Raw genomic sequence first — 111,873 nt, 5'->3', positions numbered from 1 at the left:
GAAGCCGTACGGGATAATGGGCCCATGCGGATCTCAGCCAGGGCAGACTACGCGGTACGCGCCGCGCTGCAGCTCGCAGCGGCACAGGAGGGCGGGCCGCTGAAGGCCGAAGCCATCGCCGACGCCCAGGACATTCCGCACAAGTTCCTCGAAGGCATCCTGAACGACATGCGCCGGGGCGGCCTCGTACTCAGCCAGCGCGGCGGCAAGGGCGGCTACCGGTTGGCCAAGCCCGCCCACTCCATCAGCATCGCGGATGTCATCCGCGTCGTGGACGGACCGCTCGTCTCGGTACGCGGGGTCCGGCCCCCGGACCTGTCCTACACGGGGCCTGCCCAGTCGCTGCTCCCCTTGTGGATCGCGCTCCGGTCCAACGTGCGGCAGATCCTCGAAGGTGTGACGCTCGCCGACGTCGCATCGTCCCGCCTGCCCGCGGAGGTATCCGCGCTGACCCATGCTCCCGACGCCTGGACCAATCCCTGATCCGACACCCCGCCCACCTGCATTTTCTCACTGCTCAAGACGCTTCCGTCCACCATATGAGCAGCCTCTTGGGGCCGATGGCGCTGTCTGCCAAGATGCCTACCAGCCCGGTGGGAAAACTAGGAATCAGGGAGGTGGCCGCCGTGAGCACAATGCCCCGCGCAGGCCGTCTGCTGACCCTTCTCACCACCCGCCGACACATCGACCTGGGGCGTACGTCCAGCTCCATCTGTCACGCTTCCTGACACCATTCCCCCCGGCCCGGCGCCGCGCGAAGCGCACGGCTGTGCACCTGCCACGGCGCTCCCCCTCTGCCGCCCGGCCCCTTGGCTGACCTCGCCGCCCCGCATCACCTTCGTGGGCGGCGTGCCATGTGCACGGCGGTTCTACCTCCGTCCCCCGGCTTCCGCGGCACCTTTCCCACTTCAGCCTGCACCAGCAAGCCTGCCCATCACCGATGGCTGGGAGCGGGTGCCGTGTACGCCTACTGCCTCGCGTCGCGTGTCTCCGTACCTCTTCGAACGCCCAACCCGTGAAAGGACACCTCCGTGTCTGCCGCAAGACCGCTCACCATCCTGCGCACCATCGCCGTCACAGCGACGCTCCCCCTTCTGCTCACGGCCTGCGGCTACGGTTCCGAGGCGAAGAAGGAAGACGACAAGACCAACAACGTCGCGGCCACCGGCGGCAAGAAGCTGTCGGCTGCCGAGGTCCGGATCGGCTACTTCCCGAACCTCACGCACGCCACTGCCCTGGTCGGCCTCCAGGAAGGCCTGATCGCCAAGGAGCTCGGCGGTACCGCGATCAAGCCGCAGTCCTTCAACGCCGGCCCGTCCGAGATCGAGGCCCTCAACGGCGGCTCTCTCGACATCGGGTTCATCGGCCCCTCGCCGTCGATCAACGGCTACGTGAAGTCCAAGGGCTCCAACCTGCGGATCATCTCCGGCTCCGCCTCCGGCGGCGTCAAGCTGGTCGTGAACCCGGACAAGATCAAGACCCTCGACGACCTCAAGGGCAAGAAGATCGCCACCCCGCAGAAGGGGAACACCCAGGACGTCGCGTTCCTCAACTGGATCTCCCAGAAGGGCTGGTCGGTCGACCCCGAGTCCGGCAAGGGCGACGTCTCCGTCGTCCGTACGGACAACAAGGTCACCCCGGACGCCTTCAAGCAGGGCTCGATCGACGGCGCCTGGGTGCCGGAGCCCACGGCCTCCAAGCTCGTCGCCGACGGCGGCAGCGTCCTCCTCGACGAGACCTCCCTGTGGCCCGACAAGAAGTTCGTGATCACGAACGTCATCGTGTCGCAGAAGTTCCTCAAGGAGCACCCCGACGTGGTCGAGGCCGTGCTCCGGGGCACGGTGAAGACCAACGAGTGGATCAACGCCAACCCGGAGAAGGCGAAGGCCTCCGCGAACGCCAAGCTGGCGGCGGAGGGCGGCAAGCCGCTCGACGCGAAGGTCATCGACCCGGCGTGGTCGAGCATCCTCGTCACCGACGACCCGCTGGCCACAACGCTCAAGGCGCAGGCCGACTACGCGGTCAAGGCCAAGCTCATCGAGCAGCCCGACCTGGCCGGCATCTACGACCTGAGGCTCCTGAACAAGGTGCTGAGGGCCGCCGGCAAGCCCGAGGTCTCCGACGCCGGTCTCGGCGCCAAGTAAGTCCTCACGTCGGTAAGTCCCCAGGAGGTGACGACCATGGCCACCACGCTTGCCAAGGCTGCCGAGGGCACCGCCGCAGCGACTGCGGAGCACGCTGCCCGTATCGAGCACGTCTCGAAGTCCTTCACGGGTCCGGCCGGTACGCAGCTCGTCCTGGACGACATCAGCCTCGATGTCACCCCGAGAGAGTTCGTCACCATCCTGGGGGCCTCGGGGTGTGGCAAGTCCACGCTCCTCAACCTGGTCGCGGGCCTGGACAAGCCGTCCGCGGGGTCCATCCAGACCCCCGGCGGCCGTCCGGCGCTCATGTTCCAGGAACACGCCCTCTTCCCGTGGCTGACCGCGGGCAAGAACATCGAACTCGCCCTGCGCCTGCGCGGGGTGGCCAAGTCCGAGCGCAGGCCGGAGGCCGAGCGGCTGCTGGAGCTCGTCCGCCTCGGCGGCGCCTACGGCAAGCGCGTCCACGAGCTGTCGGGCGGCATGCGCCAGCGCGTGGCCCTGGCCCGGGCGCTCGCCCAGGACAGCCGGCTGCTGCTGATGGACGAGCCGTTCGCGGCCCTCGACGCCATCACCCGTGACGTACTGCACGGCGAACTCACCCGCATCTGGGCCGAGACGGGGCTCTCCGTCCTCTTCGTCACGCACAACGTGCGCGAGGCCGTGCGGCTCGCGCAGCGCGTGGTCCTGCTCTCCTCCCGGCCCGGCCGGGTCGCGAAGGAATGGACCGTGGACATCCCGCAGCCGCGCCGCATCGAGGACGCGGACGTCGCCGAACTGTCCTTGGAGATCACTGAACACCTGCGTGGGGAGATCCGCCGCCATGGCCAGCACTGAAACGAAGCCGAAGGCGGACGACCTCGCCGGCCTGGAGGCCGGCCTGGACGCCCTCGACGCCGTCGAGGTCCGCCGTACGCCGGTCCGCGAGATCATCGTCAGGAAGGTGGTGCCGCCGGTCCTGGCCATCGCCGTGGTCCTGGCCGTATGGCAAGCCCTCGTCTCACTGAAGGTCACCGCGGAGACCAAGCTGCCGCCTCTGTCCGCGGTCTGGGACAGCCTGTCCCAGATGTGGATACAGGGCACGCTGCTGGAGGTCATCTGGACCAGTGTGTCGCGCGGTCTGCTCGGCTTCCTGCTGGCCCTGGCCATCGGCACCCCCCTGGGTCTTCTGGTCGCCCGGATCACGTTCGTCCGGGCGGCGATCGGCCCGATCCTCTCCGGTCTGCAATCCCTTCCGTCCGTGGCCTGGGTTCCGCCGGCCGTGCTCTGGTTCGGCCTCAACGACGCCATGATGTACACGGTCATCCTGCTGGGCGCCGTCCCGTCCATCGCCAACGGCCTCGTCTCCGGCATCGACCAGATCCCGCCGCTGTTCCTGCGCGCGGGCCGTACCCTCGGCGCGACCGGACTGCGCGGTGCCCGGCACGTGGTCATGCCGGCCGCGCTGCCCGGCTACCTGGCAGGCCTGAAGCAGGGCTGGGCCTTCTCCTGGCGCTCGCTGATGGCCGCCGAGATCATCGCCTCCTCGCCCGACCTGGGCCTCGGTCTCGGCCAGCTGCTGGAGAACGGCCGCAACAACATCGACCTGCCCGGGGTGTTCCTCGCCATCATCCTGATCCTGGTCGTCGGTATCGCCATCGACCTGCTGATCTTCAGCCCGGTCGAGCGGTGGGTGCTGCGCAGCCGCGGCCTCCTGCTCACGAACTGAACGAAGAATCGCGCTCGGGACGGGATACCGCGCCGCCCCAGCGCACGCGCACCTGCCGGCACCCTCCGTCCCGGAGAACGACCGCAGCGACAGGCAGGCGGGTGGGCGTCGTACGTCGCCAAGAACAAGCAGTACACGGAGTACTACGACCTCACCACCGACGGCAACGGCAACGTGTCGGGCACGGGTCAGGTGAAGTTCCGCGAGTACTACGACCTGGCCGGCGACCCGTACCAGCTGACGAACAGGCTCTACCAGGCCACCCCGCAGGACGAGCAGAACCTGGGCATCCCCGCCCTGGCGGCGGGGCTCGCAGCGGACCGCACCGCGTAGCGGCATCCGGCGGGTGCTTCCCTGCGCCGCCCGCGGAGGACCCGCCCCACTCACCATCCGACGGAGCCTCCATGCCTTCCTGCTGCACCCCCGAACACGGTGACGCGCACGCCACCGCTGTCACGCTCGCGCTCTCCCCGGCACCGCGGCAGCGCGTTGCCGATCCCCAGCGCGCCGCCCGGCGGCTGATCGACCTGCCGGGCGGGCGCTTCCTCATGGGCACCGACGACCCGGACGCCTTTCCGGCCGACGGCGAAGGGCCGGTACGCGAGGCGGAGGTCGGCCCGTTCCGGATCGCCCCCACGACCGTGACCAACGCCCAGTTCGCCGCCTTCGTCAAAGCCACCGGCCACGTCACCGAAGCCGAACACTTCGGCTTCTCCTTCGTCTTCGGCGGCTTCCTGTCCGACGAGGTCGCCGCCGAGTCCCCGACCGTGGCAGCCGTCCCGTGGTGGCGGGCCGTCGCCGGCGCGAGCTGGCGCCACCCCGAAGGCGCCGGCTCGTCCCTCGCCACCCGTCAGAACCACCCCGTCATCCACGTCTCGTGGAACGACGCCCAGGCCTACTGCGCCTGGTCCGGCACCCGTCTGCCCACGGAGGCGGAGTGGGAGTACGCAGCCCGCGGCGGGCTCGAACAGCGACGCTACCCGTGGGGTGACGAGCTCTCCCCGGGCGGGCGGCACATGTGCAACATCTGGCGGGGCGACTTCCCTGAGTTGAACACCGCGGAGGACGGCTGGGAGGGTACGGCACCGGCGAGGTCCTTCCGCCCCAACGGCTTCGGTCTCTACAACACCGTCGGCAACGTATGGGAATGGTGCGCCGACTGGTTCACACCGGCCACCAGCCGCGTCATGCGCGGCGGCTCCTACCTCTGCCACGACTCGTACTGCAACCGCTACCGCGTCGCGGCCCGCAGCTCGAACACTCCCGACAGCTCCTCCGGCAACATCGGATTCCGCGTGGCGGCGGACAGCACCAAGCCCGGCCCGTAGGCCGACGGAGGGCAGATCGAGGCCGTCGACCGGTTCTGCGAGCAGGACATCAACGCGGCGGCGCAGCGTGCCGGACAGTCCGGCACCGACGTGGGGCACATCCCGCCTTCGCGTCCCACCTGGACCTGGACGGCATCGCTCGCAGGCACCACGCGCACTGTCGGGGCACGGAGGCCGCCGGTGCGGCGGTACGGATCGTGGACTGGGCACGTCACGTACCGCGAACCGTCGCCGTCATGAACACGACCCGGAGCTGATCACTAGTCCGGCGGGGGCCTCCCGAAGACCGAACCTCCCACCTCAGCGGTGCGGGTCGGCGGTGGCTTCGATGTGCTCGGCGACGGCGACGAGCAACACCCGGGTGCCGGGAGTGGTGGCCCGCCAGCAGTGGCGAACACCGCCGGACAGGTAGAGCGTGTCGCCGCGGCCCAGCCGGTGGACCTGCCCCTCCGCCTCGACCTCCGCGGCACCGTCGGCGACGTACATCAGCTCGTCGTTCCGGTGCCGGAATTCGCGCCGGCCGTCGTGGTCACCGGTGAACTCCAAGGCGTGCAGCTGGTGATGGCCGCGTACGGGGGACGTACGCGGCTCGCCTCGCCGCCCACCCCCTCGCGGGCGGACGCGAGGCCGGGGTCGTCCTCGGCTCGTACCACATCCACCCGGCGCGGGTTCTCGGAGGCGGCGAGCAGCTGCACGGCGGTCGTGTCGAGTGCGTCCGCGACGAGCTGCAATGAGCGCATGCTGGGGCGGGCGCGGTCGTTCTCGATCTGACTCAGGAACGGTACGGACAAGCCCGTTCTGGCGGCGATGTCGGCGAGGGTCAGGTCCAGTGCGCGCCTGCGCCTTCGGACACTGGGGCCCACTCGCGGCCCGCCTGCCTCGCCCATGATCCCTCCCGACCCCCACGCTTCGTTCTTCCCGCACCCTAACGCGGGCCGGCGGCTGCCGACTCCGCCGCCGGCACCCGGGCACGCGGCAGCGAGCGATTTCGTACTGCCGTCACACCGCTGACACACCGACCCCCTAGCGTCTAAGTCACTTGAACTGGTCAAAGAAAGTTTGACCGCACAGACGTTAGGGACACCCATGCCTCCCGTGGACCAGAACGCCCGCCGCCGGCGCGGCACCGGCCTGATCGCGATCGACGCCGAAGCCGCCTTCCCCGGATACACCCTCTTCGCCCCGCTCACCGGCACCGGCGAGGTCTACCTCATCGACCTGCACGGCCGCGTCGTCCACGAATGGCGGTTCCCGTACCGCCCCGGCCGCCACGCCCGCCTGCTCGACAACGGCAACCTCGCCTACAACGGCGTGCTCCCGGACGAGCCCGCCCTCTTCACCATGTGGCACAAGTACCGCGGCGGCATCATGCTCGAAGCCGCGCCCGACGGCGCGGTGCTGCGGGAGTACCGCGACCCGCTGCAGCACCACGACGCCCACCACCTCGGCGACGGCCGCATCCTCTACACCGCACTGGAGCCCCTGCGCGGCGGCGAGGCGGCGAGCGTGCGCGGCGGAGTCGAGGGGTCGGAGGCCGAAGGCGGCACCGTCTGGGCCGACACCATCAGGGAAGTCGATGCGGACGGCAACGTGCTTTGGTCCTGGCGGGCCGCCGAGCACCTGGACCGCGACGCGTACGCCCTTCACCCCGACTACGCCCGCGAGCACTGGCCGCTGATCAACAGCGTGACGCCGCTCGCCGACGGCAACATCCTGGCCAGCCTGCGCAGCGTCTCTGCGGTCGTCGTCATCAGCCGGGAGACGGGCGAGATCCTGTGGCGCACCGCGCCGGGCGTGGTCTCCCAGCAGCACGCGCCCACCGAGCTGCCGAGCGGCAACTTCCTGGTTTTCGACAACGGCGTCTTCCGGCCCGGTTGGGACGTGCCGTTCTCCAGGGTCATCGAGGTCGAGCGGGCGAGCGGTGCGATCGCGTGGGAGTACCACGACCCGGCGCGCGAGTCGTTCTTCGCGCCGTTCATGGGCAGCGCGCAGCGGCTCCCGAACGGCAACACCCTGGTCACGGACTCGCCGTCGGGCCGGCTCTTCGAAGTGACGGCGGAGGGCTATCTGTGCTGGGAGTACGTGGTCCCGTACTTCGGCGCCTACCGCGAGTCGGAGGTACGGGAGCTCTTCCCGGCCGAGCCGAACGCCGTCTTCCGTTCGTATCGTTACGGCCCCGAGCAGCTGCCGTGGCTGGATGCCGGGGTACGGCCATGAGAACGTCCGCCGGGACGCCCGCGGCTCCGGGAACACGTGCCGCCGTCCACCCCGTCGACGAGCGGCTGCCCCTGCGGCGGCTCGCGCCGCTCTCCGCCCAGCACGTCCTCGCCATGATCGCGGCTCCGGTCTCCACCGCGTTCCTGACCGCCGACGCACTGGGGCTGTCCGGCGAGCGCACCGCGTCGCTGCTCAGCGCCACCCTGGTCCTGTGCGGCATCGGCGCACTGCTGCAGTCCTTCGGGACGTTCCGGGTGGGTGCCCGGCTGCCGTTCGTCATGCTGCCCGGCGGAGCAGCGACCGCGATCTTCCTGCAGGTTGCGGCCGAGCACGGAGCGGCGACCGCGAGCGGCGCGGTACTGCTCGCGGCGGCCCTGCTGCTGGCCGTCCTGCCGCTCTACGCGCGGATCGTACGGCTCTTCCCGCCGCTGGTCATGGGCGTCACCGTGCTGCTGATCGGGGTCGCCATGGTGCGCGTCGCCGCGCAGCTGATCACCGGGCCGGGTGGCGGCCGGCCCGCCGCACCCTCCGCGGTCGCCCTCGCCGGGCTGACCGTCGGCTGCACGCTCGCCGCGTACCTGCTGTTGCGCGGCGTGTGGCGGCAGATGGCCGTGCTCATCGGCATGGCGGCAGGGACGGCGATCGCCGCCGCCACCGGGCTCGGCGCCTTCACGCCGGCGCACGGATCGGGGCTCGCACTCCCGCACCCCTTTCCGTACGGGATGCCGCACCTCGATTTCCTCGCCGCACTGCCTCTGCTGATCTTCAGTCTGGCCTCGCTCGCCGAGGCGACCGGCCAGACGGTCCTCAACAGCGAGGCCGTGGGCCGTACTCCGGCACCCGGACGTGACGTGCCCCGCGTCGTCCGCGCGGACGCCGTGGTCTCCCTGCTGGGCGGTGTGTTCGGCACCTCCCTGCTGGTGACCAGCTCGGAGAACATCGGCATCGGCAAGCTGACCGGTGTGCGCAGCCGGTTCGTCACGGCGGGCGCGGGCGCGCTGCTCATCGCCGCCGGGCTGCTGGCGCCGGTCTCCCGGCTGCTGGCGGGCATCCCGGCGCCCGTCGTCGCGGGCTCCGCGCTGGTGGTGTACGCGGTGATCGCGGTGATGGGCGTGGAGATGCTGCGCCGGGTCGACCTCGCAGACCGTAAGAACTCCATGGTCGTGGCCGTCGCGCTGGCCGCGGGGCTGCTGCCGGTCGTCTCCCCGGGGCTGTACGACGGCTTCCCCGGCTGGGTGCGTACGGTCCTGGGCAGCGGGGTGGTCGCGGGCACCCTCACCGCGGTAGTGCTGAACACGGTGTTCCGGTGGGCACGAGGCTCACGCACTCCCTGAGCGTGCCGACGCTGACGTACCGGGGACGCACCGGTCGGAGGGGCCCACGCGCTGGGCCCCCGCTTCGTCCCGTCCGGGAACGGCACCGAGGAGGAGCCCGCCCAGCAGTGCGCCTGCGATCGAGCCGGCCGCGAGGACCAAGGTGAAACGGGGGTTGGCCCGCAGCACGGTGAAGCTGCCGTCCCGGCTGTACCGGGCGAAGGCGACCAGCATGGTCGGCAGCGACACCAGCAGTGACAGGCTGCCGGCGATCTTGATGTCGACGCCGTACAGCAGCACGATCGTCGGGTGAAGCCGTCGGCCTGCACTGGGACGATGTCCACCTCGACCAGGCCGTCTTCTACGTGCGCTGCACCCTCTCCGCCATCGACGACAACCACCTCGTCATCACCACACCGAAGACCCGATCGAGCCGCGGCTGGGTCGCCATCTCACCCCGCGTCGCCACCGCCCTCCGACACCGAACACAAACAATGCCCCGAACACGCGGCGATCCTGACGATCCGTTCGCCGGACTCGTGTTCTGCCGACCCGACGGCCGACCGCTCGGACCTCAGGTGCTGGACCGACTTCGCCGTCTTTCCGCCGAAGCCGGTGTCCCCAGGGTCACGGTCCACGACCTGCGACACCTGGCCGCCACGATCACCTTCACCGCCGGCGTCCCCCTCACCGTCGTCTCCAAGACCCTGCGGCACTCCAACCTGTCGACGACCGCCAACCTCTACAGCCACCTCACCCAGCAGGCAGCCCGCGAAGCCGTACGTAGCGTGGCTGCGACCACCACGCGACCACATCCACCGAATCCGCGAAGCCCTCCGCCGACTCCGCTCCCCCGCAGTACCCGACTTCAGCGCCGTGGCCGACCGGCCCCAGACCGGACGTGCGACCACACTGCGACCACCCACGGCCCCTGGACGCACGAAAGGCCGCCCTCTCACGGATGAGAGAACGGCCTCCGACCTGCGATAAGCAGAGTCGGGACGACAGGATTTGAACCTGCGACCCCTTGACCCCCAGTCAAGTGCGCTACCAAGCTGCGCCACGTCCCGTTGTGCCGTTGATCTGGGGTTTCCCCCGTCCCGGCGGCACATGCAGAACATTACCCCACGTAGAGGGGTGCGCATGCACGGGTATGCGTCGGCGGGCAGGATGGCGGGGTGGACGGACGGGATCGGGACGCTGAGGGGCGGGCGCGGAGCGCGCGGCCGCGGGACGGGCTGGGGCGGCCGCTGCCCTATGGGGAGCCGGGTGTGGAGCGGCAGCCCGAGGGGGTGGTGCGGACGCCCGCGGAGACGGTGGAGGAGGCGCAGCGCCTGCTGGACGCGGGGATGCCGTTCCATGCGCACGAGGTGTTCGAGGACGCCTGGAAGTCCGGGCCGCCGGCCGCGGCCCCGCTGTGGCGCGGGCTCGCGCAGCTGGCCGTCGGGCTGACGCACGCGGCCCGTGGCAACGCGGTCGGCGGGGCGCGGCTGCTGCGCCGCGGCGCCGACGCGCTGGCCGGGCAGGACGCGGCCCCGGAGGGGGCGTACGGGGTCGACGTGTCGGGGCTGGTGCGGTGGGCCCGGGAGCTGGCCGGGCGGGTGGAGCGCGGCGAGGGCATCGACGCCGCTGCCGAGGCACCCCGGCTCCGGGCCGCCCGGGGCAGCCGCGGTCCGGCCTGAGGCGCCGGGGTCAGGCCGGCTGGAGGAGGTCCCAGCGGTTGCCGTAGAGGTCCTCGAAGACCGCCACCGAACCGTACGGCTCGTGGCGCGGCTCCTCCAGGAAGCGGACGCCCTCGGCGGTCATGCGGGCGTGGTCGCCCTCGAAGTCGGCGGTGTGGAGGAAGAACCCGACGCGGCCGCCGGTCTGGTCGCCGACCCTGGCCCGCTGGGCCTCGTTCTTGGCGCGGGCCAGCAGGAGGGCCGCTTCGCGGGCCCCGCGGGGCCGGACCACCACCCAGCGGGAGCCGTCCGGGCGGGGGGTGTCCTCGACGAGGTCGAAGCCGAGGGCACGGGTGTAGAAGTCGATGGCCTCGTCGTAGTCGTGGACGACGAGGGCGGTCAGAGCGATGTGTGCGGACATGGCCCCTATTGTGCGGATCCGCCCAGCAGCACGACCTCCAGGGTGCGCGGGCCGTGCACGCCCTCCACCCGGTCGAGTTCGATGTCGCTGGTCGCCGAGGGTCCCGAGATCCAGGTCAGCGGGCGGCGCGGGTCGAGCAGCGGCAGCGCCTGCGGGATCGAGTCCACCACCTGCCCGGGTACGCGGACCACGCAGATGTGGTGGTCCGGGATCAGGCTGATGCGGCGCCGGCCCTGCCCCGGGCCGCCGTCGAGGACGAGGGTGCCGGTCTCCGCGACGGCCAGGGCGCAGCCGGTCACGACACTGTCCACGGCGTCCAGTTCGTACGGGGTCGAGGCGGCCCGGTCCGCGACCCGGGTCTGGTCGGCCGCCGCGAGCCAGTACGGGGGAAGGCCGGCCGGCACCAGGACGCTCCGCGCGCCCCGCTCGGCCAGCAGCCGCATCAGGAGCACCGCGAGGCCGTCCTCGTCCGTGCGGTGGACCTTCGCCCGGTACTCCGCCAGGTTCGCGGCGAGCAGGTCCACCCGCTCGGCGGGGGTGCGCTCGGCGTGGACCCGGAGGTAGTCCCGGGGAACGGCGGCGCCGGGGCCGCGGTCGCCCGCCGTGGCCCGCCGGATCCGGCCCAGGACGCGGTCCCTGCTGCTCATGCCCGTCCTCCCCGCTGCCGTTCTGCCCGCTCCCGTTCTCCGCGCTCCCGCGCCCACCAGTCCCGGAAGGGCTCCTGCGGGAGCTCCGGCAGCTCCCGGCTGTCCGTCCAGGCCTGCCCCGGGCCCGGCAGCCGCCCGGGGCGCAGCCGCCGGGCCCGGGCCAGCAGCCGCTCCCCCGCGCGCAGCGCGCCGGGCCGGTCCAGCAGCAGTCGGGCCGCGCGCATGGCGGCCCGCTCCGCGGTGTGGCCCCGCGCCGGACGGATCCGTACGCGGACGCCCTCGCGGGTGACCCGGCCGCCCTCAGCCACCCGCTCGCGCAGGTGCAGGAGCACCTCGGGGATGTCGATGGCGACCGGGCAGACCTCGTAGCAGGCCCCGCACAGGGTGGACGCGTAGGGCAGCGAGGCGTCGATCGGGCTGCCGGTGCCCCGCAGTTGGGGGCTCAGGATCGCGCCGATGGGGCCGGGGTAGACGGAGCCGTAGGCGTGGCCGCCGGCGCGTTCGTAGACCGGGCACACGTTGAGGCAGGCGGAGCAGCGGATGCAGCGCAGCGCCTGCCGGCCGACCTCGTCGGCGAGGGTGTCGGTGCGCCCGTTGTCGAGGAGGACGAGGTGGAAGGCGGAGGGGCCGTCGCCGTCCGCCCCTCTCGAAGGGCCCAGCCCGGTCCACATCGTCGTGTACGGGTTCATCCGCTCGGCGGTGGAGGAGCGCGGCAGTGTCTGCAGGAAGATCTCAAGGTCGCGGAAGGTCGGCACCACCTTTTCGATGCCCACCACGGAGATCAGGGTCTCGGGCAGCGTCAGGCACATCCTGCCGTTGCCCTCCGACTCGAAGACGACCATCGTGCCGGTCTCCGCGACCATGAAGTTGGCTCCGGAGACGGCGACCTTGGCACGCAGGAACTTCTCGCGCAGGTGCAGGCGGGCCGCCTCGGCGAGTTCGTGCGGCTCCTCCCCCAGCCCCTCCGGGGCGGGCCGGCCCCAGCTGCCCATCTCCGCGGCGAAGACGTCCCGGATCTCGCCGCGGTTGCGGTGGATGGCCGGGACCAGGATGTGGGAGGGCCGGTCGTGGGCGAGCTGCACGATGAGTTCGGCGAGGTCCGTCTCGTACGCGGCGATCCCGGCGGCCTCCAGCGCCTCGTTGAGGCCGATCTCCTGGGTGGCCATGGACTTGACCTTGACGAGCTCCCGCTCACCCGTGGCCAGGACCAGGTCCGTGACGATGCGGTTGGCCTCCGCCGCGTCGGCCGCCCAGTGGACGGTGCCGCCCGCCGCGGTGACCGCCTCCTCCAACTGGACGAGGTAGCGGTCCAGATGGCGCAGGGTGTGGTCCTTGACCGCCCTGCCGGCCTCCCGCAGCCTGTCCCAGTCCGCCAGCTCGGCGACGGCGCGGGCGCGTTTGTCGCGGATGGTGTGGGTGGCGTGCCGCAGGTTGGCGCGCAGGACCCGGTCCTGTACGGCCTCCCGCGCGGCCGCCGGAAAGGCGGGGACGGCGGAGGCGGCGGGGACGGCGGAAGCGGCAGGGTCAGCGGGGTCGGCCGGGAAGGCCGGGAAGGCCGGCATGCCGAGGAACGTGCCCGTCATGTCAGCGGCTCCTCCTGTGTCGAGGCCAGGATCTCGGCCAGGTGCAGGGCCCGCAGCCGGGTGCCCTGGCGGCGCAGGATGCCGTCGAGGTGGGCGAGGCAGGAGTTGTCGGCGCCGCACAGCACCTGCGCCCCCGTCGACGCGGCCCGGCCGGTCTTGTCGGTGCCCATGGCCGCCGAGACGTCGGGGTTCTTCACGGCGAAGGTGCCGCCGAAGCCGCAGCACTCCTCGGCGCCGGGCAGTTCGACGAGTTCGAGCCCCTCGACGGCGGCGAGCAGCCGCCGGGGCCGGTCGCCGAGGCCGAGCGTCCGCAGCCCGTGGCACGAGGGGTGGTAGGTGACGGTGTGCGGGAAGTACGCGCCGACGTCGGTCACCCCGAGCACGTCCACGAGGAACTCGGTCAGCTCGTACACCCGCGGTACGAGGTCCTCCGCCAGAGCCGCCAGCTCCCCGCCGCGCCCCTCCCGCTCCGCCTGCCGGCCGATCCGAGGGTAGTGGGCGCGGATCATCGCGGCGCAGGAACCGGACGGGGTGACCACGTACGGGTGGCCCGCGAAGGCCTCGGCGGTGCGCCGCAGCAGCGGTTCGCTCTCGCGCCGGTAGCCGGTGTTGTACTGGGGCTGGCCGCAGCAGCTCTGGGCCGCGGGGAAGTCCACCTGGACGCCGAGCCGCTCCAGCAGCCGGACGACGGCGATGCCGGTCCGCGGGTACAGCGCGTCGTTGACGCAGGTGACGAACAGGGCGGCGCGCATGACGGGCAGAATAGCCGGGTGAAGAAGTTCTCAGTGATCGGCATAGGCGCGGGCGACCCGGACCACCTGACCCTCCAGGCGGTCAGGGCGATCGGCGCGGCGGACGCATTCCTCATCCTGGAGAAGGGCGAGGAGAAGGCGGACCTGACCGGGCTGCGGCGCGCGATGCTCGACGAGCACGCCCGCCCCGGCCACCGGCTCGTGGAGGGCCGCGACCCGGACCGGGACCGCACCCCGGACCGGTACGCGCCGACGGTGGACGGCTGGCGCAGCGCGCGGGCCGAGATCTTCGAGCGGTTCATCGCCGAGGACCTGGCGGACGGCGAGACCGGGGCCTTCCTGGTGTGGGGCGACCCCTCGCTGTACGACTCCACCCTCGCCATCCTCGACGAGGTGCTGGAGCGCGGGCGGGTGGCGTTCGAGCACGAGGTGGTGCCGGGGATCAGCAGCATCTCCTCGCTGCTGGCCCGGCACCGGACCAATCTGAACCGGGTCGGGCGGCCGGTCCAGATCACCACCGGGCGGCGGCTGGCCGAGGGCTGGCCGCAGGACGTGGACGACGTGGTGGTGATGCTGGACGCGCGGCACGCGTTCACGGCCCACCTGGACCAGGACCTCTACATCTACTGGGGCGCGTACGTCGGCACGCCGGACGAGATCCTGGTCCAGGGCAAGCTGGCGGAGGTGGCCGGCCGGATCGAGGAGCTCCGGACCGCGGCACGCGCCCGCAAGGGCTGGATCATGGACACCTACCTGCTGCGGCGCGGCTGAGCCGTCACCCCTTCACGTAGGCCGGCAGGGCGGCGGCGAGGCGTTCGTACTCCTCGGGGCGGTTGTAGATCTGCCCGCACACGCGGATCCCGCCGCCGCCCGGCCACGACCAGACCAGCACCCGGATGCCCTGCTCGGCCGCGATCCGCTCGCGCAGCGCACGGGCGTCCGCTTGGGTCTCGGCGGTGCCCGGCGGCAGCCGCAGGGCGCGCATGGCGAGGCCCTCGGTGTACGGGAGCGGGGTGAGCCCCGGGATCTCGGCGAGCAGGGCCGCGCCGTGGGCGGCGAGGGCGCTGTTGTGGGCCCGTACGGCGGCCGCGTCGAGCCGCTGGAGGAGGTCGAGGCCCTCGGGGGCGGCGAGCCAGCCGGTGTAGTCGGCGGTGGCCCGGTACTCGACGGACCGGGGAAAGCCGTGCTCGTCCTCCCAGGAGGGAACGAGTGCCCGGACGCGGCCGCGGTGGGCCGGGGCGACGGCGAGGACGGCGCTGCCCGAGGGCGCGTACCCCCACTTGTGCAGGTTCCCGAACCAGAAGTCGGCGCCGCCGCCGAGCGGGTCGGGCAGCATGCCGAGGGCATGCGCGCCGTCGACGACGGTGGTGACACCGCGGGCGGCGAGCTCGGCGAGCAGCCGCGGCGAGGCGATGATCCGGGCGGTGGGCGAGCTGACGTGGTCGAGCAGCGCCACCTTCGTACGGGGTGTCAGGGCGGCCAGCACCTTCTCGCGGACGGCGTCCTCGTCGGGCAGCAGGGGGTCCAGCGCCACGGTGGTGACCGGCGCGCGGCGGGCGGCCGCGGCGACGACGGTGCCGTAGCCGTGGTCGGTGACCAGGATTTCGTCGCCCTCGGCGAGCGGGATGGCGTCCAGGGCGAGGTTGGCGCCCTCGGTGGCGTTGGCGATGAAGGCGATCCCCTCGGGTTCGGCACCCAGGTGGGCGGCGACCCGGCCGCGGGCGGCGGCGATCCGCTCGGAGGCGGCGATGAAGAACGCGTCGGGATCGGCGTGCAGTTCCGCCTGGAGCGCGGCCTGGGCCTCCTGCACGGGCAGCGGCACGGCGCCGAAGGAGCCGTGGTTGAGGTGGGCGATCTCCGGATCCAGCCGGAACAGCCCGGGGCCCCCGGGGAACACGGCGGGGGCGGCCGGGCGCTGCGGTGCGGCGGGGGCGGTCGGGTCGGTCACGGGTCCTCCGAGGGGTGGTGTGCGGTTACCCGGATGGTGCGGGCCGTCCCGGACCGGCCGGAAGGGCCAATCCCGCCGAGGTGGCCGGTTCCGCGGCCGGTGTTTCGCCGTCGGTCAGCTCCGGCCGCTGGTCACGGCGTAGTACTGGAGGTCCTGCACCTTCACCGTCCGGTCCGCGGGGTACGGCAGCTCCGCCTCGGCACCCGCCCTGCCGTCGCGGACCACCACCGCCGAGCTGGTTCCCGGCCGCAGCGGCAGCAGTTCGGAGTGCACGCCGGCCGGGGCCTCGTGGGTGTCCTCGGCCGGACCCGCCTTCGTCCGGATGCTCGCCGGGGCCGTCAGGAAGCTGAGGACCTCCACCGCGTCGCGGGGCGCGGCGCTGCCCTTGCGCAGGGACATCACCAGCGACTGGGTTCCGGTGGGGTCGGCGGCGGCGAACTGGGTGCGGGCGGTGACGTACAGCGTGTCGCGGACGATCTCCGGCCAGCTGCCGGTCTTGAACCGGGTGAGGTAGTAGGAGGCCAGGTCCAGGTAGGTGGAGCCGTTGTGCAGGGAGGGCGCGAACTGGCTGCCCTCGGAGTAGTCGTTCCAGGTGGTGAGCTGGACCCAGTCGGCGCCGTCCTCGATGGCGTGCGTCCAGGTCGAGCGCAGGGTTGCGGTGTTGCCGGCCTCGTCGTAGATGCCCTGGTTGGGGCGGGCGTCCTGGACGGAGACGGGCTGCATCCAGATCTTGCCCATGCCGTGGGCGCGCCGCACGTCCGCGGCGGCGCCCTCCTGGCCGACGTAGCTGCGGGAGCCCCATTCGGAGAACCCGTGGCTGATCGGCGCGAACGCCGCGTGGTGGGCGGCGAAGTCGAGGAACAGCGGGACGAAGGCGGTCCGGATGCCGTGCCGTGTCCTGAGGGCGTCGAGGACCTGCGACCACCACGCGGCGCTCTGGGCCTCCGCCTTGAAGGGGGAGACGACGAGCCGGCCGTCGGCGAGCCGGTGCGCGGCGGGGGCCTTTGCGAGGGCTGCGAGGGCGTCGGCGAGGACGCCCGGGTCGTCGGTCTTCAGGGAGGTCATGTCCGGCATCAGCATGATCTTGAACTCGGGGTCGACCGTGTGGGCGGCCTCCATCAGGAGCTTGGCCCGGTCCCAGTTCTGCCCGGAGAAGGACAGCAGGTCGAGGGTGAATCCGTCGAGGCCGGCAGCGCGGGCCGTGCGCACTTCCTGCCGGAGGTTGGCGAGTTCCCAGTCGCCGTCCCGGGGAGGGACGGGCAGGGGCCGGTCGCGCAGCAGGCCGCCGTAGCGTTCGTGCTTGCCGTTCTCGCCGGCCGGGTCCAGGTAGTTGCGCGTGTAGTAGTCGCCGTCGGCGCTCGCGTTGTCCAGTGAGAGCGGGTACGGGGTGAAGTAGTGGGCGAAGACCAGCTTCCGGCCCGCGGCGCCGGTGCGCAGTGCGGCCGGCGCCGGCATGTCGAAGGGCAGCGCTCCGGGCCGCTCGCCGGCGTCGGCCGCCGGGCCGGTGGCTTCGCCCTTGTCCTGCCCGCTGCCGTCGGTGGCGTTGCCGGTGGGCGGGGTGGCCGGGGCGGATGCGCTCGCGGTCGTGGCGGGCCACGGTGCGCCGATGGCGGGCGCGGAGGCGTCCTGCCGGGCGCCCGGCGTGAAGGGGTCCCAGGCGACGCCGGTGGCGGCGCAGACACCGACGAGCAGGAAGGCGGAGACCAGCAGGGTCAGCAGCGGCCTGCCCCGGAACCCGCGGCGCCGCCGGTGGGAGGAGGGCCGCCGCGGGCCCCCGGCCCGCTGTGCGGCCCGTCGGTGCGCTCGCCGGTCCCCTGTCATCCTGTCCCTCCCCGGAATATGCCCCGCGTACGGGGCTGCACAGCAGTAGAGCCGATGAGCGGCCTGCGGACAACCGTTCTCTCCCGGACGGGCCCGGGCGCGTACCGCGGGCGGCCCAGTGGAACTACGCAGGCTCGTCGTTCCGGAATCCGCCAATCCCCTGGCCGTGCGGCGCAATTGGCGCATAATCACTGCTACGCGGCGCGAAGGAGCCCTTGGCCGCGCATGGGACACGTATGCAATGGGGGGCATCGTGCCGATGAGGGATCCAGGCCGGGCCGGCACGCTGCCGACGACCTCCGCCGAGCTGTCCAGACTGCTCACGGCCGTCCGGCGGGGACGGGTGCTGACGGTCACCGGCCGGTTCCGTGAGCCCCGGAGCCTGCTGGTACGGGACATCGCCCGGCGCCTGTCGTCCAACTTCTGCGACGGTGCGGCCGTGGTCACTCTGGACCGGCCGGTCGGCGTGTGCGAGCTGACGGCCGCACTGGGCTCGGTGGCCGGGATGCCGGTGCAGCCGTGCCGCAGCCGGAACCCGGTGTCCTGGCTCGCCGAGCGGGACATGCTGCTGGTCCTGGACGGCAGCGACCACCTCAGCCCCGACACGCTGTCCTGGGTGCGCGGGCTGCTGGCCGTGGCCCCGGGGCTGCGCATCCTGGCCGCAGGCCGGTGCCCGCTCGCGGTCGAGGGCGAGCACGTCCACCGGCTCTGACGGGGCGTCCCGGCGGCATACGGGTCCGCCCCGGCCGGCAGCAGCCGGCCGGGGCGGACCCTCGTGACGCAGCGACCTCAGGCGAGGGAGGCGATCGCCTGGTTGAAGGTCGCGGACGGGCGCATGACCGCCGCGGCCTTGGCCGGGTCGGGCTGGTAGTAGCCGCCGATGTCGGCCGGGGAGCCCTGCACCGCGTTCAGCTCGCCGACGATGGTCTCCTCCTGCTCGCTCAGCGTCTTGGCGAGCGGCTCGAAGGCGGACGCCAGCGCGGCGTCGTCGTTCTGCTGGGCCAGCTCCTGCGCCCAGTACAGGGCGAGGTAGAAGTGGCTGCCACGGTTGTCGATACCGCCGAGGCGACGGGTCGGCGACTTGTCCTCGTTGAGGAAGGTGCCGGTCGCGCGGTCGAGGGTGTCGGCCAGGACCTGGGCGCGGGCGTTGCCCGTGGTGGTCGCCAGGTGCTCGAAGCTGGCGGCCAGCGCGAAGAACTCGCCCAGGCTGTCCCAGCGCAGGTAGTTCTCCTTGACGAGCTGCTGGACGTGCTTCGGGGCGGAGCCGCCGGCGCCGGTCTCGAAGAGGCCGCCGCCCGCCATCAGCGGGACGACCGACAGCATCTTGGCGCTGGTGCCCAGCTCCAGGATGGGGAAGAGGTCGGTCAGGTAGTCGCGGAGGACGTTGCCGGTCACCGAGATGGTGTCCTCCCCGCGGCGGATGCGCTCCAGGGAGTAGGCGGTGGCCTCGACCGGGGAGAGGATCTTGATGGTCAGGCCCTCGGTGTCGTGCTCCGCGAGGTAGGTGTTGACCTTGGCGATCAGCTGCGCGTCGTGGGCGCGGGTCTCGTCGAGCCAGAAGACGGCCGGGGCGCCGGTGGCGCGGGCGCGGGTGACGGCGAGCTTGACCCAGTCCTGGATCGGGGCGTCCTTGGTCTGGCAGGCGCGGAAGATGTCGCCGGCGGCGACCTCCTGCTCCAGGACCACGTTGCCCGCGGCGTCGACGACGCGGACGGTGCCCGCGGCGGCGATCTCGAAGGTCTTGTCGTGGCTGCCGTACTCCTCGGCCTTCTGCGCCATCAGACCGACGTTCGGCACCGAGCCCATCGTGGACGGGTCGAAGGCGCCGTGGGCGCGGCAGTCCTCGATGACGGCCTGGTAGACGCCCGCGTAGCTGCTGTCGGGCAGCACGGCGAGGGTGTCGGCCTCCTGGCCGTCCGGGCCCCACATGTGGCCGGAGGTGCGGATCATCGCCGGCATGGAGGCGTCGACGATGACGTCGCTCGGGACGTGCAGGTTGGTGATGCCCTTGTCCGAGTCGACCATGGCGAGGGCCGGGCCCTCGGCGATCTCGGCGTCGATGGAGGCCTTGATCGCGTCACCGTCGGGGAGGGCGCCCAGGCCGTTGAGGATGGTGCCGAGGCCGTCGTTCGGGGACAGGCCGGCGGCGGCCAGGGTCTCGCCGTAGCGGGCGAAGGTCTTCGGGAGGAAGGCGCGGACCACGTGGCCGAAGACGATGGGGTCGGAGACCTTCATCATCGTGGCCTTGAGGTGCACGGAGAACAGGACGCCCTCGGCCTTGGCACGCTCGATCTGGTCGTTCAGGAAGGTGCGCAGGGCGTCGACGTGCATGACGGACGCGTCCACGACCTCACCGGCCAGCACCGGTACGGACTCGCGCAGGACCGTGGTGGCGCCGTCGGCGGCGACGTGCTCGATGCGCAGCGTGCCGGCCTCGGTGATCACGGTGGACTTCTCGGTGGAGCGGAAGTCGTCGGCGCCCATGGTGGCGACGTTCGTCTTCGACTCGGGGGTCCAGGCGCCCATGCGGTGCGGGTGGGCCTTGGCGTAGTTCTTGACCGAGCCGGGGGCGCGGCGGTCGGAGTTGCCCTCGCGCAGGACCGGGTTGACGGCGCTGCCCTTGACCTTGTCGTAGCGGGCGCGGATCTCGCGCTCCTCGTCGGTCTTCGGGTCGTCCGGGTAGTCCGGGAGCGCGTAGCCCTGGCCCTGGAGCTCGGCGACCGCGGCCTTCAGCTGCGGGATCGAGGCCGAGATGTTGGGCAGCTTGATGATGTTGGCTTCCGGGGTCTTCGCCAGTTCGCCGAGCTCGGCCAGGGCGTCGGCGATCCGCTGGCCCTCCTGGAGGTGCTCGGGGAAGCTCGCGATGATCCGACCGGCCAGGGAGATGTCACGGGTCTCGACATTCACACCGGCCGTCGACGCGTAGGCCTGGACCACAGGCAGGAAGGAATACGTCGCGAGGGCGGGGGCCTCGTCAGTGTGCGTGTAGATGATGGTCGAGTCAGTCACCGGTTGCTCCGCTCCACAGTCTGCGTCTCTCGTCTGCAACATTGCTCGACATCAAGATATCTCGTGATCGGGCCGGTCCGGACAGTCCCTGCCGTCGGCCGGACGAGACGCATGTCACCCGGCCCGCGGGAGGGCGTGCGCGTACCGGAACGGCGAGAGCGCCGCCCCCGGCTGTTTCCAGCCGGGGACGGCGCTCGGGCGCTCAGGCGAACAGGCCGGTTCAGGCCTGGACGGCCTTGGGGTTCGGGCCGTACTGGTTCGGCTGCGGCTGGCCCTCGGAGGCCATCAGGACGAGCAGCCAGATGCCACCGATCAGCGGCACGAGGCTGATGAGCAGCCACCAGCCGGACTTGCCGGTGTCGTGGAGGCGGCGCACGGCGACACCCAGGCCCGGGAGCAGGACGGCGAGCGCGTAGATCAGGTACAGCAGCGGGTAGGTGCCGATCGCGTTGTCGATGACGGCGACGATGATCAGCGCGATCAGGTTGAAGAGGGTGAACATCCAGTACTCCTGCCGGCGGGCGCGGCCGGAGAAGACGGTGTACTTCTTCAGGACGTCGGTGTAGTAGTGCATTGTCCCCCCTGAGGACGGTTCGTCGGCCCGTCCTGCTGGAGCAAGCCGGGGCAGAACTTATGCCCCGCTTACGTCGCGGTCAAGCCACTTCTCAAGGCACCAAAAGCACCGCTTTGCTCGGACTCTGCGGGCAAAAACACCGTCAACGGGCCCTCATTGGCACCCATGGAGCCTGCGGGATCACACCGGGTGACGATCCGGGGCGAGTTGGCCTGCACATCGTTACGGCACCGCGATCTCGCAGCGGCCCGGACGGGGAGGGGAGTCCGCCCGGGCCGCCCCCGCAAGAGCGGTCAGCCGATGTGGAAGGAGTCGCCGTAGACCTTCCAGTCGAGCGGGGTGTCGAGGCCCAGGTTGCCCTTCTTCAGGAAGACCCGCTGGGCGGTGTCGACCCGGCTGGTGTCGCTGTGCGCCTCCTCCTGCTTCATCGCCCAGACGCGGGCGTCCAGGAAGGCGTTCAGCCAGGCGGTCTCGTTGCCGCCCTGGGAGGGCGGCTTGGCCTTGGACAGCGCCCGCTTGCGGATGTTGCGGAAGCTGGTGGGGTCGGTGCCGTCGCCGTGCATGACGATGGCGTCGTAGTAGACGAACTGGCCCAGCACGCCCACCCCGTCCGACTTGCCCTGCTTCACGGCGGGGTTGAAGTAGACCCGGTCCCGCTCGTGGTCCTGGGCCTTCTTGAAGTCCGCGTCCCGGGCCGCCTTCGCCCAGTCCCCGGTGAAGTCCGGGTCGAGGCCGGCGTGGGAGTCGGTGCCGTCGACCTTGCGCAGGGCGGGGAGGTACTTGGCCAGTACGTTCCCCGGCTTGATCTGGGTGTAGTACTCGACGAGGTCGAGCATGTCGCCGGTGCCGGAACAGAAGCCGATGATCCCGGCGGTGTAGCCGCGGCCGTCGTCTATGTCCTCGATGTACTTGTACTGGGCCTTCCAGTCCAGCGAGGAGTTCTCCGCGCTGGAGACGATCTGCATGGCGATGTCCTTCTTCGCCGGATCGTCGAGCCCGACGGCCGCCGCCGCTTCGGCCGTCGAAGCCGAGGCCGAAGCGGAAGCGGTGGTGGGGGTGGGCGCCGCCGTGGCGTGCGCCGCGACCGGCGCGGCGAGAAGTGCCGCGCCGAGCAGCGCGGCACCGACCGCCTTCTTCTTGCGGTGGGAGGTGGACGGGGTGAACACAGGGCCTCCATGGGGGGGGTTGAGGCGCGGAGTTGAGGTGTTCCCGACTTCGTTAGGAAACTTTACTACCAGAACTCCGGACGGCTCAAGACCCGTGGGCGCCCCGCCCCTTGCTACCGGCGGCCGGCCAGACGGGCCGTCAGGGCGGCCTTCGCCTGCGGCCATTCGGGCCGGGTCAGGCTGAACACCACGGTGTCGCGGATCCAGCCGTCCCGCATGACCATGTGGTGGCGCAGCACCCCCTCCTGGGTCGCGCCGAGCCGGGCGATCGCCGCCCGCGAGGCGCTGTTGCGCACGTCCGTCAGCAGTTCGACCCGGTTCATCCCCAGCACCTCGAACGCATGCGTCAGCATGAGCAGTTTGGCCTCCGCGTTCACACCCGTCCGCTGCCAGGTCCGCCCGAGGAAGGTCCAGCCGATCTCCAGACGGCGGTTCACCGGGTCGATCGCCATGAGCCGGGTGGAGCCGGCGATCCGGCCGGTGGCCGAGTCCACGGTGGCGTACGCCAGTTGGGTGCCGACGGCGCGCGCGGCGACCGCGTCGTCGATGAAGCCGCGCACCTCGTCCGGATGCGGGACCAGGGTCACCGCCAGCTCCCAGAGGCTGCCGTCGCGTATCGCCTCGCACAGCCCGTCGTGGTGCCGCTGCTCCAGCGGCTCCAGCCGTACGCGCTCGCCCGCCAACTCCCCTGCTGCCTGCCCCGTCGTTGTCGGCTCCATACCCTGACCTGCCCGTTCTGCTTGATGATCGCCAAAGGGCGGACCCTAGGGCAGGCGCAGGGGTCAGAGCCAGCCGTTTCTCCTGAAGCCCCGGTGGATGACGAAGCAGGCGACGGCCATCACGCCGACGACCAGGGGGTACCCGTACGTCCAGTGCAGTTCGGGCATGTGGTCGAAGTTCATGCCGTAGATACCGCAGACCATGGTGGGTACGGCGACGATCGCGGCCCAGGCCGTGATCTTGCGCATGTCCTCGTTCTGCGCGACGGTCACCTGCGCGAGATGCGCCTGCAGGATGGAGTCGAGGAGGGCGTCGTAGGCGTTGATCTGGTCGGTGGCCCGGTTCAGGTGGTCGGCCACGTCGCGGAAGTAGGCGCGGATCTCCTGCGGGATGACCGCTATCGGCGTCGTGGCCAGCTGCTGGAGCGGCCGGCCGAGCGGTGCCACCGCCCGGCGCAGCTCCAGGAGTTCCCGCTTGAGCTGGTAGATGCGGCCCGCGTCGCCCCGGCTCCCGTGCTCGCTGAACACGGCCGTCTCGACGGCGTCTATGTCGTTCTGCACGGCGTCGGTCACGGCCATGTAGTCGTCGACGACGTGGTCGGCGATGGCGTGCAGCACCGACGCCGGCCCCTTGGCGAGCTGCTCCGGAGCGGACTCCAGGCTCTCGCGGACCGGACCGAGGGTGCCCCGACCGCCGTGCCGGATGGTGATGACGAAGTCCTCGCCGGTGAAGGCCATCAGCTCGCCGGTCTCCACCACCTCGCTGGTGGCGGTGAGTTCCTCGTGCTCGACGTAGCGGACGGTCTTGAAGACGGAGAAGAGTATGTCGTCGTACCGCTCCACCTTGGGCCGCTGGTGCGCGTTCACGGCGTCCTCGACGGCGAGCGGGTGCAGACCGAACAGCTCGGCGAGACCGGCGAGCTCCTCCTGCGAGGGTTCGTGCAGGCCGATCCAGACGAAGCCGCAGCCCGTCTTGCGGACCCGCCGCAGCGCCTCCCCGGCCTCGGCGCAGCCGTCCTGGCGCACGCCGTCCTGGTAGACGACGCAGTTGACGACGGCGCTGCCGAGCGGGGAGCGGGCCGGGTGGCTGAGGTCGACGGCCCGCCGGTAGCCGCGGCGCACGGCCCGGCGCAAGGTGCTGAACATGGACAACGGCGTACTCCCCTTCGGCGGATCAGTGGCCAGTCTGCCACCGCCGCCCCGCGGCTCCGGGACGGGCCCGCGCCCCGGACCTGCGCCTCGCCCCGGGACCGGGTCAGACGCGGTCGACGAACACGCTGGTCGACTTCACCCGGGCGACGGCCCGCGCCCCCACCTCCAGGCCGAGCTCCTCCACCGCCTCCCGTGTGAGCAGCGAGACGATGCGGTGCGGTCCGGCCTGGATCTCGACCTGCGCGTCGACGGTACCGAGCTTGACGGCGGTGACGATCCCCGGGAAGGCGTTGCGCGCCGAGGTGTACGGGGGCTCCTCGCCGCCGGCTGCGCCCTCCTTCGCGGCTTCCACGCAGAAGGCGGCCAGGTCGGGCCCGTCCACCATGCGCCGCGAACCCTCGCGCCGGGTGGGGAACCGCTCGGCGTCGGCCCAGCGCCGAGCCGTGTCCACGCTCACCCCGAGCAGCCGCGCCGCCTGACCGATCGTGTAGGACTCCATGGGGGGAAGCGTAGTGGCGCCGTGTCAGCCGGCCTCGTCCTGGCGGAGCGCCTCGGCCGCGGCGCGTGCGATCACCTGGGCCGTCTTCGACAGTGCGGGCGAGTCCAGCTTCCACTGCTGCCAGTACAGCGGTACGTCCAGCGGCCGGCCCGGCACCAGCAGCACCAGGGCGCCCGCCCGCAGCAGCGGTTCCGCCTGCGGTTCCGGTACGAGGCCCCAGCCGAGGCCCGAGGCCACGGCATCGCGGAAGCCCTCCGACGTCGGCACGTGGTGGCGCAGCGGCGAGGCCGCCGCCTCGGGGTCCCCCGTCAGCGACCGTACGAAGGAGTCCTGCAGCACGTCCCGCCGGTCGAAGACGATGACCGGCGCCCTCCGCAGCGCCTGCGCCGGCTCCGGCCCGGCTCCCGGCCCCGCCGGCAGGTGGCGGGCCACGAAGTCCGGGCTCGCCACCGGCAGGTACCGCGCGAGCCCCAGCCGCCGGACGCTGCAGCCCGCCACCGGGTCCGGCGAGGAGGTGACGGCCGCCATCACCCGGCCCTCGCGCAGCAGCGCCGTCGTGTGCGACTCGTCCTCCCGGCGCAGTTCGAAGGCGACCGGCGGATCCTGCGGCACCCGTACCAGCGCCGGCAGGAACCACGTCGCCAGGGAGTCCGCGTTGACGGCGATCGGCAGTCGCACCGGGCCGCCCCCGTCCTGCGCCATGCCCAGCTCGGCCCGGGCGTCCCGCTCCAGCCGGGCCAGCTGCCGGGCGAACCGCACCACCACCTGCCCGGACTCCGTCGCGCGGACCGGCTTCGTCCGCATCAGCAGGACCCGCCCCGTCCGCTGCTCCAGCGCCTTGACGCGCTGGCTGACGGCCGACGGCGTCACGTGCAGGGCCGCGGCCGCCGCGTCGAAGGTCCCCTCGTCCACCACGGCCAGCAGGGTCCGCACCTGGTCCAGCGGAAGCTCGTCCATCACCCCTCCTTCACGAGGGCTAAGGGTACGTAAAAATCTTTAGCTGTACTGAAACTGCCTGCGTGCCTACGGTCGGAGCCATGACACACGGCATCTTCACGGCGGGCCTCGCCGGTTTCGGCACCGGCCTCTCCCTCATCGTCGCCATCGGCGCGCAGAACGCCTTCGTCCTCCGCCAGGGCGCCCGCCGCCACGCCGTCCTCGCCGTGGTCGCCATCTGCGCCCTGTCCGACGCGGTCCTGATCGCCCTCGGCGTCGCCGGCGTCGGCGCCTTCGTCACCGCCTGGCCCGCGGCCCTCACGGTGGTCGGGATGGCCGGCGGCGGGTTCCTGGTCTGCTACGGAGTGCTCGCCGCCCGGCGGGTGCTGCGGCCCGTGCCCGGCGCGGCCCTCGACACCGGGGGAAGCGCCACGGGCGGCGCGGGAGGACTCACCGCCTCCCGCCGCCGCGCCGTCCTGACGTGTCTGGCGATGACCTGGCTCAACCCGCACGTCTACCTGGACACCGTCCTGCTGCTCGGCTCCCTCGCCGCCGACCGCGGCGACCTGCGCTGGGCGTTCGGGATCGGCGCCGGGCTGGCCAGCCTGACCTGGTTCGGCTCGCTCGGCTACGGGGCCCGCCTGCTCAGCGGCCTGCTGGCGCGGCCTTCGGCCTGGCGCGTGCTGGACGGGCTCGTCGCGGCGACCATGGTCACCATGGGCGGGATGCTCCTGGCCCGGGCATGACACCGCGCCGTCCCGAGCGGGGCCGGTCGCGGCAGGTCCGGGAGACGGCACACCGCACCTGCGCACATCGTCCCCGCACGACCCCGGGAGCCGCCGTGTCCGACCGTCCCTTCGCCGACGCCGACGCCGTGCTCGCCTTCCGCTCCGCCCGGCGGGGACCGCTCGTGGCCGCCACCGCGGTCGTCCTCGACCCCCACGGCCGGGTTCTCGTCCTGACGCCCGCGGGACGGCCTGACCGGAGGCTTCCGGGCGGCCCCGTCGGCGGCACCGAGACCCCGGAGGAGGGGCTGGCCCGCGAGCTGGCGGAGGAGCTGGCCCTGCGCGCCCCGGTCGGCAGGCTGCTCGCGGTGGACTCGCACCGGCCCGGACCGCTCGGGCGGGCCCTGGTCGAGCACGTGCACCTCGTGGGGCCGCTCTCCCCCGCGCAGACCGCCGCGCTGACCTCCGCGGCGGGTGGGGACGCCTGCGCCGAATGGCTCGCGCCGCAGGAGGCGTACGCGGTCCTGCCCGCCCGGCTCGCGACGCGGCTGCGCGCAGCCCTGGCCGCCCTGTACGCCGGCTCGCTCGCACACCTCGTGGAAGGCGTCCCCCAGCCCGGCTCCCCGGCCGGCCTGGATCCCGGGCGCCGCGCGGCCCTCGAACACGCCGGTGCCTTCGACTCCGCGAGCCACCGGGCCGCCCGCCCCAAGGCCGTCACCGCCGCGAGCGTGCTGTGCACCGACGCGGCGGGCGCGGTCGTGCTGGTGGAGCCCGCGTACGGCAAGCCGGGCCGCTGGAACCTGCCGGGCGGGGGCATCGACAGCGACCTCGGCGAGACCCCGCGCGCCGCGGCCCGCCGCGAGGTGCGCGAGGAACTCGGCCTGGACCTCGAACCGGGCCGGCTGCTCGGCGTCAACTGGGCCCACAAGCCCGGCTACCCGGCGCGGATCCGCTTCCTGTACGACGGCGGGGTCCTGGACGCGCCGGCCCTGGCCCGGATCCGCCTGAACCCCACCGAGCTGCTCCGGTGGCGGGCGGTGGACCCCGCGCACCTGCGGGGCCTGGTCAAGCCCTCCCTGCGCCGGCAGATCACGGCCTGCCTGCGCGCCCGCGCCCGCGGCACGGGCCCGCTGGAGCTCCGCGCGGGGCGCCCCGTGGAGCCGTAAGGACCCGATTTCCCGCGGACCGGGGAAGGAAAAGGTCACTGCACTGGTCCATCCGGACGCCACCGTGGCGTGGTGCGCAGGCGCGGGGCCCGTCTCACGCATCGTCGAGTCAGACACCCCCCTGCCACATCCACCCCCTGCCACATCGAGCGGAACCCCTGGAGTCCCACCGTGTCCGCAGAACCGACCGGACCGGCCCCCGGCGCCGGCACCACGTCCGCAGTCCCCGCGCCCGCCGCCGCGCCGCCTGATCCGCGCCGCTGGTGGATCCTGGCCGTCATCGGCCTGGCCCAGCTCATGGTCGTCCTCGACGCCACCATCGTGAACATCGCGCTGCCCTCCATCCAGGCCGGTCTCGGCTTCTCCGACCAGCAGCGCCAGTGGGTGGTGACCGCGTACGCCATCGCCTTCGGCAGCCTCCTGCTGCTCGGCGGGCGGCTCGCCGACCTGATCGGACGCCGTCGGGCCTTCCTCGTGGGCCAGCTCGGGTTCGCCGTGTCCTCGGCCGTCGGCGGCGCCGCGGCCACCTTCGGGGTCCTCGTCACGGCCCGGGCGCTGCAGGGCGTGTTCGCGGCCCTGCTGGCCCCGGCCGCGCTCTCGCTGCTCACCACGACGTTCTCCGCACCGGCCGAACGCGGCAAGGCCTTCGGGGTGTTCGGGTCGCTGGCCGCCTCCGGGGGTGCCGTCGGGCTGTTGCTGGGCGGCGTGCTGACCGAGCACCTGGGCTGGCGCTCGACCTTGTACGTCAACGTGCTCTTCGCCGCCGTCGCCGTCGCCGGCGGCTTGCTGCTCCTGCGCCGGCCGGCTGCCGCCGCCCCGCCGCGGCTGGACCTGCCCGGCACGGTGCTCGCCTCGTCGGGGCTCTTCTGCCTGGTCTACGGTCTGGCCACGGCCGGCCCGCACGGCTGGGGCTCGGTGCACACGCTGGGCCTGCTGAGCACCGGCGCCGGCCTGCTCGTGGCGTTCACCTGGTGGCAGCACCAGAGCCCGCACCCGCTGCTGCCGCTGCGGATCGTGCTCGACCGGGTCCGGGCGACGGCGCTGGCGTCCGTGTTCGTCACCGGGGTCGGCATGTTCGGGGTGTTCCTCTTCCTGACGTACTACCTCCAGCACACCCGCGGCTACAGCCCCGCCACGACCGGCCTGGCCTTCATGCCGATGTCCGGGTGCACGATGATCAGCGCGATCGGCAGCAACATGGGGCTGCTGGGCAAGATGGGCGGGCGGCCGCGCATCGTCGGCGGCATGCTGCTCGCGGCCTGCGGGATGGCGTGGATGAGCCGGTTGTCGGCCACGGGCCCGTACGTGGTCGACGTCCTGCCCGGACAGGTCGCGACGGGCCTGGGCATGGGCCTGATCACGGCGGCCGCCATGAACCTGGGCACGGCGGGCGTCGACCCGCGCGACGCGGGCGTCGGTTCCGCGACGGTCAACGCCATGCGGCAGATCGGCGGCTCGGTCGGCACCGCCCTCATGAGCACGCTGGCCGCGGGCACCGTGGGCCGCGCCCTCGCAGGCAGACGGCCCGCGCCGGAACTCGTGGCGCGGGCCGTCCTGGAGAGCTACCACACGGTCTTCGCGGCCTCGGCGGCCATCTTCACCGCCGGGGCCGTGCTGACCTGGTTCCTGCTTCCCGCCGGCCTGTCCATGGAGCGCTCCCGCGGTGCAGCGGGGGGCCGGGGCGGCAGGCCGTCAGGATCCTGACGGGCTACGGGTGGGAGGGCTGACCCGGACGCGAGTGCGCGGCCGGCTGCGCCGGCTTCGCGGGCTTCGCGGGCTTCGCGGGCTTGGCGGGCTTGGCGGGCGCGGCCGGCTGCGCGGGCTGAGCGGGCTTCGCCGGCTGAGCGGCGTTCGAGGGGTTGGCCGGCTTGGCACCGGACGGCGCCGCCGGGGTGGCGGCGTCGGTCGCCGGGGCCGGCAGAGCGCAGTTCGCGACCGAGCTGCGGACCCGGTCGCCGGTGGAGAAGTGCTTCAGCTTGCAGGAGTTGGTCCCCAGTCCGCCGTCGACCTGGCCGTAGCCGGGTCCGATCGTCAGGACGCTGTCGTTCTGGCCGCGGACCGTGTCGTTGCCCGGACCGCCCTGGACGACGCCCGCGGACTCCGCGCCCACCGACTTGGGCTCGATGACGTCGTTCTCGCTGCCGCCGAGGACCCGGCCGCCGAGGTCGACGTTGCCCGTGCGGATCAGGTCGTTTCCGTCGTTGCCGAAGACCTGGCCGCCGCCGCGCTGGTACTCGCCGGGCTCGCCGAGCACGCTGCCCGTGGTGATCTTGTCGTTGCCGTGGTCGCCGTAGACGCTGGCTCCGTGCGCCGCCGTGCCCACCACGAGGGCGGTGATGATGGTGTCGTCGCCCGCACCGCCGCGCACCGACGAGGTGCTGTTGCGCGGGTAGAGGTTGTTGACCTGGAGTGTGTCGTCGCCCTCGCCGCCGAGCACCTGGGAGTCGATGAGCAGGCCCTTGACGCGGATGTTGTCGTTGCCGGCCCCGCCGTAGATGATCACGTTCTCGACGTCGTTCTCGCACAGGATCGTGTCGTCGCCGTCGGTGCCCCTCACCTCCTGGCCGGGCTGGGCCTCGACGCCGTTGACGTAGCACCAGTGGGACGGCAGGGGTTCGGCGGCCCGGGCCGGGACGGCCGCTAGGGAGGCGGCGGCGAGCGTGCCGGCCAGCGTGTAGGTGGCGGTGCGAAGTGTGCGGCGAGTGCGCAGCATCGATTTTCTCCCGAGCAATGGGTGGGGGGTGGGGATGTGGTGCATGGAGTGGTGCGTGGTGCGTGGTGCGTGATGGTGGTCAGGACAGCCCGTGGCGCAGCGGCGTGAGCTGTTCGATGTCGTAGCGGGCCCGCAGTTGCGAGATCGCCAGGGGGTCGGGGGTGGTGCCCGCGTCGAGCAGGTCCAGCAGTTCTTCGAAGTACCGCTCGTGGTCGGGGGGCGGGGAGGCCTGGAAGAACATCCGCGCGGGTTCGCCGGTGCGGTTGGCGAACGCGTGCGGGCAGCCGGGCGGGACCACGATGACGGTGCCGGGAGTGGCGCGGACGACCCGGCGCCCGTCGAGTGCCTCCCAGTGCCGCCAGTCGTCCCCGCTGCGGACGCGCGGTTCGAAGGCCATGACGTCGAGTTCGCCTTCCAGGACGTAGAACAGCTCCTCACTGCGGGTGTGCAGGTGTGCTCCTACGTCGAACCCGGGCGGTACGACGACCTCGAAGCTGGAGGCCACCGTCGAGTGCTCCCCGGTGACCTTGAAGGTGACCTGCTGGGCTTCGGTGTGCAGGGTGCGGCCGTGACCCGGTGGGACGAGCAGCCCGTCCCGGGCGATGTGCGCGGTCATGACCAGGTCACGGGCAGACCTTCCGGCCCGCGGATGAGTGCTCCCGGCCGCCACCGCAGTTCGTTCACCGGGACGGCGAACCGCAGGTCGGTGAAGCGGTCGAGCAGCGCGTCCACCATGAGTTCGGATTCGAGGCGGGCCAGCATGTTGCCGGGGCAGAAGTGGGGCCCGTATCCGAAGGAGACGTGCGGGTTGGGGCTGCGGTCGAGGTGCAGCTCGTGGGGGTCGGGGAAGACGTCCGGGTCCCGGTTGGCGGCGAGGTACGAGATGTACACCGCTTCGCCCGCCCGGATGAGGTGTCCGGCGACCGTGACGTCCTCAAGGGCGATCCGGGAGAGCCCGACCGCGTTGCGGTGGGGAATGTAGCGGAGCAGTTCGTTGAGCGCCGAGGGGCGCACCCCGGGGTTGCTCCGCATGTGTTCCAGCAGGTCCGGCCGGGTGAGCAGGATGTAGACCATGTTGCCCACGTTGTTGGTGACGGCCTCTCCGCCGATCTGGATGAGCAGCGCCAGCCCGGTGGCCTCCTCCTCGGTGACCTCGCCGGCCTCGACGGCCTTGACCAGGAGGCCGATGACGCTCTCGCCGCCCGCGGTGTCCCCGGCGCGCAGCCGTCCGCCGAGATAGGCACACATGTCGTTCTTGGCCTGCTCGCTGCGCTGTGCTCCCTGGGCCGAGGAGAGGATCAGCGTGGTCCATTCGTGGACCATGGGCCGGTCGTCCTCGGGTACGCCCATCAGCTCGCAGACCACGGCGAGCGGGAAGGGCGCGAGCAGACGCTCGGTCAGGTCGACCGGGGGTCCGTCGCGCAGGATCCCGTCGACGAGGGCGTCGAGCATCTCCTGGGCCCGGGTGCGCAGGCGTTCTACGCCGCTGGTGGTGAAGGCGGCGGCGACGGTGCGGCGCAGCCGGGTGTGGTCGGGAGGGTCCTCGAACCCCACCGCACCCGGCGCCGGAATGAAGTGGGGGGCCAGCCGGGTGACGTCGTGCTCGACGACCAGCTTTCGGCTGAACCGGGGATCGTTGGCCACCATCCGTACGTCTTCGAAGCGGCAGATGAGCCAGGCCCAGCCGCTTCCGTTCGGAAGTGTGATGCGCGTTACCGGCCCCGCCCGCATCAGCTCGGCCAGGACGGGGTCGAAATCGACCCCGTCCAGGGCCGGGGTGGGCCAGTGCGTGACGGGTGGCCTTGCGGTTGCGGGGCCGTCCTTCAGCATTCTTCGGATTCCTCCCTCACCCGGTCCCTCATTCCGAGGTCCAGCTGCCCAGTGAGATTTCTGCGGTGATGCCCGGGCCGAAGCCGGCCAGCAGGCCCCGCGCGGCATCGGCGGTGCCGTTCTCGTCGAAGAGTCGGCGCAGTGCGTCCAGGACCACGGCGCTGGCGATGTTGCCGTACTCGGTCAGTGTGGCCCGACTGAAGCGGAATGCCTCGGGTGCCACACCGAGGTACTTGCTCAGGTCGTCCAGGATGCGTGGTCCACCCGCGTGGATGATGTAGAAATCCAGGGCAGCCGCGTCCCACCCGTGGGCCTTGGCCAGGTCCTTGAGGGACGGGGCGAGGGGCTCCATGGTGCCGGGGACCCGCCGGTCGAGCTTGAAGTGGAATCCGGTGGACTTGACGTCGTACATGATCCAGTCCTCCGTCTGGGGGATGATGTACGAGCTGTTGCGGTGCAGTTCCATGCCGGTTCCGCCCTTGCCGCGTACGACGGCCGCGCCCACGCCGTCGCCGAACAGGCCGTTGGACAGCAGGTTGCCGACCTCCAGGTCGCTCGGCTGGTAGCACAGGGAGCAGAACTCGCAGGAGACGATCAGCGCGTTCGCCTCCGGGTAGGCGGTGCAGAAGTCGTGGGCCCGGTTGACCGCCGCTCCGCCCGCAGCACAGCCCAGCTGGGCGATGGGCAGCTGCTTGGTGTCCGTGCGGAAGCCCATCGTGTTGATCATCCAGGCGGTCAGCGACGGCATCATGAAGCCCGTGCACGACACGTAGATGATCATGTCGATGTCCTGCGCCCGCAGCTGCGCGTCCTCCAGCGCCTGCCGCACCACCGCGGGCACCCTCGCCTTGGCCTCGGTCTCGTACACGGCGTTGCGCGATTCGAAACCGGGGTGCTTCAGGGTTTCCTCGATGGGGCGCACGATGTGCCGCTTCGCGACGCCGGTGTTCCGGATCAGCCGCAGCGCCAGGTCGAGCTGTGGATGATCCGCGTGCACGGACCGTGCCAGATCGAGGGTCTGCTCCATCGTGATCACGTGCTCGGGCACGCACACCGTTGGCCTGCACAGAGTCGCCATGGGTGGCTCTCCTTTCGTGTCTGACACAGCCTCATCGACCTGCGCCGGTTGCGCGCGCGGGACTACGGCGTTGGGGGACATGCGCCAATCCGGTGACGATGCCCGGCGGAGGCTGCGGAGCGAGTGGCGGGAGGGAAGGGATGAATCTGCCGATTTCCCCGCGAAATCGCGCTCCGGGGGGTGACATCCACGCAGGGAGATGAACCATGACGTCAGACCCGCATACGGCCCTCAAGCCGGAGATGGATCCGGCCTCGGACGAAACGGTGCACTTCTGGAGCCTGGAGGACCTTGAGGCCCTGGAGTTCGACCCCTTCCTCCAGGACCGGCTGCGCGAGAAACGGGCCGCCCGCATCCGGCTGCCGTACGGCGAGGGCAGCGCCTGGCTGATGGCGCGCTATGCCGATGTCAAGGCGGCCACCACCGACCCCCGGTTCAGCAGGCAGGAGCTGGTCGGCAAGACGATCACCGCCTCCTCCCCGCACGCGATCGCCTCGCAGAAGGCGTCCTTGAACTACGCCGACCCTCCGCGGCTGAACGACATGCGCCGGGTGGTCGCGCGGGCGTTCACGGGCAAGAGCATGCAGAAGCTGCGGCCGTCGGTGCAGCAGACCGTGGACACCCTGCTGGACGGAATGGAGCGGCAGGGGGCCCCGGCCGACCTCGTCGAGCACCTGCACGGGCCCCTGCCGCTGGCGGCCGTCGCGGACCTGCTGGGGATGCCGCACGACATGCGCAGGGACATGACCTCCTGGGCGAACGTGATCATGACCCCGGGTCCGGCCCCCGCGAAGAGCACCGACGCCCTCAAGACCGTCCGCGAGTGCGTGGTCGAGCTGCTCGCCCACCGCCGCGAGCACCGCAGCGAGGACCTCGCCGGGGTGCTCGTCGACGCCGCCGACGCCGGCGAGATCACCGAGGCGGAAGCCGTCTCGCTGGCCACCGCCATCCTGGTGAGCGGCGCGCACGCGGTCCGCAACAACAGCGCCAACATGGTGTTCCTGCTGCTCACCCATCCGCAGCACCTCGAACGGCTGCGCGCCGAGCCCGACATGATCCCGCAGGCCGTCGACGAACTGCTGCGCTACATCCCGCACCGCAGCGGGGTGGGTCTGCCGAGGGTCGCCACCCGGGACGTCGAGATCGGGGGCGTGACCGTGCGCGCCGGGGAGACGGTCTACTCCTCGTACCTCGCGGCCAACCGCGATCCCGAGGTGTTCCCGAACCCGCACGAGCTGGACTTCGACCGCGGGCCCATCGCCCACATGGCCTTCGGCAACGGCCCGCACCACTGCGTCGGCTCGATGCTGGCCCGGATGGAGTCCGAGCTGATGGTCGCCACGCTGCTCGACCGCTACCCGCGGCTGGCGCTGGCCGTGCCGCCCGAGCAGATCGAATGGCAGCCGGGCGCGCTGATCCGCGGGCCCAAGACCCTGCCGGTGACCTGGTGATAGGCCGGCACCGGATCAAGGTCGTCAAGGGCAGCCCGGACCACATAGAACTGGCGGCCCTCACGGCCGCCCTGTTCATGATGGCGCGCACCACCCAAGGCTCCGGCGCGCGCTCCTTGCGGCACCACCGCGCGCACTGGGACCGCAACCTGCCCTCCCTGATCCGCCATCCCGCCCACTCCTGGCGCGCCCGGCCCGGCTCTCCCTTCACCCACTAGCGGAAGGCCGCGCCGGCGATACGGCGGCGCCCTGCGCTCGCGCAGCAGCGCGCGAGCGCAGGGCGCCGTGGGGTGGTGCCCCGGGCCCGTCGGCCGGCGGGGCCGGGGACCGGGTCAGGCTCCGGCCGGTGCCGGGGCCTTGGGAGCGGGAGAGGCCTTCGGGGACGGCGAGGCCTGCGCGTCGCAGGTGACCTCGTCGCGCGGGGTGTAGTGCGTCGGGTAGGTCTCCCGCTTCACCTCCCGGCCGCCCTGGACGAAGATCCGGTCGACGGTGACGTCGAACCCTTCGAGGGGGGTCTGCACCTCGCAGTCCGGGCCGGAGCCCGTGCGCTTGGCCGGCGGGGTGACCTTCGTGCGCGGCCCCTTGGTGGCCCGTATCTCGTCGTACTTCTTCGTGCCGAGCAGGGTGATGGTCACCGAGGTGTCGGTGGACTCGGCCCGGACGTAGATCGCGTGGCCGGAGTCGTTCTGCCAGCGCAGGTCGAGCGTGCCCCAGGCGACGGTGGCCTCGCGGCCCTCGGGGTAGCGCTCGATGTAGAACGAGTGGGCCCCGTGCTCCAGCGGCTTGACGCCCGCGAAGAACACGGCGTTGTACATGGTCGTGGCGACCGCCGAGACACCGCCGCCGGGTGATTTCACGTACTGGCCGTCGTTGATCATGATCCCGTCGACGAAACCGTTCTCCTTGGTCCGCTCGCCAACGGTCTTGTTGAAGCTCCACGTCTCGCCCGGGAGGACGACGGACCCGTTGATCAGCTGCACGGCGCGCGCGATGTTGGTGGTGCGGTACGGCGCGGACGGGAAGTGGACGGTGAAGGAGGACACCTTCTCCTTGATGCCGAGGCGGCGCGCGTTCTCCGCCGTCAGCTTCGGCTGGACCGTCGTCACGGGGAGCACGGCGCTGCGGGCGGCGCCCGACCGCGTCAGCAGCGGCATCACGGCCTTGCCGAGTGCCTTGTCGCTGACCTGCACTCCGGTGCGCCCGTCCTCGGCGAGCACCGCCTGATCGGCGGAGCCGACGCGGAAGGTGGCGCCGCGGGAGGGCCGGGTGACCTCGTCGACCTGCCGGGCGACCGCGGGGTCGGCCAGCAGACCCTTGGAGTCGAGCCGCGGCACGAGGCGGCCGTGGTCGTCGGGCTCGACCTCCAGGTGCCGGCCCAGGACCGCCGGGGACAGGGTGATCCGCCGCCCGCCGAGGGTCAGGCCGACGGGCCCGGACATCGCCGGCTCGCCGAACTCCTTCAGGGCCCGGGAGGTCTCCTGCGGGCCCACCGCCGGGGCCTGCTGCTCCACCGGCACCGTGACCGGGCCGTTCTGCGGGCGCAGGTAGGCGGCGCGGACGGCGTCCGCCACCCGGTCGGAGCGTACGGAGACACCGGTGACCGGCGCGTTCGCCCTGGCGGTGCCGTCCTCGAAGGTGAGGGAGCCGTCGCGGGCCGGGCGTCCCGCGGCGAGCCGGTCCGCGGCGGCGGCGCTCGTGGGGCCGTCCGTCCGGATCACGGGCTCGATCTCCCGCTTCTCGGCCGGGCCGAGGAGGCGCCGGATCACCGTGAAGGGGTCGGATCCGCTCTGCGCGGCACGGTCGGCGGTGGCCGCGGTGTCGAGGGAGAGCCCGAAGGCGGCGGGCGAGGCCTGCTCGGTCCGGTCGCCGATGCGCAGGGCGATCGGCGACGCCGCGGCCGGGCCGAGCTCGCGCGCCAGGGCCGTCTCGGCCTCCGTACGGCTCAGGCCGCCGAGGTCCACGCCGTGGACGCGGGTGCCGTCGGCGATGACGTCGCCGTTGACCACGAGGCCGGTGACGTAGAGGCCGCCGAAGCCGAGCACGGCGGCACCGCCCGCGAGGGGCAGGGCGGTCCGCCAGGTGCGGGTCAGGCGGTAAGGGCGTCGCATGTCTCTCCCGGTGGCGCTGGTACGTCCGTATGGCGCCTGGCGACCCCACCCGAGGACACAAAATGCGCCAGACCGGACACAAGCATTCACCAATTCGGACGAAATAGGCCAAAAATGTGCCCGGCCTCACGGCGGGGGCCGAAAATCCACCCGCGGCGACACGGCCGCCTCGAAGTAGGGCCACTTACCTTGAATTGGCCCTGTCCCGCGGGCTTGGGCATGCCACACCGTGGGGCCCGTCGGTCTTTGGCCCCCATGAAAGGCTCCGCCGGTGTCCTCGGCCCCTCGCCGCCCCGCGCGGCTCCTCACCCGTCGGCTGCTCCAGCTCTACGTCGGACTCGCCCTCTACGGGGCGAGCTCCGCGTTCCTGGTCCGCGCCGGACTCGGACTCGACCCGTGGGACGTCTTCCACCAGGGCCTCGCCGAGCGGACCGGCTGGAGCATCGGCACCGTCTCGGTGGCCGTCGGCGCCCTCGTCCTGCTGCTGTGGCTGCCGCTGCGGCAACGACCGGGGCTCGGCACCCTCTCCAACGTGTTCGCCGTGGGCCTCTCGATGGACGCGACCCTCGCCGTACTGCCGGACGCGCACGGCGCCCTGGCGCAGGGGGCGCTGCTGACGGCGGGCATCGTCCTCAACGGGGCCGCCACCGGCCTCTACATCAGCGCCCGCTTCGGGCCGGGACCGCGCGACGGCCTGATGACCGGCCTGCACCGGCGCACCGGCCGGTCCGTCCGGCTGGTCCGCACCGGGATCGAGCTCACGGTGCTCGCGGCCGGCTTCCTGCTCGGCGGCACGGCCGGCATCGGCACGCTCGCGTACGCCGTGGCGATCGGCCCCCTCGCTCAGCTGTTCCTCCGCGTCTTCGCGCTGCCCGAGCCGCCCCGCCTCCCGGGCGCCGGCCCGGTCGCGGGCGGCACCCCCCTCCCGAAGCCCGAGCCGGCCCCGGCCCCGGCCCCGGCGGGGAACTGAAGCGGCCGGGCCGGCGGCCGGGCCGCGAGCGCTCCTCACTCCGGCGCGATACCGCCTCCGGGGTCGCCCGCGCGGCCGGTCCGGACTCCTGGTGCGGCGGGCGACGCGGGGGGTTCGTCGATCGTCACGGAGTTGTAGAAGCGTGCACTCGCGGTGGTGAGACGGACCAATGCGCGACCGGGACCCGCCGGCAGGGCGGAGACCAGGCGGGCGCCCTGGGCCAGTCCCCACACGCCGAGGCGGGACGAGGGGATCAGCGTCTTCGCCGCGCTCAGCGCGACCGCGCGGCTGCCGCGCACGTGCTCCGCCATGACGCGCTCGTAGGAGGGAAAGGCACGCTGGTGGTCGCCGTCGGCCCGCGCCAGCTCGCCGGCGAGGACGTACGCGCCCACGACGGCCAGGGTCGTGCTGCCGCCGACGGCCGGACCGGGGCAGTAGCCCGCGTCGCCGACGAGCGTCACCCTCCCCCGCGACCAGGTGTCCATGCGGAGCTGGGTGATCGAGTCGAAGTAGAACGCCGGGGTGCGGTCGAGCTCGTCGAGCCAGCGGTCCACCTCGGCGTGCAGGCCGGCGAACGCACCGCGCAGCAGTTCCTTCTGCCGGGGCACGTCGCGGTGGTGGGGGTCGGGCTCGCGCTCGCCGCGGAACAGGAACAGCGCCCGGGCGTCGCCGAGGTGCCGCGCGCCGTACATGCCGGCGGTGCGGCCGACGCCGACGTGCATGCGGAGCTCGCCGTCGAGGCCCGCGGCGTTCGGCAGGCTCAGGACCCCGAAGTACGCCCCGGTGAAGTAGCTGAAGCGGGACTCCTCACCGAAGACGAGGCGGCGCACGGTGGAGTGGAGCCCGTCCGCGCCCACGACGAGATCGAAGCGGCGCGGCGCGGCGTTCTCGAACCGCACCTCGCCGTCGGGCGAGATCGCGGTGATCGAGTCGCCGAACACGTACTCGACGCCGTCGCGTGCGGCGTCGTGGTAGATGTCGCTCAGGTCGTCGCGCATGATCTCGACGTGCCGGTCGGAGGCGGCGCTGAAGATCTTGGAGAGGTCCGCCCGGACGGGACGCCGTGCGCCCTCCGGGTGGACGGTCAGCCGGGTCGTGCCGGTGGCCCGCTCCTCGACGCGCGGGAGCACGCCCATCCTCTCCGAGATGGTCATCGCGGGCCGGAACAGGTCGACCGCGTGGCCGCCGGTCCTGCGCAGGGCGGGTGCGCGCTCGACGACGGTGACGGAAAAGCCGTGCCGGGTGAGCCAGTAGGCCAGGACCGGACCGGCGATGCCGGCGCCGGAGACGAGGATCCGCATGGCACCACTCCTTTCCATTCAGAACGCCCGCACGGTGTGGAGCGCGGTGAAGGCCAGCAGGGAAGTGGCGGTCCGCGGGGGATCCTCCAGCAGGGGCGAGTGCCCGAGGCCGGGCAGCAGCTCGACCTTCGCGCCCGGAACGGCGCGGTAGTCGGAGGCGGAAGAGGAGCGCCACCGGCGGTCGTCCGCACCGAAGATCACCAGGAGCGGCTTGCCCAGGACCGCCAGCCGATCCGGCAGCCCGCGCTGCTCCAGGTAGGAGCGGGTGGCCCGCATCGTCTCGATGAGCGTGTGCCGGGTCATACCCCGTACGTCGTCCAGCAGCTCTTCCGGGATCCGGTAGCCCGCACGGCTGAAACCGGTACGCGCGAACCCGCGGAGCTGCTCGTCGGTCGGCGGCCACTGCGACAGGTCGATCGCGGCGGACTCTGCGATGAAGGCGCCCAGGCCGGGACCGGTGTTGACGAGCACGAGCGCGGTCACCAGGCCGGGCAGCCGTTCGGCGAGGGCGGTGGCGACCACGCCGCCGCTGGAATGACCGGCGACCACGGCGTGTGCGACGCCGAGCCGGTCCAGTGCCAGGCCGACCCGGCGCGCCTGGTCCGGGATCGCGTAGCTGCGGTCGGCCGGTTTGGCCGACCGGCCGTGCCCGAGCAGGTCGATCCGGATGACGCGGTGAGACCCGGTCAGCAGCGCAACCATCGGGTCCCACGAGCGGGCCGAGGAGGCGGTCCCGTGGATGAGCAGGAGTGCGGGGGCGTCGCGGGGGCCGTCCTGGCACACGTGGATGTCGCCGTCCTCCAGCGACAGGATGGAAGTCTCGGTGGGCTCGGAGCCGCCGCCCACAGGTGAATCACCGTCAGAAGCTGTCATGTGCCCACTGTGTCCCGCAGTGTGCGGTGGTGGATTGGACGAATGTTCCCCCGGTCGGCCCGCCGTAGCATGGGACGATGCAGACGTTCGCGCACGGTGCGGCGCTGTGGGGCGTCGAACGCCCGTGGCGTCCCAGCCGGGTCACCGGTGTCACCATGGCGGGGTTCCGTGTCCGCGACCTGGACGCGCTCCGGATCGTCCCGCACCCGGCCGTGACGCTCCTCCTGGAGTTCGGCGACGGTTCACCCGTCGTCGACCGCGCCCCGGGGCAGCAGCAGCGGGGAAGCCTCGTGGCCGGACCCGGCCTCGGGTCCGCAGGCGCGGTCCGGGCGCGGGGAGAGAACGTCGCGTGCGTGCAGGTGCGCCTGTCCCCGGTGATCGCACGGGCGGTTCTGGGCGCCTCCCCCGCCGAACTCGATGGCGCCGTCGTACCGCTGGGCGACCTGTGGGGCCGGGAGGCGTCACGGATCCGCGAGCAACTCCGCGAAGTCCCGTCCTGGCAGGACCGCTTCGCGTTGGCGGACGCACTTCTCGTCCGCCGGCACGAGGCGGGACCGCCGGTGGACCCGGAGGTGGCCTGGGCCTGGCACCGGATCGTCGCCGGCCGCGGCCTGGCCCGGGTCGACGCACTCGCGGCCGAGGTCGGATGGAGCCGCAAGCGGCTGTGGTCCCGGTTCCGCTCGCAGCTCGGTCTGCCGCCCAAGCGCGCCGTGAGGCTGGTCCGCTTCGACCATGCCGCCCACCGCCTGGTCGCGGGTGAAGGCGCGGCCCGCGTCGCCGCCGACACCGGCTACGCCGACCAGTCCCACCTGCATCGGGACGTCATGGCCTTCACCGGGGCCACCCCCGCGACCGTGTCCGGCGAGCCGTTCCTCGCCGTCGACGACCTCGCATGGCCCGCCCCGGGGAGCACCGCCACGCCCAACCCCCCAACGGCCTCAGGCAGTTTCGCCGACCGGAGATGAGACGGCCACCGCCGGGCCGCTGCGCCCACCTGGTCACCGCGGCCACCACGTTGCGACCACCAGGCTCCGGACGCACGAAAGGCCGCCCTCTCCTAGTGGAGAGAACGGCCCCCCAACTGGGCCCCAAGAGACACCACATGACCCTCGGGCCCCTCCAGGTAGCACTGGTCGTCGGCGAAAGCCGCCGCACCGTCGACACCGGCGGGGAAGGTGGTATCGCCGTCCTGGAGGAGCGAGCGCCAACAGCGGTCTTGTGGACGACCTCCCTGGTCCGTCCGAAGTTGGGGACGGCGTCGATGCCAAGTGCCCGCAGAGAGCTGACCTCGGTGTACACGTCGCTACCGGAGGCGAGCACGAAGCCGGCCTTGCCGCCGCGTACGGGTGCCGTCGGCGGTGGAGAGGCGGTTGGCGTCCAGCACCTTGCCGCTGCGCACCGAGACCAGCCGGTAGGAGGCACTACCGGCTGGTCTCGGCCTGCTACTCCTCCTACACGAACAGGAAGTACGGCACGAGCACGGCGGGCACACCGAGCGGCAGACCGTTGGCGCTCCAGCGACGGCGGTGACGCCCGCGGCGCCCGCCGGCTGTGGCGTTCTTCACCAGGAGGTGTCCTCCTTGCACATCACCGTGGATCAGGCAGGTCAGCGCTGCAGGGTGAGGACACCCGGCCGGTACGGCAGTCGGTCGTAGGGGCCGCCCGCGTCGGGGGACTTGCCCTGGTAGAGGAACTGCAGGTTGCAGGGGTCGATGGTCATGGTCTGGTCGGGGTTGTTGCGGACCAGGTCGCCGTGGCTGATGTCGTTGGTCCAGCCGGCACCGCTGTTGGCCTTGCCGGCGAAGGGGTTGCTCTCGCTGGCGGCCTGCGGGGTCCACGAACCGCTCAGGCTGGAGGCCGTGAACGAGCGGAAGTAGCGCTGCTCATTCGCACCCCGAGCCTCGACGATCATGAGGTACTGGTTCTGGCCCTGGACCTTGTAGACCTGCGGCGCCTCGAACAGGTTCTTCGCCGTGTCGCTCATGACCGTCGTGTACGACGAGCCGAAGCTGCCCGGGAAGTTCCCGATCGGCATGCTCGCCCGGTAGATCTTGCCGTTGTCACCGGCGAAGAACAGGTACATGTTCTGGTCATCGGCGATCAGGGTCTGGTCGATCGGGCCGGTGCCGGAGTCGGGGAGGCTCCCGGTGAACAGCGGCTGCGGCGCGGACCAGCCGTTGGGGTTGGTGGGGTCGCTCGACAAGCGGTAGCTGAAGGGCGACGCACCCCACTGGTACGCCAGCACCCAGATCTTCTTCGGCGCGAAGTAGAACAGCGTGGGCGCCACCGCGTTCTGGTTCATCTTGGTCTGGCCGGCCGACGCCATGTCCGACCAGTTCGTGAAGGGACTGAACGCCATCGAGCCGTACGAGGTTCCCTCTGCGCTCGACGCGTAGACCAGGTGCTTGCCGTTGTGCACCACGTGGGTGAAGTCCTTCACCGCGGCCCACCCGTTCGACGGTTGTGCGAGGGCACCCGTCGAACTCCACTTGTACGTCGAGGGAAGAGCGCACGTGCCGCCGCCCGTCCCGGACGGGGCGGTCCACTTCTGGTTGTCGACGGACGCGCAGGAGTACAGCTGGATCTTGGTGCCGTTGGCGGTGGCCGCGCCGACGGCGTCGAGGCACAGCCCGGACTGGACGCCGGTGATCGTGCCGTTGGTGTTGATTTTCCACTGCTGGTTGGTGCCGCCGTTGCAGTCCCAGATGACCACCTTTGTGCCGTTGCTGGTGCCCTTGGCCATGGCGTCCAGGCACTTGTTGCCGTAGATCGTCAGCTGCTTGCCGGAAGTGTAGGTCCAGCGCTGGTTCGTCTGTCCGTTGCAGTCCGACAGCTGCGCCTGGGTGCCGTTGACAGGGGCGGAACCGTTGATGTCGATACAACGACCGGAGGGGACGCCCTTGATCTGCCCGGTACCGGTTCCGCCGGGCGTCCCGCCCGGGCCGGTACCGGAGGCGGCCTTGAGGGCGTTCATGACGGTGGTGTAGGCGGCCTTGGGGTTGCCGTTGCTGTCGAACAGCAGGGGGCTCTCGCCGCTGCGCCAGGAGTCGCTGTCACGGATGCCCCACACCGTGATGCCGGTGCACCGGGTCACGGACAGGCAGGCGTTGACCGCGTTGGCGTAGTGGGTGGACGACGCCTGGGCGATGTCCAGCTCGGTGATCTGGACGTCCACGCCCAGGGCGGCGAAGTTGGACAAGGTGGTCTGGAAGCTGGACGGCGGGCCGCCGGTCCCGAAGTGGCTCTGGAAGCCGACGCAGTCGATCGGCACGCCGCGGGACTTGAAGTCCCTGACCATGCTGTAGACGCCCTGGGTCTTGGCGTCCGTCCAGTTCTCGATGTTGTAGTCGTTGTAGCAGAGCTTGGCCGAGGAGTCGGCCGCCCTGGCGGTGCGGAACGCCTCCTCGATGAAGCCGTCGCCCAGCACGTTCTGGAACACCGAGCTGCGGTGCCGGCCGCTGCCTCCGTCGGCGAAGGCCTCGTTGACCACGTCCCAGGCGTAGATCTTGCCCTTGAAGTGGGTCATCTCGGTGGTGATGTGGTTGTTCATCACGCTGCGCAGCGTGCTCGCGTCGCCGATGGAGCTGACCCAGGACGGGAGCTGCGAGTGCCAGACCGTGGTGTGGCCGCGCATGCGCTGGCCGTGTGCCATGGCGCGGTTGACGATCTGGTCGGCGGGGCCGAAGTTGAAGTTGCCGCGGGACGGTTCGATGGCGTCCCACTTCATCTCGTTCTCCGGGGTGATCATGTTGAACTCCCGGTCCGCTATCGCGGCGTACTTCGAGTCCCCGAGCCTGCCGGCGGCCACGGCGGTGCCGAAGTACCTGCCCGAGGGGGCCGCCTGCGTACCCAGGGCGGCGGCTCCGGCGGAGCTGGGCAGGAGCGTCAGGGCACCGGCCACCAGCGCCGCGGCCGACAGTCCTATCACCGCTGTTCGGCGACGCCGGCCGAGCCGGTGCATGCCCTTCATGATTCTCCTCGGGGGCTGCGAGTCGCCCTGGGTGCCGTGATCGTGCGCGCATCGGCCAGTACGGCCTGATCCGTCGCGGGTCGGGTGCGGGGCAGGGCGTGGGCCCGTTCCTGCCTGCCGATCGCCCGGGAGGCGTGGGTGTGTCGCGTCATGGGAGCGGCTTTCTTCAGGGGATACGTCAAGGGGGAAAGCAGGGGGACCTGCCACGCCGACCCGTCACGGTGAGCGGCGGGAAAAGCGCCCCACACAATGGAGGCTTCCGAACTCACGGCCTCGTAACAGAAAAGTGGCGCCGCCCGGATGATTGCCCGGTGATGCATCGCGCGGGCGAAAAGCGTTATGCCAAGCCCTGCGTTCCGGTCGTCCGGTGGAAAGGCGCCGCCCTGATCACCAGCGAGGTGTCATCGGTGGCGGTCGCGGTCAAGGAGCGGTTCTCAGGCCCAGGGCCTTCGCATGACGAAGGAAGCCTGGTCGGCGAAGGCCCGAGTGCCGTCGGGCCCATCGAGCCAGATGCCGCCGTCGCGGTGGCGGAGGACGGAACCGGGATAGTTGTGCGCGTGCAAGGTCACCGACCCGGCGACCGCCCCGGGGTGCGGACAGAAGGTGGCGTCCTCACGGAACAGTTCGCTGCCGTCGTTGGTGCTCAGCCGTAGCCGCAGATCACGATGGCGCAGATAGCGGCCGTCCGCGGCGAGGAAGGTGACGCACCGTGTGTCGGCCAGCCCCCCGACGACCGTGAAGGTGACCCGCTGCCGTGTCTGCGCGCTGCTGGACGCCGAAACTCGGCCGAGCGTCGCGAAGTCGCCGGCATACGTGAGGTACAGGGAGGGCTCGTCCACGGACTCCAGCGACTGTGCGCCCAGCGGAACAGTGCCCGCGACGGCCGACGGACTCACCGGGGACGGTCCGGCCGACGTGGTGGTGCGCGACGGGATCGGCGTGGGATTGCCGGTCGTGGGAGCGGCGATGGCGCCGGGCACCCGATGCGCCGGTTCGGGCCAGGTCACGTACGTGGCGGTCCCGGTGACGAGGACCGCGCCGGTGGCGAGGGCCACCAGCGGATGAGCGGTCACCGCGTGGAGTTTGCCGATCAGGACGCTGTGCAGACTGCCTCCCCCCGTCGCCGCGCCCACGGCGACGGGTGCCGTGGCCAGCCCGGCGGCGCCGACCGCCGTACCCGACAGCAGGCCCTTGGCGGCCAGCGCGGCGATGAGCCCGGCCGGGACCGCCAGCGGGGCGAGGCTGAGGAGCAGCCGCTCGACCGGAACCCGTTCTGTCGTCGTCGCCGCGCAGACCGGGCATCCGCGGGTGTGCCGCGCGATCCGCTTGCGCCACACCGACGTACGGAGACCGTCCCAGCCGATGACGGCCTCGTCCAACTGCGGACAGCGCGGGTCGGCCTCCAGCGCGGCGACGATCGTCCGGCTCAGTTCCAGCTGCTCGCGCATGCGTTGCAGGCGCACTCCGACGTGGGCGACCGTGAGCCCCGTCGCGGCGGCGATGTCGTCGCGGCTCAGCGAGCCGGCGCCTTCCTGCCACCACAGCGACAGCAGCGCTCGATGGTCCGGGTCGAGCCAACGGCCGGCTTCGACGACCTGACGGCGCTCGTCCGACACATGCAGACGCAGAATCGTCATGTCCCCGGGTTCGGCGCCGGCGTCCGGTATCTGGTGTGCCTCGTCGATGACCGTGCTCCGGCCGGCGAAGGCGCGCTGCCGGTGCCGGTGGTTACTGATCTGGCGGAGCGTGATCGAGACCAGCCAGGACCGGAAGCTCTCCGGAGCACGCAGGGCAGGCAGGTCGCGCACCACGCGCAGCAGGGTTTCCTGGACGACGTCGTCGACGTCGGCATGTCCGCTCAGCGCTCGCCCGACGATGTTGTAGAGCAAGGGCAGGTACGCGGCGATCAGCTCCTCGCGTGCCCGATCGTCACCAGCCTGCGCCGCGACAACCAGCCCCGCGTGGTCCGCATCCATGAGTCTCATGCCCACCTCCTTCGACCGCGGCCGGATGTTCGCCGCGAAGGGCGTCAGCTGGTGCGGCTCCGGGTGTATCCGCCAAGCCGCCGTCTTGGATCGCGCCGAGAGGCTCCTGGAGGAGGCGATCGGCTTGCGCCACGAGGCCCCTGACTCCTCGGACGGAACCTGGCCGGTCCTCACCGTGCCGGGGTGAACCTTCCCCAGACCGCGACGGAGCCGCCCGAGGTCTGCGTTTCGACGCGGTAGCCGTCCTCCGTGGCGTTGCGCACGCCGGTGGCGTGGTTGTACTGGCCGGCGAATTCATGCTGCCCGGTCGGCACGGTACGGCCCGGTTTGAGGACCCAGCGGTAGACCAGCGCCCCGCCGGCCTCCTGGACGGTGACGATGAAGTCTTCACTCGGCAGGGTGCGCCAGTTGCCGGTGTTCTGCACGCCGCCGGTTTGGGCGATGCGCAGTTCCACGGTGAGCGAGGTGAGCGGCTGTGTGGTCTTGAGAGTGAGGTTGCTCTGGGCCCAGTAGACGGTGCTGTGCGGATCCACCGAGCCGTCCGACGACAGGGGCCCGTTTTGAACCCGGCTGCTGGGCAGCGGAGTGGGGCGCGGGCCGACCGGGGCCGTGGTGGTCGGAATCGGGGCCGGGGCGGCGGGGGTGGTGGGAGCCGACGGGGTCGGACGGGAAGGAAGCGTCGGGGACGGGGTCGCGGGGGTGGTGGCGCTGTCCGACGGTGGCGGAGTCCGGACGATGCCCGCGACCGCGAGACCACCCGTGGCCAGGGTGGCGGTGATGGCGAGGCCTGCGAGGGCGGCCTTGGGCCAGGATCTCGCGATGGACGGTGTGCGGTGACGGACGGTGCCGTCGGCCGCCCCGCGTTCCACGCGGGCCAGCATCCGGGCGCGATCGGGCTGGTGGGCCACGGCGGCGTCGCGCAGCCGGCGGGTGATGTCCTCGTTCACCGGCTCCTCCTCCCCGCCACCAGGTCGCCGACCGCTCGTGTGCCAAGTATCCGTTCCAACTCGGCCATTCCCTTCGAGGTCTGGCTCTTGACCGTACCGACCGATATGCCCAGCGCCGCCGCGGTGTCCTTCTCCGACAGGTCGAAGGCGTGGCGCAGCACCACGCACGACCGCTTCCGGAACGGCAGCCGGGCGAGCGCCGTACGTACGTCCAGCACGGCCGCCACGTCCGGCCCCGCCACCTGCTCCGGACTGCGGGACCAGAACAGCGCGATCCGGCGCCGCTCGCGCACCGCACTGCGGATCCGTTCCCGCGCCATGTTGGCGACAACGCCGCGAGCGTAGGCGAGCGGGTGGTCAGCCTTCCGAAGCCGGTCCCAGCGCTGCCACAGGGCGACCAGGGCATCCGCGGCGAGGTCGTCGGCCGCGTCCGTCTCGCCGGTCAGGAGATGGGCCAGACGGGCCAGTTCGGCGTAGTGGCGTTCGAAGAAGTCGTGAAACTCCGCGGACGCGTCATGAAGGAGCATCTCCCCCGCTCGCCCTCTCCCTGCTATGTGCGCGTTAACAATCGGCTTGAGCGTAACAGTGCCCGTCACCGCGGCCGGACAGTGGCCGACCGCGGGGGCAGAGCCGTGACGGTGGGTGGACGGCACGGTCAATGCCGGGCGAACTGGACGCGGGTCTGTTGCGCGACGTCCGGCTTCAGTGCGATCCCCTCAACGGTCAGTCGTTCTCCGTAGAGGTCGGTGACCCTGATCGCTCCGCCGCATCCGCTGCCGTCGGTGGAGAGGAAGTAGTTGTAGTCGGTGCGGGGCAGCTTCCGCCAGCCGCCGGCGGTCCGGAGTTCGAGCACCGCCACCGGGTTCCGATGCCCGATCACCTGGACGCCGCACCAAGAGCGGCTGGACCCGGTCTTGTACCGGATGGAGAGCGTGTCGGGTGCGGCTGGGCTCAGCAGCGTCCAGGTGATCGGGATCCGGCCTAGTGAGGGGTTCGCGAGCTTGGCGAAGGCCTGTTGGCTGAGGTCGAGTTGCCCCGGTGCGCAGGGCAGGGGGCACTCGTTGACGATCCGCACCGTGATGGAGTTCCCGTTGGCGGCGCGGACCCGCACGTACGCCCCGCACGCTTTGGCCGACTCGTAGTCGGTGTGGTTCATCGCCGCGATCATGAGATCACCGGACGGTCCGTACAGACAGGCACCATTGCCGTCACCCGCGGCATAGGAAGTCGCGACTCCCTGGTAGCTGACCGAGGGCTTGATCCGTCCCGCCGAAGAGGCCGGCGACTCCGTGCGTGCCGGGCTGGAGGCCGAGGGCGTCGGGACACCGGCGGCTGACGGCGGGGGCGGGCTCGTGACCGTCGGCTGCGTCGATGCGGTCGCGGCGCCGGCCTCTGCTGCCGGCGACGCGGAACTGGACGGTGCGTTCGCTGGGGCAGCCGCTACGGATGCTTCGGTGGGAAGCCCGGCACCGGACCGGCTCCCGGGGAGGAGCGTGAGGGCCAGGCAGGCCAGCGCACCGACGGCCATCACCGCCAACGGGATGCCGGCGGCCGCCCCGCGTCTGCTCCGCGGCCGCGGCCGCGGAGCACCGTGTTTCGTTGTCCTCATGCCCATCCGTTCGGTAGATCGAGTCGACGTCGCACTTCTCAGTGGTCACCGAAGGCGAAAAGGTTGCCGCTCCGGTCCGGTGCCGATGTCGCCGAGACCGGGGCGGGCGCCGCGCACGACCGCCCGCCCCGGGTCCGGGGCGATCAGGACACGTCGCCGTACACCACGCCACGGCCGTAGCCGCCCAGGTAGACCCGGCCGTACACGTCCGGGTCGCCGATGATGACGGAGATGACGCTCCCGCCGAACTGGTGCTGGTCGTCGTTGATCCGGACCCAGGTCGAACCGCCGTCGATGGAGCGGAACACCCCGGTGACGCCCTTCAGCGTCCCGCTGAGGTAGAGAGCCTGGCAGGTGGCGCCCGGGGCGGGCTTGCCGAAGCCGACACCGTACGCCTGCTGCACGCCGGCGAGCTTGTCGAAGCTCGCCCCGCCGTTGGTGGAATGCAGGAGTCCGTTGCTTCCACCTGTGATCCACAGGTCACCGGCGATGCCCGGGACCGCCTTGAGCTGTCCGTCACCCAGGCCGGTGGCCCGGGCGGTGAAGCTCTTGCCGCCATCGGCGCTGGCGTACAAGGTGCCGCCCTTGAGGGCGTAGAACGTGTTCGCCGACGAACGGTCGGCCACCACGGCCGAGTCCGCGGGCAAACCGGAGGCGGCCGTCCAGGTCGCGCCGCGGTTCGCCGAGTGGAACGGCCTCTGGCCCGCGGGCGTCCAGACGACGGCGGCGCCGTCCGCCGAGACCGCCACGGCCCCGCCGCCCGCTCCGCGCACGGGTTCCCCGGCGAACGGCGTCCAGCCGGCCCCGCCGTCGGTCGAATAGGCGCCGTGCTGCTCGCCACCGAGACCGACCCGGACCACGAACCCCGGCTTCGCCTGGGCGAAGTCGATGCCGGTGGTGTTGGTGAACAGCGGTCCGGAGAGTGCTTTGGCGGGTGCCTTGGTCAGGTCCTCGTGCCGGAATCCGCTGACATCGCCGAGCGCACTGATCAACGGGAGGCCCGGGGGCTTGATCAGCCCGAGGACCGCGGTCTCCTCCAGCCCCTTGGCCGGGACCGTCCAGTGCGTGGCACCCCCCTTGTCCGCCGCGGTCACGTCGTTGCTGCCCCATATCCCCGACCCGGTGCCGTACAGCACGTGCCCGGAGTCGAAGGGGTTGATGGCCAGCGCGCCCATCCAGTGCCCGATGCCCGTGCCGACGTACGGCGCAGCGGAGTTGTCCCGCACCGAGGACGCGCCGAGCGCCTTCCAGGAGGCGCCGCCGTCGGTCGACCGGTACACCTCGTCCGAGGGCCACCAGCGGTCCATTGTGGTGACCATCACCGTGGACGGGCGCTGCGGATCGACAGCCAGCCCGGCGAAGCCGTAACCACCACTGGACGGTGAAATGTTCTTCCAGGCCCCGGTGGACGGCGTGTACTTCCACACGGAGCCGGCCGTCACTCCGTTCGGGCCCGGGGCATTGGTGTACGTCAGATACAGCGAGCCGTCACCGGACAGCACACCGTGCTGCGGCAGCTGCCCTGTGGGCTGGCCGGACACGGCCTGCCAGCTGCTGCCGCCGTCGGTGGAGCGGTACAGCGAGGTGGTCTTGTCGGCCACCCCGACGTAGATCGTCCGGCTGCCGACCGGGCCGAAGGTCACGAAGGACAGGCCGACGCCGCTGCTCGCACCGTCCTTGACGGGGAAGGCGGCGACCTGGCTCCAGGTCACGCCGTAGTCGGTGCTGCGCCAGAGCCCGTTCTTGCGGGTGCCCAGGTAGAGCGTGCCGTGGTTGGCGGGGTCCACCACCAGCCGCTCGCCCATGGACCGGCCGTCCTCGTTGCCGCCCAGTTTGAACGGCAGGTCGGTGCGCTGGAACGTCTTGCCCTGGTCGGTGGAGCGGAGGATCGCGCCGTTGCCCGCCCAGTCGTTGGTGTAGGTGCCGCTCGCGAGGTACAGGCGGTTCGGGTCGACGGGGTCGGTCGCGAGGCTCTCGATCCCGAGCAGGTTCCAGTCGGAGCCACCGATCCAGTCGGTCAACGAGGTCCACTGGGCGGCGGTCGCGTCCCAGCGGTAGGCACCGCCGATGTCGGTCCGGGCGTACAGCAGGTCCTTGCGGGCGGGGTTGAAGACCAGCCCGGTGACGAACCCGCCACCGACGATCTGCGCGTTGTGCCAGCTGTACCTGCCCGAGCCGGCCGCCTTCACCAGCTTCCACTGCTGGTTGGTGCTGCCCCGGTCGGCGTACTGGATGAGCGGCACCCCCTCGGCGGTGGAGCCGCCCCACACGTCCAGCACCATGCCGTTGCTCCGGGAGACGAACTTCACCGCCCCATCGCCCACGTCCTGCATCTTCCACTGCTGCGTGGCGGAACTGTGGTCGGTCTGCTGCTCGACGGCCGCCGCGGACTCCTTGGAAGCGCCGCGCACTCCGAGGACCTTGTGGCTGCTGCGGTTCTCCACCTCGTAGTAGCCGTCCCCCGCCTGCCTCAGCCGCCACTGCTGACTCGCGGCACCTGCCACGCGGCTCGCCTGCCGTATCCAGACGCCGTCCGACGTGTCCGCCCCCGGCACGTCGAGCACCTTGTCGCTGCGGACAGAGGTCAGCGTGTAGTAGGCGTCGGCATCCACCGTCGCGGCGTTCGAATCGGCCTGCACGAACAGCAGGTACGGGCCGAGGACTCCGGGCACGCCCAGCATCAGGCCGATCGTTATCCCGCGCCGGCGGTGGCGCCCCCGCATACGCCGCTCGCCACCAGCCGCGGCCTTGCGCCGGCTGCGGCCGTCCGCCGTGGGATCCGTCTCGTTCATGGGGGCTACTCCTTGCTTCGGCCCTGCCCCGTACAACCGCTGAGGTCAGCGGTGTGCGGCGGCATACGGCGGGAGATCGGGCGTCGTGGGTGTGATCGCCTTCTGGTGTGCCCGTCAGTTGCCGCCGCTCCGGAGAAGGTTGCCGCCCGCCGCAGTCCGGGACCGGGCCGGCGCCGCGGCCGGTGCCGCGCTGTTACTGATCAGATACTCTCCGTTAACCCTCTTGGTCGAACTGCAGGCCGCCATATGGACTGCCAGGTCTCCTGGGGGAGGCTGCGTGAGAGCCGCTCGGTTGCGGCTCGCAGATCGAGCAGGGCGGTCCTGCCGGAGTCGCCGAGAACGGAATGCAGCGGGAGGCGAAGGCGGGGTCGGAGAGCGCGGCGACGTTGCGAAGCGGGCCGGGACTACGGAGGCGAAGGACGTTGCGCGGACCCGCAAGCTGCACAGGCCATGTGATCGCGAACAAATACACTCTCGTGAGCACTCATGAGACAGTCGTAAGGTCTGCGAAGCCCTGCGCCATCGGCCGGATCCCGAGAGCGGTCCAACCGCCGAGCGCCGTCACTCGTAGGCACTGAGCGGCTGCGATCCGCACTGGTACGACCGATGAGGGGGCCTTGAGTGGGAACTGCAAGCACCGAGCCGGAGTCCCGCCAGCCCGTGATGGCGGATGTGGCGCGGGTCGCCGGCGTGTCCCACCAGACCGTGTCACGGGTACTGAACGGTGCCCCGCACGTCCGGCCCGACACCCGGGACCGGGTACTCGCCGCCATCCGGGAGCTGGACTACCGTCCCAACTCGGCAGCCCGCGCGCTGGTCACCCGCCGCTCCCAGACCCTGGGGGTGGTCAGTTTCGGCAGCGCACTCTACGGGCCCGCCTCGATGCTGGACGGGATCGAGCAGGCCGCGCGCAGTGCGGGGTACTTCGTCAGCGTCGCCAGCCTGCGTTCGCTGGACAGCCGCTCTGTACAGGAGGCGGTGGACCGGCTCCGCGACCAGGGCGTGGAGGGCATCGTCGTCATCGCGCCGCAGATCTCGGCGGTGAGCGCGGTGGCGAAGCTGTCCAGCGCGGTGCCGGTGGTCGCGGTCGGCTCGGGCAGCCAGTCCCGAGTGCCGATGGTCGCCGTCGACAACGAGTCGGGCGCGCTGGCAGCCACCCGGCACCTGCTCGACCTCGGGCACGCCACGGTCCACCACGTCGCCGGCCCGTCCGGCTGGCTGGAGACCAAGACCCGACAGGACGGCTGGCGCAAGGCCCTCCAGGCCGCCGGCGCGGAGGTGCCACCGGTACAGAGCGGCGACTGGAGCGCGAGGTCCGGGTACGAGGCCGGACTACGGATCGCCGAGGATCCTCTGGTCACGGCGGTCTTCTGCGCCAACGACCACATGGCCCTCGGCCTGCTGCGCGCGTTCCATGAGGCGGGACGGGCGATTCCGGGGGACATCAGCGTGGTCGGGTTCGATGACATTCCCGAAGCCGCTTACTTCGCCCCACCGCTGACCACCGTGCGTCAGGACTTCGGTGAACTGGGACGCCGCGCCCTTGAGCTGCTGGTGGAGGAGCTGACCGGCGTCGGCCACGCCCGCAGCCACGTGCTGATCTCGCCGGAGATGGTGCTGCGGCGCAGTGCCGGCCCGGTGGCGCGTCGATAGCCGGCAGCCCGCGGAGGCCTGGTCAAGATTGGGTAACGGCATGGCGGCCCCCTTGTCCCGGGAATTGTGAGCGTTAACAATCTCACTCAAGCGGAACGGCACCGCTACATCCCGTTCACACGGACGGCACGGACCGCACCACCGCCTGCACCAACGCCGCAGCAGGCGCCCACCGCCCCCGACGGTGTTTCCACCGCCTCCCGCGCCGGTCGGCCTGCCTGGTCCATCGGCCCTCGGTCGATCCGTCCGCGCCGAGAGCGGCCTCCCCACTCCATCGAGAGGAATCCCACGATGTCCAAGAGAGCTGCGGCGGCCCTGGTCGCCGGCACGATGGTCGCCGTTCTGTCCGCTTGCGGTTCCGGCGGCGGCTCTGCCGGCGACAAGGGCTCCGGAGGGCCGCTCACCGTGGGCTTCTCCCAGGTCGGCGCGGAGAGCGGGTGGCGCACCGCCAACACCAAGTCCGTACAGGATGCGGCCAAGAAGGCCGGGATCACGCTGAAGTTCTCCGACGCCCAGCAGAAGCAGGAGAACCAGATCAAGGCCATCCGCTCGTTCATCCAGCAGAAGGTGGACGTCATCGCCTTCTCGCCGGTGGTCGAATCGGGCTGGGACACCGTGCTCAAGGAGGCCAAGGCCGCGCACATCCCGGTCGTGCTGACGGACCGCGCGGTGGACTCCAAGGATGAGTCGCTCTACACCACCTTCCTCGGCTCCGACTTCGTCGAGGAAGGCAAGAAGGCCGGCGACTGGCTGGTGAAGGAGTACCAGGGCAAGAGCGACCCGGTGAACATCGTGGAGCTGCAGGGCACCACCGGCTCGGCCCCGGCCAACGACCGCAAATCGGGATTCGCCGACGTCATCAAGGCGGACCCCAAGTTCAAGATCACGGCCTCCCAGACCGGTGACTTCACACGCGCCAAGGGCAAGGAGGTCATGCAGGCCTTCCTGAAGTCCCAGCCGAAGATCGACGTGCTCTACGCGCACAACGACGACATGGCACTCGGCGCCATCCAGGCCATCGAGGAAGCCGGCAAGAAGCCCGGCACCGACATCAAGATCATTTCGGTCGACGGTGTCAAGGACGCCTTCACCGCGATGAGCCAGGGCAAGATCAACGTCCTCGTCGAGTGCAACCCCCTCCTGGGCGACCAGCTGATGGACCTGATCAAGAAGGTCAAGGCCGGGGAACAGGTGCCGCGCCGGATCAAGACCGAAGAGGGCGTCTTCACCCAGGACCAGGCCGCGGCCGCCCTGCCGACCCGCCAGTACTGACCGGCCCGGTGACCGGGGGCTGCCCGGATCCGACCCGGCCGGCCCCCGGCCGCGACCACGAGAGGAGGGGCGGATGCCTGCGCACCGTGCACAGCACCCGGTCCTGGAAGTACAGGGGATCCGCAAGGAGTTCCCGGGCGTTGTGGCGCTGGACGGGGTCGACTTCCGGCTCTTCCCCGGCGAGGTGCACGCCCTGATGGGTGAGAACGGCGCCGGCAAGTCCACGCTGATCAAGGTGCTCACCGGCGTCTACGCGTCGGACGGCGGCGAGGTCATGCTGAGCGGCCGGCCCGTGCACATCCCCGGCCCGCTGCAGGCGCAGCAGGCCGGGATCAGCACGGTGTACCAGGAGGTCAACCTCTGCCCGAACCTGTCGGTCGCGGAGAACATCCTCATCGGCCGTGAACCGCGCCGCCTCGGACTCATCCACTGGTCGGCCCTCCGTCGCCGCGCCGCAGAGCTGGTCGCCGGCCTCGACCTGGACATCGACGTCACCGCCCCACTGGGCAGTTACTCGATCGCGGTCCGGCAACTGGTCGCGATCGTCCGGGCGGTGGACGTCTCGGCCAAGGTGCTGATCCTGGACGAGCCGACCTCCAGCCTGGACCGCGACGAGGTGGAGCAACTGTTCACGGTGATACGCCGGTTGCGAGATCAGGGCGTGGCGATCCTGTTCGTCTCGCACTTCCTGGACCAGATCTACGAGATCTGCGACCGGATGACCATCCTGCGCAACGGCAAGCTGGAGGGTGAGTACCCGATCAGTGAGTTGAGCCAGGTCGAACTGGTCGCCCGCATGATCGGCGGCGAACTTTCGAGCCTGGAGAAGCTGTCGGGCACCAGTCGTCACGATCCCGTCGCCGAAGCCGGAACCACGCCGTTCCTGAGCGCCGACGGCCTGGGTCGCACCGGCGCGATCGAGCCGTACGACCTCACCCTCCGGGCCGGTGAAGTCGTCGGCTTTGCCGGGCTGTTGGGGTCAGGGCGAACCGAGGCGGCCCGCCTGCTGTTCGGTGCCGACCGCAGTTCCCAGGGCTCGGTGCGGATCGAGGACGCCACCGTCGCGCTGCGCACGCCGCGCGCCGCGATCTCGTACGGGATCGCCTTCTGCTCGGAGGACCGCAAGAACGAGGGTCTGGTGGCGGAGTTGACGGTACGCGAGAACATCATCCTGGCCTTGCAGGCGGCCCGCGGCTGGACGCGTCCGCTCTCCCGATCCAAGCAGGACGAGATCGCGCTGCGCTGGATCCGGTCACTGGACATCCGCCCGGACAACCCCGAGGCGCTGGTGCGACATCTCAGCGGCGGCAACCAGCAGAAGGTACTGCTGGCCCGCTGGCTGATCACCGACCCCAAGCTCTTGATCCTCGACGAGCCGACCCGGGGCATCGACATCGGCGCCAAGGCCGAAATCCAGAAGTTGGTGGCCGCGCTGGCCCGGGACGGCATGTCAGTGCTGTTCATCTCGGCCGAGCTGGAGGAAGTTCTGCGGCTCAGCCACCGGGTGGGCGTGCTGCGGGACCGCCGGCTGGTCGCCGAGCTGCCGAACGACGGATCGCTCACTCCCGAGCACATCATGGCGACGATCGCGAGCGGAGCCCGGTCATGACCAAGCACCGCCTCTTCTGGCCCGCCACCGTGCTCGCGGCCCTGCTGCTGGCCAACGTGCTGTTCACCCCGGACTTCCTGGCGATCCGGGTCAAGGACGGGCACCTGTACGGGAGCCTGATCGACATCCTCCACTTCGGCGCTCCGCTGATCCTGGTGGCGCTGGGCATGACGCTGGTCATCGCGACCAGCGGCATCGACCTCTCGGTCGGCTCCACCGTCGCCATCGCGGGCGCGCTGGCCTGCCTGCACATCAGCGGCGCGGCCGACCCGGCAAGCCCGGGCACGGTGTTCGGCGCCGTCGCCATCGCCCTGGCGGTGGCCCTCGTCCTGGGGCTGATCAACGGCGTACTGGTGGCGGGGGTCGGTGTCCAGCCGATCATCGCCACCCTCATCCTGATGGTGGCCGGACGCGGTGTCGCCCAGCTGGTGACGGACGGCCAGATCGTCACCGTCACCAGCGAGCCCTACAAGCTGATCGGCGGCGGCTACTGGCTCACCATGCCGTTCGCGATCCTGCTCGCGGTCGTGGTGGTGCTGCTGACGTCGCTGCTGACCCGGCGTACGGCGCTCGGGCTGCTGCTGGAGTCGGTCGGCGGCAACCCGGTCGCCAGCCGCCTGGTCGGCATCCGGGCGATGGGCCTGATATGCCTGGTGTACGTCTTCAGCGCGCTGTGCGCCGCGCTCGCCGGGCTCATGATCAGCTCGAACGTCTCCAGTGCGGACGGCAACAACGCCGGGCTCTGGATCGAGCTGGACGCCATCCTCGCCGTGGTGGTCGGCGGCACCGCGCTGACCGGCGGGCGGTTCTCGCTCGGCGGCACGGTGATCGGTGCGCTGATCATCCAGACCCTGTCCACCACCGTCTACACCATCGGCATCCCGCCGGAGACCACCCTGGTCTTCAAAGCCGTCGTGGTGATCGCAGTCTGCCTGATCCAGTCACCCGCCTTCCGGGCCAAGGCCGCGCGCCGAAGGGCCCGGACCGGGCGCGGCACGAGGCCGCGTCCGCTGACGACAGAGAACACGGAGGTGGGGGCATGAGCGCGATCACGGCAGCGCGTGGCCGCGCGTACATCCCGCTGCTGGTCACATCGGCCCTGCTGATATCGATGTTCGGTGCCGGATCCGTCCAGTACGACGGATTCTTCTCCGGGCAGGTGCTGCTCAACCTGCTCATCGACAACGCTTTCCTGCTGGTGGTCGCCGTCGGGATGACCTTCGTGGTGCTGACCGGAGGGATCGACCTGTCGGTCGGCGCGATGGTCGCACTGTCGACGATGGTCTCCGCCTGGCTGGTGGAACAGCACGGCTGGCCGCCGTTGCTGGTGATCCCGCTGGTCCTGGCGGTGGGGACGGGCGCCGGGCTCGGGATGGGATGGGTGATCCACTCCTTCGAGATCCAACCGTTCATCGTGACGCTCGCCGGCATGTTCCTGGCCCGTGGCCTCTGCTACACGATCAGCATCGACTCGATCTCCCTCACCGACCCTGCCTATACGGCCTTCGCCCAGACCCGGATCCCCCTGCCCGGCGGCCTGTTCGTCTCGCCGAGTGTTCTGATCGCGGTAGGTGTGCTGGTGATCGCATTCGTGGTCCTGCACTACACACGGCTGGGCCGGAACGTGTACGCGCTGGGCGGCAGCGAGCAGTCGGCCCGGCTGATGGGGCTCCCGGCCGGGCGGACGAAGATGGCCGTGTACGCCGTCAGCGGCTTCTGCTCGGCGCTCGGCGGAGTATTGCTGACCTTCTACATGCTCTCCGGCTACGGGCTCCACGCGGTGGGACTGGAGCTGGACGCGATTGCGGCCGTGGTGATCGGCGGGACGCTCCTGACCGGAGGCTCCGGATACCTGCTGGGGACCGCGCTGGGGGTGCTCGTGCTGGGCCTGATCCAGACCGTCATCAGCTTCCAGGGCACGCTCAGCTCGTGGTGGACCAGGATCGTGGTCGGCGGCCTGCTGTTCGTCTTCATCCTGCTCCAGCGCCTGATCGCCGGCCGTCGCGAGGTCTGATCGGCATTAAAGCGAGCCCGGCCGTGACGGACCGATTATCAGCGCCAACAATCCCCCGGACGATGCCCCGGCGGCATCGCTGCGCCCTCTCGGGGCTCCGTACGAAGGATGTGAAGTGACCGTGACCCCTCCCCTCCAGACCGCGGAGAGCCATGTCGTGGGTGTCGACTTCGGCACTCTCTCCGGCCGGGCCGTGGTGGTCCGCGTCCGCGACGGCGAGGAGGTCGGCTCCGCCGTCCACGTGTACCCGCACGGCGTCATCGAGCGTGAACTCCCCACCACCGGCCGGCCCCTGCCGCCCGACTGGGCCCTCCAGCACCCCGAGGACTGGCGCGAGGTGCTGCGCACCGCCGTCCCCGCCGCAGTGGCCGCGAGCGGCATCGACCCGGCCGCCGTCATCGGCATCGCCACCGACTTCACCGCCTGCACCGTCCTCCCCGTACGGGCCGACGGCACCCCGCTCGCCGAGACCGCGCTGGGCGTTCGCCCGCACGCCTGGCCCAAGCTCTGGAAGCACCACGCGGCCCAGAGCCAGGCCGACCGCATCACCCACCTCGCCCACCTGCGCGCCGAGAAGTGGATCTCCCGCTACGGCGGCAAGATCTCCGCCGAATGGCAGTATGCCAAGGCGCTCCAGGTACTTGAGGAGGACCCGGACACCTACGCCGCCACCGAGCGCTGGATCGAGGCCGCGGACTGGATCGTCTGGCAGCTCGCAGGCGTCGAAACCCGCAACACCTGCACGGCGGGATACAAGGGAATCCACCAGGACGGCCACTACCCCAGCGAGGACTACCTCGCCGCCCTGCACCCCGATTTCGCCGACTTCGCGCGCACCCGGCTGGAGCATCCCCTGTCGCCGCTGGGATCCCGGGCCGGCTCCCTCACCGCCGAAGCCGCCGCCTGGACCGGGCTGCCCGAGGGCATCGCCGTCGCCACCGGCAACGTCGACGCCCATGTCGCGGCCCCTGCCGCCCAGGCCGTCGAGAACGGCCGGCTGCTCGCCATCATGGGCACCTCCACCTGCCACGTCGTCAACGGCCCCGCCCTCGCCGACGTCCCCGGAATCTGCGGAGTCGTCGACGGCGGCATCGTGGAGGGCGCCTACGGCTACGAGGCCGGGCAGAGCGCGGTCGGCGATATCTTCGCCTGGTGGCTGCGCCAAGGCGTGCCGACCCACTACCGCGCAGAGGCCGAAGCCACCGGCGAGGACCTGCACCAACTGCTGTCCCGCAAGATCGCCGACCAGCCCGTCGGCGGCCACGGCCTGGTCGCCCTCGACTGGATGAACGGAAACCGCTCCACCCTCGTCGACCACCACCTCTCCGGCGTCATCGTCGGCCTCACCCTGGCCACCCGCCCCGAGGAGATCTACCGCGCCCTGCTGGAGGCCACCGCCTTCGGCACCCGCACCATCATCGACGCCCTGGAGCAGGGCGGCGTCCCCGTAACCGAGTTCATCGTGACCGGCGGGCTGAAGAAGAACCCCCTGCTCATGCAGATCTACGCCGATGTGCTGCGCCGGCCCGTCTCCCTCGCCGAGTCCGCCCAGGGCCCCGCCCTCGGCTCCGCCATCCACGCCGCCGTCGCCGCCGGGGCGCACCCGGACGTACGCACCGCGGCCGCCGCCATGGGCCGCGTACGCCGCGGAGTCCACCAACCGGACAATGCGCGCGCCGATGCCTACGACCGCCTCTACGCCGAGTACCGAACCCTGCACGACCACTTCGGCACCGGCCCCGACAAGCTCCTCCACCGCCTCCGCGCCATCCGCAACGCGGCGCTCACCGCTCCGCGCACCGACCCCGAGGCCACCCCGGCCGCCCAGAAGAGCGAGGTCCGACCATGAGTTCCCCGATCGATCTGCTGCGCCGCCAGCTCAGTGACCTCCACCAGGAGCTGGTCCGCTACGGCCTCGTCGTCTGGACGGCCGGCAACGTCTCCGCCCGCGTCCCCGGCGAGGACCTGATGGTCATCAAGCCGAGCGGCGTCTCGTACGACGAGCTGACGCCCCGGAACATGATCCTCTGCGACCTGGACGGCAAGGTCGTCGAGGGCGACCAGTCCCCGTCCTCGGACACCGCCGCGCACGCCTACGTCTACCGCCACATGCCCGCGGTCGGCGCAGTGGTGCACACCCACTCGACGTACGCGAGCGCCTGGGCCGCGCGCGGAGAGGCCGTGCCCTGCGTACTGACCGCCATGGCCGACGAGTTCGGCGCCGAGATCCCCGTCGGCCCCTTCGCGCTGATCGGGGACGACTCCATCGGCCGGGGCATCGTCGAGACCCTCCGGGGCCACCGCTCGCCGGCCGTCCTGATGAAGAGCCACGGCGTCTTCACCATCGGCAAGGACGCCAAGGCCGCCGTCAAGGCCGCCGTGATGTGCGAGGACGTCGCCCGCACCGTCCACATTTCCCGCCAGCTCGGCGAACCCCTGCCGATCGCGCAGGGCGACATCGACCGCCTCAACCACCGCTACCAGAACGCGTACGGCCAGCAGCCCGCTGCCCGCTAAGGAGACCCACGCCCCCATGAAGGCACAGAAGGCAATCCAGGGCCGCGAAGTCTGGTTCCTGACCGGCAGCCAAGGGCTGTACGGCGACGACACCCTGCGTCAGGTCGCCGAGCAGTCCCGCCGGATCTCCGACGCACTCGGTGACTCCGGCATCCCGGTGAACATCGTCTGGAAGCCCGTACTCACCGACGCCGGCGCGATCCGGCGAGTCTGCCTGGACGCCAACGCAGACGACACCTGCATCGGCCTCATCGCCTGGATGCACACCTTCTCCCCGGCGAAGATGTGGATCGCGGGCCTGGACGCCCTGCGCAAGCCGTTGCTCCACCTGCACACCCAGGCCGATGCCGCACTGCCCTGGGCGTCGATCGACATGGACTTCATGAACCTGAACCAAGCGGCCCACGGGGACCGCGAGTTCGGCTTCATCCAGTCCCGGCTCGGCGTCGCACGCAAGACCGTCGCCGGACACGTCAGCGACCCCTCGGTCACTGCCAGGATCGCCTCCTGGGCCCGGGCCGCGGCAGGCCGCTCCGAGCTGCAGAGCCTCAAGCTGGCGCGATTCGGCGACAACATGCGCGACGTCGCCGTGACCGAGGGCGACAAGGTCGAGGCCCAACTCCGCTTCGGCGTCTCGGTCAACACGTACGGCGTCAACGACCTGGTCGCAGCCGTCGACGCGGCCACCGACGCCCGCGTGACCGAACTGGTCAAGGAGTACGAGGACACCTACCGCCTCGCGCCCGAACTCCGCGCGGACGGGGACCGGCACGACTCACTGCGCTACGCTGCCCGGATCGAACTCGGCCTGCGCGGATTCCTGACGGACGGCGGCTTCCACGCCTTCACCACCAACTTCGAAGACCTCGGCGGCCTGCGCCAGCTGCCCGGCCTGGCGGTGCAGCGGCTGATGGCCGACGGCTACGGATTCGGCGGCGAGGGCGACTGGAAGACCTCCGTCCTGCTGCGCACGCTCAAAGTGATGTCCACCGGGCGGCAGGGCGGCACCTCCTTCATGGAGGACTACACCTACCACCTGGAGCCTGGGCGGGAGTTGATCCTCGGCGCGCACATGCTGGAGGTCTGCCCGACCATCGCATCGGACGTGCCGTCCTGCGAGATCCACCCCTTGGGCATCGGGGGCCGCGAGGACCCGGTCCGCCTCGTCTTCGACGCCCGGACCGGTCCCGCCGTCGTGGTCGGGCTGGCCGACATGGGCGACCGGTTCCGCCTGGTCGCCAACGAGATCGACGTGGTCGAGCCCCTCGAACCGCTGCCGAACCTCCCCGTCGCGCGCGCCGTCTGGCAGCCGCGCCCGAACCTGCGCACCTCGACCGAGGCGTGGCTGACCGCCGGCGCGCCCCACCACACCGTGCTGTCCAGCGCCATCGGGACCGAGGAGCTGGGCGACCTCGCCGACATCCTCGCCACCGAGCTGCTGGTCATCGACGCGGACACCACGATCCGCCGGTTCACCGAAGAGATCCGCTGGAACCAGGCCTACCACCGCCTGGCCCAGGGCTTCTGACGCAGACGGCGGGCGGGGGCCTCCCGGGCCACGGCTCGGGAGCCGCCGCCCTTTCGGTCCTCCCGACCCCGGCCCCCTCCCCCGATCGGAGTGACGAACAGCCATGCCCGATGCGCCCACCCGCCCCGACGACGGTTCCCTGACGATCCGCCGCGAGCCGTACGCGACCCTCCCGGACGGGCGGGTCGTCGACCGCTACGCCTTCGGCTCCGAGGACGCCGTCATGGCGGAGGTGCTCACCCTCGGCGCCCGGCTCCAGGCGCTGTACGCACCGGACCGGGACGGGCACCGCGCCAACATCGTGCTGGGCGGCGTGAGCGTGGCGGACATGCTCGGCGAGGCGAAGTACTTCGGGGCAACGGTCGGCCGCTACGCGAACCGGATCGCGGGCGGCGAACTGCCCGTCGAGGGCGCCGTCCACCGGCTGCGGACCCAGGGAAACGGCCACACGCTGCACGGCGGCCCCGAAGGCTTCGACGCGCGCATCTGGGACGCCACAGAGGTGCGTGAGCCGAGCCGCGTCGGCGTCCGCTTCACGCTGCACAGCCCGGACGGCGACCAGGGCTTCCCCGGTGCACTCACCGTCCATGTGACCTGTCTGCTGGACCGTGCGGGTTCGCTCACACTCGCGTACGAGGCCACCACCGACGCGCCCACGGTGGTCAACCTGACGAACCACGCCTACTTCAACCTGGCCGGCGAGGGCAGAGGCACCATCCTCGACCACCTGCTGCAGGTCGACGCGGACCAGTACACGCCGGTGGACGGGGAGTTGATCCCGTACGGCCCGCACTTCCCGGTCGAGGGCTCCCCGTTCGACCTCACCGAGCCCCGCCTGCTCGCTGAACGGATCACGGCCGACCACCCCCAGCTGCGGCTGGCGGGCGGCGGATTCGACCACAACTGGGTGCTCCGTCCGTGCGAGGGAGACGGCCCGCGGCCGGTAGCGGTGCTGCGGCACCCGGCGAGCGGGCGGCGGCTGGAGTGCCTGACCACCGAGCCCGGCCTGCAGATCTACACCGGAAACCTCTTCGACGGCTCGCTCACAGGCCCGGGCGGCGCACCGTACCCGGCCTTCGCCGGGATCGCGCTGGAAACCCAGCACTTCCCCGACTCCCCGCACCGCCCATGCTGCCCCTCCACCGTCCTGCGCCCGGGGGAGGAGTACCGCTCGACCACCGTCTACCGGTTCTCGGTGGACCCCGGCTGACCCGGCGGCGCCCCCTTCTGCGGCCGTGACGACCGGGTCCGGCCGCACACCCCCGCGGGGATGCGGCCGGGCCGGGGCGGAACGGGTTTCAGAAGCCGGCCTTGCGCTTGTTGTAGACGTCGAAACCGACCGCGGCCAGCAGCACCAGGCCCTTGATGACCTGCTGGTAGTCGGTGCCGATACCGACCAGCGACATACCGTTGTTGAGCACGCCGAGCACCAGGCCGCCGATGAGGGCGCCGAGCACCGTGCCGACGCCGCCGGAAGCCGAGGCGCCACCGATGAACGCGGCGGCGATCGCCTCCAGTTCGAAGTTGACACCGGCCTGCGGCGTACCCGCGTTGAGACGCGCCGCGAAGACCATGCCGGCCAGGGCGGCCAGCACCCCCATGTTGACGAAGGCGAGGAAGACGACGCGCTTGCTCTTGACGCCCGACAGCTTCGCCGCGGCCTCGTTGCCGCCGATCGCGTAGGTGTGGCGGCCCAGGATGGAGTTGCGCATCAGGTAGCCGAAGGCGACCAGCAGCACGCCGAGGACCAGCAGCACGATCGGGAAGCCGTGGTAGCTCGCCAGCAGCAGGGTGAACACCAGTACCGCGGCGCCGATGGCGCCCAGCTTGGCCAGGAAGAGGCCGAGCGGGAGCAGGTCGAGGCCGTAGCGGGCGGCCTGCCGTCGGCCGCGGACCTCCTGGAGGACCGCCACCACGAGCACGACGAGCCCCAGCAGCAGAGTGAGGTTGTGGTAGTCGGTCTGCGGGCCGACCTCCGGCAGGAAGCCGCTGCTGATCTCCTGGAAGCCCTTGGGGAAGGGAGCCACCGACTGGCCGTGCAGCAGGATCTGCGTCCCGCCGCGGAACAGCAGCATGCCGGCCAGCGTGACGATGAAGGACGGGATGCCGACGTACGCGATCCAGAACCCCTGCCAGGCACCGGCGGCTGCGCCGATCAGCAGGGCGGCGGTCAGTGCGAGCGGCCACGGCACGTCGTGCTTGACCATCATGACGGCCGCGGCGGCGCCGACGAAGGCGGCCAGCGAACCGACCGAGAGGTCGATGTGACCGGCGATGATCACGATCATCATGCCGATGGCCAGGATCAGGATGTAGCTGTTCTGCTGGATCAGATTGGTGACGTTGAGGGGCTGGAGCAGGATGCCGTCGGTCCAGATCTGGAACACCACGACGATCAGCGCCAGCGCGACCAGCATGCCGTACTGGCGTATGTTGCCGCGCAGCGCCCGCACCAGCAGGGGGCCGATGCCGCCACCGCCGCCGGGCTGGACGGGCGGGGCCGTCTTGAGGTCCGTGGTGCCCGGGGTGTCCGTGGTCTCTGCCTGGGCCATGCCTTACACCTGCTCGTTCTCGGTCGCAGCGCTCACGGTCATGAGGCGCATGAGTGATTCCTGGGTCGCGTCCGCGCGGTCCACCACACCGGTGAGCCGGCCCTCGGCCATCGCGTAGATGCGGTCGCACATGCCGAGCAGCTCGGGGAGTTCGGAGGAGATGATCAGCACCGCCTTGCCCTGGGCCGCGAGTTCGGCGATGACGGTGTAGATCTCGGCCTTGGCGCCGATGTCGATGCCCCGGGTGGGTTCGTCGAGGATCAGTACGTCCGGCTCGGAGAAGATCCACTTGCTGAGGACGACCTTCTGCTGGTTGCCGCCGCTGAGCTTCCCGGTCTCCGCGAACACCGAAGAGGCCTTGATGTTCATGGTCTTGCGAAAGGACTCCGCGACCCGGGTCTCCTCGTGCTCGTTCACCCACCCGCGCCGGGAGACCTTGCCGAGCGCGCTCAGCGAGATGTTGCGACTGATGTCGTCCTTCAAGTTCAGCCCGAGCTGCTTGCGGTCCTCGGTGACGTACGCGATGCCGTGACCGATCGACTCCGGGACGGTGCGCGTGCGGATCTCCTCGCCGTCCAGCAGCACCCGGCCTCCGGTACAGCGCCCGTACGAGCGGCCGAAGACGCTCATCGCGAGCTCGGTGCGGCCCGCACCCATCAGGCCGGCGATACCGACGATCTCGCCGCGCCGCACTTCGAGCGACACACCGTCGACGACCTTGCGCTGATGGTCGATCGGGTGGTGGACGGTCCAGTCCTCGACGGCGAAGGCGACCGCGCCCAGCTCGGGGGTGCGCTCGGGGTAGCGGTGCTCCAGATCGCGGCCGACCATGCCCCGGATGATCCGGTCCTCGGAGATGCCCTCGGCCCCGACCGCGATGGTCTCGATGGTCCGGCCGTCGCGCAGGATCGTGACGGAGTCGGCGACCTGGGCGATCTCGCCCAGCTTGTGCGAGATGAGGATGCAGGAGATGCCCTGGGCCTTGAGTTCCAGGATGAGGTCGAGCAGCTTGCGGCTGTCCTCGCCGTTCAGGGCGGCCGTGGGCTCGTCCAGGATCAGCAGCTTGACCTCCTTGGCGAGCGCCTTGGCGATCTCGATCAGCTGCTGCTTGCCCACGCCGAGGTCGGCGATCCGGGTGTGCGGGCTCTCGTCCAGCCCGACCCGCCGCAGGAGCGACTTGGCGTGGGTGAGCGTTGTCCTCCAGCTGATGATGCCCCGGGTGGCGTGCTCGTTGCCGAGGAAGATGTTCTCCGCGATGGAGAGGTACGGCACCAGGGCGAGTTCCTGGTGGATGATCACGATGCCGCGCTGTTCGCTGGCCCGGATGTCCTTGAAGGCGCAGGACTCGCCCTGGAGAAGGATCTCGCCCTCGTAGGAGCCGTGCGGGTGGACCCCGCTGAGCACCTTCATCAGGGTGGACTTTCCGGCGCCGTTCTCACCGCAGACGGCGTGGACCTCGCCAGGGGCGACGCTCAGGGTGACGCCGGAGAGCGCTTGGACACCGGGGAAGGACTTGCTGATCGAACGCATCTCAAGGACGGGTCCGGCCATGGTGGTGCATCCGTTCGACAGGGGCGGTTCGGGCGGGGGCCTGTCAGGTCGACTGCCCCGCCCGTACGCGCCCGGCTCTGGTGCGGCCCTGCGTGGGGCCCCTGGCTACTTGAGCTGGTCGGCGGTGTACTGCCCGCCGTCGACCAGCACCTTCTGGTAGTTCTCCTTGTCGACGCTGACCGGCTGCAGCAGGTACGCCGGGACGACCTTGACACCGTTGTCGTACTGCTTGGTGTCGTTGACCTCGGGCTTGCCGCCGGTGAGCAGGGCGTCGCCCATCTGCACCGCTACCTTGGCCAGTTCGCGGGTGTCCTTGTAGACGGTCTGGGTCTGCTCGCCCGCGATGACGGACTTCACCGAGGCCAGCTCGGCGTCCTGGCCGGTGACGATCGGCAGGGCCTTGCCCGGGCTGCCGTAGCCGACGCCCTTGAGGGAGGACAGGATTCCGATGGAGATGCCGTCGTAGGGCGAGAGCACCGCGTCGACGCCGGCCGATGTGTACGACTTGCTCAGCAGGTTGTCCATCCGGGATTGTGCGACACCGCCGTCCCAGCGCAGCGTGCCGACCTGGCTGAGGCTGGTCTGACCGCTCTGGACGACCAGTTTCTTCTGGTCGATGTACGGCTGGAGCACGCTCATCGCGCCCTGGAAGAAGAAGGTGGCGTTGTTGTCGTCCGGCGAGCCGGCGAACAGCTCGATGTTGAACGGGCCCTTGCCGCTCGCGAGACCCAGCTTGTCGACGATGTAACTGCCCTGCAGGACACCGACCTTGAAGTTGTCGAAGGTCGCGTAGTAGTCGACGTTCCCGGTGCCGCGGATCAGGCGGTCGTACGAGATCACCGGGATCTTGGCATCGGAGGCCTTCTGGAGGACGTTCGTGAGCGAGGAGCCGTCGATGGCGGCCACCACCAGCAGCTTGGCGCCCTTCGTGATCATGTTTTCGATCTGCGAGACCTGGTTCTCGACGACGTTGTCGCCGTACTGCAGGTCGGTCTTGTAGCCCTTGGCCTGGAACTGCTTGACCATGTTGTCGCCGTCGCCGATCCAGCGCTCCGACGACTTGGTGGGCATCGCGATGCCGACGAGGCCACCCTTGGCGTTACCGCCGCCTGCACCGTCGCCCACACCGTTGGCGCTCTGGCCGCAGGCCGTCAGGGCCAATGTGAGGCCCGCAGCAGCGAGGCCCATCGAAACCTTGCGCACTATTCCTCCAGTGGTATGCCGCGATCGCCGCGACCTCGGCGGGGGCCTCGGATCGGGTCGAGCGGGGTCGGGCACCGGCCCGGGGTGGAGGGGGCCGGGTTCGTTCGGGGTCGGTACTGCCGACCGGGCGGCGGGGTGAGTGACCCCGCTGAGGCCCCGGTGGGTGCCGCTCTGGGCTGGCGTTACATGAGTGTTAACGCTCACAGAAACCGCGTCAAGGGCCCAGAGATCACCTTTGGATATAGCGCGGGACGGTCGACGACGGGGCCTTGACCCCCAAATGTGAACGTTAACAACCTGTTGCGGCGTAGCTGCCCGCTCTTCACATCCCAAGCCTTGATCACACCGGACCGGGCGGCGCCGCCGCCGACCCGGGCCACCTGATGTTGCACTCACCGGGCAAGGGGCAGCCGGTCAGCAGATGCACCTCGGACACAGCACGGACGGCTTCCACTGGAACGATCTCAACGGCGGAGCACCGATCCTGCGCTCCACAATCGGCACGAAGGGGGTACGTGATCACCTCGTTCGCCGCCAGTCACGGCCGTCACCGCAACCTGACCGGCCCTGACCGCCCTGCTCCCCGACCAATCCCCCAAAAGCGATCAAGGGGCCGTTTTGGATTGCTCCAAAACGGCCCCTGATCTGCGACTCTTTCGAGTCGGGACGACAGGATTTGAACCTGCGACCCCTTGACCCCCAGTCAAGTGCGCTACCAAGCTGCGCCACGTCCCGATGCCCGCTGACCTGGGGTTTCCCCTTGGCCGAACGCGCACGAGAACAATACCGCACTTCCCGGGGTGGTCGCGCGCACCTTTTGATCGGGTGGGCCGTCGGGCGGCTCTTGACCTCAAGTGGACTTGAGGTTGCATGATCCACTCATGTCACAGGCAACCGCGGACACCGGGTTCCGCTACAAGGATCTGGGCCGCCTCATGGCGCTCATGACCGGGGCCGAGAAGCACGGGCCCGCCGCCACCTCCACGCTCGACGTGCTGTGGGTGCTCTACGACCGGGTGCTGCGCGTCGGGCCCGGGAGCGCCGAGGACGCCGAGCGGGACCGGTTCCTGCTGTCCAAGGGGCACGGGCCGATGGCGTACTACGCCGTACTGGCCGCCAAGGGCTTCTTCCCCGTCGACTGGCTCGGCGGCTTCGGCTCCTACGCCTCGCCCCTCGGGCACCACCCCGACCGGACCCTGGTCCCCGGGGTCGAGATCGGCAGCGGCTCGCTCGGGCACGGGCTGCCGCTCGCCGTCGGGACCGCGCTCGGGCTGCGGGCCCAGGGGCTGGACGGGCCCGCCGTGTGGGTGCTCATCGGAGACGCCGAGCTCGACGAGGGCAGCAACCACGAGGCCCTCGCGTACGCCGGCTCCGCCGGGCTGGAACGGCTGCACACCGTGGTGATCGACAACGACTCCGCGACCCACGGCTGGCGCGGCGGGATCGCCTCCCGCTTCGAGGCGGCCGGCTGGTCGGCGGTGACCGTGGACGGGCGGGACCACGCGGCCCTGCACGCCGCCTTCACCACACCACATCCGGGCCGGCCGCACGCGGTCGTCGCCCGCGTCGAGAAGAAGGCCTGAGGGGGAGCACCCATGGACACCATGCGGGAACGGTTCGTTTCGGTCACGTCGGAGCTGCTCGACGAGGACCCGCGGCTGGCGCTCGTGCTCGCCGAGATCACCATGGACGGCTTCCGGCCCGCGCAGCAGCGCCACCCGGAGCGGGTGATCAATGTCGGCATCCGCGAACAGCTGCTGGTCGGCGTGGGCGGCGGGCTGGCGCTGACCGGCCTGCGTCCGGTCCTGCACACCTTCGCCAGTTTTCTGGTGGAGCGGCCGTTCGAGCAGGTCAAGCTGGACTTCGGGCACCAGGGCACCGGCGGGGTCCTGGTCAGCGCGAGCGCCGGCTACGACTGGCCGGCGGGCGGTTTCACCCATATGGCGCCGGGCGACGTGGCCCTGCTGGACACCCTGGACGGCTGGACGGTCCACGTCCCGGGACACCCCGACGAGGCGGAGGCCCTGCTGCGGCACGCGTACGCCGCCGGGGACGACCGGGTCTACGTGCGCCTCTCCCAGCAGTCGAACGCCGCTGCGCACCCGGTGACGGGGCTGGGCTGGCGGACCGTGCGGGAGGGGGCCGCGGGCGTGGTCGTCGCCGTCGGCCCGCTGCTCGACCACGTGCTCGCCGCCACGGAGGGGCTGGACGTGACCGTCCTGTACGCGACGACGGTACGGCCCTTCGACGACGCGGCCCTGCGCGCGGCCGTCGGCCGGGCGACGAGCGACGTGGTGCTCGTCGAGCCGTACCTCGCCGGCACCTCCACCACCGCCGCCGCCCGGGCCCTCACCGACACCCCGCACCGCGTCCTCGGCCTCGGCGTCGGCCGCGCGGAACTGCGCCGCTACGGCACCATCGACGAGCACACCGCTGCCCACGGTCTGGACCCGCGCTCCCTGCGCGAGCGGATCGGCGCCTTCCTGCACCGGCCGGGTTCAGCCCGCCCGTAAGGTCTCCTCGCGGGCGTGGATGATCTCCATCAGCTCCGCCGCGAGCGATTTGGCGGTGGCCAGCCCCTGGGTTCCCCAGCGGCGCGGTTCCCCGTCGGCCGCGCACACGGTGCCCAGCACGATCCCCTGCCGGTCGGTGAGCGGTGCGCCGACGTACGTGCGGATCCCACTCTCGTCGACCACCGCGTTGCCCGCGAAGCGCGCGAAGTCGCGTACGTCCTCCAGCACCAGCGCACGGCGCCGCACCACCACGTGCGGGCAGTAGCCGTGGTCCCGCGGCAGGACGCGCGCGGGGTAGCCGCTCGCGGGGGCGTCCGGGGCGTGGTGCAGCCCGGCGAAGAACTGGCGTTCCTCGCCGACGAAGTTGACGCCCGCGTACGGGGCGGCCAGCACGTCGGCGACCTGCCGCGCGAAGGCGTCCATCTCCGCGTCCACCCGCTCCCCCAGGCCCAGTTCCCGCAGCCGGACGGCGCGCGCGGGCGCCTCCCGGTCCACCGGCGTGAGCAGCAGGTGCCCGGTCGACTCGTAGTACGCCATGGTGTTCCCCCTCAATGATCCGAGAAATAAGCCTGCTTGGACGATGGGGCCGGCCTGGCAGATGCCGCCGTGAAGAGCAGGTGGTGGACGAGGGCGGCCAGTGTCCCCGTGCCGGAGCTCGGCAGCCGCGCGTCGCACCGTACGACGGGCACCTCGGGATCCAGCCCCACCGCCTCGCGGACCTCGTCGGCGCCGTAGCGGTGGCCGTCGTCGAACTCGTTGACGGCGACGATGAATCCGATGCCGCGTCGCTCGAAGAAGTCCACGGCCGGGAAGCAGTCGGCGAGCCGGCGGGTGTCGGCGAGCACCACCGCACCGAGCGCGCCCACGCACAGCTCCTCCCACAGGAACCAGAAGCGCTCCTGGCCGGGGGTCCCGAAGAGGTAGAGGACGTGCCGCTCGTCCAGGGTGATCCGGCCGAAGTCCAGCGCGACGGTCGTGGCCGTCTTCGTCTCCACCCCCTCCAGCGTGTCGGCCGTCTCGCTCAGCCCGCTGAGCAGCTCCTCGGTGCGCAGCGGTTCGATCTCGCTCACGGCGCCCACGAAGGTGGTCTTGCCCGCGCCGAAGCCGCCCGCGACCAGGATCTTCAGCGTGGTGGGCAGTAGGGCGCCGCGCGCCTCACAGTCGTCGGCGTAGGCCATCGAGCACCGCCCGCAGCAGGTTGTGGTCGGCGGCGGCGAGGGGCCCGCCGCCCGGGAACCGCGGCGCCTGCGCCGTGACCGCCCCGTGTTCCACCAGGTCGGACAGCAGCACCTTCACCACCACCGCGGGCAGCCGCAGCTGCCCCGCCAGCTCGGCCACCGTCACGGCCGCCGCGCCCGCGCACAGCCGGAGCGCGAGGGCGTGTTCCGCGCCCAGCGGCCCGCGCGGGCGTACGCCGGTGGCCGTCACCAGCGACAGCAGGTCGAGCGCCACGGCGGGCCGGGTCCGCCCGCCGCTGGCGGTGTACGGGCGCATCACCCGCCCCGCCGAGTCGTCGAGCCACGGCGTGTCCCGCGGGGACCCGGCGCCGTGCGTGGCGCGGGCCCGCATCACTCCGCGGCGCCGGCGGGACGGCGCGGCGGAGCCGCCAGGTACGGGCGGACGCTCTTGACCAGCATCGCCATCTCGTAGCCGAGGACGCCCGCGTCGGCCTCCCGGTCGGCGAGGACCGCCAGGCAGGTGCCCGATCCGGCGGCGGTCACGAAGACGAGGGCCGTGTCGAGCTCGACCACCACCTGCCGGACCTCCGCGCCGTCGCCGAACCGGGATCCGGCGCTGCGCCCGAGGGAGTACAGCCCGGACGCCAGGGCCGCAAGGTGATCGGCGCTGTCGTTGTCGAGGCCGTGCAGGCAGGTGACGAGGCCGTCGGCGGTGAGGAGCACCGCGCTGCGGGTGTAGGGGACGCGCTGGACGAGGCCGCCGAGCAGCCAGTCGAGGTCCGAGAGCCGGCGGGTCTGGGTCGCCGCTTCGCCGCCCATGGGGGTGCGCTCCTTGCCGGGGTCGGGGGTCGGGGCGGGGGTGGGGGTCGGGGCGGGGGTCGGGGCGGGGGCGGGGGCGGGGGCGGGGGTCGGGATCATGTCTGGTTCTCCGACTGGGCGAGGCCGTAGCCCCGTTGGAAGGCGGCCATCAGGCCCGGATCGTGCACGGGTTGCTCCGGTGCGTCCGCCCGGCGCGGGGCGGGGGCGTCCCGCAGCTGCGGGACGAGGTTCTCCTGGGCCCGGCGCCGGGGCAGGGGCGGCCGGTCCGGGTCCGTACGGGCGGCCGGCACGGACGCGGACACCGGAACGGATACGGCTGCCGGCCGGGGTACGGGTACGGGTCCCGGGTCCGTCGGCTCCGGGAGGCCGGTGGCCACGCCGGTCCCGAGGCCGAGGTCCAGCCCCAGGTCGAGCCCCGGCTCGGCACCGGCCGGCCCCACTGGCTCCGGCCGCGGACCGGGGCGGACGCCCGGCCGGACGTCCGCCGGCGGCCCGCCCGCCGCCCAGGTCGGCGTCGGCAGGGTGGGAGGGACCGGGTGCACCGGGCGGGTCGCGGCCGCGGGGGCCGGCTCCGGGACGGGCGGGACCGGCTCCGGGGCCGGCTCCGGGGCGGGCATCGGCTCAGGTACCCGGACCGTCCCGGGGGCCGACCGCGTCACCGGTGGCTCCGGCCACACGGGCGGGGCTTCCGGCTCCGGGCGCTCCCGGCGCGGCATGCCCACCCGTACCGGCTCCAGCGGCGGGACCACCGTCTGCCCCTGCCCGGTCCCCCACGAGGTGGCCCGGGAGCCCCCCTGCGCATCGGCGGCGCCGGACGCCTCCGCGCCGAGCAGTTCCCGGGGCAGTACGAGCACGGCCAGCACGCCGCCGTAGATGTTGGACTTCAGCTCGACGGCGATCCCGTGCCGCCGCGCCAGCGCCGAGACCACGTACAGGCCGATCCGGCCGTCCGCCAGCAGGTGGCGGACGCTGATCTGGTCGGGGTCGACCAGCAGCGCGTTCATCCGGTGCTGCTCCGCGGCGGGCAGGCCCAGGCCGCGGTCCTCCACCTCCACGGCGATCCCGGCGGTGACCCGCTCGGCCCGCACCACCACGTCGGTGTCGGGGGCGGAGAACACCGTGGCGTTCTCGATCAGTTCGGCCAGCAGGTGCACCACGTCGGCCACGGCGTGCCCGCGCACGGTCCCGCCAGTCGGGGGCACGACCTTGACCCGGGTGTACTGCTCGACCTCCGCGACCGAGGAGCGCAGTACCTCGCTCAGTTCGATGGGCCGGGTCCACTGGCGCCGGGAGGCCGCGCCGCCCAGTACGGCCAGGTTCTCGGCGTGGCGGCGGATCCGGGTGGCGAGGTGGTCGACGTGGAAGAGCTCCTTGAGCAGGTCCGGGTCCTCGACCGTGTCCTCCAGCTCGTCGAGCAGCGAGATCTCCCGGTGCACGAGGGACTGGAGGCGGCGGGCGAGGTTGACGAAGACCTCGACCTTGCGGTCGTTGTCGGTCGGCGTCATCGGGGCCGCCAGCCGTACGAGCGTGGCCTGCGCCTGTTCCCGGGCGCCGCGCAGCTCCTGGGAGAGCAGCCAGAACTCGTCCACCCGTTCCGGGTCGGTGCCCGGCGGTGGTCCGGTCGGGCCGCCGCGGACCGGGCGGGCCGGGGGCTCCCCACGCTCCAACCGCTCGGCTGCGGTGCGCAGTTCCTGGCGGCCGCGCACGCTGGAGCGGCGCAGGGCCTCGCAGCGGTCGCGGACGGCCTTGGCGGAGCGCTGAGCGCCGAGCAGGGCCGCCGCCAGGGCACCGAGGACGAGCAGTCCGCACCCGGTGAGCACGGGCCACAGGCGGGCGTCGCGTTCGCCCGCTCCCCCGCCGAGCTGCAGGGTGAAGATGACCGCGGCCGCGCCGCTGAGGCCCGCCGCGAGCGTGGGCAGGACGGCGGCGCGGACCAGCTGGGGCCGTATCTGCCGGCCGGGACCGGTGACGGCGTGTCTCGACGGGGCGTGGCGGGCGGCGCGGAGTCCGGACATCGACGTCCTCTACGTGGGGCCCGGGCCCCCAGCGGTTCCGGGGCCCGGTGTGGATCACGGTGTTGATCACCGGATACCCACGCTAGACCGCACTCTCCCGCCCCTGACGGCGAGTTGGGGAACTTCACCGGGCGGCTTCCCGCTCCCGGTGGAGCGCTCGTACGGCAGCCCGAATCCGCCGGGGAGCGCGCACCGCCCCGGCTCCGCCGGACGCACCACCCCCGCCGCCCGGCACCCGGCGGCCGGCGGGCCTCGCGCCGGGACGTTTCCGCACGCCCCGGCGCACCGGCGTGCGCTGCGGACCTACGACCCGACGGTCTCCGGTTCCCCGTGGGCCGTCACCGGCGGGCGGCCGGTGACGGCCGGCCGGGGCGTCGCGACCGGGGCGGCAGGTGCGGGGGTGGCGAACGGGCGCCACCACGGGTCGGTCGGCAGCGCGGCCGTGTCCCCCGGCTCGAAGGGCCGGCCCGGGATCGGCAGCGCGACCGCCGCCCCGGCTGCCTCCGCCGCCGCCAGGGTGCCCTCGCCGGGCTCCTCCCACGGGTGCGGGGCCAGGTTGAAGGTGCCCCAGTGGATCGGCAGCATCGTGCCGTGCGGGATGCCGCCCTGGAGGTCGAGGTGGGCGCGCATGCCCTCCTCGGGCGTCATGTGGATGTCCGGCCAGTACTCCGAGTACGCCCCGATCTGGATCATCGTGGCGTCGAAGGGGCCGTGCGCGGCGCCGATCTCGGCGAAGCCGGGGAAGTAGCCGGTGTCACCGCTGTGGTAGATGCGGTGCTCGTCGCCCGCGACCACCCAGGAGGCCCACAGGGTGTGCTGCTGGTTGCGCAGTCCCCGGCCGCAGAAGTGGCGTGCCGGGGTGGCGGTCAGCGACAGGCCGGCGATGTCGGTGCTCTCGTTCCAGTCGAGCTCGCGGATCCGGTCCTCGGAGACGCCCCAGCGCTCCAGGTGCGCCCCGACGCCCAGCGGGACCGCGAAGACCGTGTCCGTGCCGACCAGCGCCTTGATCGTCGGCAGGTCGAGGTGGTCGTAGTGGTCGTGGGAGATCACCACGGCGTCGACCGGTCCCAGCGAGGCCAGCGGCACCGGTACGGGGTGCAGTCGCCTGGGCCCGGCGAAGGGGAAGGGGGAACACCGCTCGCCCCAGACCGGGTCGAACAGCACGCGCCGTCCGTCGATCTCCGCGAGCACGCTGGAATGCCCCATCCACGTCAGGCGCAGTCCGCTGGCGGGCGGCTTCGCCAGCTCGGCGAGCGTCGTCGGGTAGACCGGGATCGGGGCGCCGGGGTTGCGCCGGATCCGGTGCTCCTTGTCGAAGTAGATCTTCGCGAACTCGCGCATCGAGCCGGAGGGCCTGGTCCGGGCCCCGAGCGGGTTCTGGAAGACGCCGTCGGCGAAGTTCGGCGAACGCTGGATCCGCTCCAGCCGTGCGCCGGACGGATCCGCGCCGAAGGATTCGGGCCGCAGGGCGCGCAACCGTGGACGCAGGGGACGGGAGCCGGTCAAAGCGCCTCCTGGGAGGATGGGGCGGAAGGGGCGGTCGTGGACCGTACGCCGGTCCACGCCCTTCCCAACGCACACCGGCCCCGAAGGATTCCGCTCCGCGCTCCCTTCCCTCCGGCTCCTCGCGCCGCACCGGCGACCACCGGCACTGCGGCGGCACCCGGACCGGCGCCTACAGCGGCAGCAGGTCGGGGCGCTTCGCCTCCACGTGGTCGCCGGAGGACTCCCCGCGCAGCCGTCGGCCGATCCAGGGGACCAGGTGCTCCCGCGCCCAGAGGATGTTGTCCCGGGTCACGTCCACCGAGCCGCGCGGCTGTTGGGGCGGCCACGGCTGGTCGGGGTCGGCCGGCACCTCCAGCCCCAGCACCTGGGCGGCGCGCAGCGCGACCCGGGTGTGCCCCTCGGGCGAGAGGTGCAGCCGGTCGTCGTCCCAAGCCCGCCGGTCCTGGACGGACCTCAGCGACCAGAGGTCGAGCACCGGGCACCCGTACCGGTCGGCGATGGCGCGCACGTGGGCGCTGTACGTCGCCACCTTGCCCCGCAGGTGCTTGAGGACCGGCACGCCACGGGTGTCGAAGCCCGTGGTGATCATCACCAGCCCGACCGCTCCGGTCAGGTCGGCGACGGCTGCCTCGAAGCGCTCCGCCACCGCGTCCGGGTCGCTGCCGGGTCGGATGATGTCGTTGCCGCCCGCGCAGAAACTCACCAGGTCCGGGGCGAGTTCCTTGGCCCTGGGCACCTGTTCGGCCACGATCTGGTCGAGGAGGCGTCCTCGCACGGCCAGGTTCGCGTACCGGAAGTCGTGTTCCTCGCGCTGATCGGCCAGGAGTACGGCCAGCCGGTCCGCCCAGCCGACAAAGCTCCCCCCGGGTCCCGGATCCCCCACGCCCTCGGTGAAGCTGTCCCCGATCGCCGCGTACGAGCCGATGGTCTTGAGTGTCGTCGTCGTCGCTGCCACGAGGCCTTATCCTTCACCCCGGCACGTGACCTACGCCACCGTAGGCAGGGGTTGACGGACCGTGATTTGTACCACGGGGCGGGTACGGAATAACAGCGCGTGAGGCCGGGACCCCCCTCGGGCCCCGGCCTCACGCGGGTCTGGACGCCTCCGCGGCTGCGGGTGGTGTCAGATGCTCACGCCCTTGGAGCGGAGGTAGGCCAGCGGGTCGATGTCCGAGCCGTAGGACGGGCCGGTGCGGATCTCGAAGTGCAGGTGCGGACCGGTCGAGTTGCCGGTGGAGCCGGAGAGGCCGATCTGCCGGCCCGCGGCCACGCTCTGGCCGACCGAGACGGACAGCTGCGACAGGTGGCCGTACTGGGAGTACTTGCCGTCCTCGTGCCGGATGACGACCTCGTTGCCGTACGCGCCGCCCCATCCGGCGGAGACCACAGTGCCGGCGCCGACCGCCTTGACGGAGGTGCCGGAGCTCGCGACGAAGTCGACACCGGTGTGGTAGCCGCTGGACCACATGGCGCCGGGCGTCTTGTACTGGGTGGAGATCCCGCCGCCGCCGACGGGGGCGACGAAGCCGGCGGCGGTGACCGTCCGGCTCTTCGCGGCGGGCGCGGGCGCGGCCTCGGCCGCGGCCTGCGGGGCCGGGGCCTTCCCCTTGGGCGCAGGGGCCTGCTTCTCGGCCGGCGCCTGCTTCTCGGCCGGCGCCTGCGGCCGGGCGGGTGCCTGCTCCCGGGCGGAGGCCTGCGGGGCGGCCCCGGCCCGGGCGCCGAGGGTCAGCTTGAGGCCGGGGTGGATCAGGGACGGGTCGGCGCCGACGGCCTCGCGGTTGTCGGCGTACAGCTGCTGCCAGCCGCCCGAGAGGTGGCGCTCGGCCGCGATCTCGGAGAGGCAGTCGCCGGGCACCACGGTGTAGACGGCCGGAGCGGCGGCGGGGGCGGCCTGGAGGGCGGCCGGAGCCTGGGGGGCCTGCACGGGGGCCGTGACGGGAGCCGCGGCCGGGGCGCCGGCCGCCTGGGCGCCTGCGGCTCCGATCAGCGGCAGGGCGAGGGCCGCGCCGCCGGTGCCGGCAACGGCGAAACCACGCGCGAGGGAGCGGGACTTGGGACGGCGGTGCTTACCCTTTGCAGGCATGGCGATTTCCTCTCCGTCGCCTGCGAGGTGAGCTGTCGGGTTCGGACTGGAGATGTCCGGCCGGACAGGAACAGCACCTGTACGGCTTCACCCCGAGCCGTCCGGAAGAAGGATCCGGAGCAGCGTCTTACCTGGTTCCCCCGCTCCTGCCGCGCGCGTGAATAGTCGGGTGCGGTTCCCGGATGGCGGCAGGATTCGGCGGTCCATCCGGATCGGTGGCGAACGTAATCCAGCCGCACCGCGCGGAACAAGCCACGAATTACCCAACACTTTCCCGGAAGTCGGGCATCGGCGGAATTCCGGTCACCCTGTGTCCATTCCGCGGGGACAACGGCCCCCTCCACAAGGCAATTCGAGTTCCGCGATCAGGCACGCACGGTCACCGTATGATCTGGCTCACGGGCGGGGACGCGATCCACCCTTCCGGGCAGGCAAGTTGTGGCCAAGTGGTCCAAATTCGGACATCCGCGACGATACGGAGGAGAATTCCGTGACCCAGCAGATACACCACACCCCACCGGTGGAGCCGGAGCTGGTCGGAGTACGCAACTTCCGTGACGTGGGCGGCCTGCCGACCACCGACGGGCGCAGGGTCAGGACGGGACGACTGTTCCGAAGCGGACATCTGGCACATGCCACCGAAAAAGATACGGAATTCCTCGCCGCGCTGGGCCTGCACACCGTCTTCGACTTCCGCAACGACGCGGACCATGCCCTGGAGGGCCTCGACGTCGACCTGCCGGGCGTCCGCAACGTCAACATCCCCCTGTCCGATCCGGCCGACGGACGGGAGTTCTGGACGATCGTCCGCGAGGGCGGGATCGACCAGCTCCGCGCGCTCCTCGGCGAGGGGAAGGCCGCCGCCCGGATGACCGCCTCCTACCGCTCTATGATCCGCAACCGCACCGCCGAGCACAGCCGGGTCGTGCACGCCCTCGCCGAGGACAGCGTCCCGGCCCTCATGCACTGCGCGGCCGGCAAGGACCGCGCCGGCCTGTCGATCGCCGTCACGCTGCTCGCGCTGGGCGTCGAGCGCGAGGCGATCACCGCGGACTACCTGGAGTCGAACGCCCCGCACCGCCGCTACCGGATGCGCCGCACCGGCGAGCCGTCCGAGGCCCGCTCCCCCGAGGTGCTGGAGCTGCTCGCCCCGCTCTTCGACGCCCGCGCGGAATACCTCACCGCCGCCTTCGACACCATCGACGACCACTGGGGCGGCCTCGACCGCTACCTGGCCGAGGGCCTCCGGCTCACTCCCGCGACCCTCGCCCGGCTGCGCGAGCAGCTGCTCGACCAGGGCCTGTGAGACCGGCCCCGCCCGCCCCAGCGGGGCGGGCGGGACGCCGTCAGCGGTTGCCGACGGCCTGCTTCACCAGCGTCCTGCCGAAGTCCCACATGAGTCCGCCGCCCCCGTGCGCCTCGTCCATCACCGCGCGGAAGGCGGTGACGAAGCGGTCGACGTCCGCCTCGTCGATGATCAGCGGCGGGATCAGCTTGATGACCTCCATGTGGTCGCCCGAGACCTGGGTGAGGATCCGGTGCTTCTGGAGCAGCGGCACCACGACCATCTGTGCGAAGAGCCCCTTGCGGGCCGCCTGGAGCATGGTCCACCGGCTGCGCAGGCCCAGCGAGTCCGGGCGGCCGAACTCGATGCCGATCATCAGGCCGCGCCCCCGTACCTCGTGGAGCAGCTCGTACTCGCCCACCAGCGCCGTGAGGCGGCCGCGCAGCAGGTCCCCCGTCGCGCGGGCGCGGGCGACCACCGACTCGTCCTCCATGACGGAGAGCACCGCCAGTCCGGCCGCCATCGCCTGGGCGTTGGAACCGAAGCTCGCGGAGTGCACGAGCACCCGGTCCATGGACGAGTAGACCTTCTTGAAGATCCAGTCCTTGCCCAGGGTCGCGCCGACCGGCACGTAGCCGCCCGACAGCGCCTTCGCCACGCACACCAGGTCCGGCTCCACGCCCGGCTCGTGCTGGTAGGCGTAGAAATCACCGGTGCGTCCGAGGCCGGTCTGCACCTCGTCCGCGATCAGCAGCGCCTTGTGCCGGCGCAGCAGTGCCTGGGCGCCGGACAGGAAACCGGGCGGGGCGGCGAGTACGCCCTTGCCCTGGACCGGCTCGACCACGAGGGCGGCGACGTCTCCGCGCGCCAGCTCCCGCTCCAGGGCGGCCAGGTCGCCGAGCGCGATCGCCGTGTCGGGCAGCAGCGGTGCGAAGCCGTCCCGGAAGCCGGCCTCTCCGTTGACGGAGAGCGAGCCGGTGGTGAGCCCGTGGAAGGCGTGGTCGCAGTAGAGGATCCTGGGCCGTCCCGTGGCGTACCGGGCGAACTTCAGGGCGGTCTCCACCGCCTCGGTGCCGCTGTTGCCGAAGAAGACCCGGTCCAGGTGGGGGCTGTACGTGAGCAGCTTCTCGGCCAGCAGTCCGGGCAGCGGCTGGCAGTCGAAGCGGGTGAGGTCGGCGAGCTGGGCGTCGAGGACGTCGTGCAGGGCCCGGCGGACGACCGGGTGGTGCCGGCCCAGCCCCATCACCCCGAATCCGGCGAGCATGTCGAGGTAGTCGTTGCCCTCGGCGTCCCAGAAGTGGGCGCCCTCGGCCCGCTCGTAGACCTTGTCGAAGCCGATGGTGTGCAGCATCCTCGGCAGCTGGTGGTTGAGGTGGCGTGCGTGCAGCTCGTAGCGCTCGGCGCCGCGCTCGGCCAGCAGGGCGCCGAGGTCGAAGCCCTTGCCCCGGCCGCCCTCCCCCGGGTGGCCGGTGCTCATGCCGACGCGTCCCGGTTGGCGGCGATCGTCTCCCGGGCGGCGCGCAGGGATTCCTTGAGCGAGCCCATGGTGGCGAGGACGGCGGTCGGCTCGTAGCCGCAGTGCGCCATGCAGTTCGCGCACCGCGGGTCCTTTCCGCGGCCGTACTTGCTCCAGTCGGTTTCCTCGATCAGTTCCCGGTACGTGGGCACGTAGTCGTCGCTCATCAGGTAGCAGGGGCGCTGCCAGCCGAAGAGGGAGTAATTGGGAATGGCCCAGGCGGTGCAGGGGAAATCGACCCGGCCTTCCAGGAAGTCCAGGAAGAGCGGCGAGTGGTTGAGCCGCCACCGCCGCCGGTTTCCGCCCGCGAAGGCCTTCCTGAAGAGTTCCCGGGTCTGTTCGACGCCCAGGAAGTGCTCCTGGTCGGGGGCCTTTTCGTAGGCATAGGCGGGCGAGATCATCATCTCGTCGACCTTCAGGTCGTCGTTGAGGTAGTTGAGCACCTCGATGATGGTCTGCGGGGTGTCCGTGTTGAAGAAGGTGGAGTTGGTGGTCACGCGGAAGCCGCGCCTCTTCGCCTCCTTGATGGCGGCGACCGCCTCGTCGAAGACGCCTTCCTTGGCCACCGACTCGTCGTGCCGCTCGCGCAGCCCGTCGATGTGGACGGCGAAGGCGAAGTAGGGGGACGGGGTGAACTTCTCGATCTTCTTGCGGAGCAGCATCGCGTTGGTGCAGAGGAAGACGTACTTGCGCCTCGCGACCAACTGCCGCACGATCTCGTCGATCTGCGGGTGCATCAGGGGCTCGCCGCCCGCGATGGACACCATGGGCGCGCCGGACTCCAGGACGGCGCCGACCGCCTGGGCGACCGGCATGCGCTGCTTGAGCACCCCGGCCGGGTGCTGGATCTTCCCGCACCCCTCGCAGGCCAGGTTGCAGGCGTAGAGCGGCTCCAGCTCGACGATCAGCGGGAACTTCTCACGCTTGCGGAGCTTCTGTTCGAGAAGATAGGTCCCGACCCTGATGGACTGTCGCAGCGGCATGGCCATCTGGCTCACCTCCTGGGGAGCAGCAAAGAACGGTGCCAGTCATAAAACGCGGGCAGTACGGCACGCAGTACGCGGAAGGCCGATATTCCACCGCGGACGGTGCCGATGCGGACGAGCTCATGCTCCGGAGCGTCCACGATCACCCGGACGGCCGCAACCGGACGGCCGGGACCGCGTGCGGTGCCTCTCGCGGTCCAGAGGGTGGCCGCCGACTCCATGTCGACCGCGATGGCGTCGGTGGCCCGCAGGTGTGCGCGCTGCTGGCCGCGGACGACGTGGTCGGATCCGGTCAGGGCGCCGGTGTGCACGGTCCGGCCGGGGGCGGCCCGGGCGAGCGCCTCGGCGAGCAGGGCGGTCCCGTCGCACGGGACGGTGCCCCGGGGGTCGCGGGTCTCGTCGGCGACGACCAGGTCGCCGGGGTGCATGCCGGGGACCAGCCCGGCGCAGAACCCGGTGGCGAGGACGGCGGCCCCGCTCAGGCCCGGCTCCGCGAGCGCCCGGCCGACGGCCCGCTCGGCGGCGCGCGGGCCCATGCCCGTACGCAGCAGGGCATAGCCCTCGGGGGCGCGGCGGGGCCCGCGGTCGCCGCCGCTGCGCAGGGCCGCCTGCTCGATGCGCAGGGCGCAGGCCACCAGCAGCGGCAGCCCGGGGCTCATCAGCCCTCCCCCGGCGCAAACGGTTCCCCGTACAGGTAGCGGCCGAGCGCGGTGAGCGGGAACACCTGCCGGTAGAGGTGGTAGTTGATGGAGAAGTCCCAGGGGAAGCCGGTGCCGGTGAAGTACGGCTCGTCCCAGGAGCCGTCCTCGCGCTGGCCGTCCACCAGGTACGCGATGCCGCGCTCCACGGCCTTCGACTCCCGCTCCCCCGCCGAGAGCAGCGCCATCAGGGCCCAGGCGGTCTGCGAGGGGGTCGAGGCGCCGCGGCCCGCCCACTGGGGGTCCTTGTAGGAGCGCTGGTCCTCGCCCCACCCGCCGTCCTCGTTCTGTACGGTCTCCAGCCAGCGCACCGCCCGCCGGATCGCGGGATGCGCCGGGGCGATCCCCGCGGTGGTCAGCGCGGGGACCACCGAGCCCGTCCCGTAGACGTAGTTGGTGCCCCAGCGGCCGAACCAGCTGCCGTTGGGCTCCTGTTCGGCGAGCAGCCAGGCGATGCCGCGGCGGGTGCGGGGGTCGGCGGCCCTGCCCTCGACGGCGAGCATCTCCACCACGTGGGCAGTGACGTCGGCCGACGGCGGGTCGATGACCTCGCCGAAGTCGCAGAAGGGCAGGCGGTTGGGGAAGGGGCTGGTGTTGTCGGCGTCGAAGGCGCCCCAGGCGCCGTTGCGCGACTGCATGCCGAGGTTCCAGGAGACGCCGCGGGCGATGGCCGCCTCGACGCGGGACGGCCGGGGGTGCTTGATCCGGCGCAAGGCCAGGACGACTTCGGCGGTGTCGTCGATGTCGGGGTAGTTGTCGTTGTGGAACTCGAAGGCCCAGCCCCCCGGGGCCAGTCCGGGCCGCCGCACGGCCCAGTCGCCGGTGCGGACGATCTCCTCCCCGAGCATCCAGTCGGCGGCCCTGACCAGGGCCGGATGGTCGGCGGGCAGGCCCGCGTCGGCGAGGGCGATGGCGGCGAGGCAGGTGTCCCAGACCGGGGACTGGCAGGCCTCGACCATCCGGGCGCCGTCCTCGCGCCACACGGCGAACCGGTCCAGCGATTCCAGTCCGGCCCGCATGACGGGGTGCCCGAGGTCGTATCCGAGCAGGTGCAGGGCGATGATCGAGTACACGGCGGGCGGCTGGATGCCGCCCCAGCAGCCGTCGTTCTCCTGGCGCTCGATGATCCAGCGGGCGGCGGTGTCCATGGCCGCCTTGCGCAGCCGGCGGGGGGCGAAGCGCCGGTAGACGTGCAGGGCCCGGTCCATCCGCTGGAAGACGCCGTCCCAACTGGCCAGCGGGGCCGGGCGGGTGGCCGGGAAGGGCCGCCGGGCGTCGGTGTGCAGCTCGTCGAGGGCAAAGGGGGCGGGGCGGACCGGCCGCTTGGCGGAGACCACGGTCAGCGGGACGATGGTCTGGCGGGCCCAGCAGCCGAAGTCGTAGATGTTCAGCGGCACCCACGGCGGCAGGAAGACCAGTTCCGGCGGGAGTTCGGGCAGGTGGTCCCAGCTCCACCAGCCGAACAGGGCCAGCCAGACACGGGTGAAGACGCGGGCGGCGGCGATCCCGCCGTGGGCCCGGATCCAGGCGGAGGCGCGGGCCATGTGCGGGGCGTCGGGGTCGTCCCCGGCCAGGCGCAGGGCGACGTACGCCTCGATGGTGGCGGAGAGTTCGGGCGGCCCGCCGTGGAAGGTGGCCCAGGTGCCGTCCTCGCGCTGCTCGCCGCGGATGAACAGGGCGGCGGCCCGGGTGGTGGCCTCGTCCCGGATGCCGAGGAACTGCCGCAGCAGGAGGTCCTCGGCGTCCATGGTGACGTTGGTCTCCAGGTCGCCCTTCCACCAGCCCTCGGGGTCCTGGCGGTCGAGCAGGTGCCGGACCGCCCGCGCGGCGGCGTCCTGCACCGCCTGCGGTCCGCTCGCGGTCCGGCGGCGCTCCGGCGGCGCCGCGGGCGGGTCCCCCGGGATCCCGGCCGGCTCCGCGAGCCCCGTGCCGAGGACCGGTCCGGGCGGGCTCCCGGCCTGCCGGGCGGGGCGCACGGGCACGGCGCCCACCGCGGCCCCGCCGTCCTCCGGATCAGCGCCGCGGGCACCGGCACTGTCGGTCGTCGCTGTCATGGCTTCCCCTTACGTGCAGTGTCCTGTCCTCTGCTGTGCTGGGGTCTGCCGTCGGCCGGCGCTCCCGTCAGGAAGCGCCGGCCGGCGACCGGCGAGTCATATACGCGGCTGGGCGGCCCGGGTGACGGTCACCTCTTGCGCACGACGACGAAATCGGCGAGGGCGGTGAGCTGTTCGCGCACCCGCTGCGGCATGTCCACCTCGTCCAGGGCCCGGATCGCCACGGCGTGCTGGCGGCGGGCCTCCTCCGCGGTCCACGCGCGGCCGCCCGCCGCCTCGATGAGCGCCGCACGGGCCGCGAACTCCTCCTCGGAGAAGTTCTCGAAGTCGTTGCTCTTGGCGTCGGCGGCGAGCAGCTGCGCCAGCTCCTCGCAGGCCGGTCCGCCCGCGGCGAGCGCGGCGACGACCGGCAGGGACTTCTTGCGCTGGCGCAGGTCGCTCCAGGTCTGCTTGCCGGTGGACTCCGGGTCCCCCCAGATGCCGAGGAGGTCGTCGACGGCCTGGAAGGCGAGGCCCAGGTGGTAGCCGTACTCCTCCAGCTTGTCGGCCGTGCGGTCGTCCGCTCCGCCGAGCACGGCGCCGATGGAGACCGCGCAGGCGAGCAGGGCGCCGGTCTTGTTGCCCTCCATCTCCAGGCACTCCTCGACGCTGACGCGCTCGCGGTGCTCGTAGGAGATGTCCTGCGCCTGGCCGTCGATGAGCTTGCGGCTGGCGGTGGTCAGACGGCGCGCGGCCCGGCCCGCCTCGACGGTGCCGAGCTCCAGCAGCACCTCGTTGGCGAGGGCGAAGAGCGCGTCGCCGACCAGGATCGCCTGGGCCGGTCCGTGCACCTTCCACACCGTGTCGCGGTGGCGGCGCTGCTCGTCGCCGTCCATCAGGTCGTCGTGCAGCAGCGAGAAGTTGTGGACCAGCTCGACGGCGACGGCGCCCGGGATGCCGACCTCGGGCGCGGCGCCGGCGGCCTCGGCCGACAGCAGGGCGAGCGCGGGCCGCACGGCCTTGCCGCCGTCGCCGTCCGCCGGGTTGCCCTGGGCGTCGATCCAGCCGAAGTGGTAGGCGGCGACGGTGTCCATGGGCGCCGCGAGCCGGTCGACTGCGGCGCGCAGCGCGGGAGTCGACAGCGTGCGGCCGCGCTCCAGGAGGGCGAGGGTGTCCGCCTTCTCCGGACCGGCCGCGCCCATACCGGCATCCGTGTTCTCGACTGCCGGGTTCCCCGGGTTCACTGGCTCTCCTCTGTTTCCTGTACGTGCTGCTGTGCGGGTCGTGCCGGTGGTCGTCATACCGCCTCCTGCAGGGGGTGCTCGCGGTGGCGGCCGAGCGTGGTGAGGGCGGCGTGTGCCGCACCCAGTCCGCTGCGTACGGCGCCCTCCATCGTCGCGGGCCAACCGGTGGCGGTCCACGCACCGGCGAGGTAGAGGCCCGGCGTGTCGGTCCGCGCCCCGGGGCGCAGCCGGCCGACGCCGGGGGTGGGGGCGAACGTGGCGGTCCGCTCCCGGGTCACGAAGAAGTCCCGTACCTTGGCGCCGCGCGCGGCGGGCAGCAGCCGTTCCAGCTCGGGCAGGTACTTCGCGCGCAGCACCGAGACCGGCTCGTCGATGTCGTCCTGGGCGGCCGACTGGGACAGGGCGAGGTACTGGCCGCCGTCGGGCAGTCCGGAGGCGTCGGTCCGGTCGAAGACCCACTGGACCGGGGAGCCGAGCGCGGCGAAGAAGGGCTGCTTGAGCACCTTGCGGTCGTAGACGACGTGGACGTTGAGGATGGGCGCGGTGCCGATGTCGAGGAGCTTGTCCGGGTCGGCCAGGGCCCCGGGGGGCAGCAGTGCGTGCGCCTCGCGCTGCGGGACGGCGAGGACGACGGCGGCGGCGTCGAGCGACTCGGTGTCGGTGTCGACCCGCCAGTTCCCCTCCGGGGTACGGGAGACGGCGGTGACGCGGGTGCGCAGTTCGGTGCGTACGCCGGCCGCGTCGAGCGCCTTGCGGGCCAGGGTGTCGTGCAGGTCGCCGAGGGGGACCGCGGCCCAGCCGATGTCCGCGGCGCCGTTCTCGGAGAGCAGGCCGGTCTTGAAGACCATGGCGGCCAGGCCCAGCGAGGAGTGCTCGGCGGTGGCGTTGAGCGTGGCGATGCCGACGAGGTCCCACAGGGCCTCGACGGTACGCGGGCTCTGGCCGTAGCGGCCGAGCCAGGTCGCGAAGTCCAGGCCGTCGAGCGCCGGGTCGGCGGGGTCGAGGCGGCGCAGCGCGAGCGCGGCGCGCCCCACGCCCAGGCGCTCGCCGAGGGAGAGGTGGGGGTAGCGGGCGAGCGAGGCGGCCAGGTGCAGGGGCACGGGCAGGGCGCTGCGCCGCAGCCGGCCCAGGCGCGGGCCCCGGGGGTGGGCGACGTCGAGGACGGGTACGTCGAGCCGGTCCTGGAGCGGGGCGAGCGCGGCCCCGTCGATCCGGTCGAGGAACCACCGGTAGGCGGTGCAGCAGCGCAGGTAGACGTGTTGGCCGTTGTCGACGGTGAGGTCGCCGCGCTTGAAGGAGAAGGCGAGGCCGCCGAGCCGGGGGCGGCCCTCCAGCAGGGTCACCTTCAGGCCCGCGTCGGCGAGTTCGAGGGCGGTGGTGACGCCGGCGAGGCCGCCGCCGACGACCACGGCGTGCCGGTCGCTGCCGCTCATGCGTCCTCCCCCGTCGTCCGGCTGCCTGCCGGGGCGGCCGTACGGGCCGGACCCGCGGTGACGGACGCAGTGGCCGTCGCCGGGGTTGCCTGCGCGCGGCGGCGCGGCCCGCGCGGGCTGGTCGTCGGACTCATCAGATCCGCCTCCGCGTGCTCTGGCGCGAGATGGTGCGGGCGTCGAGGCCGGACAGTCCGCGCACGGCGACGTACGCCTTCTCGTGGGTCGGCAGGGAGACCCGGCCGCGGAGCACGGCGTAGGGCTCCCGCTCGATGCGGTCGAGGAGGCGGCGGTAGATGCCGGCCATGGCGGCGACGCAGGCGCCGCTGCGCCGGTCGAGCATGGGCAGCAGCCGGTAGCCCTCGACGAACAGGGCGCGGGCGCGCCGGACTTCGTGGTGGACGAGGCCGGCGAAGTCGGCGCCCGCGGGGACCCGGTCGCCGTGGAAGCCTCCGGTGCAGCCGAACTTGGCGAGGTCCTCGGCGGGGAGGTAGGTGCGGCCGTTGGCCGCGTCCTCGCGGACGTCGCGCAGGATGTTGGTGAGCTGGAGGGCGAGGCCGAGGGTGTCGGCGTACGCGTCGGCCCGGTCGGCGTCGGCCGCGCCCGGTGTGGTGCCGAAGACGCCGAGCGAGAGCCGCCCGATGGCACCGGCCACGCAGCGGCAGTAGGCCTTGAGGTCCTCCCAGGTCTCGTAGGTCTCGCCGCGGACGTCCATGAGGACGCCGTCGATGAGTTCGTCGAGCCCGCCGAGCGGGATGGGGAAGCGGCGTGCGGCGTGGGCGAGGGCGACGGCGACCGGGTCGGTGTCGTCCTCGGCGACCTCGCCCGCCCTGATCCGGCCGAGCTGGGCGCGGGTCTCCTCCAGCCGGGCGAGTTTGGCCGCGGGGGCGAGCGTGCCGTCGCCGATGTCGTCGACGCGCCGGGAGAAGGCGTAGAGCGCGGACATCGCCTGCCGCTTGTCGGTGGGCAGCAGGCGGATGCCGTACGCGAAGTTGCGGGCCTGCGACCCGGTGACCGCCTCGCAGTAGCTGTAGGCCGCGAGGACCGGTGCCGACGGTACGGACGTGTGTGCGAAACCCTCCACGGTCGGGCTCACCCCTTTCTCGGCGCTGTGCGCAGGACGGCGGCCACCTCGCGGAGCAGGCCGTGCTTGGTGGGCTTGGGCGGGCCGGGCAGTACGTCGAATCCGGCGGCGGAGACGGCCCGCAGGGCGGCGCGCCCTCCTCCCACGAAACCCGCGAGCAGCAGCCGGAGCCTGCCGTGCACGCTGCCCACGAGCAGGGTGCCTTCGTCCAGCAGGTCCCGGGCGCGTTCGGCCTCGAAGGCGATCAGGGAGCGCACGGACGCGTTCGCGGTGGGCGCCTTCAGGTCGGTTGCGGTCACGCGGAAGCGGCGCAGGTCCTCGGCGGGGAGGTAGATCCGGTCCCGGCCGAGGTCCTCGGCGACGTCCTGGACGTGCTCCACGATCTGCAGGGCGGTGCAGACGGCGTCGGAGCGGCGGATCCGTTCGGGGGTGCCCGTCCCGGTGAGGGACAGCACGAGGCGGCCCACCGGGTTCGCGGAGAGCTCGCAGTAGCCGAGGAGCTCGCCGTACGTCTCGTAGCGGGCGACGCGCTGGTCCTGCCGGTTGGCCTCGATCAGCCCGAGGAACGGCTCCGGGGTGAGGCCGTGGTCGCGGACCACGGGCCGCAGTGCCTGGAGCAGCGGGTGCCGCGGGCCCTCCGCGGCGCCGAAGACGCGCATCAGGTCGGCCTCGAAGGCGTCGAGCATGGTCAGCGGGTGGTCCGCGGCGGCCGGGTCGAGTCCGAGGAGGACGGCGTCGTGTCCGCCCGGGGCAAGGTCGCCGTCGCCGATGTCGTCGACGAGGCGGGCGTACCCGTACACCGCCATCAGGCCCTGGCGCCAGGCGCGGGGGAGGAACGACGGGGCGACGGGGAAGTTCTCCGTCCGGGCCTTGGAGAGGGTGGCCCGGGCGAGGGCGTCGGAGGCCGGTGCGGACCGGGGACGGTTGCCGTGCCCCGGGCTCACCGCCCGCCGCCCGCGGCGGGGACGGCCTGAGGGGTCCCGGCGCTCCCTGTTCCCGCCTGTCCGGCAAGACACCGCCCAATACCTGGGGGCCGGAGAATTCCCGTCGCCATTGCCGTCACGTCTCCCGTTCTACACTGCGAACCCAATACATCCTATTTCGGACACGCCGCCGGGTTTTCCCCGAGGTATCCCAGGCCGTTTCACCTGTGGGGAATCGTCCCCTCTTGCCGCGATTCAGGACCGCTCCAGCTTACGCTGTACAACGCCGCAGGGGCCTCTGGGGTATTCCTGCGCCACCGAATGTCGTTCCCCGCCTCCGGGCGGCCCGCCGGGGGCATGGCGCGGCCCCCGCCGCACGAGGCGACGGGGGCCGGCGGTGACGCCACGTCAGTGGTTGGTCGCCTTCTCGTAGGCCGAGACGACTTCCTCGGTGGGCCCGTCCATCAGGAGCTCGCCCTTCTCCAGCCACAGCACCCGGTCGCAGGTGTCGCGGATGGACTTGTTGTTGTGGCTCACCAGGAAGACCGTGCCGGCCTTCTCCCGCAGTTCGCGGATCCGGTCCTCGGAACGCACCTGGAAGCTGCGGTCACCGGTGGCCAGCGCCTCGTCGATCATCAGGACGTCGTGGTCCTTGGCCGCCGCGATGGAAAAGCGCAGACGCGCCGCCATACCCGAGGAGTACGTGCGCATCGGCAGGGAGATGAAATCGCCCTTCTCGTTGATACCGGAGAAGTCGACGATGTCCTGGTAGCGCTCCCTGATCTGCTCTCGGCTCATGCCCATCGCGAGCCCGCCGAGCACGACGTTGCGCTCGCCGGTCAGATCGTTCATCAGTGCGGCGTTGACGCCCAGCAGCGAGGGCTGGCCGTCGGTGTAGACCCGGCCGGACTCGCAGGGCAGCAGCCCCGCGATGGCGCGCAGCAGGGTCGACTTGCCGGAGCCGTTCGAGCCGATGAGGCCGATGGCCTCGCCGCGGTACGCCGTGAAGGAGACGCCGCGCACGGCGTGGACGCGGCGCACGCCGGGAGCGTCGCCCTTGCCCCGGCGGACTATCTTGCTCAGCGCCGCGGTGGCGCTGCCCTTGCCGGAGCGGCCGGTGTTCACGCGGTAGACGATGTGCACCTCGTCCGCGATGACGGTGGGGATCTTCCCCAGGGTGTTGTCAGCCACGGCCGTAACGCTCCTCAGCCTTCCAGAAGTACACGAAGCCGCCCAGGCCGATCACGACGGCCCAGCCGACGGCGAAGGCCCAGACGTGCGGCGGCAGGTTCTCGCGGCCGTAGTCGTCGATCATCGCGAAACGGACCAGGTCCATGTAGATCGCCGCCGGGTTCCACTGGAGGACGTCGGCGATCCACGCGGGCCTGTCCGCGAGCACGGTGCTGATGGAGAACATGACGCCGGAGGCGTACATCCACGTACGCGTCAGGAACGGCATGAGCTGCGCCAGGTCGGGGGTCTTGGCCCCCATCCGCGCGAAGATCAGCGCCAGGCCGGTGTTGAAGAGGAACTGCAGCGCCAGCGCCGGGACGACCAGCAGCCACGACAGCCGCGGGTAGCTGCCGAAGGCGATCGTGACGATGACCACCACGATCATCGAGTACAGCAGCTGTCCGAGCTGCTGCATCGAGAAGGAGATCGGCAGGGACGCCCGCGGGAAGTGCAGCGCGCGGACCAGGCCCAGGTTGCTCGGGATCGCCCGGACGCCCGCCATCAGCGAGCTCTGGGTGAAGGTGAAGACGAAGATGCCGGTCACCAGGAAGGGGATGTAGACCCCCTTCTCCATGCCGCGGCCGGCCTTCAGGATCAGGCCGAAGATCAGGTAGTACACCAGGGCGTTGAGCAGGGGGGTCGCCACCTGCCAGACCTGCCCGAGCTTCGCCTCGCTGTACTGGGCCATGAGCTTGGCCCGGGAGAACGCCATGATGAAGTGGCGCCGGTCCCACAGCTGCCGCACGTATCCGGCCAGGGTGGGCCGGGCGCCGCTGACGGACAGGCCGTACTTCGCGGCGAGCTCCGCGGGGGTCAGCCGCGCGTCTTCGGACGGCGGCTTGCTCGTGGCGAGGGCGCCATCCTGGGTTGTGTCACTCACAAGTTGAAACTTTCCGTCTTCAAGATGCGGCAGATGGTGGCATCGGGCCTGGGCGCTCGGCCCGTGATCGCGTGATCGCGCCATGGTCTCAGACGCGAGCGTCTCAGATGACAGGCGGTCGGCCCAGCCGGGTCAGCCGCCAGACCGTACGCCACCTCATGGGGCGCCGGGGACCGCACGGAGTGGTCCACCCCTCCTTGAACCCGCCGAACCAGGCCTTGAGGGCCGTGGCGGACGGTCTGCGCAGAAGCGTCAGCAGCAGCCAGACGCCCACGTAGACCGGGACCAGCAGGGCCGGCAGGTTACGGCGGGCGAGCCACACCCGGTTACGGGCCACCATACGGTGGTAGACCGCGTGCCGGGAGGGGGCGGTCTTCGGGTGCAGCAGCACCATGTCCGCCCGGTAGTCGATCAGCCACCCTGCGTCAAGCGCCCGCCAGGCCAGATCGGTCTCCTCGTGCGCGTAGAAGAACTCTGCCGGCAACAGCCCGGCCTGCGAGAACACCGCCGTGCGGACGGCGCTGGCGCCGCCGAGGAAGGTGGTGACGCGGGAGGAGCGCAGCGGGTCCGAGGCGCGCAGCCGGGGCACGTGCCGGCGCTGGGTCTCGCCGGACTCCGGGTCCACGATGCGGAAACTCACGATCCCGAGCCGCGGGTCCTCGGCGAAGGCCTGCCGGCACAGCTCGGCGGTGTCGGTGCGCTCCAGCAGCCCGTCGTCGTCGAGGAAGAGCACGACGTCCACGTCGCGGCCGGCCGGGCCGAAGGCCTCGATGCCGGCATTGCGCCCGCCCGGGATGCCCAGGTTCTCGGGCAGCTCCACGGTGCGGACCCCTTCGGGCAGCCCGTCGAGCCGTACCCCCTGGCCCACGACGACCACCTCGACGGGCTCGCCCTCCTGGCGGGCCACCGAGTCGAGCAGTGCCTTCAGCTCGTCGGGGCGGGTGCCCATGGTGATGATCACCGCGCCGACGCGCAGCGGGGCGCTCACCGGAGCCTGCTCGACACGAGGACGGACACCAGGTGCAGCAGCGTCTGGAGCATCGCGATGCCGGCCAGGACGGCGACGCCGAGCCGGGAGAAGAACAGGTCGCCGCGGACCTGGTCCAGGACGGCCAGCAGCAGGATGAGCAGGGAGGCCTCGATGCCGAGGACCAGCCGGTGGAACTTCAGCGCGGCCGCCGCCCGGCGGGCGAGGGCCATGCCGGAGGAGCGCGGCTCGGCGGCCGCTTCCTTCACCGGCGGCAGGCCGCCCTGGTGGCGGGCGACGCCGACCAGGTCGGTCTCGGCCTTGATCAGCATGGCGCCGACCGCCGCGAGGGTGCCCAGGAAGGCCCACAGCCAGTCGATCCGCCCGCTGCCCCACAGGTCGGCGGCGCGCAGGCCGAAGCCGACCAGGACCGCCGCGTCGCACAGGTAGGCGCCGACCCGGTCCAGGTACACGCCGGAGAGCGAGAACTGCTGCTTCCAGCGGGCGACCTCCCCGTCCACGCAGTCGAGGAGCAGGTAGAGCTGGACCATGACCACGCCGAGGACGGCGCCCCAGACGCCCGGCACCAGCAGGGCCGGGGCGGCCAGGACACCGGCCAGGGTCATCACGTAGGTCAGCTGGTTGGGCGTGACCTTCGTGGTGACCAGGAGGCGGGTGATGCGCAGGGAGATCTCGCGCATGTAGAGGCGGCCGCCCCAGTGCTCGCCGCTGCGCCGGTCCTTCACACCCGCCGGGTGGACGACGGGCCGGAGTTCAGCTACGGATGGTCTTGGCATAGTCGGCGTAAGCGTCCCTGATCTCGGCGGCGGACAGGTTGAGGTGCTCCAGGATCGTGAAACGTCCGGGGCGGGTCTGGGGGGCGTACTCGACGGCCGCGACGAACTCGTCCACGCTGAACCCGATCTCCTCGGGCCGCACGGGAAGTCCGTGGCGCTGCAGCACCTCCACGAAGAGCCCGGACTGCTCCGCGGCTCCGCGCAGGTGCATGGCGAAGGCGGCGCCGAGGCCCACCTGCTCCCCGTGGAGCGCGGAGCGCCCCGGGTAGAGCAGGTCGAAGGCGTGGCTGATCTCGTGGCAGGCGCCGGACGAGGGCCGGCTGTCCCCGCTGATCGACATGGCGATGCCGGAGAGCACGAGCGCCTCGGAGAGCACGGTGAGGAACTCGTCGTCGGTGCAGCCTCCGGGGTGGCGCAGGACCGACTCGCCGGCGGTGCGGGCCATGGCGGCGGCCAGGCCGTCGACGGGCTCACCGGTCAGGCGGTGCGAGAGCTCCCAGTCGGCGATGGCCGAGATGTTGGAGATCGCGTCGCCGACGCCGGCGCGGATGAACCGTACGGGGGCCTGCTTGATCACGTCGAGGTCGATGACCATCGCGATCGGGGTCGGCACACCGTAGGACCCGCGGCCGTTGTCGTTGTCCAGGATGGACACCGGCGAGCAGATTCCGTCGTGGGAGAGGTTGGTGGCGACGGCCACCATGGGCAGCCCGACCCGCGCCGCGGCGTACTTCGCCACGTCGATGATCTTGCCGCCGCCCAGGCCCACCACGGCGTCGTAGCGGCGGCCCTTTATGTCGTCGGCCAGCTTGACGCCGGAGTCGATCGTGCCGTCGACCACCGGGTACCAGTCGGCGTGCGGCAGGACGGGCTCCAGCCTGGTGCGCAGTGCCACACCGGAGCCGCCGCTGATCGCGATCGCCAGCTTGCCGGACGCCGAGATCCGCTGGTCGGCCAGGAGGCCGGCCAGGTCGTCCATGGCGCCGCGGCTGATGTCGACGACGACCGGGGAGGGGATGAGCCTCGTCAGTACTGGCATGCGATCGTCCGGCCCTTGGCGAGGTCGTCGTGGTTGTCGATCTCGACCCACTTGACGTCGCCGATGGGGGCCACGTCGATCACGAAGCCGTCGTTGACGAGCTGCTGGTAGCCGTCCTCGTAGTACAGGTCGGGGTCGCGCTCGAAGGTGGTCTTCAGGGCCTCGGCGAGGGCCTCGGCGGCCTCGGGCTCGATCAGGGTGACACCGATGTACTCGCCGGTGGCGTCGGCCGGGTCCATCAGCTTGGTGATCTTCCGGACGCCCTTGTCGCCGTCGACGACCACCTTCATCTCCTCGTCGGCCAGGCTCTTCACCGTGTCGAGGGCGAGGATGATCTTCTGGCCGTTGCCGCGGGCGGCGAGCAGGGTCTGCTCGACGGAGACCGGGTGGACGGTGTCGCCGTTGGCGAGGATCACACCCCGGCCCAGGACGTCACGGGCGCACCACAGGGAGTAGGCGTTGTTCCACTCCTCGGCCTTGTCGTTGTCGATCAGCGTGATCTTGACGCCGTACTTGGCCTCCAGGGCCTCCCGGCGCGCGTACACGGCCTCCTTGCGGTAGCCGACGACGATCGCGACCTCGGTGAGGCCGACCGCGGCGAAGTTGCCGAGGGTCAGGTCGAGGACCGTCAGGCTCTCCTCGTCGCCTTCCGGGCCGACGGGCACGAGGGCCTTGGGCAGGGTGTCGGTGTAGGGACGCAGGCGGCGTCCGGCACCGGCAGCGAGTACAAGGCCGATCATGCTGGTTCTCCTTCGTCATGTACGGCGGGTGCCCCGGAGGAGACCCAGAAGCGGATGCTCTCGGCGAGCACCACGAGTGCCACGAACACGGCCATGGCCGTGAGCGCGACGGGGAACGTGCCACGGGGCAGGACGGCGGCCAGGACCACGGTCAGCAGGACGCGGCCGTCCTGCCCGCCGATCGTCCACACCAGCCACCTCGGCGGCGCGCCGGAGCCGCCGCGGATGCGGTAGACCGTGTCGTAGTGATGGTAGGCGACCGCCGCGACCAGTCCGAATGCGGCGGGAAGGGCCCCGGGCACGTCCGCCTTGGCGGCGAGCGCCAGGACGGTGGTGTACTCGGCGAACCGGAACAGCGGCGGGACCAGCCAGTCCAGCGCCCCCTTGAGCCGGCGTGAGACGGCCACCCCGGAGAAGATCACGTACACGGCGGCGGTGCCGATCAGCCACGGATCGCCGAACGCCTGCCTCGCCGCGCCCCCGGTGATCAGCACGGAGCCGACCACGGCGAGCCCCACCGAGGCGCCGGCGGCCAGGGCCCTGTCGCGCGGCGAGGCCAGGGCGGAGGCGAGCGGCCCGCTGTCGGCGAGGTCGGCCAGGGCCTGGGCGGCCCGGTCGGTGCGCTTCGCCTTGCGGGTCAGCGAGCGCAGGACCCGGCCGGCGGTGGTGTAGAGCGCGCCGAAGGCGCAGCCGATGAGCAGGGCGTAGAAGACGATCCGGGGGCTCGTCGCGGCCGTCAGGACCGCGATCATCGCCCAGCGCTCGCCGATCGGCAGGATGATCATCCGCCGGATCCAGACGGTCCAGCCGACGCTGTCGAGCCGGTCGGACAGGGCGGCCGTCGGGCTCGTGTTGGCCGTGGCGTCGTGGTTGGCCTCGTTGAAGGCGAAGTCCACGACGTGGCGGCAGGTCATGAGGATCATCGAGCCGAGCGCCAGGGCCCACACGTCGTCGCCGTTGCGGGCGGCGCCGAGCGCGAGGCCCGCGTAGAAGGAGTACTCCTTCGCGCGGTCGAAGGTGGCGTCGAGCCAGGCGCCCATCGTCGAGTACTGGAGCGAGTAACGGGCGAGCTGGCCGTCCGTGCAGTCCAGGACGAAGGAGACCAGCAGCAGCACGCCGGCGGTGACGTAGCCCCAGCGCTCGCCGGTGGCGGCGCAGCCGGCCGCGACCAGCGCGGTGATCAGCGAGGCGGTGGTGACCTGGTTCGGGGTCAGCCCGCGGCGGGCGCACCAGCGGGCGAGGTAGCGCGAGTACGGGCTGATGAAGAACGTGGTGAAGAAGCCGTCGCGGGACTTCACGGCGCTGCGCAGCCGTACGGCCTCCTCGTCCACCGCGGCGACGGCGGCGGTGGCCGCGTCACGCTCCGGGGCGGTGGTGGGCACGGCGGCGACCAGGCTGCCGAGCTCGGGGCGCTGGACCGCGGTCCCGGCCGCCTCGACGGCGCCGGCGAGCCGGTCCGGGTACGGGCCGGAGCCCTCCAGGGCCGTCGGCGGGAGCGCGGCGGCCTTGTCGAGGGCCGCGCGGGCCGCCGGCTGGACGGTGAGGGCGCCTGTCACGGCGCAGGCGTCGAAGCGCGGGTCGGTCAGGGCGAGCCGCAGCGCGTGCACGTGCCCGACGAACGCGCTGTCCACGACGGCCACCCGCTGGTCGGCGGGTACGTCGGCCAGGGCCGCGGCGGTCTCTTCGGGGCCGGCGGCGGAGCGGACGTCGAAGCCGAGGGAGCGCAGCTCGTCCGTGAGCGGTGATCCGGGGACCGGCAGGCCGGTGAGGATGACGGTCGACAGACGAACTCACTCCTTGCAGCGAACACGGGACGGGCGACGCCGCGCGGGGGCGGCGGCACGTCGGCAGAGGCTATCGGATGAATGGAAGCAGGGGTTCATCACCCGTTTACTCCCCGATAAGCCGAATAATCCGGGGCTTCTGCGCCGCCGGAGCGATCATCATTGACGATCACCCGAGGGCACGACAAACCGCCTGGATGTTACGGTGAAACGCGTTGCGGAACGCAGGGAAGAACCGAGTGGGGAAAGAGGTGGGTCGATGACCGTCGCAGTGGTCGCTGCCGAGCGCGGCGAACTCCGGTGCATCCCCGTATTCCCCCCTTTCCTCCGGGCGTCCGGCCAGGCCTGACCGCATCGCCGGTCCCTCCCAGCCTCCGCTGGGGTGTCCTCTGGCCGGCCGGAGCCCCCGTTCCCAAGGGTTCACGTTGACCGACGACGACTCCGACTACACCCGCGCCGAATTCCTCGACGCGTTCCTCACCCTCCACCGCGGCCTGCCCCGGCAGTCGCCCGGCTCCGACGCGACCACCCGGCACCTGCTGTCCCTGTGCGGACCGCTGCCCGGGCGGCCGCGCGCCCTCGACCTGGGCTGCGGTCCCGGCCGCAGCGCCCTGCTCCTCGCGCAGGAGGCGGGCGACTGCGGCGCCGAGGTGACCGCCGTCGACCTGTACGAGGGCTTCCTCGACGAGCTCCGCACGGCCGCCGCGGCCCGCGGGGTCGCCGACCGCGTCCACGCCGTCAAGGCGGACATGGGCGAGCTCGCCTTCGAGGACGGTTCCTTCGACCTCGTGTGGGCGGAGGGCTCCGCCTACTGCATCGGCTTCGACACCGCGCTCGCGGGGTGGAAGCGGCTGCTCGCCCCCGGCGGCACGCTCATGGTGACCGAGTGCGAGTGGACGGTCGAGGAACCGTCCGCCGGGGCCCGCGCCTTCTGGGACCCGCAGTACGCGTTGCGCTCCGGCCCGCGCAACCTCGCCGCCGCCCGGGCGGCCGGGTACCGGGTGCTGGGCGTCCACCGCCAGCCGGACTCCGACTGGGCCGAGTACTACGGCCCGCTGGGCGAGCGGGTGGCCGGGGCCGACCGTGCCTGCGGGCCCGCGGCCGCGGCGGCGCTGGCCTCCGTACGCGAGGAGCTCGACGTACGGGCGCGGCACGGGCACGAGTACGGCTACACCGGCTATGTCCTGCGGCCCGTGACGGCCGACGGCGCTCCGGGCGGCACCGGCCGCTGACGGCGCCGCAGGGGTTCCCGGCGGTATCCGTGCGCCGCCCGGCGTGTCCTGCCCCCCCGTCGCCTAGCACGCGGCGGGGGGCAGACATGCGCGGATCGCCGAAGTGGGGACAAGCCTCTTTTGTACGGCAGACTGAAGGCCGAAGTCCGAAGCGAAGGATGGGTATGCCGACCACACCAGCCACCGCCGCGAACACCGCGCCCCCCGGCACCGGCACTCAGGAACCGATCATGCTCGAACTGGTCGACGAGTCCGGCAACACCATCGGCACGGCGGAGAAACTCTCCGCCCATCAGGCGCCGGGGCAGCTGCACCGGGCGTTCTCCGTGTTCCTCTTCGACGAGCAGGGCCGCCTGCTGATCCAGCAGCGGGCCCTCGGGAAGTACCACTCCCCGGGCGTCTGGTCGAACACGTGTTGCGGTCACCCGTACCCCGGTGAGTCGCCCTTCGCGGCGGCGGCCCGGCGCACGCACGAGGAGCTGGGCCTGTCGCCCTCGCTGCTCGCCGAGGCGGGGACGGTGCGCTACAACCATCCCGACCCCGCGTCGGGGCTGGTGGAGCAGGAGTACAACCACCTGTTCGTGGGACTTGCGCAGGCTCAGCTGCGCCCGGATCCGCAGGAGATCGGCGACACGGCGTTCGTGACCGCCGAGGAGCTGGCCAAGCGGCACGCCGAGGCGCCGTTCTCGGCCTGGTTCATGACCGTGCTGGACGCGGCGCGGCCCGCGATCCGTGAGCTCACCGGGGCTGCGGCGGGCTGGTAGCCCGTACGAGGGGGCGGCGCTCAGGGCCGCCGGGGTGCGGTGAGCGGCAGGGCCGCCCAGATGACCTTGCCGCCCGTCGAGGTGTGCTCGACGTCGCAGACCCCGCCGGACTCCCGGGTGGTCTCCCGGACCAGGAGCAGGCCCCGGCCGCCGGTCTGTCCGAAGTCCGCCTCCAGCGCCTTCGGTCGGTACGGGTGGTTGTCCTCGACGGCCACCCGTACCCATTCCCGGCCGATGGCGACCTCGACCGCCACCTCCGGGGAGAGCAGGGCCGCGTGCCGCACCGAGTTCGTCACCAGCTCGGAGACGATGAGCAGCAGGGCGTACACGAGGTCGCGGTCGGCCGGGACGCCCTGGCGGCCGAGCAGGTCGCGGACCGCGCGGCGGGCCTGCGGAACGGATTCTTCAACAGCGGGCACGGTGAACCGCCACACGCCTTCGTACGCGAGGGGGCCGAGCGTGGGCTCCGGCTCGCCCAGCTCGGCTGGCGGGACACTCCCGCTGACGTCCATGTTCCGGCCCCCGTCTTCACGCTCGATCGTCTCCACGCGTCCAGAGTGGGGAACGGGGCGCTCCGGGCCGGACCGGTGACCAGAACTCGGCGTCATTCGGGCACATTCTGACCGCTGGCGTATGACAGCGTCAGTTGTGCGACTGTTCCTGATCTTCTTCGGGCCGCTTCCCGGCCACGGCGGGCCCCTCCTCCGCACCGGCCCGGCCGGCCGCCGCCTCGTCCTCCCTGACCAGGCCCAGGATCCGCCGGGCGCCCAGGCTCAGGGCCACCAGGCTCAGCCCGTCGAACAACAGGGCGACGGAGAAGAAGGTTCCGATCACGTAGAGACTGCTGCCGGGCCAGCTCGCCAGGATCATGAGCCCCAGCAGGATGCCGAAGGCGCAGGATCACGAAACCGGCGGCGATGTTGATCGCGGCGACGACCACGGCGAGCCGGAAGTGGTTGCTCCTGCGGGACTGGAACGCCTGGAGCAGACCCACCAGCCCGCCGGCCGGCAACAGCCAGCCGAAGAGGAACATCGAGGTCAGGGTGGCGACGTCGGCGTACACCAGCCCCACCAGGCCCGCACCCCCGCCGGGACTCCCTTGATCATGGCATCGGCGGGCCGGGATAGCATCCGGCGCATGGACGCAGCCCCGGAAGCAGCCCGCGACACGGGCCCCGAAGCAGCCCTGCGGCACACCGTTGCCGACGGGGTCGCCACCGTCGTCATCGCCCACCCCGCCAAGCGCAACGCCATGACGGCCGCGATGTGGCGGGCGCTCCCGGACCTGCTGGCGGGCCTGGCGGCCGACCCGGCGGTACGGGTGCTCGTGCTCACCGGTGCCGGGCCGACCTTCTGCGCGGGAGCCGACATCTCCTCCCTGAGGGGGGACGAGGATCCGCAGGCGCTGTCGGTGGCGGCGGAGGAGGCCCTCGCCGCCTTTCCGAAGCCCACGCTCGCGGCGATCCGCGGATTCTGCGTGGGCGGCGGCAGCCAGCTGGCCGCTGCCTGCGATCTGCGCTTCGCGGAGGAGGGGGCGTCGTTCGGGGTGACCCCGGCCAGGCTCGGCATCGTCTACCCGTCCTCGTCCACCCGGAGGCTGGTGGCGCTGGTCGGCCCGGCCACCGCCAAGTACCTGCTGTTCTCCGCCGAGCTGATCGACGCGGACCACGCGCTGCGGGCCGGCTTCCTGAACGAGCTGGTGCCGGCCGGGCAACTGGACAAGCGGGTGGCGGACTTCACCCGGGTCCTGGCGAGCCGGTCGCGGCTGACGCAGGCCGCGGCCAAGGAGTTCGCGGACGGCCGGACGGACCGCGACGGGTACTGGGCGCGGCAGGCGGCGGCAGGCGGCGACACCGCGGAGGGTGTCGCCGCCTTCCTGGAACGCCGCACGCCGTCGTTCAGCTGGAACTGGACGGGGACGTCAGGGGATTGACGGCGCGCAGGCGCGCGACGAGCTCGGCCGGAGCCTTGTCGGGCGAACCGGCGTCGTAGGGCGGCTGGGGGTCGTACTCGGTCATCAGCTGCACGGTCTGGGCGTACTCGTCCCCGGCGATCCGGCCGAGGAGGGTGAGCCCCATGTCGATGCCGGAGGACACCCCCGCCGCGGTGACGTACTTCCCGTCGAAGACGACCCGGTCACCGGTGGGTTCGGCGCCGAAGGCGGGCAGCCGGTCGAGGAAGAGCCAGTGCCCGGCCGCCCGCCGGCCCTTCAGCAGCCCCGCGGCGGCCAGCAGGAGCGAGCCGGAGCAGACGGAGGTGGTCCAGGTGCTGCCGGCATCGACGGCGCGCAGCCAGTCGAGGACGGCCGGGTTCTCCATCTCCGTCTCGGGGTGGGGGCCGCCCGGGACGAGGACGATGTCGGGGCGGGTCACCTCGTCGAGCGCCTTGTCGGCGACGAGGGCGAGCGAGCCCGCGTCGTTGCGCACGGGCCCGGGCCGCTCGGCCACGAACACGGTCTCGGCGCCGGGGAGGCGGCCGAGGGTGTCGTAGGGGCCGATGGCGTCGAGCGCGGTGAAGCCTTCGTAGAGCAGAAAGGCGATCTGCACGTCTCCTCCTGAGTGGGTGCTGTGCCGTATCGGGTGGTCGAGTGGGTGCCGTGCCGGGTCGGGGGTCGGGCGCCGGGCCGTGGTCCACCGCCCCGGCGGAGCGCACGTCCCGGGACGCCGGCCGGGGGGCGACGGCGGGTGGTCAGGGGCCGAAGCGGCGGCGGTACTCCGTCGGCGGTTGGCCCAGGGTCTTCAGGAAGGCCCGGCGCAGGGCCTCCGGGGTGCCGTAGCCACAGGCCCGGGCGATCCGGGCGACGCCGTCCTCCGTCTCCTCCAGCAGCCGCCGCGCGTGCTCCACCCGGACCCGCTCCACGTACCGCCCCGGCGTCACGCCCGTCTCCGCCTGGAAGGCGCGGGCGAAGTGCCGGGGCGAGAGCCGGGCCCGGGCCGCGAGGGCCTCCACGCTCAGGTCCTCGCCCGGATGCTCCGTGATCCAGTGCTGCACGTCCCGCAGCGGCTCCCGGCGGGCCGTCTGGGCCGCCAGCTGCGCGCTGAACTGCGCCTGGTTGCCCGGCCGCCGCAGGAACACCACCAGATGGCGGGCGATCGTCAGCGCGAGGTCCCTGCCGTGGTCCTCCTCCACCAGGGCGAGCGCCAGGTCGATCCCGGCCGTCACCCCGGCGGAGGTGGCGACGCAGCCGTCCCGGACGTAGATCGGGTCGGGCTCCACCGTCACCCCCGGGTAGTCCCGCGCCATCTGCTCGCAGGCGTTCCAGTGCGTGGTGGCCCGCCGCCCGTCCAGCAGTCCCGCCTCCGCGAGCAGCAGGCCGCCCGTGCACACCGACACCAGCCGCTCCGCGCCACCCCCGTGGGCGCGCAGCCAGTCGGTGAGCCGCGGCTCGAAGTCCCCCGTGTACTGGCCTCCCGGCACCAGCACCGTGGTCCCCGGCCCCGGCCGCTCGGCCTCCAGGGCCCCATCCGGCACAAGCGTCAGCCCGCTGCTCGTACGGACGGCCGCGCCGCCGGGGGAGACCGTGCGGATCGCGTAGCGCCGGGCGCCGGCGAACACCTCCACCGGCCCGGTCACGTCCAGGCTCTGCACTCCGTCGTAGAGGAGGACGAGCACGTTTCGCAACGACATGACCCCATGGTGTGATGCCCTCCCCCACGACCGCAATGACGGGCTTCCCACCTTTACGGCCATGGCCGCCGCCGCGGATAGGATCGGCGGACCATGACTGCAACCCTCGTCGCCAAGAACCTCACCGCCGCGCACGGTGAGCGCACCCTCTTCTCCGGCCTCGACCTCGTCGTCGCGCCCGGCGACGTCATCGGTCTCGTCGGCGTCAACGGCGCCGGGAAGTCCACCCTGCTCCGCCTGCTGGCCGGCCTGGACCGGCCCGAGAGCGGTGAGCTGCGGCTCTCCCCGCCGGCCGCGGCCGTCGGGCACCTGCCCCAGGAGCCTGAGCGGCGCCCCGCCGAGTCCGTACGGGAGTTCCTGGCCCGGCGGACGGGCGTGGCCGCCGCCCAGGCGGAGCTGGACGCGGCCACCCAGGGCCTGGTGGACGGCACGCCGGGCGCGGACGACGCGTACGCGGCGGCGCTGGACCGGTGGCTGGACCTGGGCGGCGCCGATCTCGACGAGCGGGCCGAGGAGGTCGCCGACGACCTCGGCCTGGCGGTGGGGCTCGACCTGCCCATGACCGCCCTGTCCGGCGGGCAGGCGGCCCGCGCCGGCCTGGCCTCGCTGCTGCTCTCCCGCTACGACGTCTTCCTGCTCGACGAGCCGACCAATGACCTGGACCTGGACGGTCTGGAGCGGCTGGAGCGGTTCGTGACGGGGCTGCGGGCGGGCACGGTCGTGATCAGCCACGACCGCGAGTTCCTGGCCCGGACCGTCACCAAGGTCCTCGAACTGGACCTGGCACAGCAGCAGATCAACCTCTACGGCGGCGGCTACGAGGCCTACCTGGAGGAACGCGAACGCGCGCGCACGCATGCGCGTGAGGAGTACGACGAGTACGCGGACAAGCGTGCGGCCCTCGAAAGCCGGGCGCAGATGCAGCGCGGCTGGATGGACAAGGGCGTCAAGAACGCCCGCCGCAAGGCCACCGACAACGACAAGATCGGCAAGAAGTTCCGCAGCGAGGCGAGCGAGAAGCAGGCCGCCAAGGCCCGCCAGACGCAGCGCGCCATCGAGCGGCTGGAGGTCGTCGACGAGCCCCGCAAGGAGTGGGAGCTGCGGATGGAGATCGCCGCGGCCCCCCGCTCGGGCTCGGTGGTCGCGACCCTGCGCGAGGCCGCCGTCCGGCGCGGGGACTTCGACTTCGGCCCGGTCAGCCTGCAGGTCGACTGGGCGGACCGGGTGGCGATCACCGGCGCCAACGGCGCGGGCAAGTCCACGCTCCTGGCGGTGCTGCTCGGCAGGCTGACCCCGGACTCCGGTGCCGCCGCGCTCGGTTCGGGAGTGCTGATCGGCGAGGTCGACCAGGCGCGCGGGCTGTTCCTCGGCGAGGAACCGCTGCTGGAGGCCTTCTGCGCCGCCGTTCCGGACACCGAGCCGGCCGAGGTGCGTACGCTGCTGGCCAAGTTCGGCCTGAAGGCGGCGCACGTGCTGCGTCCCGCGGCCACGCTCTCGCCGGGCGAGCGCACCCGTGCGGCGCTCGCGCTGCTCCAGGGCCGCGGGGTGAACCTGCTGGTCCTCGACGAGCCGACGAACCACCTGGACCTCCCGGCGATCGAGCAGCTGGAGTCGGCCCTGGAGGCGTACGAGGGCACGCTGCTGCTGGTCACGCACGACCGCCGGATGCTGGAGGCGGTGCAGGTGACCCGCCGCCTGGAGGTCGCGGACGGCAAGGTCGTCGAGCTGTAGCGCTCAAGGCACGTCAGCCGAAGGGAACGTTGACGCAGGCGAGCCGGATCCCGGCCACGCCGGCCGTGTCGTGCGCCGTCCCGGTGGCGTGCTCGTGGATCACCACGGAGCGGGCCTCACCGGAACGGAAACGCCAGGTCACGGTGGAGGCGGCGGCGCCGTCGCCCGCCCCGTCGGTCGTGAGGTCGAGCCACACCTCGTTACGCGGATTGGCGTACGCGGGGTCCTTTGAAGGCTGGGTGGGGTCCTTGGCGTCCTGGTAGTGCGGTCCTGAGTCGCCGGGCGCGCTGCCGCAGGGCTGCTGGTGCACGTGCGCACCGAACGTGCGGTTGGCTTCCACCCCGTGGATCCCCAGCTCGACACGGGTGCCGTCCTGCCCGGCGCGCTCGGTGACACGGACCGTGCCGCCGACGGGGATCGCCCGCGGATCGAACGTGACGGCCGGGTGGGCCGCCGGGCCGCCGACGGCCCGGAAGCGCTGGTCGACGGTCACGTCCTGGGCCGTGAACCCGGCGAAGGGCGGGGCCACGGCCATGGAGGCAGCGAGAACGGACGCGAGGAAGGACATCGTGGGCTCCTTGTGGCACGGACTCGGACGTCCCTTCCCTTCCGAGCTTCCCTCCAGGTTCGCCCGGGCCCGCGGTCAGCGCATCCCCGGCTGCTCCTGCGCGGGGGCCCGGCGGGTGCGGGGCATCCGGCGGGCCACGAAGCCGCGCGGCAGGTGCCGGGCGGCGAAGGCGTAGGCCCGGTACCGGCGGCCGGTGATGCTGAGCGGCCGCCGCAGGGCGAGGTCCCGCAGGGCCCGGGCCACGACGTCCTCCGGCTCCAGCCACACCGCCTCACGCAGGCTGCTGACGTCCATGCCGGCCCGGGCCTGGAATTCGGTGCGGGTGAACCCGGGCACCACGGCCAGCACCCGGACCCCGTACGGTGCCATGTCCACCCGCAGCGACTCGCTGAACGCGGTGATCCAGGCCTTGGCGGCCCCGTAGGTCCCGGTCGGCAGGAGTCCGGCGACCGAGGAGACGTTGAGCACGGCGCCCCGGCGGCGCTCGCGCAGCCCCGGCAGGATCGCGTGGGTGAGCCGGAGCGGTACCTTGACCAGCAGGTCGAGCATCCGCTCCTCGTCCTCGACCGGGCTGTACGGGAACGGCGCGGGCAGCCCGAAGCCCGCGTTGTTGACCAGGACGTCCACCGGCCGGGTCCGGTCGGCGAGCCGCTCGGCGACCGCCGCGCACTCCCCCGCTTCCAGCAGATCGGCGGGCAGCACCTCGCAGACCGCGCCGTGGGTGCGGCCCAGCTCCCGGGCGAGGGCTTCGAGGCGGTCCTTGTCACGGGCGACGAGGACGAGGTCGCAGCCCTTGGCCGCGAAGCCGCGGGCGAAGGCCGCGCCGAGTCCGGCACTGGCCCCGGTGATCAGAACGGTGGTCACGTGGAGGTCACTTCCTGCGGTTCGGGTGGTCCGGGAGCCGGCGGCTCAGGAGTTCAGGGGCTCCGGGGTGAAACCGGTGGCGGCCGGGGAGCCGTAGGCCTGGGCCACGTCCACCAGGAACCGGGCCTCGTCCTCCACGCCGCCGCCGTCGGCGGAGGTCTGCATCGCGGCGGGCAGCTCCCACTCGGCGGACCCTCCCGGCCGTCCGGGCAGCCCGGCGAGCTTCGCCTGCCGCGCCTCCTTCAGCACGCAGGCCAGCGCGGCCGCGGTGCGCCGCTGTTCGGGGATGCCGCTGACCGAGACGTGGCTGCGGGCGAGCTCGGGGACGCCCGGGGCGACGTACTCGCCGAGGATCAGGATGGCGTCACGGGTCTCGATGACCTTGCGGTACACGAGCAGGTTGCGCGGGACCGGCGGCCACAGCAGCTCCACGACGCGGCCCGCCCGCGGCTTGGTGAGGGCGACGTGCGGGACGGCCTGGACCAGGTCGTGCCACAGCGGCCACAGCCGCCAGGCGGTGGCGATGTCGGTGGTCGTACGGCGCAGGGTGAACAGGGTGGGGACGAGGATTGCGGCGGCGCGCAGCAGCCCGTGCAGGTTCATCAGCAGCGGCAGCGCCGGCATGGCCCAGGTGCTGCCGAACAGGGCCTTGAGCAGGTACACGAACCAGAACGCCCCGGCGAGGGCGGTCCCGAGGCCGAACAGCCGCAGCCCGGCCGCCAGGCCCCGGCTCCCGGTGCGCCGGCTGTAGCGGCCGCACAGGCTGACGCAGGTGACGTTGGCGAGGAGGTGCGCGGTGATGAGGAAGAGCCAGTACGCGAGGGAGGGCACCGGATCGCCGTGCGGCGGGATGGTGTGGGGGCCGTGCACGGGCACGGCCATGTCCAGGACGAGGAGGGTGGTCAGCCAGGCGACCGTGCCCATCCAGGCGGCGAGTTGGAGGGTGCGGCCCCGGGTGGCGGAGGCCACGAAGTAGAGCACGGCTCCCGCCGAGAACACGCCGATCAGGTTGCGGACGAGGCTGACGGCGTGCGCGTAGTCGGCGTCGCGCGTCGCGTAGGCGATCACGTCGGGGAGGTTCAGGGTCATCGCGGCGGCGGCGGTCGCGACCGCCAGCCACAGGCCGCGCTGCTGCGGCAGGCGCAGGGCGCCCGGGGCGCGCAGCAGGACCGCGATCCACAGGCACACCACGCTGGGCACGGCGAGCCAGTCGCCGAGGGCGGTGAGGTCACTGGCCATGGTGGCCCCGCTCGTGGCCGCGGGTGTGGCTGCGCTCGTAGCCCATGGCCGATTCCAGTCGGGCCAGGGTGCCCCTGATCTCGGCGCGCGAGGCCGGGAAGGGGCCCGTCGTACGGATGCGGATCATGCTGGCGAGCATCTCCGCCTCCTGCTCCTGCCGGGTGGTGTAGTTGGTGCGCCCGAGGATGACGGGGGCGCCCTCGGCGGGCTCCTCCCCTTCCAGGGAGTGGTGGCCGAACAGGATGTGCCCGAGCTCGTGGAGGACGATGTGCTCGCGGTGCAGCGGGGTGGTCTGGGCCTCGTAGAAGACGTAGTCGACCCGGTCGGTGCCCACCCACAGTCCGCACACGCCGGATTCCGCCGCCTCCTTGGGGAGCGGATGCAGCCGGATGGGCCGGCCGCGGCCCTCGGCTATCCGGTCGCACAGCGCGTCGAGCGAGAAGGGGTGGGGCATGTCCAGCCGGCCGAGAATCTTCTCGCACCGTTTGCGGAGGCCGTGTTGCGCGTGGGGCATGTGATCCCTCTTCGGACCCTTTCGCGGGCAGCGTCGATAGGCGTGCTGTGGCATGGGCATGACGTCCTGTGCCTTCAAGGCGGCCTCTGGGAGTGCGGGCTTTGAGGGGGAACGGAAGCCCGTCCGCCGTAGGGCGAACGGGCGTTCCACCATGCCTACAGATCTTGTACGGGAGTTGGCAAGGTACGTCTCCCGGAGGGGTGGCTATTCGGCCAACCCTGCCGGTGCACCGCCGCGGCGTGCGGGGCGCACGCCGCGGCCGCCGCATTACCGCTTGCGGCGCTCCTCGGGACCGGCGAGGCCGGCCCGGCGCAGGGCGTCGGCCATCGCGCTGTTGGCGGGTGCGGGGGCGCCGGCCCGCTGGCCCTGGCCGCCCTGGCCGCCGCCTGCCTGCCGGCGTGCACCGCCTTGGCCCTGGCCGCCCTGGCCGCCGCCGCGCTGCTGCGGGGGACGGCCGCCGCCGCGCCGCTCCTGGCGGTCCTCGCGCTGCCTGGGCGCGCCCGCCGTACGCTCGGCCTCGTCCTCCAGCCGCAGGGTGAGCGAGATCCGCTTGCGCGCGATGTCCACGTCCACGACCTTGACCCGGACGATGTCGCCCGGCTTGACCACGTCGCGCGGGTCCTTGACGAAGTTCTTCGACAGGGCCGAGACGTGCGCCAGCCCGTCCTGGTGGACGCCGATGTCGATGAAGGCGCCGAAGGCGGCCACGTTGGTGACGACCCCCTCCAGGATCATCCCGGGCACCAGGTCGCCGATCTTCTCCACGCCCTCCTTGAAGGTGGCCGTCTTGAAGGCGGGGCGCGGGTCCCGTCCGGGCTTCTCCAGCTCGCGCAGGATGTCGGTGACCGTCGGCAGGCCGAAGGCCTCCGTGACGAACTGCTCCGGGCGCAGCGAGCGCAGCACCGCGGTGTTGCCGATCAGGGCGGCCACCTCACTGCCCGCCGTCTTGGCCATGCCCCGCACCACCGGGTAGGCCTCGGGGTGCACGCTGGAGAAGTCCAGCGGGTCGTCCCCGCCGCGGATCCGCAGGAAGCCCGCGCACTGCTCGTACGCCTTCGGGCCGAGCCGGGCCACGTCCTTGAGCGCCTTGCGGCTGCGGAAGGGGCCGTTGGCGTCGCGGTGGGCCACGATGTTCTCGGCGAGCCCGCCGCTGATGCCCGACACCCGCGAGAGCAGCGGGGCGGAGGCGGTGTTGACGTCCACGCCCACGCCGTTCACGCAGTCCTCGACGACGGCGTCGAGCGAGCGCGAGAGCTTCACCTCGGACAGGTCGTGCTGGTACTGGCCGACACCGATCGACTTGGGGTCGATCTTGACGAGCTCGGCGAGCGGGTCCTGCAGGCGGCGGGCGATGGAGACCGCGCCGCGCAAGGACACGTCCATGTCCGGGAGTTCCTGCGAGGCGAAGGCGGAGGCCGAGTACACGGAGGCGCCGGCCTCGGAGACCATCACCTTGGTGAGCTTCAGCTCGGGGTGGCGGGCGATCAGGTCACCGGCCAGCTTGTCGGTCTCGCGGGAGGCCGTGCCGTTGCCGATGGCGATCAGCTCGACCCCGTGCTCCTTGGCGAGGCGGGCCAGCTTGGCGAGCGACTCGTCCCACTTGTTGGCCGGGACGTGCGGGTAGACCACGTCCGTGGCCACGACCTTTCCGGTGGCGTCCACGACGGCGACCTTCACGCCGGTGCGGAAGCCCGGGTCGAGGCCCAGCGTGGCGCGGGTGCCCGCGGGGGCGGCGAGCAGCAGGTCGCGCAGGTTGGCGGCGAAGACCCGGACGGCCTCGTCCTCGGCGGCGGCGCGCAGCCGCATGCGCAGGTCGATGCCCAGGTGCACCTGGATCTTCGTGCGCCAGGACCAGCGGACGGTGTCGGCGAGCCACTTGTCGCCGGGGCGGCCGCGATCGGCCACGCCGAAGCGGCGGGCGATCATGCCCTCGTACGTGGAGGGGCCGGGGGTCTCGCTCGGCGGCTCGGGCTCCAGGGTGAGGTCGAGGACCTCCTCCTTCTCCCCGCGCAGCATGGCCAGGACCCGGTGGGAGGGCAGCGCCGTGAACGGCTCGGCGAAGTCGAAGTAGTCGGCGAACTTGGCGCCCGCCTCCTCCTTGCCCTCCCGGACCTTCGCGGCGAGCCGTCCGCGGCCCCACATGCGCTCGCGCAGCTCGCCGATCAGGTCGGCGTCCTCGGCGAACCGCTCGGTGAGGATGGCGCGGGCGCCCTCCAGGGCGGCTGCCGGATCGGCTACGCCCTTGTCGGGGTCCACGAACGCCGCCGCGGCGGTCGCCGGGTCCACCGACGGGTCGGCCAGCAGGCCTTCGGCGAGCGGCTCCAGACCCGCCTCGCGGGCGATCTGCGCCTTGGTGCGCCGCTTGGGCTTGAACGGGAGGTAGATGTCCTCCAGTCGAGCCTTGGTGTCGGCCGCGTTGATCCGCGCCTCCAGCTCGGCGTCGAGCTTGCCCTGCTCCCGGACGGAGTCGAGGACGGCCGCGCGCCGGTCCTCCAGCTCGCGCAGGTACCGCAGCCGCTCCTCCAGGGTGCGCAGCTGGGCGTCGTCGAGCATCTCGGTCGCTTCCTTGCGGTAGCGCGCGATGAACGGCACGGTGGAGCCGCCGTCGAGCAGCTCGACGGCGGCCTTGACCTGCCGCTCCCGTACGCCGAGCTCCTCGGCGATCCTGCCTTCGATGGACGTCGTCACGATCGGTCCCGCCTGCCTTCGTTTGCACTGGACGGCTGCCAATTGTGGCAGGTGACACCGGCGCGGGCGCGGACCGCCGCCCCGCCGGGCCCGGGGGCGGCGGAGCGGCGGGCTACGCCTTGCCGAAGAGGTCGGCGGGGAAGGCGCCCGCGGTGACGGCCCGGTGGACGAAACCGCCGCCCAGCTGCGCGAGCCGGGCCAGGCCGTCCGCGCCCAGGTGTTCGTAGGGGGCTGCGTCCAGGCGGTCGGTGTCGGCCTCCAGGCGTTCGCGTACGGCCCGGCCCTCCTCGGTGAGCTCGCCGTCGGCGTCGAGGATCCCGCGCTCGCGCAGGCGGTCGGCGGCGGCGGTCAGGTCGGACTGCTCCCAGCCGCGGACGGCCCTGTTCCACTTCGGGGTCATGCCGCGGCCGGTGGCGGTGTGGCTGACCAGTGCCTCCAGCGGGTCCAGCCCGGCGATGAGCAGGGCGGCGAGGTGGCCGTCGCCGCGGTGCTCGCGCAGCAGGGTGGCGGCGTGCCACAGGCGCAGGTGCGGCTCCTCCGGTACGGGGAGGTCGGCGTGGGCCGCGTAGAGGGGGCGGGCGTGCCGGGTACAGGCCTCGGTGGCGCGCATGGCCAGGTCGGCGGCCTCGGCGATCTCCGGGGAGGCGACGGTCTCCTCGCCGAGCAGCCGGCGCAGGGTGCGGTCGGCGGCGCGCAGGCGGGCGGCGAGGGCCTGCTCGGGGGTGATCGTCTCCCAGACGGCGGGCAGATGCCGGGCGACGGAGTCGTGGCGGTAGTTGTAGAAGGCCGCGGTCACGGCGCCGGCGCCGACGGCACCCATGGCGGCGGACCGGGAGGCGAGGTTGACGGCCAGCCGCTCGGTGACGCCGAGGGCGGCGTACTCCTTGGCGAGGTCCGGCGAGAAGTAGATCGTGGCGTGCAGCGGGTTGATCGCGGCGTGCCAGCAGCGACGGGCGGCGAACTCGGGAATCGACATGCCCGCCAGGTTACCGACTGCTCAGTATGTTCAACAGGCCGGGCTCCGCCACACCGGTTCCCGCCCGGCGCGGGTGCCGCTTTCCGGCCTTTCTCGCGGGGGGCCCGCGCCGTACGGTCCGGCGCGCCCACGGGCTCGTCCGCGTCCGCACGGCGCCGGTGGGCGCGGCTGTGACGGCCGAATGGCGATCGTGTGACACCAGGGGCCATGGACATGACGGGAGGGCGCGGGCGTGAATACGGTCGAGCCACCAGACCGAGAACATGACCGTCTCCCCTACCACTTGGAGCCCTTCGTGCACCGCAAAGTCATCGCCCCGAGCGTGCTCGCCGCTTCCCTGCTGCTGGTGATCCCGGCGTCGGCGGCGAGTTCGGTACCGGGCGCCCCGGGTATCGGCGACCCCTACTACCCGGCCAGCGGCAACGGCGGATACGACGTGTCCCACTACGACCTGCGGCTGCAGTACCAGCCGAAGACGGACCTGCTGGAGGGCACGGCCACCCTCCTGACCACCGCCAGGCAGGACCTCTCCCGCTTCAACCTGGACTTCGGCCTCAAGGTCAGCGAGATCCGGGTCAACGGCGCCAAGGCCGCGTTCGCCACGTCCGGGGACCACGAGCTGGAGGTGACCCCCGCCCAGCCGCTGCAGAAGGACCGGCAGGCGACCGTCGTCGTCAAGTACGCCGGCAAGCCGTCGGAGTTCAAGGTCGACGGCTGGTCGGCCTGGCAGCGCACCCCGGACGGCGGCATCGCGGCCCAGGAGCCCGACTCGGCGGTCTGGTGGTTCCCGAGCAACGACCACCCGCTCGACAAGGCCACCTTCGACATCTCGGTCAACGTCCCGGACGGCACGCAGGCCATCAGCAACGGCGTGCTCCAGTCGCAGACTTCCCGGCTGGGCTGGACCCGGTACAACTGGCGCTCCAACAAGCCGCAGGCCACGTACCTGGCCACCCTCGCCATCGGCAAGTTCGACGTCACCACCGGCAAGACGGCCGGCGGGCTGCCCATCCTCAACGCGTACAGCAAGGACCTCGGCGACAACGCGGGCGCGGCGCGCGCGAGCGTCGAGCGGACCGGCGAGGTCGCGGAGTGGCTGGAAGGGGTCTTCGGCCCGTACCCGTTCAACGCGCTGGGCGGCTACGTGCCGAACGTGCCGTCCGGCTTCGCGCTGGAGACGCAGACCCGGCCGTTCTACAGCCCGCGGCAGTTCTCGAACGGCGCGAACGTCTCGGTCGTCGTCCACGAGCTGGCCCACCAGTGGTACGGCGACAGCGTGTCCGTGGACGGCTGGAAGGACATCTGGGTCAACGAGGGCTTCGCCCGCTACAGCCAGTGGCTGTGGTCGGAGAAGGAGGGCGAGGGCACGGCGCAGGAGCTGGCCGACTGGGCGTACGCGCAGCACCCGGCCGAGGACCCGTTCTGGCAGGTCAAGCCGGGGGACCCGGGCCCGGACAACCAGTTCCACGGGGCGGTCTACGACCGCGGGGCGATCGCCCTCCAGGCACTGCGCAACGAGATCGGGGACGAGAAGTTCTTTTCGATCCTCAAGGGCTGGCCGACGGAGCGGGCGTACGGCAACGCCAAGGTCGGCGACTTCGTCCGCTACGCGGAGAAGGTGTCGGGCAAGCCGCTGGCCCAGCTCTTCGAGACCTGGCTCTACACGCCGGGCAAGCCCGCGTTCGCCCCGCCGGCCGGGGCGGCGCCGACCGCCCGGTCCCCCAAGGCGCCCGCCGCCAAGCCGGCGGAGCCCAAGTCCTGGAAGAAGATCGCCGAGACGAACACCGTCCACGAGACCGGGCGCGGGCACGGCCACTGACCGGCCGGTGGCCGGTCGCGCGCCGGGGACCCGGCTGCGTCTCTTCGCCACGGCCGCGGCGGCGGACTACCTCGCGGACTGCCGCT

The 111,873-nt window shown here is 71.9% G+C and carries 100 protein-coding genes, 2 tRNA genes, 5 pseudogenes and 1 riboswitch; of the genes and pseudogenes, 41 read left to right on the top strand and 66 right to left on the bottom strand.

The features are described from left to right. Positions 1 to 24: 24 nt before the first annotated feature. The 8 genes and pseudogenes from ABZ128_RS15455 to ABZ128_RS15420 form a co-directional block, all read left to right on the top strand. Positions 25 to 483, top strand: coding sequence for an Rrf2 family transcriptional regulator (locus ABZ128_RS15455; RefSeq protein WP_356848705.1), 459 nt, complete (start codon positions 25 to 27; stop codon positions 481 to 483). Positions 484 to 539: 56 nt separating this feature from the next. Next, the gene (locus ABZ128_RS15450) at positions 540 to 728 is read left to right on the top strand and encodes a putative leader peptide (protein ID WP_356848704.1); all 189 of its coding nucleotides are present in this window, start codon (positions 540 to 542) and stop codon (positions 726 to 728) included. A 303-nt stretch (positions 729 to 1,031) separates the two neighbouring features. Further along, on the top strand, positions 1,032 to 2,144 hold the full coding sequence (locus ABZ128_RS15445; RefSeq protein WP_356848703.1) for an aliphatic sulfonate ABC transporter substrate-binding protein: 1,113 nt from the start codon (positions 1,032 to 1,034) through the stop codon (positions 2,142 to 2,144). Between the two features lie 36 nt (positions 2,145 to 2,180). Beyond that, positions 2,181 to 2,978, top strand: a complete 798-nt coding sequence (locus ABZ128_RS15440) for an ABC transporter ATP-binding protein (RefSeq protein WP_356848702.1) — start codon at positions 2,181 to 2,183, stop codon at positions 2,976 to 2,978. Next, positions 2,965 to 3,849, top strand: a complete 885-nt coding sequence (locus ABZ128_RS15435) for an ABC transporter permease (protein WP_356848701.1) — start codon at positions 2,965 to 2,967, stop codon at positions 3,847 to 3,849. The genes ABZ128_RS15440 and ABZ128_RS15435 overlap by 14 nt, the downstream gene beginning before the upstream one ends. Positions 3,850 to 4,023: 174 nt before the next feature. Further along, complete coding sequence (locus ABZ128_RS15430; protein WP_356848700.1) at positions 4,024 to 4,182, top strand: hypothetical protein; 159 nt, start codon at positions 4,024 to 4,026, stop codon at positions 4,180 to 4,182. Between the two features lie 71 nt (positions 4,183 to 4,253). Further along, entirely contained in the window at positions 4,254 to 5,177 is a 924-nt protein-coding gene (locus ABZ128_RS15425) for a formylglycine-generating enzyme family protein (RefSeq protein ID WP_356848699.1), read from the top strand. Positions 5,178 to 5,272: 95 nt separating this feature from the next. After that, a pseudogene (locus tag ABZ128_RS15420) lies at positions 5,273 to 5,434 on the top strand (glutathione S-transferase family protein); the annotation flags it as partial. A 43-nt stretch (positions 5,435 to 5,477) separates the two neighbouring features. Here ABZ128_RS15420 and ABZ128_RS15415 read toward each other — a convergent pair. Next, positions 5,478 to 6,064 (bottom strand): annotated as a pseudogene (locus ABZ128_RS15415) (XRE family transcriptional regulator). 199 nt (positions 6,065 to 6,263) lie between these two features. Here ABZ128_RS15415 and ABZ128_RS15410 point away from each other — a divergent pair. Next, positions 6,264 to 7,394 (top strand): aryl-sulfate sulfotransferase, encoded by a 1,131-nt coding sequence (locus ABZ128_RS15410; RefSeq protein ID WP_356848697.1) that lies wholly within the window; start codon positions 6,264 to 6,266, stop codon positions 7,392 to 7,394. Continuing rightward, positions 7,391 to 8,728, top strand: coding sequence for a solute carrier family 23 protein (locus ABZ128_RS15405; RefSeq protein WP_356848696.1), 1,338 nt, complete (start codon positions 7,391 to 7,393; stop codon positions 8,726 to 8,728). The genes ABZ128_RS15410 and ABZ128_RS15405 overlap by 4 nt, the downstream gene beginning before the upstream one ends. Here ABZ128_RS15405 and ABZ128_RS15400 read toward each other — a convergent pair. Continuing rightward, a complete protein-coding gene (locus tag ABZ128_RS15400) occupies positions 8,714 to 9,007 on the bottom strand; it encodes a hypothetical protein (protein ID WP_356848695.1) in 294 nt (97 codons plus the stop codon). The two genes, ABZ128_RS15405 and ABZ128_RS15400, sit on opposite strands and share 15 nt — an antisense overlap. Positions 9,008 to 9,030: 23 nt before the next feature. Between ABZ128_RS15400 and ABZ128_RS15395 the strand changes: the two genes are divergently transcribed. Beyond that, on the top strand, positions 9,031 to 9,672 hold the full coding sequence (locus ABZ128_RS15395) for a site-specific integrase (RefSeq protein ID WP_356848747.1): 642 nt from the start codon (positions 9,031 to 9,033) through the stop codon (positions 9,670 to 9,672). A gap of 31 nt (positions 9,673 to 9,703) precedes the next feature. Here ABZ128_RS15395 and ABZ128_RS15390 read toward each other — a convergent pair. Next, positions 9,704 to 9,777 (bottom strand) — tRNA-Pro (locus ABZ128_RS15390). Positions 9,778 to 9,885: 108 nt separating this feature from the next. On the opposite strand from ABZ128_RS15390, the gene ABZ128_RS15385 reads away from it, so the two are divergent. After that, the gene (locus tag ABZ128_RS15385; RefSeq protein WP_356848694.1) at positions 9,886 to 10,389 is read left to right on the top strand and encodes a DUF309 domain-containing protein; all 504 of its coding nucleotides are present in this window, start codon (positions 9,886 to 9,888) and stop codon (positions 10,387 to 10,389) included. A 10-nt stretch (positions 10,390 to 10,399) separates the two neighbouring features. Here ABZ128_RS15385 and ABZ128_RS15380 read toward each other — a convergent pair whose 3' ends face one another. Genes ABZ128_RS15380 through ABZ128_RS15365 form a run of 4 tightly spaced genes read right to left on the bottom strand, consistent with a single transcriptional unit; the run spans position 10,400 to position 13,771 of the window. After that, entirely contained in the window at positions 10,400 to 10,789 is a 390-nt protein-coding gene (locus tag ABZ128_RS15380) for a VOC family protein (RefSeq protein WP_356848693.1), read from the bottom strand. 5 nt (positions 10,790 to 10,794) lie between these two features. After that, positions 10,795 to 11,436 (bottom strand): LUD domain-containing protein, encoded by a 642-nt coding sequence (locus ABZ128_RS15375; RefSeq protein WP_356848691.1) that lies wholly within the window; start codon positions 11,434 to 11,436, stop codon positions 10,795 to 10,797. Further along, positions 11,433 to 13,019, bottom strand: coding sequence for a lactate utilization protein B (locus ABZ128_RS15370; RefSeq protein ID WP_356848690.1), 1,587 nt, complete (start codon positions 13,017 to 13,019; stop codon positions 11,433 to 11,435). The genes ABZ128_RS15375 and ABZ128_RS15370 overlap by 4 nt, the downstream gene beginning before the upstream one ends. Then, entirely contained in the window at positions 13,016 to 13,771 is a 756-nt protein-coding gene (locus ABZ128_RS15365; RefSeq protein ID WP_356848688.1) for a (Fe-S)-binding protein, read from the bottom strand. Before ABZ128_RS15365 ends, ABZ128_RS15370 begins: the two co-directional genes overlap by 4 nt. 18 nt (positions 13,772 to 13,789) lie before the next feature. On the opposite strand from ABZ128_RS15365, the gene cobF reads away from it, so the two are divergent. Beyond that, on the top strand, positions 13,790 to 14,542 hold the full coding sequence (gene cobF, locus ABZ128_RS15360) for a precorrin-6A synthase (deacetylating) (protein ID WP_356848686.1): 753 nt from the start codon (positions 13,790 to 13,792) through the stop codon (positions 14,540 to 14,542). 4 nt (positions 14,543 to 14,546) lie between these two features. Here cobF and ABZ128_RS15355 read toward each other — a convergent pair whose 3' ends face one another. Both ABZ128_RS15355 and ABZ128_RS15350 read right to left on the bottom strand, forming a co-directional pair. Next, positions 14,547 to 15,719, bottom strand: a complete 1,173-nt coding sequence (locus tag ABZ128_RS15355; protein ID WP_356848684.1) for an aminotransferase class V-fold PLP-dependent enzyme — start codon at positions 15,717 to 15,719, stop codon at positions 14,547 to 14,549. Between the two features lie 114 nt (positions 15,720 to 15,833). After that, a complete protein-coding gene (locus ABZ128_RS15350) occupies positions 15,834 to 17,540 on the bottom strand; it encodes a glycoside hydrolase family 71 protein (RefSeq protein ID WP_356848683.1) in 1,707 nt (568 codons plus the stop codon). Positions 17,541 to 17,799: 259 nt separating this feature from the next. Here ABZ128_RS15350 and ABZ128_RS15345 point away from each other — a divergent pair, with 259 nt between their 5' ends. After that, positions 17,800 to 18,252 (top strand): hypothetical protein, encoded by a 453-nt coding sequence (locus tag ABZ128_RS15345; RefSeq protein ID WP_356848682.1) that lies wholly within the window; start codon positions 17,800 to 17,802, stop codon positions 18,250 to 18,252. 77 nt (positions 18,253 to 18,329) lie between these two features. Here ABZ128_RS15345 and ABZ128_RS15340 read toward each other — a convergent pair whose 3' ends face one another. The 7 genes from ABZ128_RS15340 to ABZ128_RS15310 form a co-directional block, all read right to left on the bottom strand. Continuing rightward, entirely contained in the window at positions 18,330 to 20,549 is a 2,220-nt protein-coding gene (locus ABZ128_RS15340) for an NADP-dependent isocitrate dehydrogenase (RefSeq protein ID WP_356848681.1), read from the bottom strand. A 220-nt stretch (positions 20,550 to 20,769) separates the two neighbouring features. Beyond that, positions 20,770 to 21,123, bottom strand: a complete 354-nt coding sequence (locus tag ABZ128_RS15335; RefSeq protein ID WP_356848680.1) for a DUF805 domain-containing protein — start codon at positions 21,121 to 21,123, stop codon at positions 20,770 to 20,772. Positions 21,124 to 21,416: 293 nt separating this feature from the next. Further along, on the bottom strand, positions 21,417 to 22,289 hold the full coding sequence (locus ABZ128_RS15330) for a chitosanase (RefSeq protein ID WP_356848678.1): 873 nt from the start codon (positions 22,287 to 22,289) through the stop codon (positions 21,417 to 21,419). Positions 22,290 to 22,402: 113 nt separating this feature from the next. Beyond that, on the bottom strand, positions 22,403 to 23,008 hold the full coding sequence (locus tag ABZ128_RS15325) for a GNAT family protein (RefSeq protein WP_356848676.1): 606 nt from the start codon (positions 23,006 to 23,008) through the stop codon (positions 22,403 to 22,405). A 63-nt stretch (positions 23,009 to 23,071) separates the two neighbouring features. Then, positions 23,072 to 24,154 (bottom strand): magnesium/cobalt transporter CorA, encoded by a 1,083-nt coding sequence (gene corA / locus ABZ128_RS15320; protein ID WP_356848675.1) that lies wholly within the window; start codon positions 24,152 to 24,154, stop codon positions 23,072 to 23,074. A 109-nt stretch (positions 24,155 to 24,263) separates the two neighbouring features. Next, entirely contained in the window at positions 24,264 to 24,659 is a 396-nt protein-coding gene (locus tag ABZ128_RS15315) for a TOBE domain-containing protein (RefSeq protein ID WP_356848673.1), read from the bottom strand. A 24-nt stretch (positions 24,660 to 24,683) separates the two neighbouring features. Continuing rightward, positions 24,684 to 25,616, bottom strand: coding sequence for a LysR family transcriptional regulator ArgP (locus ABZ128_RS15310; RefSeq protein WP_356848672.1), 933 nt, complete (start codon positions 25,614 to 25,616; stop codon positions 24,684 to 24,686). An 80-nt stretch (positions 25,617 to 25,696) separates the two neighbouring features. Between ABZ128_RS15310 and ABZ128_RS15305 the strand changes: the two genes are divergently transcribed. From ABZ128_RS15305 to ABZ128_RS15295, 3 genes are all read left to right on the top strand, one after another. Further along, positions 25,697 to 26,341 carry a LysE/ArgO family amino acid transporter gene (locus tag ABZ128_RS15305; protein WP_356848671.1) on the top strand — a complete coding sequence of 215 codons (645 nt, stop codon included), beginning with the start codon at positions 25,697 to 25,699 and terminating at the stop codon, positions 26,339 to 26,341. Positions 26,342 to 26,436: 95 nt separating this feature from the next. Continuing rightward, positions 26,437 to 27,486 carry an NUDIX hydrolase gene (locus ABZ128_RS15300; RefSeq protein ID WP_356848670.1) on the top strand — a complete coding sequence of 350 codons (1,050 nt, stop codon included), beginning with the start codon at positions 26,437 to 26,439 and terminating at the stop codon, positions 27,484 to 27,486. 171 nt (positions 27,487 to 27,657) lie between these two features. Continuing rightward, on the top strand, positions 27,658 to 29,190 hold the full coding sequence (locus tag ABZ128_RS15295) for an MFS transporter (RefSeq protein WP_356848669.1): 1,533 nt from the start codon (positions 27,658 to 27,660) through the stop codon (positions 29,188 to 29,190). A 4-nt stretch (positions 29,191 to 29,194) separates the two neighbouring features. On the opposite strand, the gene ABZ128_RS15290 is transcribed toward ABZ128_RS15295, so the two are convergent. The 4 genes from ABZ128_RS15290 to ABZ128_RS15275 all read right to left on the bottom strand — a co-directional run bounded on the left by ABZ128_RS15290 (position 29,195) and on the right by ABZ128_RS15275 (position 33,107). Continuing rightward, entirely contained in the window at positions 29,195 to 30,199 is a 1,005-nt protein-coding gene (locus tag ABZ128_RS15290; RefSeq protein ID WP_356848668.1) for a hypothetical protein, read from the bottom strand. A gap of 79 nt (positions 30,200 to 30,278) precedes the next feature. Next, complete coding sequence (locus ABZ128_RS15285) at positions 30,279 to 30,815, bottom strand: cupin domain-containing protein (protein ID WP_356848667.1); 537 nt, start codon at positions 30,813 to 30,815, stop codon at positions 30,279 to 30,281. Then, positions 30,812 to 32,029 (bottom strand): cytochrome P450, encoded by a 1,218-nt coding sequence (locus tag ABZ128_RS15280; protein ID WP_356848666.1) that lies wholly within the window; start codon positions 32,027 to 32,029, stop codon positions 30,812 to 30,814. Before ABZ128_RS15280 ends, ABZ128_RS15285 begins: the two co-directional genes overlap by 4 nt. Before the next feature lie 28 nt (positions 32,030 to 32,057). After that, the gene (locus ABZ128_RS15275) at positions 32,058 to 33,107 is read right to left on the bottom strand and encodes a type III polyketide synthase (RefSeq protein ID WP_356848665.1); all 1,050 of its coding nucleotides are present in this window, start codon (positions 33,105 to 33,107) and stop codon (positions 32,058 to 32,060) included. A gap of 206 nt (positions 33,108 to 33,313) precedes the next feature. Here ABZ128_RS15275 and ABZ128_RS15270 point away from each other — a divergent pair, with 206 nt between their 5' ends. Together ABZ128_RS15270 and ABZ128_RS15265 are read left to right on the top strand one after the other, a co-directional pair. After that, the gene (locus ABZ128_RS15270; RefSeq protein ID WP_356848664.1) at positions 33,314 to 34,558 is read left to right on the top strand and encodes a cytochrome P450; all 1,245 of its coding nucleotides are present in this window, start codon (positions 33,314 to 33,316) and stop codon (positions 34,556 to 34,558) included. Then, a complete protein-coding gene (locus ABZ128_RS15265) occupies positions 34,555 to 34,776 on the top strand; it encodes an acyl-CoA carboxylase subunit epsilon (protein WP_356848663.1) in 222 nt (73 codons plus the stop codon). The genes ABZ128_RS15270 and ABZ128_RS15265 overlap by 4 nt, the downstream gene beginning before the upstream one ends. A 114-nt stretch (positions 34,777 to 34,890) precedes the next feature. Here the strand turns inward: ABZ128_RS15265 and ABZ128_RS15260 are convergent, their stop codons facing one another. Further along, entirely contained in the window at positions 34,891 to 36,666 is a 1,776-nt protein-coding gene (locus ABZ128_RS15260; RefSeq protein ID WP_356848661.1) for a VanW family protein, read from the bottom strand. 271 nt (positions 36,667 to 36,937) lie between these two features. On the opposite strand from ABZ128_RS15260, the gene ABZ128_RS15255 reads away from it, so the two are divergent. Beyond that, positions 36,938 to 37,636, top strand: coding sequence for a hypothetical protein (locus tag ABZ128_RS15255; RefSeq protein ID WP_356848660.1), 699 nt, complete (start codon positions 36,938 to 36,940; stop codon positions 37,634 to 37,636). Positions 37,637 to 37,671: 35 nt separating this feature from the next. Here ABZ128_RS15255 and ABZ128_RS15250 read toward each other — a convergent pair whose 3' ends face one another. Further along, the gene (locus ABZ128_RS15250) at positions 37,672 to 38,937 is read right to left on the bottom strand and encodes an FAD-dependent monooxygenase (RefSeq protein WP_356848658.1); all 1,266 of its coding nucleotides are present in this window, start codon (positions 38,935 to 38,937) and stop codon (positions 37,672 to 37,674) included. A gap of 18 nt (positions 38,938 to 38,955) precedes the next feature. After that, positions 38,956 to 39,810, bottom strand: a complete 855-nt coding sequence (locus ABZ128_RS15245; protein WP_356848656.1) for an alpha/beta fold hydrolase — start codon at positions 39,808 to 39,810, stop codon at positions 38,956 to 38,958. Positions 39,811 to 39,887: 77 nt separating this feature from the next. Between ABZ128_RS15245 and ABZ128_RS15240 the strand changes: the two genes are divergently transcribed. After that, positions 39,888 to 40,775 carry a helix-turn-helix domain-containing protein gene (locus ABZ128_RS15240; protein ID WP_356848655.1) on the top strand — a complete coding sequence of 296 codons (888 nt, stop codon included), beginning with the start codon at positions 39,888 to 39,890 and terminating at the stop codon, positions 40,773 to 40,775. Positions 40,776 to 41,416: 641 nt separating this feature from the next. Here the strand turns inward: ABZ128_RS15240 and ABZ128_RS15235 are convergent. Both ABZ128_RS15235 and ABZ128_RS15230 read right to left on the bottom strand, forming a co-directional pair. Then, positions 41,417 to 43,780: a non-reducing end alpha-L-arabinofuranosidase family hydrolase gene (locus tag ABZ128_RS15235; RefSeq protein WP_356848654.1), complete on the bottom strand. Its 2,364-nt coding sequence runs from the start codon at positions 43,778 to 43,780 to the stop codon at positions 41,417 to 41,419. Positions 43,781 to 44,214: 434 nt separating this feature from the next. Next, positions 44,215 to 45,765 carry a sigma-70 family RNA polymerase sigma factor gene (locus tag ABZ128_RS15230; protein WP_356848652.1) on the bottom strand — a complete coding sequence of 517 codons (1,551 nt, stop codon included), beginning with the start codon at positions 45,763 to 45,765 and terminating at the stop codon, positions 44,215 to 44,217. Here ABZ128_RS15230 and ABZ128_RS15225 point away from each other — a divergent pair. Continuing rightward, positions 45,755 to 45,952 carry a hypothetical protein gene (locus tag ABZ128_RS15225; protein WP_356848651.1) on the top strand — a complete coding sequence of 66 codons (198 nt, stop codon included), beginning with the start codon at positions 45,755 to 45,757 and terminating at the stop codon, positions 45,950 to 45,952. The two genes, ABZ128_RS15230 and ABZ128_RS15225, sit on opposite strands and share 11 nt — an antisense overlap. On the opposite strand, the gene ABZ128_RS15220 is transcribed toward ABZ128_RS15225, so the two are convergent. The 4 genes from ABZ128_RS15220 to ABZ128_RS15205 form a co-directional block, all read right to left on the bottom strand. Next, on the bottom strand, positions 45,936 to 46,712 hold the full coding sequence (locus tag ABZ128_RS15220) for a hypothetical protein (protein ID WP_356848649.1): 777 nt from the start codon (positions 46,710 to 46,712) through the stop codon (positions 45,936 to 45,938). The genes ABZ128_RS15225 and ABZ128_RS15220 overlap by 17 nt on opposite strands. Beyond that, on the bottom strand, positions 46,709 to 47,239 hold the full coding sequence (locus ABZ128_RS15215) for a SigE family RNA polymerase sigma factor (protein WP_356848648.1): 531 nt from the start codon (positions 47,237 to 47,239) through the stop codon (positions 46,709 to 46,711). Before ABZ128_RS15215 ends, ABZ128_RS15220 begins: the two co-directional genes overlap by 4 nt. Positions 47,240 to 47,367: 128 nt before the next feature. Further along, entirely contained in the window at positions 47,368 to 48,240 is an 873-nt protein-coding gene (locus ABZ128_RS15210) for an expansin EXLX1 family cellulose-binding protein (protein ID WP_356848646.1), read from the bottom strand. A gap of 224 nt (positions 48,241 to 48,464) precedes the next feature. After that, entirely contained in the window at positions 48,465 to 51,113 is a 2,649-nt protein-coding gene (locus tag ABZ128_RS15205) for an RICIN domain-containing protein (protein WP_356848644.1), read from the bottom strand. 663 nt (positions 51,114 to 51,776) lie between these two features. Between ABZ128_RS15205 and ABZ128_RS15200 the strand changes: the two genes are divergently transcribed. The 9 genes from ABZ128_RS15200 to ABZ128_RS15160 all read left to right on the top strand — a co-directional run bounded on the left by ABZ128_RS15200 (position 51,777) and on the right by ABZ128_RS15160 (position 62,916). Then, positions 51,777 to 52,766: a LacI family DNA-binding transcriptional regulator gene (locus ABZ128_RS15200; RefSeq protein WP_356848746.1), complete on the top strand. Its 990-nt coding sequence runs from the start codon at positions 51,777 to 51,779 to the stop codon at positions 52,764 to 52,766. Positions 52,767 to 53,057: 291 nt separating this feature from the next. Then, a complete protein-coding gene (locus tag ABZ128_RS15195) occupies positions 53,058 to 54,038 on the top strand; it encodes an ABC transporter substrate-binding protein (RefSeq protein ID WP_356848643.1) in 981 nt (326 codons plus the stop codon). Positions 54,039 to 54,111: 73 nt separating this feature from the next. Further along, on the top strand, positions 54,112 to 55,647 hold the full coding sequence (locus ABZ128_RS15190) for a sugar ABC transporter ATP-binding protein (protein WP_356848641.1): 1,536 nt from the start codon (positions 54,112 to 54,114) through the stop codon (positions 55,645 to 55,647). Beyond that, a complete protein-coding gene (locus ABZ128_RS15185; RefSeq protein ID WP_356848639.1) occupies positions 55,644 to 56,690 on the top strand; it encodes an ABC transporter permease in 1,047 nt (348 codons plus the stop codon). The genes ABZ128_RS15190 and ABZ128_RS15185 overlap by 4 nt, the downstream gene beginning before the upstream one ends. Then, on the top strand, positions 56,687 to 57,661 hold the full coding sequence (yjfF, locus tag ABZ128_RS15180; RefSeq protein WP_356848637.1) for a galactofuranose ABC transporter, permease protein YjfF: 975 nt from the start codon (positions 56,687 to 56,689) through the stop codon (positions 57,659 to 57,661). Before ABZ128_RS15185 ends, yjfF begins: the two co-directional genes overlap by 4 nt. Before the next feature lie 115 nt (positions 57,662 to 57,776). Beyond that, positions 57,777 to 59,510 (top strand): ribulokinase, encoded by a 1,734-nt coding sequence (locus ABZ128_RS15175; RefSeq protein WP_356848636.1) that lies wholly within the window; start codon positions 57,777 to 57,779, stop codon positions 59,508 to 59,510. Next, on the top strand, positions 59,507 to 60,178 hold the full coding sequence (locus ABZ128_RS15170; RefSeq protein ID WP_356848634.1) for an L-ribulose-5-phosphate 4-epimerase: 672 nt from the start codon (positions 59,507 to 59,509) through the stop codon (positions 60,176 to 60,178). Before ABZ128_RS15175 ends, ABZ128_RS15170 begins: the two co-directional genes overlap by 4 nt. Positions 60,179 to 60,194: 16 nt before the next feature. Continuing rightward, positions 60,195 to 61,706 carry an L-arabinose isomerase gene (araA, locus tag ABZ128_RS15165; RefSeq protein ID WP_356848633.1) on the top strand — a complete coding sequence of 504 codons (1,512 nt, stop codon included), beginning with the start codon at positions 60,195 to 60,197 and terminating at the stop codon, positions 61,704 to 61,706. Positions 61,707 to 61,809: 103 nt separating this feature from the next. Next, a complete protein-coding gene (locus ABZ128_RS15160; protein ID WP_356848632.1) occupies positions 61,810 to 62,916 on the top strand; it encodes an aldose epimerase family protein in 1,107 nt (368 codons plus the stop codon). Positions 62,917 to 63,004: 88 nt separating this feature from the next. Here the strand turns inward: ABZ128_RS15160 and mmsB are convergent, their stop codons facing one another. From mmsB to chvE, 3 genes are all read right to left on the bottom strand, one after another. Then, positions 63,005 to 64,258, bottom strand: a complete 1,254-nt coding sequence (gene mmsB / locus ABZ128_RS15155) for a multiple monosaccharide ABC transporter permease (RefSeq protein ID WP_356848631.1) — start codon at positions 64,256 to 64,258, stop codon at positions 63,005 to 63,007. 3 nt (positions 64,259 to 64,261) lie between these two features. Then, positions 64,262 to 65,809, bottom strand: coding sequence for a multiple monosaccharide ABC transporter ATP-binding protein (gene mmsA, locus ABZ128_RS15150; RefSeq protein ID WP_356848630.1), 1,548 nt, complete (start codon positions 65,807 to 65,809; stop codon positions 64,262 to 64,264). 105 nt (positions 65,810 to 65,914) lie between these two features. Further along, entirely contained in the window at positions 65,915 to 66,997 is a 1,083-nt protein-coding gene (gene chvE, locus ABZ128_RS15145) for a multiple monosaccharide ABC transporter substrate-binding protein (RefSeq protein WP_356848744.1), read from the bottom strand. A gap of 297 nt (positions 66,998 to 67,294) precedes the next feature. Between chvE and ABZ128_RS15140 the strand changes: the two are divergent. Continuing rightward, positions 67,295 to 67,532, top strand: a pseudogene (locus ABZ128_RS15140) (1,4-beta-xylanase); the annotation flags it as partial. A gap of 141 nt (positions 67,533 to 67,673) precedes the next feature. Here the strand turns inward: ABZ128_RS15140 and ABZ128_RS15135 are convergent. Then, a tRNA-Pro gene (locus ABZ128_RS15135) sits at positions 67,674 to 67,747 on the bottom strand. A gap of 146 nt (positions 67,748 to 67,893) precedes the next feature. Here ABZ128_RS15135 and ABZ128_RS15130 point away from each other — a divergent pair. Together ABZ128_RS15130 and ABZ128_RS15125 are read left to right on the top strand one after the other, a co-directional pair. Beyond that, the gene (locus ABZ128_RS15130) at positions 67,894 to 68,595 is read left to right on the top strand and encodes a transketolase (protein WP_356848629.1); all 702 of its coding nucleotides are present in this window, start codon (positions 67,894 to 67,896) and stop codon (positions 68,593 to 68,595) included. Positions 68,596 to 68,607: 12 nt separating this feature from the next. Beyond that, complete coding sequence (locus ABZ128_RS15125; RefSeq protein ID WP_356848627.1) at positions 68,608 to 69,525, top strand: transketolase; 918 nt, start codon at positions 68,608 to 68,610, stop codon at positions 69,523 to 69,525. Here the strand turns inward: ABZ128_RS15125 and ABZ128_RS15120 are convergent. The 8 genes from ABZ128_RS15120 to ABZ128_RS15085 all read right to left on the bottom strand — a co-directional run bounded on the left by ABZ128_RS15120 (position 69,511) and on the right by ABZ128_RS15085 (position 77,126). After that, positions 69,511 to 70,062: a GAF domain-containing protein gene (locus ABZ128_RS15120; protein WP_356848626.1), complete on the bottom strand. Its 552-nt coding sequence runs from the start codon at positions 70,060 to 70,062 to the stop codon at positions 69,511 to 69,513. The genes ABZ128_RS15125 and ABZ128_RS15120 overlap by 15 nt on opposite strands. Positions 70,063 to 70,073: 11 nt before the next feature. Further along, positions 70,074 to 70,703 carry an ATP/GTP-binding protein gene (locus ABZ128_RS15115; RefSeq protein WP_356848625.1) on the bottom strand — a complete coding sequence of 210 codons (630 nt, stop codon included), beginning with the start codon at positions 70,701 to 70,703 and terminating at the stop codon, positions 70,074 to 70,076. Continuing rightward, a complete protein-coding gene (locus ABZ128_RS15110) occupies positions 70,681 to 71,094 on the bottom strand; it encodes a DUF742 domain-containing protein (RefSeq protein ID WP_356848623.1) in 414 nt (137 codons plus the stop codon). Before ABZ128_RS15110 ends, ABZ128_RS15115 begins: the two co-directional genes overlap by 23 nt. Continuing rightward, a complete protein-coding gene (locus tag ABZ128_RS15105) occupies positions 71,094 to 71,522 on the bottom strand; it encodes a roadblock/LC7 domain-containing protein (RefSeq protein ID WP_356848743.1) in 429 nt (142 codons plus the stop codon). The genes ABZ128_RS15110 and ABZ128_RS15105 overlap by 1 nt, the downstream gene beginning before the upstream one ends. Positions 71,523 to 71,617: 95 nt before the next feature. After that, positions 71,618 to 73,537: an ATP-binding protein gene (locus ABZ128_RS15100; protein WP_356848621.1), complete on the bottom strand. Its 1,920-nt coding sequence runs from the start codon at positions 73,535 to 73,537 to the stop codon at positions 71,618 to 71,620. A gap of 303 nt (positions 73,538 to 73,840) precedes the next feature. Beyond that, the gene (locus ABZ128_RS15095) at positions 73,841 to 75,043 is read right to left on the bottom strand and encodes an MBL fold metallo-hydrolase (RefSeq protein ID WP_356848620.1); all 1,203 of its coding nucleotides are present in this window, start codon (positions 75,041 to 75,043) and stop codon (positions 73,841 to 73,843) included. Positions 75,044 to 75,212: 169 nt separating this feature from the next. Continuing rightward, positions 75,213 to 75,998, bottom strand: coding sequence for an SGNH/GDSL hydrolase family protein (locus tag ABZ128_RS15090; RefSeq protein WP_356848618.1), 786 nt, complete (start codon positions 75,996 to 75,998; stop codon positions 75,213 to 75,215). 168 nt (positions 75,999 to 76,166) lie between these two features. Next, entirely contained in the window at positions 76,167 to 77,126 is a 960-nt protein-coding gene (locus tag ABZ128_RS15085) for a peptidoglycan DD-metalloendopeptidase family protein (RefSeq protein WP_356848617.1), read from the bottom strand. A 4-nt stretch (positions 77,127 to 77,130) separates the two neighbouring features. Next, positions 77,131 to 77,337, bottom strand: a riboswitch (cyclic di-AMP (ydaO/yuaA leader). A 279-nt stretch (positions 77,338 to 77,616) separates the two neighbouring features. On the opposite strand from ABZ128_RS15085, the gene ABZ128_RS15080 reads away from it, so the two are divergent. Continuing rightward, positions 77,617 to 78,432, top strand: a complete 816-nt coding sequence (locus ABZ128_RS15080; protein ID WP_356848615.1) for a tyrosine-protein phosphatase — start codon at positions 77,617 to 77,619, stop codon at positions 78,430 to 78,432. Between the two features lie 40 nt (positions 78,433 to 78,472). On the opposite strand, the gene ABZ128_RS15075 is transcribed toward ABZ128_RS15080, so the two are convergent. The 15 genes from ABZ128_RS15075 to ABZ128_RS15005 all read right to left on the bottom strand — a co-directional run bounded on the left by ABZ128_RS15075 (position 78,473) and on the right by ABZ128_RS15005 (position 95,612). Next, positions 78,473 to 79,888 carry an aspartate aminotransferase family protein gene (locus ABZ128_RS15075; protein ID WP_356848614.1) on the bottom strand — a complete coding sequence of 472 codons (1,416 nt, stop codon included), beginning with the start codon at positions 79,886 to 79,888 and terminating at the stop codon, positions 78,473 to 78,475. Then, positions 79,885 to 80,916: an adenosyl-hopene transferase HpnH gene (gene hpnH, locus ABZ128_RS15070; RefSeq protein WP_356848613.1), complete on the bottom strand. Its 1,032-nt coding sequence runs from the start codon at positions 80,914 to 80,916 to the stop codon at positions 79,885 to 79,887. Before hpnH ends, ABZ128_RS15075 begins: the two co-directional genes overlap by 4 nt. Positions 80,917 to 80,921: 5 nt before the next feature. Then, on the bottom strand, positions 80,922 to 81,572 hold the full coding sequence (locus ABZ128_RS15065) for a 1-hydroxy-2-methyl-2-butenyl 4-diphosphate reductase (protein ID WP_356848611.1): 651 nt from the start codon (positions 81,570 to 81,572) through the stop codon (positions 80,922 to 80,924). Beyond that, entirely contained in the window at positions 81,572 to 83,665 is a 2,094-nt protein-coding gene (gene shc / locus ABZ128_RS15060; protein ID WP_356848610.1) for a squalene--hopene cyclase, read from the bottom strand. Before shc ends, ABZ128_RS15065 begins: the two co-directional genes overlap by 1 nt. A gap of 128 nt (positions 83,666 to 83,793) precedes the next feature. Further along, complete coding sequence (locus tag ABZ128_RS15055) at positions 83,794 to 84,846, bottom strand: polyprenyl synthetase family protein (protein WP_356848742.1); 1,053 nt, start codon at positions 84,844 to 84,846, stop codon at positions 83,794 to 83,796. 95 nt (positions 84,847 to 84,941) lie between these two features. Then, positions 84,942 to 86,321: a hydroxysqualene dehydroxylase HpnE gene (gene hpnE / locus ABZ128_RS15050; protein ID WP_356848608.1), complete on the bottom strand. Its 1,380-nt coding sequence runs from the start codon at positions 86,319 to 86,321 to the stop codon at positions 84,942 to 84,944. Positions 86,322 to 86,454: 133 nt separating this feature from the next. Then, the gene (gene hpnD / locus ABZ128_RS15045; RefSeq protein WP_356848607.1) at positions 86,455 to 87,402 is read right to left on the bottom strand and encodes a presqualene diphosphate synthase HpnD; all 948 of its coding nucleotides are present in this window, start codon (positions 87,400 to 87,402) and stop codon (positions 86,455 to 86,457) included. 8 nt (positions 87,403 to 87,410) lie between these two features. Further along, positions 87,411 to 88,346, bottom strand: coding sequence for a squalene synthase HpnC (hpnC, locus tag ABZ128_RS15040; RefSeq protein ID WP_356848606.1), 936 nt, complete (start codon positions 88,344 to 88,346; stop codon positions 87,411 to 87,413). A gap of 387 nt (positions 88,347 to 88,733) precedes the next feature. Beyond that, entirely contained in the window at positions 88,734 to 89,516 is a 783-nt protein-coding gene (locus tag ABZ128_RS15035) for an ABC transporter ATP-binding protein (protein ID WP_356848605.1), read from the bottom strand. Then, complete coding sequence (locus tag ABZ128_RS15030; RefSeq protein WP_356848603.1) at positions 89,509 to 90,438, bottom strand: ABC transporter permease; 930 nt, start codon at positions 90,436 to 90,438, stop codon at positions 89,509 to 89,511. The genes ABZ128_RS15035 and ABZ128_RS15030 overlap by 8 nt, the downstream gene beginning before the upstream one ends. 103 nt (positions 90,439 to 90,541) lie before the next feature. After that, a complete protein-coding gene (locus tag ABZ128_RS15025; protein WP_356848740.1) occupies positions 90,542 to 91,414 on the bottom strand; it encodes a glycosyltransferase in 873 nt (290 codons plus the stop codon). 8 nt (positions 91,415 to 91,422) lie between these two features. Continuing rightward, positions 91,423 to 92,202: a CDP-alcohol phosphatidyltransferase family protein gene (locus ABZ128_RS15020; protein ID WP_356848601.1), complete on the bottom strand. Its 780-nt coding sequence runs from the start codon at positions 92,200 to 92,202 to the stop codon at positions 91,423 to 91,425. After that, positions 92,180 to 93,241: an iron-containing alcohol dehydrogenase family protein gene (locus ABZ128_RS15015; RefSeq protein WP_356848600.1), complete on the bottom strand. Its 1,062-nt coding sequence runs from the start codon at positions 93,239 to 93,241 to the stop codon at positions 92,180 to 92,182. The genes ABZ128_RS15020 and ABZ128_RS15015 overlap by 23 nt, the downstream gene beginning before the upstream one ends. Next, positions 93,229 to 93,981: a phosphocholine cytidylyltransferase family protein gene (locus tag ABZ128_RS15010; RefSeq protein ID WP_356848598.1), complete on the bottom strand. Its 753-nt coding sequence runs from the start codon at positions 93,979 to 93,981 to the stop codon at positions 93,229 to 93,231. Before ABZ128_RS15010 ends, ABZ128_RS15015 begins: the two co-directional genes overlap by 13 nt. Then, a complete protein-coding gene (locus ABZ128_RS15005) occupies positions 93,978 to 95,612 on the bottom strand; it encodes a DUF5941 domain-containing protein (RefSeq protein WP_356848597.1) in 1,635 nt (544 codons plus the stop codon). Before ABZ128_RS15005 ends, ABZ128_RS15010 begins: the two co-directional genes overlap by 4 nt. Here ABZ128_RS15005 and ABZ128_RS15000 point away from each other — a divergent pair. The 3 genes and pseudogenes from ABZ128_RS15000 to idi all read left to right on the top strand — a co-directional run bounded on the left by ABZ128_RS15000 (position 95,589) and on the right by idi (position 97,761). Beyond that, positions 95,589 to 95,726 (top strand): hypothetical protein, encoded by a 138-nt coding sequence (locus ABZ128_RS15000; protein ID WP_356848596.1) that lies wholly within the window; start codon positions 95,589 to 95,591, stop codon positions 95,724 to 95,726. The genes ABZ128_RS15005 and ABZ128_RS15000 overlap by 24 nt on opposite strands. Before the next feature lie 464 nt (positions 95,727 to 96,190). After that, positions 96,191 to 96,958, top strand: a pseudogene (locus ABZ128_RS14995) (class I SAM-dependent methyltransferase); the annotation flags it as partial. 203 nt (positions 96,959 to 97,161) lie between these two features. Next, a complete protein-coding gene (gene idi, locus ABZ128_RS14990) occupies positions 97,162 to 97,761 on the top strand; it encodes an isopentenyl-diphosphate Delta-isomerase (RefSeq protein WP_356848595.1) in 600 nt (199 codons plus the stop codon). A 20-nt stretch (positions 97,762 to 97,781) separates the two neighbouring features. Here the strand turns inward: idi and ABZ128_RS14985 are convergent, their stop codons facing one another. Further along, positions 97,782 to 98,309 (bottom strand): ATP-binding protein, encoded by a 528-nt coding sequence (locus ABZ128_RS14985; protein ID WP_356848594.1) that lies wholly within the window; start codon positions 98,307 to 98,309, stop codon positions 97,782 to 97,784. 94 nt (positions 98,310 to 98,403) lie between these two features. Next, positions 98,404 to 98,887: pseudogene (locus tag ABZ128_RS14980) on the bottom strand (DUF308 domain-containing protein). 12 nt (positions 98,888 to 98,899) lie between these two features. Here ABZ128_RS14980 and ABZ128_RS14975 point away from each other — a divergent pair. Further along, on the top strand, positions 98,900 to 99,694 hold the full coding sequence (locus ABZ128_RS14975) for an enoyl-CoA hydratase/isomerase family protein (protein ID WP_356848592.1): 795 nt from the start codon (positions 98,900 to 98,902) through the stop codon (positions 99,692 to 99,694). On the opposite strand, the gene ABZ128_RS14970 is transcribed toward ABZ128_RS14975, so the two are convergent. Continuing rightward, positions 99,660 to 100,307 carry a DJ-1/PfpI family protein gene (locus ABZ128_RS14970; RefSeq protein WP_356848590.1) on the bottom strand — a complete coding sequence of 216 codons (648 nt, stop codon included), beginning with the start codon at positions 100,305 to 100,307 and terminating at the stop codon, positions 99,660 to 99,662. The two genes, ABZ128_RS14975 and ABZ128_RS14970, sit on opposite strands and share 35 nt — an antisense overlap. A gap of 142 nt (positions 100,308 to 100,449) precedes the next feature. Next, on the bottom strand, positions 100,450 to 101,388 hold the full coding sequence (locus ABZ128_RS14965; protein ID WP_356848589.1) for a GlxA family transcriptional regulator: 939 nt from the start codon (positions 101,386 to 101,388) through the stop codon (positions 100,450 to 100,452). Between the two features lie 93 nt (positions 101,389 to 101,481). Here ABZ128_RS14965 and ABZ128_RS14960 point away from each other — a divergent pair, with 93 nt between their 5' ends. Then, complete coding sequence (locus tag ABZ128_RS14960; protein ID WP_356848587.1) at positions 101,482 to 103,119, top strand: ABC-F family ATP-binding cassette domain-containing protein; 1,638 nt, start codon at positions 101,482 to 101,484, stop codon at positions 103,117 to 103,119. A gap of 13 nt (positions 103,120 to 103,132) precedes the next feature. Here ABZ128_RS14960 and ABZ128_RS14955 read toward each other — a convergent pair whose 3' ends face one another. From ABZ128_RS14955 to ABZ128_RS14930, 6 genes are all read right to left on the bottom strand, one after another. Beyond that, positions 103,133 to 103,687, bottom strand: a complete 555-nt coding sequence (locus ABZ128_RS14955) for a superoxide dismutase family protein (protein ID WP_356848586.1) — start codon at positions 103,685 to 103,687, stop codon at positions 103,133 to 103,135. Between the two features lie 75 nt (positions 103,688 to 103,762). Then, the gene (locus tag ABZ128_RS14950; protein WP_356848585.1) at positions 103,763 to 104,551 is read right to left on the bottom strand and encodes an SDR family oxidoreductase; all 789 of its coding nucleotides are present in this window, start codon (positions 104,549 to 104,551) and stop codon (positions 103,763 to 103,765) included. A gap of 45 nt (positions 104,552 to 104,596) precedes the next feature. Beyond that, positions 104,597 to 105,790, bottom strand: a complete 1,194-nt coding sequence (locus ABZ128_RS14945; RefSeq protein WP_356848584.1) for an MAB_1171c family putative transporter — start codon at positions 105,788 to 105,790, stop codon at positions 104,597 to 104,599. Beyond that, complete coding sequence (locus ABZ128_RS14940) at positions 105,780 to 106,304, bottom strand: hypothetical protein (protein ID WP_356848582.1); 525 nt, start codon at positions 106,302 to 106,304, stop codon at positions 105,780 to 105,782. Before ABZ128_RS14940 ends, ABZ128_RS14945 begins: the two co-directional genes overlap by 11 nt. Before the next feature lie 267 nt (positions 106,305 to 106,571). Continuing rightward, positions 106,572 to 108,992, bottom strand: a complete 2,421-nt coding sequence (locus ABZ128_RS14935; protein WP_356848581.1) for a Tex family protein — start codon at positions 108,990 to 108,992, stop codon at positions 106,572 to 106,574. Between the two features lie 112 nt (positions 108,993 to 109,104). Continuing rightward, on the bottom strand, positions 109,105 to 109,968 hold the full coding sequence (locus ABZ128_RS14930; protein ID WP_356848579.1) for a hypothetical protein: 864 nt from the start codon (positions 109,966 to 109,968) through the stop codon (positions 109,105 to 109,107). Between the two features lie 295 nt (positions 109,969 to 110,263). On the opposite strand from ABZ128_RS14930, the gene ABZ128_RS14925 reads away from it, so the two are divergent. Beyond that, positions 110,264 to 111,787, top strand: a complete 1,524-nt coding sequence (locus ABZ128_RS14925) for a M1 family metallopeptidase (RefSeq protein ID WP_356848578.1) — start codon at positions 110,264 to 110,266, stop codon at positions 111,785 to 111,787. Positions 111,788 to 111,873 lie beyond the last annotated feature (86 nt).

Source organism: Streptomyces sp. NPDC006326 (assembly GCF_040612915.1).
In the GTDB taxonomy this organism is placed as follows: domain Bacteria; phylum Actinomycetota; class Actinomycetes; order Streptomycetales; family Streptomycetaceae; genus Streptomyces.
Note: the sequence above shows the minus strand (reverse complement) of the source record. Positions and strands in the feature narration are given on the sequence as shown.

What these genes read in the sequence shown, in the direction of transcription:
- ABZ128_RS15455 (WP_356848705.1), top strand. Translation starts at nt 25, where the DNA reads ATGCGGATCTCAGCCAGGGCAGACTACGCGGTACGCGCCGCGCTGCAG.
- ABZ128_RS15450 (WP_356848704.1), top strand. Translation starts at nt 540, where the DNA reads ATGAGCAGCCTCTTGGGGCCGATGGCGCTGTCTGCCAAGATGCCTACC.
- ABZ128_RS15440 (WP_356848702.1), top strand. Translation starts at nt 2,181, where the DNA reads ATGGCCACCACGCTTGCCAAGGCTGCCGAGGGCACCGCCGCAGCGACT.
- ABZ128_RS15435 (WP_356848701.1), top strand. Translation starts at nt 2,965, where the DNA reads ATGGCCAGCACTGAAACGAAGCCGAAGGCGGACGACCTCGCCGGCCTG.
- ABZ128_RS15425 (WP_356848699.1), top strand. Translation starts at nt 4,254, where the DNA reads ATGCCTTCCTGCTGCACCCCCGAACACGGTGACGCGCACGCCACCGCT.
- ABZ128_RS15410 (WP_356848697.1), top strand. Translation starts at nt 6,264, where the DNA reads ATGCCTCCCGTGGACCAGAACGCCCGCCGCCGGCGCGGCACCGGCCTG.
- ABZ128_RS15405 (WP_356848696.1), top strand. Translation starts at nt 7,391, where the DNA reads ATGAGAACGTCCGCCGGGACGCCCGCGGCTCCGGGAACACGTGCCGCC.
- ABZ128_RS15380 (WP_356848693.1), bottom strand. Translation starts at nt 10,789, where the DNA reads ATGTCCGCACACATCGCTCTGACCGCCCTCGTCGTCCACGACTACGAC.
- ABZ128_RS15375 (WP_356848691.1), bottom strand. Translation starts at nt 11,436, where the DNA reads ATGAGCAGCAGGGACCGCGTCCTGGGCCGGATCCGGCGGGCCACGGCG.
- ABZ128_RS15370 (WP_356848690.1), bottom strand. Translation starts at nt 13,019, where the DNA reads ATGACGGGCACGTTCCTCGGCATGCCGGCCTTCCCGGCCTTCCCGGCC.
- ABZ128_RS15365 (WP_356848688.1), bottom strand. Translation starts at nt 13,771, where the DNA reads ATGCGCGCCGCCCTGTTCGTCACCTGCGTCAACGACGCGCTGTACCCG.
- ABZ128_RS15350 (WP_356848683.1), bottom strand. Translation starts at nt 17,540, where the DNA reads ATGACAGGGGACCGGCGAGCGCACCGACGGGCCGCACAGCGGGCCGGG.
- ABZ128_RS15345 (WP_356848682.1), top strand. Translation starts at nt 17,800, where the DNA reads ATGAGGGATCCAGGCCGGGCCGGCACGCTGCCGACGACCTCCGCCGAG.
- ABZ128_RS15335 (WP_356848680.1), bottom strand. Translation starts at nt 21,123, where the DNA reads ATGCACTACTACACCGACGTCCTGAAGAAGTACACCGTCTTCTCCGGC.
- ABZ128_RS15325 (WP_356848676.1), bottom strand. Translation starts at nt 23,008, where the DNA reads ATGGAGCCGACAACGACGGGGCAGGCAGCAGGGGAGTTGGCGGGCGAG.
- corA (WP_356848675.1), bottom strand. Translation starts at nt 24,154, where the DNA reads ATGTTCAGCACCTTGCGCCGGGCCGTGCGCCGCGGCTACCGGCGGGCC.
- ABZ128_RS15315 (WP_356848673.1), bottom strand. Translation starts at nt 24,659, where the DNA reads ATGGAGTCCTACACGATCGGTCAGGCGGCGCGGCTGCTCGGGGTGAGC.
- ABZ128_RS15310 (WP_356848672.1), bottom strand. Translation starts at nt 25,616, where the DNA reads ATGGACGAGCTTCCGCTGGACCAGGTGCGGACCCTGCTGGCCGTGGTG.
- ABZ128_RS15305 (WP_356848671.1), top strand. Translation starts at nt 25,697, where the DNA reads ATGACACACGGCATCTTCACGGCGGGCCTCGCCGGTTTCGGCACCGGC.
- ABZ128_RS15290 (WP_356848668.1), bottom strand. Translation starts at nt 30,199, where the DNA reads ATGCTGCGCACTCGCCGCACACTTCGCACCGCCACCTACACGCTGGCC.
- ABZ128_RS15285 (WP_356848667.1), bottom strand. Translation starts at nt 30,815, where the DNA reads ATGACCGCGCACATCGCCCGGGACGGGCTGCTCGTCCCACCGGGTCAC.
- ABZ128_RS15280 (WP_356848666.1), bottom strand. Translation starts at nt 32,029, where the DNA reads ATGCTGAAGGACGGCCCCGCAACCGCAAGGCCACCCGTCACGCACTGG.
- ABZ128_RS15275 (WP_356848665.1), bottom strand. Translation starts at nt 33,107, where the DNA reads ATGGCGACTCTGTGCAGGCCAACGGTGTGCGTGCCCGAGCACGTGATC.
- ABZ128_RS15270 (WP_356848664.1), top strand. Translation starts at nt 33,314, where the DNA reads ATGACGTCAGACCCGCATACGGCCCTCAAGCCGGAGATGGATCCGGCC.
- ABZ128_RS15260 (WP_356848661.1), bottom strand. Translation starts at nt 36,666, where the DNA reads ATGCGACGCCCTTACCGCCTGACCCGCACCTGGCGGACCGCCCTGCCC.
- ABZ128_RS15250 (WP_356848658.1), bottom strand. Translation starts at nt 38,937, where the DNA reads ATGCGGATCCTCGTCTCCGGCGCCGGCATCGCCGGTCCGGTCCTGGCC.
- ABZ128_RS15245 (WP_356848656.1), bottom strand. Translation starts at nt 39,810, where the DNA reads ATGACAGCTTCTGACGGTGATTCACCTGTGGGCGGCGGCTCCGAGCCC.
- ABZ128_RS15240 (WP_356848655.1), top strand. Translation starts at nt 39,888, where the DNA reads ATGCAGACGTTCGCGCACGGTGCGGCGCTGTGGGGCGTCGAACGCCCG.
- ABZ128_RS15235 (WP_356848654.1), bottom strand. Translation starts at nt 43,780, where the DNA reads ATGAAGGGCATGCACCGGCTCGGCCGGCGTCGCCGAACAGCGGTGATA.
- ABZ128_RS15225 (WP_356848651.1), top strand. Translation starts at nt 45,755, where the DNA reads ATGAGTCTCATGCCCACCTCCTTCGACCGCGGCCGGATGTTCGCCGCG.
- ABZ128_RS15230 (WP_356848652.1), bottom strand. Translation starts at nt 45,765, where the DNA reads ATGAGACTCATGGATGCGGACCACGCGGGGCTGGTTGTCGCGGCGCAG.
- ABZ128_RS15215 (WP_356848648.1), bottom strand. Translation starts at nt 47,239, where the DNA reads ATGCTCCTTCATGACGCGTCCGCGGAGTTTCACGACTTCTTCGAACGC.
- ABZ128_RS15210 (WP_356848646.1), bottom strand. Translation starts at nt 48,240, where the DNA reads ATGGCCGTCGGTGCGCTGGCCTGCCTGGCCCTCACGCTCCTCCCCGGG.
- ABZ128_RS15205 (WP_356848644.1), bottom strand. Translation starts at nt 51,113, where the DNA reads ATGAACGAGACGGATCCCACGGCGGACGGCCGCAGCCGGCGCAAGGCC.
- ABZ128_RS15200 (WP_356848746.1), top strand. Translation starts at nt 51,777, where the DNA reads ATGGCGGATGTGGCGCGGGTCGCCGGCGTGTCCCACCAGACCGTGTCA.
- ABZ128_RS15195 (WP_356848643.1), top strand. Translation starts at nt 53,058, where the DNA reads ATGTCCAAGAGAGCTGCGGCGGCCCTGGTCGCCGGCACGATGGTCGCC.
- ABZ128_RS15190 (WP_356848641.1), top strand. Translation starts at nt 54,112, where the DNA reads ATGCCTGCGCACCGTGCACAGCACCCGGTCCTGGAAGTACAGGGGATC.
- ABZ128_RS15185 (WP_356848639.1), top strand. Translation starts at nt 55,644, where the DNA reads ATGACCAAGCACCGCCTCTTCTGGCCCGCCACCGTGCTCGCGGCCCTG.
- yjfF (WP_356848637.1), top strand. Translation starts at nt 56,687, where the DNA reads ATGAGCGCGATCACGGCAGCGCGTGGCCGCGCGTACATCCCGCTGCTG.
- ABZ128_RS15170 (WP_356848634.1), top strand. Translation starts at nt 59,507, where the DNA reads ATGAGTTCCCCGATCGATCTGCTGCGCCGCCAGCTCAGTGACCTCCAC.
- araA (WP_356848633.1), top strand. Translation starts at nt 60,195, where the DNA reads ATGAAGGCACAGAAGGCAATCCAGGGCCGCGAAGTCTGGTTCCTGACC.
- ABZ128_RS15160 (WP_356848632.1), top strand. Translation starts at nt 61,810, where the DNA reads ATGCCCGATGCGCCCACCCGCCCCGACGACGGTTCCCTGACGATCCGC.
- mmsB (WP_356848631.1), bottom strand. Translation starts at nt 64,258, where the DNA reads ATGGCCCAGGCAGAGACCACGGACACCCCGGGCACCACGGACCTCAAG.
- mmsA (WP_356848630.1), bottom strand. Translation starts at nt 65,809, where the DNA reads ATGGCCGGACCCGTCCTTGAGATGCGTTCGATCAGCAAGTCCTTCCCC.
- chvE (WP_356848744.1), bottom strand. Translation starts at nt 66,997, where the DNA reads ATGGGCCTCGCTGCTGCGGGCCTCACATTGGCCCTGACGGCCTGCGGC.
- ABZ128_RS15130 (WP_356848629.1), top strand. Translation starts at nt 67,894, where the DNA reads ATGTCACAGGCAACCGCGGACACCGGGTTCCGCTACAAGGATCTGGGC.
- ABZ128_RS15125 (WP_356848627.1), top strand. Translation starts at nt 68,608, where the DNA reads ATGGACACCATGCGGGAACGGTTCGTTTCGGTCACGTCGGAGCTGCTC.
- ABZ128_RS15120 (WP_356848626.1), bottom strand. Translation starts at nt 70,062, where the DNA reads ATGGCGTACTACGAGTCGACCGGGCACCTGCTGCTCACGCCGGTGGAC.
- ABZ128_RS15115 (WP_356848625.1), bottom strand. Translation starts at nt 70,703, where the DNA reads ATGGCCTACGCCGACGACTGTGAGGCGCGCGGCGCCCTACTGCCCACC.
- ABZ128_RS15110 (WP_356848623.1), bottom strand. Translation starts at nt 71,094, where the DNA reads ATGCGGGCCCGCGCCACGCACGGCGCCGGGTCCCCGCGGGACACGCCG.
- ABZ128_RS15105 (WP_356848743.1), bottom strand. Translation starts at nt 71,522, where the DNA reads ATGGGCGGCGAAGCGGCGACCCAGACCCGCCGGCTCTCGGACCTCGAC.
- ABZ128_RS15100 (WP_356848621.1), bottom strand. Translation starts at nt 73,537, where the DNA reads ATGTCCGGACTCCGCGCCGCCCGCCACGCCCCGTCGAGACACGCCGTC.
- ABZ128_RS15085 (WP_356848617.1), bottom strand. Translation starts at nt 77,126, where the DNA reads ATGCCTGCAAAGGGTAAGCACCGCCGTCCCAAGTCCCGCTCCCTCGCG.
- ABZ128_RS15075 (WP_356848614.1), bottom strand. Translation starts at nt 79,888, where the DNA reads ATGAGCACCGGCCACCCGGGGGAGGGCGGCCGGGGCAAGGGCTTCGAC.
- hpnH (WP_356848613.1), bottom strand. Translation starts at nt 80,916, where the DNA reads ATGGCCATGCCGCTGCGACAGTCCATCAGGGTCGGGACCTATCTTCTC.
- ABZ128_RS15065 (WP_356848611.1), bottom strand. Translation starts at nt 81,572, where the DNA reads ATGAGCCCCGGGCTGCCGCTGCTGGTGGCCTGCGCCCTGCGCATCGAG.
- shc (WP_356848610.1), bottom strand. Translation starts at nt 83,665, where the DNA reads ATGACAGCGACGACCGACAGTGCCGGTGCCCGCGGCGCTGATCCGGAG.
- ABZ128_RS15055 (WP_356848742.1), bottom strand. Translation starts at nt 84,846, where the DNA reads ATGGGCGCGGCCGGTCCGGAGAAGGCGGACACCCTCGCCCTCCTGGAG.
- hpnE (WP_356848608.1), bottom strand. Translation starts at nt 86,321, where the DNA reads ATGAGCGGCAGCGACCGGCACGCCGTGGTCGTCGGCGGCGGCCTCGCC.
- ABZ128_RS15020 (WP_356848601.1), bottom strand. Translation starts at nt 92,202, where the DNA reads ATGCCAAGACCATCCGTAGCTGAACTCCGGCCCGTCGTCCACCCGGCG.
- ABZ128_RS15015 (WP_356848600.1), bottom strand. Translation starts at nt 93,241, where the DNA reads ATGCCAGTACTGACGAGGCTCATCCCCTCCCCGGTCGTCGTCGACATC.
- ABZ128_RS15010 (WP_356848598.1), bottom strand. Translation starts at nt 93,981, where the DNA reads ATGATCGGCCTTGTACTCGCTGCCGGTGCCGGACGCCGCCTGCGTCCC.
- idi (WP_356848595.1), top strand. Translation starts at nt 97,162, where the DNA reads ATGCCGACCACACCAGCCACCGCCGCGAACACCGCGCCCCCCGGCACC.
- ABZ128_RS14975 (WP_356848592.1), top strand. Translation starts at nt 98,900, where the DNA reads ATGGACGCAGCCCCGGAAGCAGCCCGCGACACGGGCCCCGAAGCAGCC.
- ABZ128_RS14965 (WP_356848589.1), bottom strand. Translation starts at nt 101,388, where the DNA reads ATGTCGTTGCGAAACGTGCTCGTCCTCCTCTACGACGGAGTGCAGAGC.
- ABZ128_RS14960 (WP_356848587.1), top strand. Translation starts at nt 101,482, where the DNA reads ATGACTGCAACCCTCGTCGCCAAGAACCTCACCGCCGCGCACGGTGAG.
- ABZ128_RS14955 (WP_356848586.1), bottom strand. Translation starts at nt 103,687, where the DNA reads ATGTCCTTCCTCGCGTCCGTTCTCGCTGCCTCCATGGCCGTGGCCCCG.
- ABZ128_RS14945 (WP_356848584.1), bottom strand. Translation starts at nt 105,790, where the DNA reads ATGGCCAGTGACCTCACCGCCCTCGGCGACTGGCTCGCCGTGCCCAGC.
- ABZ128_RS14940 (WP_356848582.1), bottom strand. Translation starts at nt 106,304, where the DNA reads ATGCCCCACGCGCAACACGGCCTCCGCAAACGGTGCGAGAAGATTCTC.
- ABZ128_RS14930 (WP_356848579.1), bottom strand. Translation starts at nt 109,968, where the DNA reads ATGTCGATTCCCGAGTTCGCCGCCCGTCGCTGCTGGCACGCCGCGATC.